This window comes from Actinobacillus arthritidis (genome assembly GCF_029774155.1).
Taxonomy (GTDB): Bacteria; Pseudomonadota; Gammaproteobacteria; order Enterobacterales; family Pasteurellaceae; genus Actinobacillus; species Actinobacillus arthritidis.
The window spans coordinates 1845487-1960829 of sequence record NZ_CP103833.1; the positions used below are offsets into that span (position 1 = coordinate 1845487).

Sequence of the window (115343 nt, forward strand, 5' to 3'; positions counted from 1 at the left end):
ATAGTACGATATCAGCCAGTTTACCCACTTCAAGCGAGCCAACGTGTTGGCTGATACCGTGAGCAATCGCCGGGTTGATCGTATATTTCGCAATATAGCGTTTAATACGGAAGTTGTCGTTACCTTCATCGCCCAATGCGCCACGCTGTGCTTTCATTTTATCTGCCGTTTGCCACGTACGAGTGACTACTTCGCCGACACGTCCCATTGCTTGACTGTCTGAACTCATAATCGAGAACACACCCATATCGTGCAGAATATCTTCCGTCGCGATCGTTTCAGGGCGGATACGGCTGTCGGCAAATGCCACATCTTCCGGCACACGTTTATCTAAATGGTGGCAAACCATCAGCATATCCAAATGCTCGTCAATCGTATTCACAGTAAATGGGCGGGTTGGATTGGTTGAAGCCGGTAATACGTTCGGGTACATCGCCGCTTTAATAATATCCGGTGCATGACCGCCGCTGGCACCTTCGGTGTGGAAGGTGTGAATCACACGTCCGTTAATCGCTTTCATTGTGTCTTCTAAGAAACCACTTTCATTGAGCGTATCGGTGTGAATTGCGACTTGCACATCCATTTCGTCCGCCACTTTTAACGCCGCGTCAATCACCGCCGGTGTTGCCCCCCAGTCTTCGTGAATTTTTAAGCCTAACGCACCGGCAACAATTTGTTCTTTAAGCGGTTCAAGCGTAGAACAGTTACCTTTGCCGAAAAAGCCGATATTAACCGGTAACGCTTCGCAAGCTTGGAACATTCTTTCAATATTGAATTTACCCGAAGTACAAGTGGTCGCGTGCGTGCCGTCCGCCGGGCCTGAACCACCACCTATCATGGTGGTAATACCGTTTTCGATAGCATGTTGTGCTTGTTGCGGACAAATCCAGTGAATGTGAGTATCGATACCGCCTGCAGTCGCAATTAAATGTGCGCCGTTATGTACTTCGGTACTTGCGCCGATAATCATATTTGGCGTCACATTATCCATGGTGTCCGGATTACCCGCCTGACCAATGCCGACAATACGTCCGTCACGAATCCCGATATCCGCTTTAATAATGCCTAATTTTGCGTCAATAATCATCACGTTAGTGAGAGCAAAATCCAATACGTTCGGATTATCTCGGGTAGCGGTACTGGATTGTGCCATACCGTCACGTACCGACTTACCGCCGCCGAATTTACACTCATCACCTTTAGTCAAAAAATCTTGTTCAATTGTCGCCCATAAATCGGTGTCGCCTAAACGAACTTTATCACCGACTGTCGGACCGTAAGTCGCTACATACTGACTGCGTGGGATTGTTAATGCCATTTTCTTACTCCCTATAATTTGCCGTCGATTTCGTTATGGAAACCGTAAATCACTTTATTACCACCAAACTCAACCAGTTCCACTTCTTTCGCTTCACCGGGTTCAAAACGCACCGCATTGCCTGACGGTACATTTAAACGCATACCGCGAGCCTGCAAGCGGTCGAATTTTAGGGCGTTATTGGTTTCAAAAAAATGGTAGTGCGAACCGACTTGAATCGGGCGGTCGCCTGTATTGACTACTTCTAATTTGACGGTTTTGCGGCCCACATTCGCTCGTACATCACCGTCTGCTAATTGGTATTCTCCGGGGATCATTTTTTATTCCTTATGTTATTACTCTCTCCCTCTTGAGGGAGAGAGTATCGTTATCTAATCGGGTTATGTACGGTCACTAATTTCGTGCCGTCCGGGAACGTCGCTTCGATTTGCACTTCGTGAACCATTTCCGCAATGCCTTCCATTACATCGTCAACCGTCAATAACGTTGCGCCGTATTGCATTACTTCCGCCACCGACATTCCGTCACGTGCCGCTTCTTGTAAGTGGCTGGCGATATAAGCGATTGCTTCCGGATAATTTAATTTCACACCACGAGCTTTGCGTTTTGCCGCCAACTCTCCGGCAAGAAACAACATCAGTTTTTCTTGTTCTCTTGAAGTTAAATGCATTTTGTACCTTCTTTTCTCTCAGACTTTGTTAGATTTTTTAAAAATAGACCGCTTACTAAGGATTAAGCAATCTGACTAATTTATTTTTATCAAAAGCGGCTTTATCCAGTTTAGATTTTATCGTGAGCAAGCACCAACTTGCGACAATAAAACCAATCGTATAAGTCGGAATCCCCATTTTAGCAACGATAAACTGAATCAATACAGCAAGTAATACGCCGAAAATCACATAAGCAAAATGTCTTCGTCTTGTGCCGGCAAAGGCACAAGCGACTAAAATGGGTGAGAAGCCATAAATCCCATTTGCAAGACTGTTCTCATCCACACCAAGTAAATGATAAGCAAAGGTTGAGCCTATTGCCGCCACCGCCAAGCCGTACATTGCCGCAATCGGAGAACTGATTGCAATCGCCAAAAATAATAAGCCGCCGGTAATCGCACTCGAACCAAAATTCACTTCCGCCCAAGCATAAAACGGTGAACGCATCGCATCAATTGTATTAGTGTGGTCACTCAATGCTGGCGTAGTTTGGGTTAAATCCAATAATTCAAAAGAAGAAACTCCCCAACAAAATACCCAACTGGCAAGCACAAACGGAAAGGTAAAAGCAACTTTGCCTCGTTTGGTAAATTCACGCATTAATACGGTTGCAAATAGAGAAGAACAGATGCCGAGAAGCCAAATTATCGGGTTGGAAGCGTCGAGTTCACCGAAGGTAAACATGACACACATAAAGGCAAGACTGGAATTGAAGCCGTAAAGACCTTGTTTAATTTGTTCTGTGGGATAATGAAGAAAGGAAGCAAATAATGTACCGAGTAAGGCACCGAGAAAACAAGACACACCGAGTGTCCAGTGGCTAAAAAACATTGCAATGACAATTACCAAGCCGGACAAACCATTTTCTTGCAAAAAGATTTGCCCGATCCCAGTAAGGGTGGTTTTGATCAACTTCATTTTTATTCCTGTATTTTAATGCTTTATATTTTGTGTATATTTTTATTATTGGCATAGGCTAGTGTTATGTTTATACCGTCACCGCTATTGATAGGTTTGCCTCAGCGTGAATTAGTTTACGATAGTTTTCGTTATCCTTCAAATGCCTAAAAATCATAAGAAAGTGAAATATTTCAAATTGTAAAATAAATTTCATTATATAAATTGGAACTTTTCTCAATAAGTCATAGTCTATGAAATACATTATCCGAATCGCATATTTCACTTTGATTTAGGTTTATCTCAATAACGCTATAAACCTGAGATAGCTTCCTAAATTAAAGTTATGTCGAAAGATAATTATCCTCGCAACCAATATTTTTTCAGCACTATAAAGACAGGCGGTCTTATTCGGTTTATTTACTACAAAGTAAATCGAATAAGACCGTTTTTATTACCCAAATTCTGATTATCTCTATAAAATAAATAATCATAAAGAAAAGTTAAATTCCCTCGAAATAATATGTTAAATAAACTTGATGCTTTGAAATATTTTTGTACTGTCGCACAAACGTTAAATTTCCGAGAAGCGGCTAACCAACTGGCGGTTTCCCCACCTGTTATTACTCGAGTGATCAATGAGCTGGAAATTGAATTAGGCGAACAACTATTCAAACGCACAACCCGAAATATCGTACTGACTAATTTTGGCGAAGAATTTCTACTACACGCAAAACATCTATTGGACGATAGTGAAAAGTTATTTAATTTAGGTAAAAAACAACAAGATGAAATGGCAGGTATTGTACGCATTACGCGCCGAAACTTCGAGATCAAGATGAAATCTTGTTTGAATTATTAAAAGCATTAGAGCCTTATCCGGATCTTGTGATTGACTGGCGAGTCGATACCGCTCGTTTGGATAATGTAAAACATCGCATTGACATTGGTATCCGAGCGAGTCGAGAACCTGATCCAAACTTTATCGTGAGACCGCTTTCCGAAATACACGATATTTTTGTCGCTTCGCCTGATTTTATTGCGCGTTGGGGTGTACCAAAAAGTCTTGATGATTTGCGTAAAAATTTCCCGATGAGCAGTTTAATTAATACCACAACGGGACATCCTTGGGAAATTTACATCAATCAGGACACCATTCTCGTTCCACAAAAACTCGGATTTATTACTACCGATCTTTATAGCGAGTTACAAGCTGTACTAGCTGGTAGAACTATTGCCCATATTGGGAATATGGTATGTAAACCTTATCTTGAAAGTGGTCAACTGATCCAATTGTTCCCTGAAGCACAATTTGAAAAATGGCAACTTTATGTCTATCGACCTTATCAAGCGGTGACCTCGTTAAGAGTATTAAAGGTATTTGATCTGTTAACTGAAATTATGCAAAAACGTTATGCTTAGCCATAAAAAAGCGGTCAAATTTTGCAACAAACTTGCAAAAAATGACCGCCAAGGTGAACACGGTTTTTAAATCAACTTATTTACGCTTCTACCGGTTTGACGACAATTTTAGTGATTTGTAATTTATCGCCGTTCTGTTTGGTATCAATATCAAATTTCACGTTCCAATGACCTTGGTTATCCCACATATCGCCGGAAACTTTGGCGGTAACCAATAACTCGTCATAACCTTTAGACTTGATTTTCGACTCAGTAATCATTCCATACTTCATACCACCTTTTTGAATGTTTTTAATCCATTCTTGCTTGGTCATCGTATCGTTTTTTAATGTCACTAACTCAAAATCATCTGATAATAGGCTTTGTAACGTTGTAAAATTAGGATGAATTAAGGCATGATTTAATTGTTCATACGCATCAATCACTTTTTCTTGTTGTGCTTGCTTTGCTTCTACATTCCCAATTACCGGTAAACTTGCAACAACACTCAGGGCAACGCCCAAAAATAGCGATAAAAATATCTGCTTAAATGTCAATTTCATTAGATTCCTCGAATATCTCTGCTTCTCTCTTAATACTTGACTGATATTATAAAGTAATCATTATTAATGATAAGTACATATTTAGTTAATTAACTATTAATAAATATGAAATAATAGGCGAAAACGATTGCTTTAGACAAAGAGAAAACAAGAAAGCGGTCTTCTTTTGCTATTTTGTTACAAAAAATGACCGCTTTATCGGCAAGGAAAAATTAGAATAAAATAGGCACTAAAAAGGCAGTAACGATCATCGTAATTAACGTGAAAGGTAAACCAATTTTTAAGAAATCACTAAAGCGGTAGTTACCTAAAGACACGACCATTGAGTTCACCGGCGAAATTGGGGTCATAAAGGCGACGGATGAAGCGATTGCAACCACCATCACTAATGCCGTTGGCGAATAACCTAATTGATTTGCCACTTCTATCGCTATCGGTGCCATTAAAATCGCCGTGGCACTGGTTGAAATAAATAAACCGACGATAGCCGTCAACGCAAACAGTCCCATTAAAATTAACGGATAAGGCGTACTTGAACCGCCGGTAATGGCAATAAATTCCTCTACCATTAAACTTACCCCACCGGTTTTTTGCATCGCTAACGAAAACGGCATCATTCCGATCACCAAAATTAAAGTCGGAAAGTGAATCGACTCATAGGCAGATTTCATATCAATACAACGAAATGCCCCTAACATCAAACACGCAATAAATGCCGCAATCACATTAGGAACCACACCGCTAATCATCAAGCCGATCATCACAACTAACGATAAAATCGCATAAGGTGCTTGACTGGTCGCCGGCACAACTTGCTTACTTTCTTTCGGCATACCAATTAAAAAGAAATCCTTACGGCTCTGCACCATCGTCGTGATTTTTTGCCATACGCCCATGACAAGCAAGATATCACCGGATCGAATAGTTTCGGTTAACAGATTATTTTGCAGAATCTGTGTATCTCGTTTAATCCCTACCACACTTAAACCGAAACTGGAACGGAAATTTAACGAATCTACCGTTTTACCGATTGTTTCGGTTTCCGGCATCACACCAAGTTCCGCCATACCGACTGATTTTGCTTGTGTAGAGAAATATTCGCCTTTTAACTCAATCGGTCGCAATTTAAATTCCTGACATAATTCTGCAAATCTGTCTTCATCCACCCCAATATCCATTAATAGAATATCTTTTTTCTGTAATTGGTCTTTTCCAAAAGCGGCAAGCGTAATATTGCGGAAATTTTTATAACGCTGAATCGCAATAATATTTAAATGGTAAATTGATCGCAGATTTAACTCATCTATTGTCTTACCTACAAAAGTAGAATCCTGTGGCAAGATAACCATTTTGGCACGTCCATGTAGCTTATATTCATCAATAAATTGTGCCATTGACTCTTCATTATTATTTGAAACGACCGAAGCATTATTACCTAACCAACGGCGAGCAATGAGCATATAAACTATCCCGAGCAACAACACCACCACACCAATCGGGGTAAAGCTAAAAAAGCCGAATCCTTCAAACCCGGCTTTGACCAATTCGGCGTGCGTCACTAAATTTGGTGCGGTTGCAATTAAAGTCATCATACCGCTAATCAAGCCGGCAACGGCAAGCGGCATCATAAAACGACTGGGAGAAATATTCATACTGGCACAAATTGCAAGCGTGACCGGGATAAAAATTGCCACAATACCGGTTGAACTCATAAATGCACCTAAAGTACCGATACTCAACATTAATAAAGCTAATACTTTTGCTTCACTAGCACCTGCAACTCTTAATAACCAATCACTCATTTGATTTGCGACACCGGTACGAGCCAAAGCATCGCCAATGATATAAAGTAACGCCAGTAAAATCACATTCGGATCACCAAAGCCGGCTAATGCTTCTTTTGTAGTTAAAATACCGGTTAAACTAAAGGCTAACATCACCAATAGGGCGATAACGTCCATTCGCAATTTGTTTTGAATAAACAAAAAGACAGCGATGGCAAGAATTGCCAATACCCAAAATAAAGGATATTGCATAAAGGAAGGTAAAAATTGCTGAAGGGTTTGCATAATATTCTCTAATTGTAAAAAAATCGGCAAATTATACCGCTTATTATGCAACAAAAAAGCCCCTTATAAGGGGCTTTCTACATCGAGTTTTTCGTTAATTTCCGTAATGGCAAGAATCAAACTGGAACGCATAATCCGTTCCAATCGTATCTGTTGCATCTGAAATAGCATTGAATCTTTATTCTCTACATTCGCAGAAAACTTCAATACATCCGACACCGGGCTTAAATCAATATGATGTAAATCTCGAGCAAATTGTATGATCGCAGGATGAGAAAACGGTAATTCTTCTACCTCATCACTTAGTTGTTGCTTCACTTCAATAAAAAGTGAAATATCTTCAAACACCGATGCAGAAATCACACCTAGACCTAATAATAACTTTAAACGAACATTTAATTCAGCAAGCGGCCCTTGATGCTCAAACAAAGAATCGACTACCGATTTTAAAGCGAAATCGGTTTTCCGAAATACTCGTTGAATAAGTCGTTCAATATTTTGTGCAAACTGATTTACTGAAAGAGCGAAGAACCCTCGTAAAGAGGGGACTTCACTTAATTGTTCGATAAAATTATCTGAATATGGCATTAGTTATATAACGCAACAACTTGATTAATAACGTCTTGGTTGGTTAAACCGGTATATTTCTCAACTGCCGCAACAACTCCGTTATCTGCAATAAATTGTGCTAATTCAACCGCTTGTGGGTCTTCTTCATTACGATATTGTAGAGCCATAACCACACCATTGACGAGGTTTTTATGCGGTAAACCATATTCTAACGTGCCTAACAGCGGTTTAATTAAACGATCGTTCGGGCTAAGTTTACGAATTGGCTCACGACCTACACGGTTTACATCATCATTTAAGTACGGATTTGCAAAACGTTTTAAGATTTTTTCGATATAAGCGGCGTGTGCTTGTGGGTCAAAACTATAACGTTTAATTAATACCGCACCGCTTTCTTCCATGGTCGCTTTTACTGCCACTTTCACGCTGTCGATAGCAATTGCTTCTTTAATCCATTTCACACCAGCTTGTTTGCCTAAATAGGCAGAAATTAAATGGCCGGTATTTAAAGTGAATAGTTTACGCTCTACAAATGCCATTAAATTATCGGTTAATTCCATCCCTTTAATATCCGGAATTTGACCTTTGAACTGGGTTTTATCCACAATCCATTCGCTAAACTCTTCTACCGTCACTTCTAACGGATCCTCTTCGTTTAACTCTGCCGGCGGTACGATTCTATCGACTGCCGAATCTACAAAACCGACAAATTTTTCAATTTCCGCCTGTTGAGCAACGGTTAAATTTTCAAAAATTTTTGCTTTAAAGAAACTTGTTCCACGCACCATATTTTCACAAGCAATGATATTTAACGGTTGAGTATTACCTGCTTCTAAACGTGCCGCTAACGCTTTGGCAAACAACGGAGCGATAAAGCCTAAAACATTCGGACCAACCGCAGTCGTAATCAGTTCAACACTTTTCACTTGTTCGATAACTGCCGCTTCATCTTTTGAGTTGATCGCCGCAATATTTTTTACCACTTCAACACGGCTTGCATCACCTACAATTTTTACGCCGTATTGTTTGTTTTGATTAATTTGATCAATCTGAGTTTGATTGATGTCAGCAAAAGTGACGAAAACACCGGAATCCGACAATAATTTACCGATAAAACCACGACCGATATTACCTGCACCAAAATGTAATGCGTTCATTATATGTTCCTCTTAAATTTGTAAAATATTTGAAAAATGTGACCGCTTGCAAGCGAAAATCCCCCACTTATGTGGGGGAAGTTAAATTACTCGCCTTTTAATAAGCGTAATACTTTTTGCGGATCATCAGTTAGCGTGAGAATTTCCATGGTTTTCTCATCATCTAACGCATTAGTGATCGCACTTACGACTTGGATATGTTCGTTATTACGTGCTCGCGATACCGATAACTAATTTCGCCACACCGTCTTCTTCATCCGTAAAACGTACACCTTCACGATATTGGCAGAACACGATACCGGTTTTTAATACTTTATCTTTCGCCGCAATCGTACCGTGCGGTACAGCAATACCTTCGCCTAAGTAAGTCGAAACTTGTTGCTCACGTTCAAACATTGCCGGAACATAATCTTCTTCCGCAAAGCCTAATTTTACTAATTGCTCACCGGCAAATTGAATTGCTTCTTCTTTGGTACGTGCCGTTAGATTTAAGAAGATTTGATCCTCGGTCACATTTAAACCGCCACGTTCGGTTGCCACTTGCGGCACAACTTCAACCGGAATCGCTTTGTTTGTACTGTTTGCAGTAAGTTTTGCCACTAAACCGTCATAGAAAACGCCGTCTAAGAAGTTATTAAGTGATAAATGTTGTGCGGTCGGTACTTGTTTTTGTGCACGTGCGGTTAAGTCTTTGTGAGTTACCACTAATTGAGCGTCTTGTGGTAAATCATTAATTGCTACGTTTTGTACTTCGACATTTAAACCTGCCGCTTGTACTTTTTTGCGTAACATACTTGCACCCATTGCGCTTGAACCCATGCCCGCATCACAAGACACATAAATTTTACGTACATTGCTGAAATCACCTGCAACCGCCGCATCCGCCGCAACAGCACCGCCTTTGCTTTGTGCTTTCATTGCCGCCATTTCCGCTTGTGCACTCTCTAACGCATCATCAGATGCCTCTTCTTTTTGCATTTTGAGTAATACGGACGCAATCACGAAAGTAACTACACATGAAAGAATCACAGAAGCGATAACCGCTAAGTGTGCACCTGCCGGTGTCATTGCTAATACCGCAATGATTGACCCTGGAGAAGCCGGAGATACTAAGCCGCCTAATAATGTATTGGTTAATACGCCTGTTGCACCACCCGCAATTACTGCAAGGATTAAACGAGGATTCATTAATACATACGGGAAGTAAATTTCGTGAATACCGCCGAAGAAGTGAATGATTGATGCAGAACTTGCGGTATTTTTTGCTGAACCTTTACCGAATAACATATAAGCAATCAAAATACCTAAGCCCGGACCTGGGTTCGCTTCAATTAAGAAGAAAATTGATTTACCTAATTCTGAAGATTCTTGAATACCAAGCGGCGAGAAGATACCGTGGTTGATGGCGTTATTTAAGAATAAGATTTTCGCCGGCTCAACAATCACAGAGGTTAACGCAAGTAAGTTAGCATCCACTAACGCTCTTACACCAGCCGCTAATAAATCTGAAAGCGAAGTCACCACACCGCCGATAAAGCTAAATGAAAGGAGTGCTAATAACATACCGATAATACCAGCAGAGAAGTTATTCACTAACATCTCAAAACCGCTTTTCACTTTACCTTCGATTGCTTTATCGAATGTTTTAATTGCCCAGCCGCCAAGCGGACCAACAATCATCGCACCTAAGAACATTGGAATCTCAGAACCGACAATGATACCCATTGTAGTGATTGCACCTACAACCGCACCACGTTCGCCACCGGCTAAACGACCACCGCTATAACCGATTAAAAGCGGTAGTAAATAGGTAATCATTGGACCGACAAGTTTACCCAAACTCTCATTTGGTAACCAGCCGGTCGGAATAAATAATGCGGTAATAAAACCCCAAGCGATGAAAGCCCCGATATTCGGCATCACCATATTTGATAAGAAACGCCCAAAACTTTGGACTTTCACTTTTAAGTTAGACATAACTGCTCCTAGAACAACAGTGTATAAGGTAAATAAATAAGATTGAATAATCTACCGTATAAAGTAGCACCGTCCTTCAAAGTTTCAAAAATATTTATCTAAAAAATGTGAAGATGATCACATTAAATTTTTTAGCACTCATTTAAATAATGTGATATAGATCACATTTTAAAATACTAAACTCATAAAAATGTGATCTGCATCACATTTTTTCTAAAAGCGGTTAAATTTCTGGATTTTTTGTAAAATACAAGAGAGATAAAAAAAGCCTCTGAAAATTCAGAGGCTTTAATATCCCAAATATGAAATTATTCTACGGTTACTGCTTTCGCTAAGTTACGAGGTTGGTCAACGTCCGTACCTTTAATTAAAGCAATGTGGTATGAAAGTAATTGTAACGGTACTGTGTAGAAAATCGGTGCAGTTACTTCATCAACTTTCGGCATCACAATTGTTTTGAAACCGTCTGCATCAGCAAAACCCGCATCGTGATCAGCAAAGACATATAATTGACCGCCACGCGCACGTACTTCTTCAATATTTGATTTCACTTTTTCAAGTAAATCATTTTCCGGTGCAACCACAACAACTGGCATTTCGCTATCGATTAACGCTAACGGACCGTGTTTTAATTCACCTGCCGCATAAGCTTCAGCGTGAATATATGAAATCTCTTTTAATTTTAAGGCAGATTCCATTGCAATCGGATAGTACTCACCACGACCTAAGAATAATGTGTGGTGTTTATCTGCGAAGTCTTCTGATAATGCTTCAATTTGTTTATCAAATACTAACGCACTTTCAATCTGTGCCGGTAAGCGTTGTAAAGATTGAACGATGTGATGTTCTTGCTCTTCAGATACCGTACCTTTTAAGCGACCGATCGCCACATTTAAAAGAAGCATACAGGTTAATTGCGTTGTAAATGCTTTAGTAGAAGCAACACCGATTTCCACACCGGCTTTGGTCATAAATGCAAAATCAGATTCACGCACAAGTGAAGAACTCGCTACGTTACAGATTGTCATTGCAGACATATAACCTGATTCTTTCGCTAAACGTAATGTTGCTAAAGTATCCGCCGTTTCACCTGATTGTGAAAGTGTTAATAATAAGCTATTTGGACGAGTAACGAATTTACGGTAACGGAACTCAGAAGCGATTTCAACATCACAGCTCACGCCTGCGATTGCTTCAAACCAGTAGCGAGCAACCATACCCGCATTGTAAGAAGTACCGCACGCAACGATTTGTACGTGTTCAACTTTTGCTAAAATTTCCGCGCATTTGGACCAATCGCATCAATTTTCACTTTACCGTTTTCGATACGACCGTCTAAGGTATTCATAATTGCAACAGGTTGCTCGAAAATTTCTTTCTGCATATAGTGACGGTATTGACCTTTATCCGCCGCATCCGCTTCAAAGTTACCTTCGTGAATTTCACGTTCAACTTTTTGTCCGTCACGCGTATAAATATCTACTGTTTCACGTGTAATTTCTGCAACATCACCTTCTTCAAGGTAAGCAAAACGGCGTGTTACGCTTAATAATGCTAATGGGTCAGACGCTAAGAAGTTCTCACCGATACCATAACCGATAACTAACGGAGAACCTGAACGAGCAACGATTAAATGCTCCGGTTCGTCTTGATTCATTACTACCGTACCGTATGCACCACGAAGCTGAACCACGGTTTTTTGTACCGCTTCTAATAAAGATTTCGCTGAACGTAATTCCCATTCAACTAAGTGAGCAATAACTTCGGTATCTGTTTGAGATTGGAATACATAACCACGTTCTTGTAAAACCACTTTTAATTCTTCGTAGTTTTCGATGATACCGTTGTGTACTACTGCAATTTTGCCTGAACGATGTGGGTGAGCATTGGTTTCAGAAGGTTCACCGTGAGTCGCCCAACGCGTATGTGCAATACCTGTACCACCTACAAGAGGTTTCACCGCTAAAGCGTCATCAAGCTCTTTTACTTTACCGACACGGCGTACAATTTGCATATCGTATTCGTTATTTAATACCGCAACACCTGCTGAGTCATAACCACGATATTCTAAACGATGTAAACCGTCTACTAAGATTCTTGCTACATCACGCTGTGCTACCGCACCTACAATTCCACACATATTTTTTGTTCCTATATGTTAAGTTAAATATTAAGTTAAATTAAAAACTGTTATCTATAAAAAGTAACCACAAGCGGTCATTTTTCCGAAAATTTTTACCGCTTGATCTATTCGGCAATGATGACCTCAATACCGTGCTTTTCTATCGCCGTTTTTATATCTTCAGAAATTTCTGCGTCTGTAATTAATTTATCAATGACAGACCATTCCAACTCTAAATTGGGCATCTTACGCCCAAATTTTTGAGATTCAATCAAAACAATCACCTCACGAGAAACCTGTGCCATTACTCGACTTAACCCGACTAACTCATTAAAAGTTGTGGTCCCTCGCTCCAAATCCAAGCTATCCGCACCGATAAACAGTTGGTCAAAATCGTACGATTGCAACACTTGTTCAGCAACCTTACCTTGAAACGAATCGGAACGGCTGTCCCAAGTTCCACCAGTCATCAACACAGTTGGTTCATTATCTAACAAGGTTAACTCAGTTGCTAAAGAGAGTGAATTAGTCATCACCACTAAACCAGTTTGATAAAGTGCCTTAACCATTGCCCCTGTGGTGCTACCACTATCAATAATAATACGATTATGATCACGAATTTGTTTTACGGCTTCATTCGCAATCGCTAACTTTTGATTTGAAAGTTGTTCATTATTATCTTCTATCATTTCTGACGGAATTTTTACTGCACCACCATAACGACGCAATAAGAAACCGCTTTCTTCTAAAGCGGTTAAATCTTTACGAATTGTCACTTCCGAGGTTTCAAAGAAATTTGCCAGTGTATCTACGCTTACCTCGCCTTGTTCTTGAACCATTTTAACAATTAAATGGCGACGTTGCTGTGTGTTTCTTTTCGACATTACCTTTCCAAAAATGTTTCGTCTTTACCAAAAAAGTTTCGTTTCAAAACATTTATATTATATTTAGTCTGATTTCGTTATGCAATCAATTCAATAAAAAAAGCCACTCTGCAAATGCAATAAGTGACTTTTTTCCAATTATTTAACTTGGCTACCGATTAATCCGCCAAGTGTTGCTCCGCCAAGCGTTGCACCGGTTGACTCGCCGATCATATGACCGGCAACGCCACCTACTGCCGCTCCGATAGCGGTATTACGCTGTGTTTTACTTAAACCATTACATGCAGAAATCGTTGTTGCTAATGCGACAACTGCTAATACTTTAACAATCGTGTTCATTTTTAATGTTCCTCATCAATATGTTAGTACAAAATTATTGCATTAAGATTGGCACTCTTTAAGACTAAATGAGTAAGAAAAGGTTCGTTAATGTTTATTAAAATAAATAAAAAAGTACGGAGAAACACCCGTACTTTTGATTACTTATACCTTTTTGGTTGCAGATTTTTTAGCTTTTTTGACCGCCGCTTTTAGAGGTTCTTCCTTCTTTACCACTTTATTTGGGTTAGGTTCTGACTTAGCCGAAGAAACTTTATCTGTCTTTTTCGTTTTTTCTTTTTTCGTCGTTTTAGGAGCAAACTTTACTTTATTTTGCTTTGCCCACTCGGTTACTTTCTCCAGCAAAATTTTTCCCATTGGACTAGGCTTACCACTAAATAAAGTGTTTAAACCGTTATTTTCAATGATATGGCGACGTAACGCCAAACGTTCTTGGTGATTTTCTGCCAAACGAACCGCTCGTTCCACATATTCATCAACTGTATTGGCAATCAACCATTCCGGTAAACCTAAACGTTTAAATAAACCTTCGTCAATATGCTCATGTACTTCCACACCGGTTTTACAGACTCCGACTAAACCTAAAGTGACCATATCAATAATACCGTTGGTATTCCCAAATGGGAATGGATTCAGCATCATATCGCAATTATGTAAAATACCGAGATATTTATGATACGGTGAATGAGGATGTGCCGTCGCATCATCACCTAAATAAGATTTAATAAAACGTTCTACATACGGGTGAGTAATACCACTTGATTGACCTAATGCGAAATGGAAATGTACTTTTACATTTGCACGATCCCGAATGACTTTTAGTACCTCTAAAAAGTATGGGTTTAATTTCATTGTGGTAGCGACGATACCGATATTAACTACTTCAGGTCGCTCACGTAATAAATAGTTTACTTGTTGAGGTGCAAGTGCTGATGGTACATAAGGTAACGCGTCTTTTGGCAAACGTAATAACTGCTCACTAAAACACGCTTCTGATCCCACATAATCATCTTCCACAATCACATATTCAATAAAATCGGAATGGGTTGTTGCCGGATGCCCCAGTGCAATGACTTGAATAGGAGCTAAACGAGTATTACTTGCAAAAATCGTAATTAAATCCATACCGATACTTGGCATATATAATATAGATGCACCGTTTGTATCACAGATCTCCCGAATAAATTCTAATTTTTCCTTCATATTATTGCCATCAACAATATGAAACTCATCAAATACCTGTTTTCCGGCATCATCTACCGAGTTTTTACCTAAACCGATTAAATGAAAATGTTCTCTTGCCGCAATCATTGACGTTGAATGAGTACGATAAATTGAGTGAGCCGAATGGAAATGTTCCAGTAACACAACCATAACCGGCTTACCGTTTCGATAACCGATCTTGCTCACATCACGATCTTTCCAACCGTACTCATTTTCAATATGACGACGTACAACCTGATTCAGTGCTTTTTTGACATTATGCTTATTACTCGCAATATCATAACTACAATGCATATACACATCATGCGAAATGGCACTCGGTACATGATTTAAATTCGCTAACTGTGCTAAATGTTCCGGAAACCACTGTAAAATTGCATTACGTTTATTAAATGCTGTTGATGTTCCTATAAAACGAGGTGATTGCAATGCAAAACATAATGAGGCACATAATTCCGCATCTAATTGCCATAACGCTTCTAAATTAAGATTAACATTCGATTCAGGTAAATATAAAATACAAAACTTAATCAATGCTGATTTAGTTTGTTCCAAATGAATATCGAATGGATCTTCCCGATTGGGATTACGATTATACGTTTGCAGAATATGATCCGCATTTACAAAAGGAGAACTTGCAAAAATTAAAGATAACCAACGTTGGAAAACAAGAAATCTCTCCGCTCCCGATTCTGAGATTTCTAAAGCAGGATCAGAAAAGAGTGTTGTAATCGTCACCGCCATACGAGTACAAAAATAAACAACTTTTTCCTGCTCTAGTGTTTCTAGCTGTAGTGGATATTCAAACTCTATCTCTTGAATACCGCCAAAATTCACATCTATTTGCTCCAAAATTAAAAGCAATTCGGTACAGGCTTCTTCATAATTTTTTACAGCAACTGCGGCTTCAAACACAGCTAAATTCGGATTTTTCTTATTTTCCATAAATTATCCTTAAATTAAACTTAACAAGTTCCCCAAAGATCGTATTCATCTGCATTAGTAATTGTGACCGAAATAATATTACCAACTTTTACTTCTTGGTCTGAAATATTATCAACGTACACTACACCGTCAATTTCCGGTGCATCCGCCATTGAACGACCGATAATGCCCTCTTCATCAATTTCATCCACAATCACGGCAAGGGTTTTACCCACTTTTTGTTGTAAACGAGCGGCTGAAATACGCTGTTGAACCTGCATAAAGCGGTGGAAACGCTCTTCTTTAACATCTTCCGGCACTTGATCCTCCATTGCGGTTGCAACTGCCCCTTCCACTGGACTAAATTTAAAGCAACCAACACGATCCAATTGTGCTTCTTCTAAGAAATCCAATAACATTTGGAAATCTTCTTCTGTCTCGCCAGGGAAACCAACAATAAAGGTTGAGCGAAGCGTTAATTCCGGACAGATCTCGCGCCATTTTTTAATACGTTCTAAAGTACGATCAATCGAACCGGGACGTTTCATCGCCTTCAATACTTTCGGGCTTGCGTGTTGTAATGGAATATCCAAATACGGCAAAATTTTACCTTGAGCCATTAACGGAATTAAATCATCTACATGCGGATACGGATAGACATAATGTAGACGAATCCAAATGCCTAAAGTTCCTAACTGCTCGCATAAAGTAATTAAATTATTTTTTATTGGTGCACCATTCCAGAAAACCGTTTTGTTTTGATTCTCTTTTGACTGATCTAATGCATAAGCAGATGTATCTTGTGACACGATCAATAACTCTTTCACACCTGAATCAGCAAGACGTTTCGCTTCATCTAAAACCTGTACAATCGGACGGCTATCCAAATCACCACGCATTGACGGAATAATACAGAAGGTACAACGGTGATCACAGCCTTCTGAGATTTTTAAATACGCATAATGTTTAGGCGTAAGTTTTACCCCTTGTGCCGGTACCAGACTGGTATAAATATTGCGTTCTGGACGCGGTACATATTTATGTACGTGTTTCATTACTGCTTCATAGCTATGAGGTCCGGTAATTTCTAACACTTTCGGATGCACTTCACGGATTTGGTTTTCTTTTGCTCCTAAACAGCCGGTAACGATCACCTTACCATTTTCTTCCAATGCTTCACCAATTGCTTCTAATGATTCTTGTACTGCACTGTCGATAAAACCACAGGTATTCACAATCACTAAATCCGCATTTTCATAGCTAGGAATAATGTTATAACCATCAGAACGTAACTCCGTTAAAATACGTTCCGAATCCACTAAATTCTTCGGACAACCAAGACTAATAAAACCGATATTGGGCGCTGTATTCATAAATCTCTCAAAATATATTTAGGTAATCACATAAAAAAACCTACTGAAAGCCAGTAGGTAAAGGTGGAATATTGTACAAAAATAACCAAAAAATAGCGATAACAAGCGGTCGTTTCCTCATTTATTTTTACAAAAAATCTGAAAAAACGCCCTCTACCCTCACATAAATTCTTATTATCTTATTTCATACACTCTAATCTAAGGCATTTAACATCGCCACAACGATCTCTGATGATTTCTCAGCGGCAAGCGGTAAAAACTCATCAAAAGAAAGATGAGATTCTTTATCCGCCACATCAGAAATTGCACGCACAACCACAAAAGGTACATTGAATGAGTGACAGACTTGAGCGATTGCAATCGCTTCCATTTCTACCGTCGCCACATTAGGGAAATCGTGACGAATTTGAGCAATTTTCTCTGCACCGTTCACGAATAAATCACCACTACAAATTAAGCCTGAAACAGCATTAAAGCCTGCTTTTTGTGTTTCTTTTAAAGCAACCGAAACTAATTGTTCATCCGGTAGAAATGCGGCCGGATTCGCTGGTAATTGACCCTTTTCATATCCAAATGCCGTCACATCAACATCGTGATGGCGAACTTCACTAGAAATAATAATATCGCCAACATTTAATTTCGCATCTAAGCCACCCGCCGACCCAGTATTAATGATCATATCCGGTTTAGCTAATTCGAGTAAAAGAGTTGTGCCAACCGCGCAGCAACTTTACCGATCCCAGACTGTAATAATGCGACTCTTGTATTATTAATTTTACCGTCATAAATTTTACAACCGGCAATTTCGGTTACTTTGGCTTCAACCATTAAATTACGTAAAATTTCTACTTCTTGTGCCATTGCACCGATAATACCTAGTTTTAAACTCATTTTTTATCCTCTTGTTTTTCTTGTTGTAATTTCTCTACTAAAAATCTAATACAGTATATAGTTGTAGTATATGCCTTAGTATCCGAACTTATTAAGAAGTTCATAGCCTAATAATGTGGTGGTGGAGTTTCTTCCGCTTGAGAAGCAATATTACTTACCTGTGTACCTTTAAGTTTTTCAGCTAAATGACGCATTTGGGTTTGTAATTTGTCTAACGAAAGTTGATGATGAACTAACGATTGGTTTAATTCTTCAATCGTAATTTCTTGAAATGCAACTTTCGTTTCCAGCTCGGCAATACGATTTAATAATTCATTCTCTGTAATCATTTGCATAAAAAGGTTGTATAAAAAAGAAATACACTTTACCCTATCTACCTTTCTTTTAACACATTTATAAGGAAAATCTATGTTAAAAACTAAACTTTCTGTTCTTGCAATTGCGACCGGCACACTTATTTCAGCTCAAACTGCATTTGTCGCAGAACAAAAAGCAGATCAAAAATTTATTGATGACTCATCATATGCTGTAGGCGTATTAATGGGTAAAAATATTGAAGGTGTTGTTGCATCGCAAAAAGAATTATTTTCTTATAACCAAGAGAAAATCTTAGCCGGTGTACAAGATACTATCAAAAAAACCGGCAAGTTAACCGATGAAGATTTACAAAAACAATTAAAATCGCTTGATAGCTATCTTTCAAGCCAAGAAAAGAAAATTGCAACCGAAAAAAGTAAAGCGACCGTTGAAGCCGGTAACAAATTCCGTGCAGAATATGAAAAACAAGCAGGAGTGAAGAAAACAGCTTCAGGTTTACTCTATAAAATTGAAAAAGCAGGTACAGGCGAGTCACCAAAAGCGGAAGATACCGTAAAAGTACATTACAAAGGTACTTTAGCAGATGGTACAGTATTCGATAGCTCATATGATCGTGGTGAACCAATTGAATTTCAATTAAATCAATTAATTCCAGGCTGGATTGAAGCAATTCCAATGCTGAAAAAAGGTGGAAAAATGGAAATCGTCGTTCCACCTGAATTAGGGTACGGCGAACGCCAAGCAGGTAAAATTCCAGCAAGCTCAACGCTAAAATTTGAAATTGAATTATTAGATTTTAAAGCAACTGAAGTGAAAAAATAACCCTTGAATCCAAGCGGTCTAATTTGTAAAATTTTTTGCAAATTAGACCGCTTTCTTTTTCGAAGGCTTATTAATATATAACTAGAATTAATGGTATAAGTCCTAAAATAATATGAAAAAATTTCAAACCTTTAGCGAAGAAGATCACGCAATTCTCGCCTCATACTTTCCAATTGTGGACGGTATTGCCGCCCTGATCGGAGATCATTGTGAAATCGTATTACATTCTTTAGAATTTCTTGAAAACTCAGCGATCTATATTGCAAATGGACATAATACTGATCGCAAAATAGGTTCACCCCTGACTGATAAAGCACTTAAGTCATTACATCAAATGAAAACGGATAGTGTATCTAAACCCTATTTCACTCGTTCCAAAGGTGGCGTATTAATGAAATCCGTTACCGTTGCTATTCGCAATAGTAAACAACACGTTATCGGCTTTATCTGTATCAACATTAATTTAGATGTGCCAGCATCACAATTCCTCAGCACTTTTATCGCACCGTTACAAGAAGATGAAGATACCGCAGTAAATTTTGCAAGTTCCGTCGAAGAATTGGTGGCTCAAACTATCGAACATACGATTGAAGAAACCATGGCGGATCGCAACGTTGCTAATAATAATAAAAATCGTCACATTGTTGTATCGTTATATGAAAAAGGTATTTTTGATATCAAAGATGCGATCAATCAAGTGGCTGATCGCTTAAATATTTCTCGCCATACCGTTTACCTTTATATCCGACAAATTAAACAGGATAACGAATAATGGATTATGTACTTGCGATAAAATCGCCTGTTTATAGTGCACAAGGGGCATATTTAGCTTATCAAGTTGCTGAAGCATTACTAGGCGCAGAACATAACATTATACAAGTATTTTTTTTTCAAGACGGTATCAGCAATGCAAATGCTTTAGTAAACCCTGCGAGTGATGAAATAAACTTATTAGAAAAATGGCAACACCTCGCAAAATTACACGGTTTACCCTTACACCTCTGTATTTCTCTTGCGCAAAGACGGGGAGTTGTTGATTATCAAACCAGTAAAACTCAGCAAACGAATCTTGCCGAAGGTTTTATATTGGCGGGACTTGGAGAATTTAGCCAAGCAGTACTCAAAGCAGACAGACTATTAAGCTTTTAATAATGAAAAAATACAAACTTGCATTTCTTTTTACTCAGCCTCCTTTCGGAACGGCAACCAGTCGAGAAGGTCTTGATGCCTTACTTGCGGCGAGTGCGTTTTGTGCCGAGGATGAAATCGCCATCTGCTTTTTAAATGACGGCGTATTCAATCTATTAGCACAACAGCAACCGAATAACATCTTACAGAAAGATCATATCTCAACCTTTAAATTAATTGAGCTATATGATTTAACCGAATGTTTTATTTGTGAAGAGTCTATCAACCAAAGAGCATTAAGCAATGCCGAATGGATTTTATCTAACGTAAATATCATTCCTCAAAAGGAACTATTCGCAATTCTTGCACAAGCTGAAAAGGTACTGACATTCTAATAAGGAATCCCTATGCTTTATACATTTTCTAAAGCACAATATGAGTTAACTGAACTAAACCAAATACTCTCTCAAATGACAGAAAATGATGCTGTAGTCTTATGGCAAGATGGAGTATTGCTAGCGGTTAAATATCCACAACTTTTTACAAAAGTTAATAATATTTTCTTATTGTCAAACGACATAGAAGCAAGAGGATTAACTATCCTAAATTATCAATCTATCTCACTTTCTGATTTAATCAATATTACTGAAAAATATCATCCACAGATAGCCTTATAATGAGAAAGATAAGATCAATGCATATAGAAACAAAAAGAATTTCAAATCATACTTTTTATAATTCGCTATTCTTTTTTTAAAAGGCATAGTAGACAAAAAGGTGGGTAAAAAGTGGGTTAAAGCCTTATATTACAAGGCGTTAACCCACTTTTTTAAAATATGAATAAAAACTTGTCTTTTTGCCAATCTTTAAACACACAAAAGCATGGCTTTAAAAATAAGTCATGACGTTATAAATGTTTAACTTGTAATAAAGTCTTTACCCTAAAGCCCAAATTAAATTCTCTTCACATTTGGCTTGATTATTCCGTTGGAAAACAAACCTACCAACAATTAGCGAATAAATATCATTGTTCCGTGAGAACGATTCAACGACATATAGAAAAATCGCCTAAAGCCTTATTAAATCCCCCTCAAAATAAATATTTAAACCTAATGATTGATACCACTTTTTTTCATCATGAATTTGGTGTCATGGTGTTTATTGATAGCCTCTCAGCCAAAGTGGTTTATCACCAAATTGTAAAAACCAAAAAGGATATTTATTACAAGAAAGCGATAAATCTCTTAAGGGGAAAAGGCTATATCATTCAATCTATTACCTGTGATGGCCGGCGAGGCTTGTTAAAAGATTTACTCAATACGCCTACCCAAATATGTCAATTTCATTTAGTCGCAATCGTGATGAGAGCATTAAGAAAAAAACATCAATCTCACGCAGAAAGAGAATTAAAAACGATAATAAAAACGTTAAAAACAAGTACAAAAAATGAATTTTACCTACGCCTACATGATTGGAAAATAAAACATCAGGATTTTTTAAATGAGCGGTCAGATAAACCGAATGAAAAAGGGAAATACCCTTATAAACATCGAAATGTAAGAAGTGCTTATGCCAGTATTAAACGATATGTTGAATATCTATTGCACTTCTTACATTTTGATATTTATAGACAAAATAATCACATCCATTTTATTTATCGATTGAATACTATAGCCTGTTTCTCTTAGTTGATTAAACGCCTTCCTATAGTAATTTTTCTGTTGTGATAATCTAGTGGTAAACCACTTTGGTTGAAAGGCTATCAATAAAACTATTCACCAAAATCACGATGAAAAAAGCTCGTTGATAATAAGGATTCAGATATTCATTTTATAGGGAATTTAAAGGTGATTTAGATGCATTTACTAAATATCTACGGATAGTTCGAGAATAACAATGATATTTATGATGAGTTTATTTTCCAACGGAATAATCTAACCAAATATCGATACACGTTAATTTAGTTTTAAGGATAAATATTTTATTACACACTAAATATTTATAAGATTGAAGCATATTTGTAAAACCATACTTTTTTGGCAACTATTACACATTTTTATCACGAAGAAAAGAAAGAAGAAAGAAGAAAGAAGAAAGAAGAAAGAAGAAAGACAATATAACGAAAGCCCAAAATACCAAATCTAAAAAACAACAAAGCAATGAAAAATAAAGTCTCGAAAAAGCAAAAACCCCAAAGCTATCACTAACTCTGGGGTTCTACTTCTTTGTCTTTGCTTTCGCACTAAATTCAATCTGGCGATGCCCTACTCTCACATGGGGAAACCCCACACTACCATCGGCGTTACTGCGTTTTACTTCTGAGTTCGGAATGGAATCAGGTAGAGCCACAGCACTCTGGTCGCCAGAATATTCTATTGATGACTTCAGCTATTGCCTTTGTCTTTATTTGTCTATTTTCTTATTCTTTATCTGCTTTTTATTCGCACTTTAAATTCGAAACAAGCCGTTACTGAGTGTAGTGCCCAAAAACACTTGAGCGTTGTATAGTTAAGCCTCTCGGGCAATTAGTATGTGTTAGCTCAACGTATCACTACGCTTACACACCACACCTATCTACGTCGTAGTCTCCAACAACCCTTACCGACTTATAGTCGGGGAGAACTCATCTTGAGGCAAGTTTCGTGCTTAGATGCTTTCAGCACTTATCTCTTCCGCATGTAGCTACCCAGCAGTGCCTCTGGCGAGACAACTGGAACACCAGTGATGCGTCCACTCCGGTCCTCTCGTACTAGGAGCGACCCCTCTCAATTCTCCAACGCCCACGGCAGATAGGGACCGAACTGTCTCACGACGTTCTAAACCCAGCTCGCGTACCACTTTAAATGGCGAACAGCCATACCCTTGGGACCTACTTCAGCCCCAGGATGTGATGAGCCGACATCGAGGTGCCAAACACCGCCGTCGATATGAACTCTTGGGCGGTATCAGCCTGTTATCCCCGGAGTACCTTTTATCCGTTGAGCGATGGCCCTTCCATTCAGAACCACCGGATCACTATGACCTGCTTTCGCACCTGCTCGACTTGTCTGTCTCGCAGTTAAGCTTGCTTATACCATTGCACTAACCTCACGATGTCCGACCGTGATTAGCAAACCTTCGTGCTCCTCCGTTACTCTTTGGGAGGAGACCGCCCCAGTCAAACTACCCACCAGACACTGTCCGAGACCGCGTTCCGCAATCTTCGTTAGAACATCAAACGTTAAAGGGTGGTATTTCAAGGACGCCTCCACAATCACTGGCGTGACTGCTTCAAAGGCTCCCACCTATCCTACACATCAAAATTCAATGTTCAGTGTCAAGCTATAGTAAAGGTTCACGGGGTCTTTCCGTCTAGTCGCGGGTACACCGCATCTTCACGGCGATTTCAATTTCACTGAGTCTCGGGTGGAGACAGCCTGGCCATCATTATGCCATTCGTGCAGGTCGGAACTTACCCGACAAGGAATTTCGCTACCTTAGGACCGTTATAGTTACGGCCGCCGTTTACTGGGGCTTCGATCAGGAGCTTCTCTTTCGATAACACCATCAATTAACCTTCCAGCACCGGGCAGGCATCACACCCTATACGTCCACTTTCGTGTTTGCAGAGTGCTGTGTTTTTAATAAACAGTTGCGACCAGCTGGTATCTTCGACCGGTTCAACCTTCAGCGGTAAACGCTTACAATCTACGCCGGCGCACCTTCTCCCGAAGTTACGGTGCTATTTTGCCTAGTTCCTTCACCCGAGTTCTCTCAAGCGCCTGAGTATTCTCTACCTGACCACCTGTGTCGGTTTATAGTACGGTTTAGTATAACCTGAAGCTTAGTGGCTTTTCCTGGAAGCGTGGTATCGGTTACTTCATCTCCGTAGAGACTCGTCATCACTTCTCGGTGTTAACGGAATTCCGGATTTGCCTAAAATTCCCACCTACCGGCTTAAACAGACATCCAACAGTCTGATAACCTAACCTTCTCCGTCCCCACATCGCAGTTATACCAAGTACGGGAATATTAACCCGTTTCCCATCGACTACGCTTTTCAGCCTCGCCTTAGGGGCCGACTCACCCTGCCCCGATTAACGTTGGACAGGAACCCTTGGTCTTCCGGCGAACGAGTTTTTCACTCGTTTTGTCGTTACTTATGTCAGCATTCGCACTTCTGATACGTCCACCAAACTTCTCAATTCAGCTTCATCCGCTTACAGAACGCTCCCCTACCCAACAATGTTTCCATTGATGCCGCAGCTTCGGTGACTAGTTTTAGCCCCGTTACATCTTCCGCGCAGGCCGACTCGACTAGTGAGCTATTACGCTTTCTTTAAATGGTGGTCGCTTCTAAGCCAACATCCTAGCTGTCTAAGCCTTCCCACTTCGTTTCCCACTTAACTAGTACTTTGGGACCTTAGCTGGCGGTCTGGGTTGTTTCCCTCTCCACGATGGACGTTAGCACCCACCGTGTGTCTCCTGAGTATCACTCTTCGGTATTCGCAGTTTGCATCGGGTTGGTAATCCGGGATGGACCCCTAGCCGAAACAGTGCTCTACCCCCGAAGGTGTCCGCTCAAGGCTCTACCTAAATAGATTTCGGGGAGAACCAGCTATCTCCCGGTTTGATTGGCCTTTCACCCCCAGCCACAAGTCATCCGCTAATTTTTCAACATTAGTCGGTTCGGTCCTCCAATTAGTGTTACCCAATCTTCAACCTGCCCATGGCTAGATCACCGGGTTTCGGGTCTATACCTTGCAACTCAATCGCCCAGTTAAGACTCGGTTTCCCTTCGGCTCCCTTATTCAGTTAACCTCGCTACAAAATATAAGTCGCTGACCCATTATACAAAAGGTACGCAGTCACCCCACAAAGAGGCTCCCACTGCTTGTACGTACACGGTTTCAGGTTCTATTTCACTCCCCTCACTGGGGTTCTTTTCGCCTTTCCTTCACAGTACTGGTTCACTATCGGTCAATCAGGAGTATTTAGCCTTGGAGGATGGTCCCCCCATCTTCAAACAGGATTTCTCGTGTCCCGCCCTACTTATCTCAAACTTAGTACCACTATCAATTTTTCGAATACGGGACTATCACCCTGTGTCGTTGAGCTTCCCAGCTCATTCTCCTAAATCGAATGCTATCGTTTGAAGGCTCCTCCGCTTTCGCTCGCCGCTACTCACAGAATCTCGGTTGATTTCTTTTCCTCGGGGTACTTAGATGTTTCAGTTCTCCCGGTTTGCCTTATTAAGCTATGTATTCACTTAATAATAGTAGATTCTTCATCTACTGGGTTTCCCCATTCGGATATCTTGGATTAAACGCTTCTTATCAACTCATCCAAGCTTTTCGCAGATTAGCACGTCCTTCTTCGCCTCTGATTGCCAAGGCATCCACCGTGTACGCTTAGTCACTTAACTATACAACCTCAAATGTTCTTATTCTTTCAAACTTCACATTTAACGTCAGTTTTTAAACTAAACACTTGACTGCTTTTGTTCAGTCAAGATTTTTTAACTACTCAGACTTTCAATGTATTCGTTATCGCTTTCGCTTTAACGAACTTGAAAAATCTCTCAGTTTTTCAGCTTGTTTCCAATTTTTTAAAGAACAATTTAAGACAATAATTTGACTTATCATCATGACTAAATAAACAAATCTTTTACTTATTCACTTAGTCATGATGATTGGTGGAGATAAGCGGGATCGAACCGCTGACCTCCTGCGTGCAAGGCAGGCGCTCTCCCAGCTGAGCTATATCCCCATATATCATGACTGATATCCCCCCTCTCCTTTCAGCTTTCACTCATTTAGAGTGGTGGGTCTGAGTGGACTTGAACCACCGACCTCACCCTTATCAGGGGTGCGCTCTAACCACCTGAGCTACAGACCCAAAAGGATGCCGGATAATATCCGTTTTCGTCTTCTTCTATCAAACAATCTGTGTGAACACTTGCAGTCGCTCAATTCTTGGTAAGGAGGTGATCCAACCGCAGGTTCCCCTACGGTTACCTTGTTACGACTTCACCCCAGTCATGAATCATACCGTGGTAAACGCCCCCCTTGCGGTTAAGCTATCTACTTCTGGTACAACCCACTCCCATGGTGTGACGGGCGGTGTGTACAAGGCCCGGGAACGTATTCACCGCAACATTCTGATTTGCGATTACTAGCGATTCCGACTTCATGGAGTCGAGTTGCAGACTCCAATCCGGACTTAGACGTACTTTGTGAGATTCGCTCCATGTCGCCATATTGCTTCCCTCTGTATACGCCATTGTAGCACGTGTGTAGCCCTACTCGTAAGGGCCATGATGACTTGACGTCATCCCCACCTTCCTCCAGTTTATCACTGGCAGTCTCCTTTGAGTTCCCGGCCGAACCGCTGGCAACAAAGGATAAGGGTTGCGCTCGTTGCGGGACTTAACCCAACATTTCACAACACGAGCTGACGACAGCCATGCAAGCACCTGTCTCAAAGTTCCCGAAGGCACAAACTCATCTCTGAGTTCTTCTTTGGATGTCAAGAGTAGGTAAGGTTCTTCGCGTTGCATCGAATTAAACCACATGCTCCACCGCTTGTGCGGGCCCCCGTCAATTCATTTGAGTTTTAACCTTGCGGCCGTACTCCCCAGGCGGTCGATTTATCACGTTAGCTTCGGGCACCAAACTTAAAGTCCAATCCCCAAATCGACAGCGTTTACAGCGTGGACTACCAGGGTATCTAATCCTGTTTGCTCCCCACGCTTTCGCACATGAGCGTCAGTACATTCCCAAGGGGTCGCCTTCGCCTTCGGTATTCCTCCACATCTCTACGCATTTCACCGCTACACGTGGAATTCTACCCCTCCCTAAAGTACTCTAGTTGACCAGTATGAAATGCAATTCCCAGGTTAAGCCCGGGGCTTTCACATCTCACTTAATCAACCGCCTGCGTGCCCTTTACGCCCAGTTATTCCGATTAACGCTCGCACCCTCCGTATTACCGCGTACGCTGGCACGGAGTTAGCCGGTGCTTCTTCTGTAGTTAACGTCAATTACCAAATCTATTAAATTTGATACCTTCCTCGCTACCGAAAGAACTTTACAACCCGAAGGCCTTCTTCATTCACGCGGCATGGTCGCATCAGGGTTCCCCCCATTGTGCAATATTCCCCACTGTCGCCTCCCGTAGGAGTCTGGACCGTGTCTCAGTTCCAGTGTGGCTGGTCATCCTCTCAGACCAGCTAGAGATCGTCGGCTTGGTAGGCCTTTACCCCACCAACTACCTAATCCCACTTGGGCTCATCTCATGGCATGTGGCCTTGCGGTCCCACACTTTAATCCGAAGATATTACGCGGTATTAGCTACAGTTTCCCGTAGTTATCCCCCTCCATGAGCCAGATTCCCAAGCATTACTCACCCGTCCGCCACTCGTCAGCAAATTAGCAAGCTAATCCCTGTTACCGTTCGACTTGCATGTGTTAAGCCTGCCGCCAGCGTTCAATCTGAGCCATGATCAAACTCTTCAATTCAAAAAGTTTAATCGCTCAATAAACTGCTTAGCTAAGTTTACATATTACTTTAAAAGTAAAAATGAATTTCTAGTTTAAGCACCTATTAAGACTTCAAGTTTTAAATAATATTTTTAAAATCAAGTCAATCAACAAGTGCCCACACAGATTGTCTGATATATTGTTAAAGAACAAAAAGAAACGACGCACTGGCAATCAATTTTAAATCGTTCACAACAGTGCGTCGTTGTGTGTGGTGCATTATAGAGAAATCTAAAATCCTTGCAAGCACTTTTTTGCAAAAAATTTAGAAAAATCTACCGCTTGCTAATTTTTAGAACAAAACGAACAATTTTTTAACAATTATTGAATAAAACTTAATTCTTTCTTTTAGATTTAAAGATTCTTACTGAAATCTGAAATGATATATAAAATAGTTTAATAAAAGATAGAAAAATAAATATGAAGAAATAAAAAAGAAAAAACCTCAGTGAAACACTGAGGTTTTTGATTAACGTCGATTTGCTAATTTTGAATTTACGATTTCGTAAACACGTAATTTAGCAATTTCACGAGATAGTTTCGCAGAAAGCTCTGCATTATTTGATTTGCTTAATGTATCTTCTGCTTTACGTTTTGCGCAAGAATTCGTTGTTGATCCAGCTCTTCACCGCGAATCGCAATATCAGCAAGAACAGTTACGATGGTAGGCTGTACTTCCAAGAAGCCGCCAGACACATAGATAAACTCTTCTTTACCATCTTCAAGCGTATACTTAACCATTCCCGGTTTAATAGAGGTTAATAAAGGTGTATGTCCTGCATACACACCTAATTCACCATCTATACCTGTTACACGAACGCTAACTACATCGCCATTGAAGATTTCTTTTTCAGCACTTACGATACTAAGCTCAAATTTAGATGCCATGTTGTTCTCCTTTAGTTCCTAATTGAGGTTAGGGAACAATTACATCTTGCTCGCTCTTTCCACTACTTCGTCAATTGAACCCGCCATATAGAACGCTTGTTCTGGGATATGGTCAAATTCACCTTCCAAGATACCTTTGAAGCCACGGATTGTATCTTTTAATGATACATATTTACCTGGAGAACCGGTAAATACTTCCGCAACGAAGAACGGTTGTGATAAGAAACGCTCAATCTTACGTGCACGAGCAACCACTAATTTATCATCTTCAGATAACTCATCCATACCTAAAATAGCGATGATATCTTTTAGCTCTTTATAGCGTTGTAATGTACCTTGTACGCCTCGTGCCACATTATAGTGTTCTTCACCAACAACTAACGGATCTAATTGACGAGAAGTTGAATCTAATGGGTCAACCGCTGGGTAAATACCAAGAGATGCGATGTTACGGCTTAATACCACTGTTGAGTCTAAGTGTGCGAAAGTTGTCGCCGGAGATGGGTCCGTTAAGTCATCCGCAGGAACATAAACCGCTTGAACAGAGGTAATAGAACCTGTTTTAGTTGAAGTAATACGTTCTTGTAATACACCCATTTCTTCTGCAAGTGTCGGCTGATAACCTACCGCAGATGGCATACGACCTAATAATGCAGATACCTCTGTACCAGCTAAGGTATAACGGTAAATATTATCTACGAAGAATAATACATCACGACCTTCATCACGGAATTTTTCCGCCATAGTTAAGCCGGTTAAAGCAACACGAAGACGGTTACCTGGTGGCTCATTCATCTGACCGTAAACAAGTGATACTTTGTCTAATACGTTAGAATCCGTCATTTCGTGATAGAAGTCATTACCTTCACGAGTACGCTCACCAACACCTGCGAATACTGAGTAACCAGAGTGTTCGATTGCGATATTACGGATTAATTCCATCATATTAACGGTTTTACCTACACCCGCACCACCGAATAAACCAACTTTACCACCTTTCGCGAATGGACAAATTAAGTCGATAACTTTGATACCGGTTTCAAGTAATTCCGTACTGTTTGATTGTTCTTCGTAGCTTGGTGTTTGCACGGTGAATATCCCAACGAGCTTCTTCGCCGATAGGACCTTTTTCATCAATCGGCTCACCTAATACGTTCATAATACGACCAAGTGTCTTAGTACCAACTGGTACTTGAATCGGGTTACCCGTATTTTCAACTTTTAAGCCACGTTTTAAACCGTCTGATGTACCTAATGCGATACAACGCACAAGTCCACCACCTAATTGTTGTTGAACCTCAAGCGTTAAACCTGATTCAACTTTTAAGGCATCATATACTTTTGGTACTGCATCTTGCGGGAATTCAACGTCGATTACCGCACCGATAATCTGTACAATTTTTCCTGTTGCCATTACCTATTCTCCATTAAATTGCTGCGGCACCCGCAACAATTTCGTTTAATTCATTTGTAATGCTTGCTTGGCGAGCTTTGTTATACACTAATTGTAATTCATCAATTAATGTACCCGCATTATCTGTTGCGGCTTTCATTGCTACCATTCGAGCGGCTTGTTCAGAAGCAAGGTTATCGACAACTGCTTGATATACCTGAGTTTCTAAATAACGAACAAGTAAACTGTCCAATAGAACTTGTGGACTTGGTTCATAGATATAATCCCATGAACCTTTAGTTTCTAATTCATCATCTTCTAATTTAGGTAATGGAAGTAATTGTGCAATAACAGGTTTTTGCGACATGGTATTTTCAAAACGGTTATAAGCAATATAAACCGCATCCACTTCACCATTGCGATAAGCGTTAATCATTTCATTAACTGCCCCAACAATACGTTCCATTTCAGGATTATCACCTAAGCCTGTTACCTGAGATCTCACAGTTAAACCGAGATTTTGGTAAAAACTCACACCTTTTGAACCTACTAAGCCAAGCTCAACACTAACGTTTTTATCTTTCCACGTTTTAAATTCATTCAAAGTTGCTTTGAATAAATTGATATTAAGACCGCCACATAAGCCACGATCGGTTGATACAACAAAGTAACCAACTTTTTTAATATCTCGTTCAGTTAAAAACGGGTGCTTATAACCAATGCTTCCTTTAGCAATATGGCTAATCACCTTACGGATTGTTTCCGAATAAGGTCGACCGGCGACCATACGCTCTTGCGTTTTACGCATTTTAGAGGTAGCAACCATTTCCATTGCTTTGGTGATTTTTTGGGTATTTTTCACACTCGCAATTTTGGTTCTTATCTCTTTAGCACCTGCCATAATCTTTCTCCGCTAGTCGTGATTACCACGCACCGTTCTTTTTGAAGTCTTCTACGATAGCTTTTAATTGATCCTTGATTGAATCGTTATAATCGCCAGATTTTGCTAAATCCTTCATAAAATCAGTGTGATTACTATTTGCGTAAGCAAGTAAAGCAGATTCGAATGAACCGATACGCTCAAGTTCTACATCATCTAAATAACCAAATTCAGCCGCAAAAAGAACTAATGCTTGTTCACTTACTGGCATTGGCGCAAATTGTTTCTGTTTAAGTAATTCTGTTACTTTCTGACCGTGAGAAAGTTGCTTACGTGTCGCATCATCTAAGTCTGAAGCAAACTGAGCAAACGCCGCTAATTCACGATACTGAGCTAATGCGGTACGAATACCGCCAGATAATTTCTTAATTACTTTAGTTTGAGCCGCAGAACCTACACGAGATACCGAAATCCCCGGGTTTACCGCTGGACGGATACCTGAGTTAAATAGGCTTGATTCTAAGAAGATCTGACCGTCAGTAATTGAAATTACGTTTGTAGGAACGAACGCAGATACGTCACCTGCTTGTGTTTCGATAATAGGTAATGCAGTTAATGAACCTGTTTGACCTTTTACCGCACCGTTAGTGAAACGCTCTACATAATCCGCACTTACACGTCTCGCACGCTCTAATAAACGAGAGTGTAGGTAGAATACGTCACCTGGGAAAGCTTCACGACCTGGCGGACGGCGTAATAATAATGAAATTTGACGATAAGCAACCGCTTGTTTAGATAAATCATCGTAAACAATTAACGCATCTTCACCACGATCACGGAAATATTCACCCATTGCACAACCTGAATATGGTGCAAGATATTGTAGTGCCGCAGATTCAGAAGCTGATGCTACAACCACGATTGTATTTGCTAATGCACCATGTTCTTCTAATTTACGCACTACGTTAGCAATTGTAGATGCTTTTTGACCGATTGCGACATAGATACATTTAATACCTGAATCTTTCTGTGCAATGATCGCATCGATTGCTAATGCTGTTTTACCTGTTTGACGGTCACCGATAATTAACTCACGTTGACCACGACCGATTGGTACCATTGAGTCAACCGCTTTATAACCGGTTTGTACAGGTTGATCTACCGATTGACGATCGATAACACCCGGTGCGATAACTTCAACCGGAGAGAAACCGTCATTATCGATTTCACCTTTACCATCGATCGGTTGACCAAGTGTATTTACCACACGACCTAATAAACCGCGACCTACCGGAACTTCTAAGATACGACCGGTACATTTAACCGTCATACCTTCAGCTAAGTCAGCATAAGGTCCCATTACTACCGCACCTACAGAATCACGTTCTAGGTTTAACGCAATAGCATAACGATTGCCAGGTAATTCGATCATTTCACCTTGCATTACATCAGCAAGACCATGGATACGAATGATACCATCGCTTACTGAAACGATTGTCCCTGTGCTTTGAGCTTCGCTCACCACATCAAACTGGGCAATACGTTTTTTAATCAATTCACTAATTTCAGTTGAATTTAGTTGCATTTTTTATTCCTCTTACAAGCTCAACGCTTGGCTTAAGCGATTTAACTGACCTCGGCTACTGCCATCAATGACAATATCATCATACTTAATAATAATGCCGGCAATGAGAGAGTTATCTAATTGAACAGTTAAACGTACTTTTTGATTTAAGCGTTTTTCCATCGCGCTTGCGATTTTATCTATTTGTGCTTGACTTAATTCGCTAGCTGAAACAACGATAATATCTTTTACCGCTTCATGTTGCGCACGTAACTCAATAAATTCATTAAGTACCGCAGGTAACACAACAAGACGTTTGTTCTCAGCCATTACACGAATAAAATTTTGCCCATATTGGTCAAGCTGGTCGCCACAAATTTGGAGAAAAGTTTCCGAAATCTGACCGCTTGCAAGAGACGAATTAATATAATCCGCCACCTGTTCATTCTCAGCAACTAATGCTGAAAACTGTAACATTTCTTGCCATTTATCCAACTGACCTTGCTCTAAAGCAAAATCAAAAGTCTGCTTTAGCGTAGGGGCGAGCTACTGTACTTAATTCTGACATCTGCCCCACCTTGTTATAGTTCTGCAACTAGCTTATCAATAATGTCATTGTTCGTCGCTTGATCAACAGAACGACCAACAATCTTCTCTGCGCCGGCAACAGCCAATGCGACCACTTTTTGACGAAGCTCTTCTTGAACACGTTTACGCTCGCTTTCTACTTCTGCGCGACCTTGTTCAATAATACGTTGACGTTCGATTTCAGCTTCTGCTTGTACAGATTCTAAAATTTCATTACGACGTTTGGTTGCTAAATCAATAATTTTCTGTGCTTCTTCTTTCGCTTTGAGGATTTCTTGATCCGCTCATGACTTTAGAATCTGCTTGTTCTTGTCTCGCTTTTTCAGCTGATGCTAAAGCGTTAGCGATATTCGCTTGGCGCTCTTCGATCGCTTTAATAAGCGGAGGCCAAACATATTTCATACAAAACGCAACGAACAGTGCGAATGCAATAAGTTGACCAATTAGTGTTGCATTTAAATTCACAACGCCCTCCTAAAAGTCGGCTAAGTTATTCAAAGAATAACGGAAAAGAGAGACCCGACTTATTTCAATAAATCAATGAACGGGTTCGCGAAGATGAAAAGTAAAGAAATACCTACAGCGATCATTGCGATAGCATCTAAAAGACCTGCCACGATGAACATCTTAGTTTGTAAGCTACTTGCTAATTCAGGTTGGCGAGCAGATGATTCTAAGAATTTACCACCTAAGATAGCAAAGCCGATAGCTGTACCAAGTGCGACGAAAGCTAATAAGATTGATGCACCAATAATTGTTGCTGTGATTACTGATTCCATAATGTTCTCCATTAAGATTGAGGAATTCGCCCGAAGGCTGGGTTGTTGTTAATAAAAATAATTCAAGCGTTCAAATTTTTGCCAAATATTGAGAAAATTTAACCGCTTTTTAGGTTCGTTTAATGATCCGCTTTGTTATAAGCGATACTCAAATAAACAATCGTTAGCATCATAAAAATAAAGGCTTGAAGCGTAATTACTAAGATATGGAAAATAGCCCAAACCAAATGCAATGGAATACCTAACGCTTGTAATGCAAAGTTATCAGCCATATACATTACTGCGATAAGAATGAAGATTAGCTCACCTGCATACATATTACCGAATAAACGGAATGCTAAAGAGATAGGTTTTGCAAGTAAAGTAACCGTTTCAAGGATAAAGTTTACTGGAATAAAAGCCCAATGATTAAACGGATGGAGCGTATATTCTTTTACTAAGCCACCGAAACCTTTTGATTTTACGGTATAGAACAGAATTAAGAAGAATACGCAAATAGACATACCTAATGTAGCACTGATATCAGCTGTAGGTACGGCACGAAGGTAATGAATACCTAACATATTCGCTAACTGAGGTAAGAAATCTACTGGAACTAAGTCAATGGCATTCATAATAAATACCCAGCAGAAAATAGTGAGTGCAAGTGGAGCAATTACATTACGAGGCCCATGGAAGTTATCTTTAACTAAGCCATCAACCCATTCAATAATAATTTCCACTAAGCATTGTAATTTTCCTGGTACTCCGGCAGTCGCATTTTTAGCAACTTTAGAAAATATAAAAAGGAAAATAACTCCAGCAAGAAGAGAAAAGAAGAGCGTATCTAAATGCACAGCCCAAAAGCCATCACCTGAAGCCAAAAAACTCAAGTGGTGGCTAATATATTCTGCGGTAGTTCCAGCCATAATGAATCCTTTTAGAAGAAAAAATTAATGAGTACGTTTACTTAATATAAACGGAATGACGTTATTAAAAAATAATGTCACTAAATATCCCACAAAAAAGAGTACGAGATGAAGAGAAGGAAGCAATTTAAAGCACAAAATTACCAATAAAATAGTGATTAACCATTTTAGTCCTTCACCGCGATAAAAAGCGGTCATTTTTGACTGTTCTTTTGTGGTTTTTTTGAAGAAAATCCAATATACAAGCACGCAATGAGGAAGGAAACTCGATAAAGCCCCACCAAAAAAAGAGAAGCTACTTTCCCCCTTCCAAACCATTAAAATGCACAAAATACAGAAAAGAAGTAAAATTTCAGTTTTTAATGCTTTGGCATAATGCTGTTTAGCTTTATTTATTACAGCAGACATATTATTTCCTAATTTGACAGGCCAATGCCCCTGTAAAAAATGAAACACTCATTCGGGATTATACGATACAAAACAATAGATTAAAATATAAAAACCGAACAAAAAAGCGTTTTTTAACTATTTTGTTACAAAAAGGTTAATTTTGCATTTTTTTATAGAAAAACATAAGGAAAAGTAAGCCATCACAACCATTCTTTATTCACATTATATTTACATTATCAACAAAAAATCGGCAATTTACTATTCATAAAAAGCGTTGTAAGTAACATATAAATGACACTTACACACCAAAAAGTAAAAAGTACCACTTAATACAAATATAATAATATTTCATCAATTACTTCATAAGTACAACTAAGTGACGTTCTCCAATTAATTCTGGCACTGATAGCGTAACCACTTGCTCTAACTGAATCGGCTTTTTAATGTCTTGCACTTCACTTTCAGCATAAATCCCTTTAAGCGCATAAAATTTGCCTTGCGGATTTGGCAAATGGTAACACCAATCCACCATATCATTTAAGCTGGCAAAAGCACGGCTTAATACCCCATCAAAGGTTTGTTCGGTATATTCTTCTACACGCGAAAGCACAGGCGTTACATTCGTAATGCCTAACTCACGTAACGCATTTTTAATAAAGGTAATACGCTTACCAAGGCTATCCAGCAATACAAATTGTTTATCCGGATTTGCAATCGCAAGTGGAATACCCGGTAAGCCCGGACCAGTGCCAACATCAATAAACTTATCTCCCTGTAAATGTTCACTTACCACTAAACTGTCTAAAATATGTTTAACCAGCATTTCATCCGGATTACGCACGGAAGTCAGATTATAGGCTTTATTCCATTTATCTAATAAACGCACAAAACCAACTAACTGCTCTTTCTGCTGATCGGTCAAATTAATTTGCGCCTGCGCTAGCAAGCGGTCTAATTTTTGTTTCATTTTGTAAAATCCTTCCACAATAAAACACGGAACACACCGAAAGTAAGTATTGCATTAATTTCCGTATATTCCGTGCTTTTCAATTGGCTAAATTATAATTCGCCTCGTTTCAGCATACCTTGCTTTTTCAAATTCACGAGAAGAATTGAAATCGCGACCGGCGTAATACCTGAAATACGGCTTGCCTGCCCAATCGAAACTGGACGATGTTGCATCAGCTTCGCACGAACTTCGTTTGAAAGGCTCTCAACCTTATCATAATCAAATTCAGCCGGAATTAAGGTATTTTCATGACGTTTATGACGTTCAATCTCATTCTGCTGATGTTCAATATAGCCTTGGTATTTAATCGAAATTTCAACTTGTTCAGCCGCTTGTTTATCTTCCAATGCCGGTGCAAATGCCGCGACTTGCGTGAGTTTATCATAAGTCACTTCCGGACGACGTAATAAGTCTTCACCGCTCGCTTCACGGGTAAGCGGACTGCTGACCAATTCGTTTACTGCCACTAAGTGTTCTGATTGAGGGTGAATCCAAATTTGTTTTAAACGTTCACGCTCACGCTCGATATTTTCCATTTTTTGATTAAATCTCGCCCAACGAGCGTCATCAATCAAGCCTAATTCGTGTGCAATAGGTGTTAAACGAATATCAGCGTTATCTTCACGTAGCAATAAACGATATTCCGCACGCGAGGTAAATACACGATACGGTTCTTTTGTGCCAAGTGTACAAAGGTCATCAACCAATACACCGGTATAAGCAAGATCACGTGTAGGGAACCACGCCTCTTTGCCTTGAACCTGTAATGCCGCATTAATGCCGGCTAATAAACCTTGTCGCATTACTTCTTCATAACCGGTAGTACCGTTGATCTGACCGGCAAAGAATAAGCCTTCAATCGCCTTGGTTTCTAATGTCGGTTTTAGATCACGTGGGTCGAAATAATCATACTCAATCGCATAACCCGGTTTGATAATGCGTGTGTTTTCCAAACCTTTCATTGAATTTACAATGCCCATCTGTACGTCAAACGGTAAGCTGGTTGAAATCCCGTTCGGATAAACTTCAATGGTACTTAAACCTTCCGGCTCGAGATAAATTTGGTGACTATTACGATCGCTGAAACGCATTACTTTATCTTCGATTGACGGACAGTAACGAGGACCGATACCTTCAATCACTCCGGTGTACATTGGGCTACGATCTAAACTATTGCGAATCAAATCGTGCGTTTGTTCATTAGTATGCGTGATATAACACGGAATTTGACGAGGATGGAGATCAACAGACCCCATAAATGACATTACTGGTAATTCAGCATCACCATGTTGTTTAGCCAATATGTCAAAATTGATCGTACGTGCGTCTAAACGTGGTGGTGTACCGGTCTTAAGACGATCAACACGTAAATTTAGATCACGTAATCGATCTGCCAACATTGTTGCGACCGGATCACCTGCTCGACCGCCAGCATAGTTATCTAAACCGATATGAATTTTACCGGCAAGGAAAGTACCTGCAGTTAATACTACCGAACGTGCTTTAAAGGTTAATCCCATTTTAGTGACTGCACCGACCGCACGATTATTTTCAACTAAAATATCAACCACTTCTTGTTGGAAAATATCTAAATTTGGCTGATTTTCTAATGCAGTTCGTACTGCTTGGCGGTAAAGTACACGGTCTGCTTGTGCACGAGTTGCACGCACAGCAGGCCCTTTCGAGCTGTTTAATGTACGAAATTGGATCCCGGCTTGGTCGGTCGCAATTGCTATTAAACCGCCCATTGCATCGATCTCTTTTACTAAATGCCCTTTACCGATCCCACCAATAGCCGGATTACAAGACATTTGTCCTAAAGTATCTACGTTATGTGTTAAGAGTAAGGTTTTTAACCCCATACGGGCAGGAGCCAATGCGGCTTCTGTCCCTGCATGACCGCCACCAACGACAATCACATCATAAATTTCATGGTAAATCATATATCTGCCTTTATATTTTTATCTTTTAATGAGAACAAGAGAAAGATCATTATTCTACCTTAAAACAATAAGATCGTGAAAAGGCATTTTTAAGATCTTTAAGATGATCTAAATGACGATCTAAGGATCACCTATAATAAAAGAGATCTTTATATAAAGATCTTTTATTATAATGATTATTAGTGATGGATAATTATGAGGATAACCATATATTTACAAAGAATATCAATAAGTTAGATAAGATCTGTTCTTGTAAAGATCCTGAAATCAGCATTGATCTTACTTGTGGATAAATGACATAGTTATCCACATAAGAAGAATTAAAATAAGTTATTATTGAATAGATCTCAGCTTATTCTAGCTAAAACACATAACTTATCCACAGATGAAAAATTATGTTTTTATGCTGATTTAATAAACAAAATCACGTATGATATATTTTATTAACTAGAAAAATTACGGAGAAAAATCATGGAAACATATCAGTATTTAGCCGTTTTTAGTGATATCGATGGTACTTTATTAAATGACCAGCATCAAATTACACCTCATACTGAGCAAGCGATACATTCTTTGCTACAAAAGCATATTCCATTTATTCCTGTTTCCGCTCGTCCCCCACTTGCCATTACACCTTATACAACGCAACTTCAAAGTAAGCATGAGATCATCTGTTATAGTGGAGCGTTAATCTTAGATCAAGATCTCAAACCTCTATATAGTGTGTCTATTGATGCCAGAGATCTCGAAAAATTAGATCAACTATTGGCGGATTTTTCGTTTCTTTCGATTAATCATTATTCAGGCATTGATTGGTTTAGTAATGATTTGCATAATTCGTGGACACTGCAGGAAGCGGAAATTACCGGTCTACAAGCGGTCAAAAAGCCACAGAATTTAACCAATGTACATAAAATTTTAGTGATGGGCGAAGCGAACCAAATTCAGTCACTGGAAATCTTCTTAAAACAGCATTTACCGCATCTTTCTATTCATCGCTCTAAAAATGAATATCTAGAAATTATGAATAAGCAAGCGACAAAATCAGCGGCTATCCGTTTTATGCAACAACGATTAAATGTAACGCAAGATCAGATTATCGCTTTTGGCGACAATTTTAATGATTTGGATATGTTGCAATATACAGGACTAAGTATTGCGATGGGAAATGCACCGGATGAGATCAAAGCAGTTGCGAAGCGTATTACTGCATCAAATAATGATGATGGTATCGCATTGGTCTTAAATGAAGTGTTTCAGTTGAATGGCTAATGCAAAAAAATGCAAAAAAAAGCCTCGGAACTTCCGAGGCCTTATAGATTGATCTTATTTGACGCTAATATCACGACCAAAGAATTGTTCACCTAATTTTTTCAGCGTACCGTCTTTGTGTAATTCGTTAATCGCAAGGCTGAGTTTATCTAATGCTTCTTGGTTGCCTTTATTTGCAATAAAGCCTGCACCGACTTTTTCAGGAGATTCCCAAACAATTTTTAAACCTGATTTTGGATTTTTCTTGAGGTAATCTAATAACGCTAGGTTGTCATTAAATGTTGCATCTGCACGTTTTTGTTGAATCAATAATAAACCTTGTGCCATACCGTCAATTGGTACAATCTCTGCACCATTATCACGTGCTAATTCCCCATAGTTTGAACTTAAGGTTTGTGCAGTTTTAACACCTTTCACATCAGAGGCTTGTTTGATTTTTGTTTCATCATTACGTACCACTAACGCCGCTCCAGACCAGCTATACGCTTCTGATTTATCAAAAGTCGCTTGGCGTTCCGGTGTGGTTAAGCCCACTTGGTTTGCGACTAAATCGAAACGATCTGCTTTTAGACCTGCTAACATTGAATCCCATTGGGTTTCTTTAAAATCTACTTTAACACCTAATTTTTCTGCCACCGCACGTGTAACCTCCACATCATAACCAGTTAATTTACCGTTTGCATCATGATAGGTAAACGGCGCATAAGTGCCTTCAGTACCGACTGTAATGGTACCTTTCGCATTAATTCGGTCGAGTAAGGTTTCTTTTGCGAATGAAGTTGTTGAAGTTGCTAACGCGATAGCAGATACTGCAATGATAGATAATTTTTTTAACATAGTAGGAATCCTCTTAATGGGAGAAAATTAATAGATAAAATGTATTAAGTTTTGTTTGAACGAATTATTAGAGAAATTGATCTTGGCTTCAAATAACTAAATAGAATAATAATGAGCAAAATGTTGTAAGAGAGAAGAATGGTTTTAGAATGTAAAACGTAAGCGGTCATTTTTGCGTAAAATTAGGCAACAAAATGACCGCTTGTTCTATGATAAATAGGCCCCGCAACAATGTTTAAATTTCTTGCCAGAACCGCATACGCAATGCTGTTTTTGTGTTGGAAGCGGTACAGTCGGATCAACGAAATACCAACGGTTATGGATTTGTACAAACAGCGATAATTCGTGATGAGCTTCAATACCATTTTCGGTCTTAAAGAGGGCTTTAAATTCAACTAAGCTGTGTAATTTACTGATATTCGGTTTATGTGCAAGGATTTCTAACCCTGCCCATTGAGTCGTTTCTCCCCATACTTTCATCGCATTTTGGTCTAAAAACTTCTGTTGATTAGGAACAGTCGTATCGACAATGTAATCAATATTGACCAAAGTATAGGCAAGATAACGGGAACGCATCAACTGTTCTGCGGTTGTCGGAATGGCCTGTTTTAGATGAAACGGTTGGCAACATTCTGCATAAGGTTTACTGGATTGACACGGGCAAGCGGTTAAATTTTCTGACATTTTTACGGCTCTGATTTTGTTGTATCGTTCACAAATTTGAGTAAAGTTTGAATTTCGTTTTTAGCTTGCTCAGAAAGCACTTTGTTATCGTTTAGCATCTGTGTGCCACGTAAACGGATAAACTCTAAATAATCTTTGTTTTTGCTCTGCTCATATTGCTGTTTTGCCGCATACATCTCCGCAAAATATTTACGAGTTTGACTAATTAACATCTTTTGCCCGAACATTACAATAATCGCCAATGCAAGTGCAATCACCGAGCCGTAGCCGTCAGTCGGGTAATATAAAACACCGGCAATAATAAATAAGGCGGTAACTAACATCGAACTGTTTTTGATGTACTGTTGTTCTGGCGCTTTTAACGCTTTTTTTAAATCCATTGCAAAATTTCCTGTAAATTGACCGCTTGTATTATAAAAAAATACCCCCTCTAGGATAAAGAGGGGGGTGAATGATTTGTATGGGTAGATTAAGCTAAGATACCTAACCAATAACCTAAAATCCCCACGCCGAATAAGCCGAAGATAATGTACATCGCATTCACTTTCTTACGTAATAACCACATACATAAGAAGGTTAGCAATAATGCCGCTAAACCCGGTAATAAGTCGTTAAGCACGCTTTGCACGGTAGTAACCACTTCTTCGCCCATTGCATTTTTATAACGAGAAAGCTCAAACGGTATATTGATACTGGTCCACTTCGACACCAAGGAACCCATCACAAATAAACCGAGAATAGAAGCGCCTTGCGTTACTTTTTGCAGACGTCCGCCACCCATATCCGAAACGATTTCCGTCCCTTTTTGATAGCCGTATTTAAAGCCGTACCAACGGGTAAGCGCACGGCAAAGGTTAATGCCGATAAAGAATAATAATGGACCTAATAGGCTACCGCTAATCGCTAAACCAGCGCCCAGTGCGGCTAATACCGGACGTAATGTCCCCCAGAAAATCGGGTCGCCGACACCGGCAAGCGGCCCCATTAAACCGACTTTTACACCGCTAATTGCCGCATCATCAATTGCCGCACCGTTAGCACGTTCTTGTTCCATCGCCGCGGTTACACCCATAATTGCCGAACCGACCCAAGGTTGCGTATTGAAGAACTCTAAATGGCGTTTTAATGCCGCAGCTTGGTCTTCTTTACGGCTGTAAAGACGTTTAATTGTTGGGATCATCGATACGCAGAAGCCCATTGATTGCATACGTTCAAAGTTAAATGAACCTAAGAGGAAAGTTGAACGCCAATAAGTCGCACGAATATCCGCACTGGTAAGTTGTTTTTTCTCTGACATAATTTGCTCCTTATAGACCTTCTAACTCGTTATCCGCTAATTTTTTAGTGGTGCGAGGCGCATTTACCGATTGGTTGAATTGTGGGTTTAATTGGATGTAAAGCATTGCTAAACACGCACCTAAGAAACCAAGACCGACTAAGTTGTAGTTTGAGAATGATGCAATTACAAAGCCCATAAAGAAGAATGGCATTAACGCACCGGCACGCATCATATTGATAACCATCGCATAACCTACCACTACGATAAAGCCACCTGCAATTTGTAAACCGCGAGTTACCACCTCCGGAATTGCATTTAATGCCTCGGTTACTGTATCGGTGCCTGCTACAAGCGCCACGAAGAAAGTTGGAATCGCAACACGTAACGCTTGTAAAGAAAGACCGGCAAAATGACAGAACTCAATACCACGGAAGTTTGCTTGTTCGGCAAATTTATCCGCTTTATGTTGTAAAAAGATGGTTAGGGTACGCACGAAGATGGTTAATACCTGACCTGCCGCAGACCACCGGAATGGCGATAGCGATTGCCGTACCTTTATCTTGTCCGCCTTTGATTACTAAGATTGCCGCAATCACAGAGGCTAATGTCGCATCCGGCGCCATTGCCGCACCAACGTTCATCCAGCCTAACGCCAACATTTCAAGCGTACCGCCAACAATAATACCGGTTTGTAAGTCGCCTAACACCCAGCCGATTAAGGTACAAGCCACAAGCGGGCGGTGAGTTTGGCGTTCATCAAGTACGGAACCCATACCGCAGATTGCGGCGACTAAGGTTACTAAAATAATTTCAATACTAGTCATAATAAAATCCTTAATTAGAATTTGATTGCATCAAGACGTGCTTTATCAAGCGGTTCTTTTTTGTTTGCCGCCACTTGTTGTAACGACATATCTACGCCTAACTCGAGGAGTTTGTAGAATGCGGCGAGATCAGTTTGGTTAATCGCCACCGCTTGAGAAATTAGTTTGTCGCCTTCACGGAAAGTCATACCGCCGACATTGACATTTTTAATGTTTACGCCGCCTTCAATTAAGCGAACAATATCTGACGGATTGGTGACCAACCAAATAATGTTTTTACCAGCGTATTTCGGGTTGTGCCATACTTTGATCGCTTTATCGACCGTAATCACATAGCCTTTTAAATGTTCAGGTACTATTTGGAGCAATAATTCACGGCGAATATCATCATTTGCCACTTCATCACTGATCGCAAAAATCGCTTCGCATTTCACGGTTTTCGCCCAAGAAGTCATCACTTGACCGTGAATTAAACGGCTGTCGATACGCATTAATGAAATATTCATACGTCCGTTCGGATCGAAATTGGCAGGAAGAGATGAGGATTCTTCGGAAGAGGCTTCCTCTGATGGAATAGGAGATGTTGGTTGTGGAGTATGGAACGTTTTAACGCTTAAGTGCCCGATTTCTTTTGCCGTTGCGGCAAGTTCGGTTGCCGTTTTTGCATCGGCTGAAGCATCCATAACTTCAAGTAGCATTGGTAGGTTCGTACCGGTCACGATATCGTCTTGCGGACGTTTTGCGACAATTCTGGTCGCCGCATTGTACGGACTACCGCCAAATAAATCGACCAAGAATAGCACGCTGTCTGTCGGCTGAAGCGTTGCAATAATCGCTTCATATTTTTCGACTAGCGTATCTTGACCTTCTCCCGGCACAAAGATAACCGGATGAACATTATCCGTTTCTCCATATACCATTTGTGCGGAATTGACCAACTCAAGGGCTAATTTTCCATGAGCGGCGATGATCAAATGCACCATTTTTTCACCTCTGTGTTTGTGTTCATTTATTAATTTGCTAAACCGCTTTAGCGGTGTGGTGAATATGAAAACGTTTGCTTTTTTGCAAACAGAGAATGACAAATATGAGATCTAGATCAGTTTTTTATAAAAAAAGCCCTTTGTTAGTAACAAAGGGCTTGTGATTTTTTAAAGCAAAATACTACCGATTAGAGCAATGATAAAACCGACTACACCAATTGAGGTTTCTAATGCCGTCCACGTTTTTAAAGTGGTTTTGGTATCCATTTCTAAAAAACGGCTCATTAACCAGAAACCGGAATCATTCACGTGAGAAAGAACTGTCGCACCGGAAGCAATTGCAATCACAATAAAGCAAAGATCAAATTGGCTTAAATCGGTTGAGGCGACAACACTTGGTGCGATTAATGCTGCAGACTGTAGTTAATGCAACGGTTGCCGAACCTTGTGCGACTCGCATCGCCACCGCAATAATAAATGCCGCCACAATAATTGGCATACCGGTATCCGAAAGCATTGAAGATAATACATCGCCGATACCGCTGGCACGTAATACACCGCCAAACATACCGCCCGCACCGGTTACCAAAATAATCGAACAAATAGGGCCTAACGCATTGTTACATAAACTTTCGATTTGTTCATAACTACGCTCACCACGTAATAACATAATCGCCAGTAATAAAGTGATTAATAACGCCACCGGTGTTTTACCGATTAAACGTAAGCTTTGTACCCAAAGTTCGGAACCGTCAATCACTTTCGCTACACTTAACGTATTTAAACCGGTATCAAATAAAATTAAGAAGATCGGTAATACTAAGATAAATAACACTCGACCGAATGACGGTGGTGTTTGTACCGAGGTTTCACTGATTGCCGCGCATTTAAAAATGCTTTCGGTAATTCTACGTGAATACGTTTACTGATAAACATACTGAAGAGGTAAGTACCGATATACCAAGTAGGAATGGCACAGATTAAACCGATGATTACCATCAATCCCATATTTACCCCAAGTAAATCACCCGAAGCGACCGGACCCGGATGTGGCGGTAGAAAAGCGTGCATTACCGCAAACGCACCGGCTACAGGAAAGGCATAACGTAATACCGAACCGCCGAATTGTTTTGCTACGCTAAATACAATCGGTAACATCACCACCAGACCTGCATCGAAGAAAATCGGGAAACCGAAGAGTAATGCCGCCACACCTAATGCGAATGGTGCTTTTTGTTCGCCGAATTTATTGATCAGCGTATCAGCTAATACTTTTGCTCCACCGGTAATTTCCAATAAACGACCAATCATCGCCCCTAAACCGACTAATAAGGCAACTGACGCTAATGTATTGCCAAAGCCGCTAAGTAAAGTCGGCAGAATTTTATCCACCGGAATACCTGCGACCAGTGCAGTTAATAAACTAACAATCAGCAATGCGACAAACGCATGTACTTTGAATTTTATGATCAATACCAATAGCGCGATGATCGCTACTGCCATAATGAAAATTAACATAAGAACCTCGAACAGAAGTATTAAATTGTTACTGGTAACATAAATTTAATCGTTTGCGATGTAAATAGATTGTTAGAATTAATTTTAAATTTGAGATATATGTCACAAAATTAAATGTTACCTGTAACATTGAATGAAAAAATCTGTTATGTTGGAAGGAAATAGGAGGGAGCTCAAATGAAATCTGGTCAAAGTTTTATTTTAATGGGTGTATCAAGTACCGGTAAAACCACAATAGGCAGTGAAGTGGCGCGCCGTTTAGGCATTAAATTGATTGATGGCGATGATCTGCACCCGAGAGCGAATATCCTCAAAATGAGTCAAGGGCAACCGCTAAATGATCAAGATCGTTTTCCATGGTTGGAACGGATTAATGATGTCGCATTTAGCTTAGAACAAAAAAATGAAATCGGAATTATTGTTTGTTCTGCGTTGAAAAAGAAATATCGTGATCAAATTCGCCAAGGCAATCAAAAGGTGACGTTTATTCATTTACACGGTTCATTTGAGCTTATTTTAGAGCGAATGAAAAAACGCAAAGGCCATTTTATGAAAACAGAAATGCTGAAAAGCCAGTTTGATACGTTAGAAATTCCGCAAGCGGACGAACCCGATGTGATTTCGATTGATATTAGTGGCAGTTTTGAAGATGTAGTGCAACTGTGCGTACAGGCAATTCAAGCTCAGTGATAAAGATAACGGAATGTTGAGTAGAACAAGCGGTCATTTTCTGCAAATTTTTTGCGAAATTTGACCGCTTTTTTATCGCTTAAATCGTTTCACCGATATGAATTTTATAGCCAAGATTGATAACCTCATCTTGTGGCGTTTGGTGATTAATTCGATTTAGTAATTGCTGGGCGGCAACTTTGCCGATTTCAAACCGAGGGGTAATTACGCTCGCCAATTGAGGTGTAATCGATTGACCGACATCGTGTCCGTGAAAGCCGGCAATTGCAATTTGTTGCGGCACTTTAATACCTAACCGTTGGCATTCGAACAATGCGCCGATCGCCAAATCGTCATTGGTGCAGAAAATACCGTCGATATTCGGATACTTTTCTAATGCAATATGTAATTGACGAGCGCCTAACGTAAATGAAGAGGATTCTTCTGTTGCAATAGTGTAAGGCGTTAGTTTATGCTTTTGCATTGCAAGTTCGTAACCACGCATTTTTAAACGAGTACGTTTATCCATTCTTGCCGAAAAATAAACCACTTGGCGGCAACCACGTTTGATCATGGTTTCAACCATGGATTGAGCAACAAAAATATTGTCAAAACCGACCGCTTGTTGCTGACCTTGTTCACTAATATCCATTATTTCAATCACCGGAATTTTCGCAACTCTTAACATTTTGAGCGTACGCTCACTGTGGTGATTTTCCGATAAAATTAAGCCGTCCACGTGATAAGAAAGGAGTGATTCAATGCGTTGTTCTTCTTTTTGTTCGCTATAGCCGTAGTGGGCGAGCATGGTTTGATAACCGGTCGCATCGGTTACGCTCTCAATCCCTTTTAACACATCGGCAAAAACTTGGTTGGTTAAAGACGGCGACAACACGCCAATCGCTTTACTTTTGGCATTGGACAGAATATCCGGCGCACGATTCGGAATATAACCGAATTGTTCAATCGCAACGGCGATTCGTTTACCGGTCTCTTCGGCAACCGAGGAGGGATTACGTAAATAGCGACTGATCGTCATTTTGGTAATGCCTAAATGTTCGGCAATATCTTGTAAAGTCGGGCGTTTATGTTTGCTCATAGGGTTAAATTTTGTGAAGTATGTCGCTATTTTAACGGAAAGTATGATTTTATGTTTTATTTGCAAAATAACAAGCGGTAAGATTTTAGCAAAATTTTGCAAAACCCTATTTTGTAAACCCCTATGAAGGTAATTTTATGGCAACAATGAAAGATATAGCTCGTATTGCGGGCGTTTCCACTTCCACCGTCTCCCACGTGATCAATAACTCACGTTTTGTAAGTGACGAAATTCGTCAGCGGATCGAAAAAGTGGTGGCGGAACTCAATTACACGCCTTCATTGGTGGCTCGTAGCCTGAAAGTAAAAGAAACCAACACAATCGGCATGTTAGTTACCACCAGCAGTAACCCGTTTTTTGCGGAAGTGGTGCGTCATGTTGAGCGTTATTGCGAGCAACATAATTATCATTTAATTTTGGTGAATACTGACGGTAACAGTACCAATTTGGAACAACATTTAGCCCGTTTGTTACGCAAACAAGTGGACGGTTTATTATTGATGTGTTCCGAGCCGCAAGATTTAGACGAAAGCGTGATGGTGAATATTCAATTACCGATGGTGGTGATTGACTGGTGGCAACAGGCGCTAAATGCGGACAAAGTGCATGAAAATTCAGAATTAGGTGGTTATCTTGCGACAAAAGCGTTAATTGATGCTGGCTATAGCGAGATTGCGGTAATTACCGGTGAGCAATCGAAATCCCACACGTTAAACCGTTTACAAGGCTACAAGCGGGCGATTTTAGAGGCAAATTTGCAAATTCGTCCCGAATGGATAGTTGAAGGTCATTTTGATTATCAAGCCGGTTTGGAATGTGCAAGCCGATTATTGGCGCTAAATGCTCGCCCGCAAGCGATTTTTGCGATGAGCGATAGTATTGCCATTGGCGTATATCAAGCCGCTTGGCAAGCCGGTTTGCGTATTCCGCAAGATATTGCGGTGATCGGTTACGATAATATCGAATTAGCACAATATCTCGCTCCGCCACTTTCTACGATTCATCAACCCAAAGCCCGTTTGGCAAAAAATGCGGTGGAACAGTTGATTGCCCGTATTCATCAGCCGGATAAAGCCTATCAAGAAATCGAACTTACCCCCGAACTTGTCGTTCGCCGTTCCTTTTAAAAAATTTGTGATAGACCTCTCAAATCCGACAAGAAGCGTTTGCTTTTTTTCGTGATTTTTTCTATTTTTTACTCATCGAAACGTTTCGATAAAATAAAAAGTAACCTAAAAGGAGGAAATATGAAAAAAACAGCGGTATTAAATGCACAACTTTCCGGTGTGATTGCCAGCCTAGGGCATACGGACGGCTTAACCATTTGTGACGCCGGCTTACCGATTCCTTCTGGACAACAATGTGTTGATTTAGCCCTTACTAAAGGTGTACCAAGTTTTTTATCTACCTTGGAAGTGGTGCTAACTGAACTCTTTGTCGAACGTATTTTATTGGCGGAAGAAATTAAACAATTTAACCCGACCATTGAACAGCAGTTAATTGAAATTATTGATGAACTTGAGCAAGAGCAAGGGCGTAGAATTGAGGTGGAATACGTGGCGCACAGTGAATTTAAGCAACGTAGTAATCAAGCGAAAGCGGTGGTGCGTACCGGTGAATGTTCGCCGTATGCGAATGTGATTCTTTACTCAGGCGTACCGTTCTAGAGCGAGGAAACTATGAAAACCTTGTTGAAAACCAGCGGAATTGATAAAGCCTTTCCGGGCGTGCAAGCGTTAAAAAATGCCTGTTTAAATGTTTATGCGGGCAGAGCAATGGCGCTAATGGGCGAGAACGGTGCGGGCAAATCGACACTGATGAAAATTTTGACCGGTATTTATCAGCGTGATGCCGGTACGATTGAATACCTTGGTAAAGCGGTCAGCTTTGCCAATCCAAAAGCCTCGCAAGAAGCCGGTTTAAGCATTATTCATCAAGAACTAAATATTTTGGGTAACTTGTCGATTGCGGAAAATATTTTCCTCGGGCGTGAATTTACCAATGCTTGGGGCGGTATTGATTGGCGCAAGATGTATGAGGAATCCGACCGCTTGTTGGCGCGTCTCGGGGTAAAACATTCCAGTCGCCAAGCGACAAACGAATTATCGATCGGCGAATTACAAATGGTGGAAATCGCCAAGGCCTTGAGTTTTGAATCACAGGTGATTGTGATGGACGAACCAACCGATGCGCTGACAGATACCGAAACCGAAGCATTGTTTAGTGTAATTCGAGAACTCAAAGCGGAAGGACGAGGCATTGTTTATATTTCTCACCGTTTAAAAGAGATCTTCCAAATTTGTGATGATGTAACCGTATTACGTGACGGTCAATTTATCGGTGAAAGTACAGTGGCGGATTTAACCGAAGATCGTTTAATTGAGATGATGGTTGGGCGTAAGTTAGAAGATCAATATCCGCATATTGATAATCCGATCGGCGAGGTTTGTTTATCGGTTAAAAATTTATCAGGTAGCGGTGTGAATAACGTTTCGTTTGAATTGCATAAAGGCGAAATTTTAGGTGTTTCCGGTTTGATGGGCGCAGGGCGTACCGAGCTGATGAAGGTATTGTACGGCGCATTACCGAAAACCGCCGGCGAAGTGGTGTTAGACGGCAAAACGATTGATAACCGCTCCAGCCAAGACGGCTTAAATAACGGCATTGTCTATATTTCGGAAGACCGTAAAGGTGACGGCTTAATTTTAGGTATGTCGGTTAAAGAAAATATGTCGCTGACCGCTTTGGAATATCTATCGAATTGGGGACGCATCAACCACGAAAAAGAGAATATGACCGTGGTGGATTTTATCGATCTATTTAATATTAAAACCCCAAGTCCGGATAAGATTATCGGCGAATTATCCGGCGGCAATCAGCAAAAAGTGGCGATTGCCAAAGGCTTAATGACTCGCCCGAACGTGTTGATTTTAGATGAACCGACCCGAGGTGTGGACGTAGGGGCGAAAAAAGAAATCTATCAGCTGATTAATAAATTCAAAGCTGAAGGTTTGAGTATTATTTTAGTCTCAAGCGATATGCCGGAAGTATTAGGGATGTCCGATCGCATTATTGTAATGCGAGAAGGAGCCATTCGTGGCGAGTTTTCTCGCACAGAAGCTACCCAAGAAAAATTATTATCCGCCGCAATCGGCAAATAAGTTAGGCGCTTTTACAAGCGGTCAAATTTAGCAAGAATTTTGCAAAAGGAATCAATATGAACAAAGCATTTAATCTAAAAAAATTCCTGATAGAACAACGTTCGATCATTGCATTACTCGCATTAATTGCAGTGGTGTCATTTTTAAATCCGAATTTTTTTAGTGTCGATAACTTACTGAATATCCTACGCCAAACGTCAGTGAATGCGATTATTGCGATCGGTATGACGTTTGTGATTTTAATTGCAGGGATTGACCTTTCGGTCGGTTCGGTCTTAGCACTAACCGGAGCGGTAGCGGCAACTTTAATCGGTTTAGATCTCTCGATTTATTTAGTGGTACCGGCGGTATTGTTATTCGGTGCGGCAATCGGCTTGTTAAACGGGGCGTTAGTCGCCTTCGGTAAAGTACAAGCCTTTATGGCAACGTTAATCACTATGTTGTTATTACGTGGTGTCACCATGATTTATATGGAAGGTCGCCCGATTTCTACCGGTTTTTCCGACAATGCCGATTACTTTGCTGAGATTGGTACCGGCGAATTATTCGGTGTGCCGGTGCCGGTTTGGTTAATGTTTATCTTATTTGCTATCGGTTGGTTTATTCTGACTCAAACCCGTATCGGTCGTTATATTTATGCGCTTGGCGGTAATGAATCGGCAACCGCACTTTCCGGTATCAACGTGAATAAAATCAAACTGTTTGTGTTTGCAGTCAGCGGCGTGTTAGCGGCACTAGCAGGTTTAATTGTCACCTCTCGTTTAGGTTCGGCACAACCGACCGCCGGTACCGGTTATGAACTTGATGCGATTGTCGCGGTTGTGGTTGGCGGAACCAGTTTAATGGGCGGTAAAGGTCGTATTATCGGCACATTAATCGGTGCGTTAATTATCGGCTTCCTCAGTAATGCTTTAAATTTATTAGATATTGACTCTTACTATCAGCTTGTCGCAAAAGCGTTAGTAATTTTAGCGACGGTTATTTTGGATAACTTCCTTGGCCGTAAAAAAGCGTAACCTACTCTCAAAAGGAGATTCCTATGAAAAAATTAACTTCTTTAGCACTTGCTCTAGGTTTGGCATTCGGTGCAAAAGCAATGGCGCAAGACACATTGGCGTTAGCGGTATCTACGCTGGATAACCCGTTCTTCGTTACCTTAAAAGAAGGTGCGGAGAAAAAAGCCAAAGACCTCGGTTACAAATTAGTGGTGTTAGATTCCCAAAATGACCCGGCAAAAGAATTAGCGAACGTGGAAGATCTCACGGTGCGTGGCGCGAAGGTATTACTCATCAACCCGACAGATTCGGAAGCAGTTGGTAATGCGGTGGCGATTGCGAATAAGAAAAATATTCCTGTAATCACTTTAGACCGTGGTGCGAATAAAGGTGAAGTGGTGAGCCACATCGCTTCGGATAACGTTGCCGGCGGTAAAATGGCGGGCGATTTTATCGCAGAGAAAGTCGGTAAAAATGCCAAAGTTATTCAATTAGAAGGCATTGCCGGCACATCAGCGGCACGTGAGCGTGGCGAAGGCTTTAAACAGGCGGTAGCGGCAAACCAATTTGAAGTATTAGCCAGCCAACCGGCGGATTTTGACCGTACTAAAGGCTTAAACGTAACCGAAAACTTACTGGCAAGTCACGGTGCGGCAAAAGCGGTATTTGCACAAAATGACGAAATGGCATTAGGCGCATTACGTGCGATTAAAGCGGCAGGTAAAGATATTATCGTTGTCGGCTTTGACGGTACGGATGATGCAGTGAAAGCGGTAAAAGGCGGAAAACTGGCGGCAACTATCGCACAACAACCGGATAAAATCGGTGAGTTAGGCGTAGAAACAGCGGATAAATTGCTTAAAGGCGAAAAAGTCGAAGCGAAAATCCCTGTACCGTTAAAAGTGATTAGTCAGTAATTTTGGCTCCGGAACCGTTATTTTGACGGTTCCGGCATCGCTAGGTTTGTTTGAGGTCGGTTTGAGGTAATTATGAAAAAACTTTGTGTGTTAGGCGGCGTAAATGCGGATCATGTTATTCGAGTCCCTTATTTCCCGAAAGCGGGCGAAACGCTGAAAGGCGGCAATTATCACATCGCTTATGGTGGCAAAGGTGCGAACCAAGCGGTAGTCGCGGCTCGTGTACGAGATACATCATTAGTTGATGTGGATTTTATCGCTTGTATCGGCGCTGATGATATTGGGCGAGCGATGAAACAAGCGTTTGTACAAGACGGCATTAATCCCGAACACATTGTTGAAGTGGCTGATCAAATGACCGGCATTGCGATGATTCAAGTGGCGGATTCAGGCGAAAACAGCATTGTGATTTCCGCCGGTGCGAATGCAAAGCTAGATGAAAGCGTAGTTGCACAACACAAAGCCACGATAGAGAACGCAGATTACTTACTGGTTCAGCTCGAAACGCCGTTACAAGCGGTCGAAAAAGCGTTAAAAATTGCCAAAACGCATCACACCCAAGTGATTTTAAATCCAGCACCGGCACAACCTCTCTCGGATGACATTTTGGCGAATATCGATATGATTACCCCAAATGAAACCGAAACCGCCTTACTGACCGGCGTTCAAGTGGTCGATGAACAAACCGCCAAACAAGCGGCGAATGTGTTCCATCAAAAAGGTATTCAAACCGTGTTAATTACTTTGGGGGCAAAAGGGGCGTTTTTAAGTGAAAACGGCAACGGTGAAATCATTGCCGGCTTTAAAGTTACACCGGTGGACACAACCGCCGCCGGCGATACCTTTAACGGCGCATTGGCGGTAGCTTTATTAGAAGGCAAGTCTATGCGAGATGCGGTAATGTTCGCTCACAAAGCCTCTTCGATTTCCGTCACTCGTATGGGCGCACAAAGTTCGATTCCAACTCGATCAGAGTTAGCTTAATCGTTTAACTTCATTAACAAGCGGTTAGATTTTTGTAGAAATTTGCGAAATTTGACCGCTTGTTTTTTTATATATAAGCCTCATTACCTTTCTCCTACCTAATATCCTTTTGAGCCTATCTGTTCTTCTTATTTTTCTCGCTATAAAAAATCATTATCATTAACATAAGTTGTTGATCCTTATCAGCTTTTATCCAATTTCCTCCTAAATTTTCTTATCGTCTTTACAAAGTAATTATAGAATCAAACCATACCCTTATTGAGTTATTTTTAATTTTATTTGGAGTGAATATGTCAATTACAAGACGTGGGTTCCTAAAAGGAACATCAGCAGGTGTAACCGCACTTGCCGCTTCCGGTGGGGTTTCATTGCCTTTTGCCGCAATGGCAAAACCACAAACAGAGATGGATGCTTCGCCAGAGGAAAAAGTGGTTTGGAGTATGTGTTCGGTCAACTGCGGTAGCCGCTGTGCATTACGTTTACACGTTCGAGATGATGAAGTGTATTGGGTGGAAACGGATAATACAGGCAATGATGAATATGGAAATCATCAGGTACGTGCTTGTTTACGCGGTCGTTCAATCCGCCGAATGAACCATCCTGATCGTTTAAAATACCCAATGAAACGTGTAGGGAAACGTGGCGAGGGAAAATTCCAACGCATTACGTGGGAAGAAGCTTTTGATACGATTGCTGATAATCTAAAACGTATTGTAAAAGAGTACGGTAATGAAGCGATTTATAACAATTATGCGACAGGTATCGTGGGCGGTAATATGCAACGTTCATCGCCATTCGCTTCATTATTTACACGTCTGATGAATTGTTATGGTGGATCACTAAGTTTCTATGGTTCGTATAGTACTGCTCAAATTTCAAGAGCAATGCCGTTTACCTATGGTTCAAATGACGGTAATAGTACTTCTGATATTGTGAACTCAAAACTAGTGGTTTTCTTTGGTAATAATCCAATGGAAACCCGTATGAGCGGTGCTGGGGTAACTTATCATTTAGAACAAGCTCGTGAACGATCTAAAGCAAAAATGATTGTGATTGACCCTCGTTATACTGATACTGCGACCGGTCGTGAAGATGAATGGGTGGCGATTCGCCCGGGTACAGATGCGGCATTAGTTGCCGGTATGGCATATGTAATGATTACTGAATATTTAGTCGATCAACCATTCCTTGATAAATACTGTGTAGGCTATGATGAAAAAACGTTACCGGCTTCTGCACCTGCAAACGGACACTATAAAGCCTATATTTTGGGACAAGGTGATGACGGCATTGCTAAAACCCCTGAATGGGTCGCTAAAATTACAGGTATTCCGGCAGAAAAAATTATTCGTTTAGCGAGAGAAATTGCTACCACTAAACCTTGTTATATTGCACAAGGCTGGGGACCTCAACGCCATTCTAATGGCGAGTTGGCATCACGTGCGATACCGATGCTGGCTATTTTAACCGGTAATGTAGGTATTAACGGAGGCAATTCAGGTGCAAGAGAAAGCACTTACACTGCAACTATCCAACGTTTACCGGTGTTAGAAAATCCGGTTAAAACTAAGATTTCAGTTTTCTCATGGACAGATGCCATTGATCATGGTTCAGAAATGACCGCTTTAAAAGATGGGGTACAGGGAAAAGATAAACTTGATGTGCCAATTAAGTTTATGTGGAATTATGCAGGGAACTGTATCACCAATCAACACTCCGATATTAATCGCACTCATGAAATCTTACAAGATGATAAAAAATGCGAAATGATCGTTGTGATTGAAAACTTTATGACGGATTCTGCGAAATATGCCGACATATTATTGCCTGATCTAATGACCACAGAACAAGAAGATATTGTACCAAATGATTATGCCGGCAATATGGGCTATTTGATTTTCGGACAACCTGCAACTTCAGCAAAATTTGAACGTCGTGGTATTTATGATATTTGTTGTGAAATTGCAAAACGTTTAGGACAAGATGTTTATGATAAATTTACCGAAGGCGGTCGTACACACGAAGATTGGCTGAAATTCCTATATGGACAAATGCAAGCAAAAGACAGTTTACTACCAAGCTATGATGATCTTAAAGGTATGGGAGTCTATAAACGCAAAGATCCGAATGGACATTTTGTTGCCTATAAAAAATTTCGAGAAGATCCTGAAGCCAATCCATTAAAGACACCATCAGGCAAAATTGAGATTTATTCTGAAAAATTAGCAGAAATTGTCGCTACTTGGGAATTAAAAGAAGATGAAGTCATTCATCCATTACCGATTTACCATAGTGGTTTTAATGGTTGGGATGATCCTAAACGTGAGAAATACCCGTTCCAATTAGTCGGTTTTCACTATAAATCTCGTACCCACTCAACTTACGGAAATATTGATGTACTTGAGCACGCCAATCGCCAAGAAATGTGGATCAATCCGATTGATGCTGAACGTTATCAACTTAAAGATGGTGATATGGTTCGAGTATTCAACGAAATTGGCGAAACTCGTCTGCCTGTAAAAGTCACGCCTCGTATTATGCCGGGTGTATTAGGAATGGGACAAGGGGCATGGCATAAAGCCAATATGTTCGGTGATAAGGTGGATCACGGAGGTAACATAAATGTACTGACAACCTTACGCCCATCGCCACTAGCAAAAGGCAATCCGCAACATTCCAACTTAGTGCAAATTGAGAAATTATAGAGGTGAACTATGGAACAATATGGTTTTTATTTCGATTCTGAACGTTGCACAGGTTGTAAAACTTGCGAATTAGCGTGCAAGGATTATAAAGATTTAGGTACTGATGTGAATTTCCGCCGCATTTATGAATATGCCGGCGGGAATTGGGTGCAAGGTAATGACGGTTGTTGGAACCAAGATGTCTTTGCTTACTATATGTCGATTTCGTGTAACCATTGTGATGACCCGGCGTGTGTGAAAGTGTGTCCGACCGGTGCAATGCACAAAAATGCAGACGGTTTTGTGATGGTAAATGAAGACACCTGTATTGGCTGTCGCTATTGTAGTATGGCGTGTCCTTACGATGCACCGCAATACAGTGCAAGCAAAGGGCATATGACTAAATGTGACGGCTGTTATTCTCGCGTGAAAGACGGACAACAACCGATTTGTGTCGAATCTTGCCCGTTACGTGCATTAGATTTTGCACCGATTAAAGAGTTACGTGCGAAATACGGTGATCAAGCATCGATTGCGCCGTTACCATCAGCGGATTTAACCAAACCGAATTTAGTCATTAAAGCAAATAAACATGCTCGTCCAAGCGGCGATACAACGGGGTTTTTAGCCAACCCAAGGGAGGTGTAAGATGAATGCAGGATTACATGAGTTACCGCTTGTTTTCTTTACGGTTCTTGCCCAAACAGCGGTCGGATTTTGGCTGATTTTTACCTTTGTGATGTGTAAAGGTACAAGTCCGAAAAGCCAAAGCCATTTGCATAAAGGATTGTTTGTTGCATTGGTATTATTAGCTTGCGGCTTTATTGCTTCTGTTATGCACTTAGGATCTCCGTTTAGAGCGTTTAATTCGTTAAATCGTATCGGTTCATCGATGTTAAGTAATGAAATTGCCAGCGGTGCATTATTCTTCACCCTAGCCGGTGGATATTGGTTATTGACCGCATTGAGTAAAATATCGCAAGGGATAAGTAAAGTATGGTTGGTTATCACCGCGGTAGTCGGTGTAGTATTTATGTATATGATGAATAACCTTTATCATTTACCTACCGTACCAACTTGGAATAATGTGATTACCTCTTGGCAATTCTATTTAACTGTTGTGCTTGGTGGTTGTGCGTTAGCGGTGGCAGTATTAAAAACGAATCCGCATCAGGATTATCAAGTGAAATGTAGCCCTTGGTTATATGTGCTTGCCGTATTCTGTGTGGCGGTGGTTGTTATTTACCAAGCATTCGGATTAGCGCATATTCATAGTTCGGTACAACAAGCGGTTAATTTAGTACCGGATTTTGCCATTATGCAGGTGTTGCGCCTCTGCCTGTTAGCGGTGGGTGCGGCATTGATTGTAAAAGGTAGAACATTACCGTTACTTTCACTTGCAGTACTTATTACGTTAGTCGCTGAAATGATTGGTCGAGTATTATTCTACGGTTTACATATGACCTCAGGAATGGCGGTATAAACTAAAATATAATGGTGGGGAAACCCACCGTTATAAGACAAATAAGGACAATAAAATGCAAAACGAATTACAACAATGGATTTCTATCAGCGGAAGATTATTAGGCTCGTTATTTTACTATGAACCGAGTGATGAAAATGTACAGTCGGCTTTGCATTTTTTTCAACAAGAAAATTGGGCAAATGAATGGGGAGAATTAACCAATGAATCCCAAATTAAGCAGTTAATTGCCCAAGGTTTAACCCAAAATTTATCAGAACAATATCAACGCCTTTTTATTGGACCGGAGCAACTTATTGCACCGCCGTGGAGTTCAGTCTATCTTGATCCCGAATCAGTTATTTTTGGTAATTCCTTATTGGATTTACGTGCTTTTTTACGCAAACACCAAATTGCGTTAACTCAGAACGAAACCGAGCCGGAAGATCACATCGGATTAATGTTATTACTTGCCGCTTATCTTGTTGAAAGTAAACCTGAATTATTACCGGAATATTTGAGTAAACATCTGCTTATTTGGGCGGGACATTATTTCGATTTAGTCGCCCAACAAACGAATTTCCCGTTCTATCAAGGTTTAGCGTTACTGGCTCAACAAACCTTAAAAGATTGGCAACAACAACTGGCAATTATTGTCCCTCAAGTTTCTTTTTACCGTTAAGCTATGTTAGGCAAAAACAAATTACCACCACTTGAAATTACACCGAGAGTTTTTTCTCGTCGGGAGTTATTTACTGGCTTTTTTCGTCACACGCAAGTTCATCAAAACCAAACTCGAACAGAAAACCGACCGCCTTTTGCCGCACCGGAACATTTATTCCAAGCGGCTTGTGACGGCTGTGGTAAATGTATCACGGCTTGCCCAATGGGGGTTATTGATATTCGTCGACAACAAGCGGTATTAGATTTAACTTTTTCCGCTTGCACGCTTTGTGGCAAATGTGCCGAAAACTGCCCAACCCAAGCCCTACACTTTTCTTTTAAAAAAGATACAGAACTTCGTCCCCAATTCTCAGATGCTTGTTTACACACAAAAGGACAGCCTTGCGATAGTTGTATCCAAAGTTGCCCTCAACAAGCGATTTCACCTGAACTCAATATTAATCACGACTTCTGCAACGGGTGCGGAGAGTGTAAACAAGCCTGTTTTATGGCGGCGGTGAGTTTGAAGTAAAAATATAAGTAGCCATAAGAAATGCTTTTATTCTCCTAGTGCGATAAACCTAAATAGGTTAAGCATAATTTAGTTCCGCTGGGGGTAAATGATTATAAAAATACCGGTAAGAGTTAAACTACCGGTAGTTTCATCTATATGAATCGAAGATTATCCAATTAAAACGAGCTTAATTAAGTTGAACTTAAGCCCAATACTTATCAATTTCGGCACGAATCGCTTCTGCGGTTTGTTTACCTTTTTCACCGACTAAAGCGCGACCGGCAATAAAGGCTTTTGCATTTTTAATTTCTTTAAATAAATGTATATCTTCCGGTACAATACCACCAGTAATTGATAATTCTAAACCTAATGCAGAGAGTTGTTTCATAAGTTCCACATCTTCTGCAGTCCAGCCTTTGCCGGCTAATTCAGCGTCTCTAGAACGATGGTAGATTGCTTGTGTAACCCCTAATTCAACCCATTCTTTCGCATCTTTTTCTACTGTCCAGTTACCGTAAATTTCGATTTGGATTTCTTTCTTCACTTTTAATTCAGGATGTGCCGCATTAAAATCATCCGCCACTTTTTTACATGCGCTTTGGTTGCCGGATGTCTTCTTGCTGAAACCGTTAACCAGTCTGCACCTGCCTCGAAAGCCATTTTTGCTAAAATAGCACCGCCGTCTGTGGTTTTTAAATCGCATACGATAATATGATTTGGGTGTAACGCACGTAAAGTTGAAACTGCTTTCATCCCTTCCGCACAGGCAAGAATCGTACCGCATTCAATAATTTCTACTACACTTTCTGCTTGTTTTGCATCTGCAACCGCTTTTTCTAGACTTAATGAATCTAATGCAATTTGAAGTAATGGTTTTGACATATTTTGTTCCTTTTATGAATTTTTAAATTGTACTTTATTCCTCTCTCTCGCTAGCGGTAGAGAGATTGCTTGTTGAAGAGTTTAGCGAAACAAGCAGAGAGAGGGAATATCTTAACCAGCTAATGCCTGATCAATCACCGCATAAATATCTTCTTTAGTCTGACAACGTAAGATTTTATCTAAATCTACCCCAGTATCGCTATCCGGATTGTCCAATACTTGAGTAATTTCCATTAAACCTTCCATATGTTTATCCGAATCACTACCGGCTAATGTAACAAATACCGAAACAGGCTCATCTTCTCCATCAAAATAAATAGGCTCTTTTAAGGTTACTAAGGCGAACGAGGTTTTAATAACACCTTCTTCCGGGCGAGAATGTGGCATCGCAAGACCCGGTGCAAGAATGATATATGGTCCCATTTTTTCAATATTTTCAATAATACTGGTGTAATAACGAGGTTCAATCGCACCTGATTTTTCTAAAACATCCGTACCTAATTTGATAGCTGTTTTCCAATCTGCCGCACTTTGATTTAAAAGAATTGAATTATTTTCGATAAGTGATTCTTTTAACATAGTTTTACTTCCTTTATGTGAGAAAATTTATTTGAATAATCCGCCCCAGTTCAGAGGCGGACGGTGTTATTGATATTTTTTAATAAGAGCTAACAATTCATCACCAAAAGTATTCGGATTTAACATATTTTGTACGCCTAATACCGAGATATGCTCATTTGCTACAATCTCATTTTGTAAGTGTTTAGAACACACAATGATATCTACCGAACCGACCTTACCTTTATGATCAGTGACCGCACAGGAATCCATCACATTTGGAATACCACGTTTATCAAGGTATTGTTTAATTTTCATTTTCATCATCATAGATGAACCTTGACCAGAGCCACATACCGCTAAGATACGCACCGCTTTTGTATCATTTTCCACATTGCTTTCTGTTGTTTGAGTAGGTTCAGCTTCTTGTTCTACTGGTTCACCGAAACCGTATAATTGGTCTACAGTTTTGCCTTCTGCTTTCGCTCTTGCTTCGTCAGCACGTAATTGTTTGCCGGCAAATGCCATATACACAAGCGCTAACACGATACATACGAAAGTTGCACCAGTCGGACTAAAGAACATACCTTGGATAATCGGTGGGAATAATAACGCCCAGTCCGCCATACCCATCCAGCCGTTAAAGCCTGCACCACCTTCTGTGCTGGTAATTAAACTTACTACCCATGCAGAACCGAGTACTTCAATAATACCCATCACGAAACAGATTTTCATCACCGCTTTCCAACCACCGAAATGGTTTGCGAATACACCGATTGTCGCATTAGAGAAGAACATCGGGATAAAGCCCGGAATAATTAATACCGCGACTGAAGCGTCACCACCACCGAATTGTTGATAAGCAATTAATCCGCCCACCGCAACAAACTGACCGATAGCACCCCACATGAAACCGAATACCACCGCATTTGGCGAGAATGCATAAGTTGCCGCACAGTCAATCGCTAATACTGCATTTGGAATTAAACGTTCAGAAATCCCTTTGAATGATTCAGATAATTCCGCTACGAACATACGCACACCAAGCACGATAACTTGGATTGCCACCGCAAATTTTAAGCCGGTTTCAAAGATGTAAATTGTCCAGTGCGTTTTACCTGCCATTTGTTGTAGGTTATCTAAACCGAATGACATCAGGATAATACCGAAGAACACCGTCATCACGATCGCGGTTGCCGAAATACTGTCGTGGAAAATATGTAACCATTTAGGTAAGTTGAGTTTATCAACCGTTTCTTCTTTTTTACCTAATTTCGGTGCAACTTTTGCCGCTAGCCAAGACGCAAATTGTTGCTGGTGACCGATAGAGAACCCCGCACCGCCAGTAATTTGTTGGGTTGCTTGGTACATCATATTAGAGAAGATACCCCAATAAAGTGCCATAATGATTGCAGTATATACAACCACTTCCCATGGTTTTGAACCAAGTACCCAGAACACTACAGCAACCAAGCCCGCTTGTTGGAACATAATATGACCGGTAAGCATAATAGTACGAATACCGGTAAAGTGTCTGAATAATACCAGTAGGATATTAAGGAATAAGGCTAAAATTACCGCATAGCCCACATATGCATAAGCATCCCCCATAGTACTCATTGTAGCTTGCCAACTTGTATATGGGTCAATCACCGCACCTTTTAGGTTGTGATATTTAGATAAGCCTTCAATAACCGGTTTAAAGTTTTGTACAAGTGTGCCTGAACCAACTTGTACCAACATAAAACCTACAATCGTTTTGATTGTACCTTTTAAAATAGTTGTTAAATCTTTTTTTAGGAATATATAACCGATACAAGCAACAAGCCCCAGTAATAATGGTGCTTTAGACAAGACTTGGTCATTAATTGCCATAAAGATACTCATTAATGTATCCATAGCGAGCCTCTCTGTTTTAATGTTGAGTAGTCATGATGAGATTTAGAAAATCTCATAGTTTTATTGGTTAAGCTAAATATAAAACGTAGTATATTTTTACTACGGTGCAAATGATAAACAGTAACATCTTCTTGAAAAAGATTAATTTTGATTATTTGTGAACAAGATCACAATTTATTTTTCATTCCCATGATTTTTCTGCTCATTTGTTAAATAAATGTATGCAATGTCAGGAGGTAATAATTGTGATGCTTAGTTAAGTTATTGATATATAAGTAAAATTCTGAGGTATTTGTAATTGGGTACGTTTAAGAAAAATATCAGTGCTTTTGCAAATTTAATAAGATTAAATAAAAAGTTAGAGATAGATCACATTTTTCAAAAAAATCATTTTACAAAAAATGATGATTATTTATGATTGTAAGTGATTAAAATTTAATATCTTCCTTCAAAAACATTAGGAGTTTACTATGGCAAAAGTTAATGAAATCACACGAGAAAGCTGGATCCTTTCTACCTTTCCAGAATGGGGTACTTGGTTAAATGAAGAAATTGAGGAAGAAGTGGTACCGGAAGGTAACTTCGCAATGTGGTGGTTAGGTTGTGTGGGCGTGTGGATTAAAACACCTGCAGGTGCAAACATTTGTATGGATTTATGGTGTAGTCGTGGTAAGTCTACTAAGAAAGTAAAAGATATGGTGCGTGGCCATCAAATGGCGAATATGGCTGGGGTACGTAAATTACAACCGAATCTACGTGCACAACCGATGGTATTAGACCCATTTGCAATTAACGAAGTAGACTTCATTCTTGCATCTCACTATCACAGCGATCATATTGATGTGAATGTTGCTTGCTATCGTAAACAATCCTAAGTTAAATCATGTGAAATTTGTTGGTCCATGGCACTGTGGTGAATTATGGAAAAAATGGGGCGTACCAGAAGATCGTATCATTGTTGTAAAACCGGGCGATGTTGTAAAAATTAAAGATGTAGAAATTCACGCATTAGATTCCTTTGACCGTACCTGTTTAGTGACCTTACCGGTTGAAGGTGCTGAAGAGCAAGGCGGTGAGTTAAAAGGTTTATGTCCATCTGATGAAGAAATGGGACGTAAGGCTGTAAACTATGTATTCAAAACACCAGGCGGTAATATTTATCACGGTGCAGACTCACACTACTCAATCCAATTTGCGAAACACGGTAAAGAATTCGATATTGATGTAGCGTTAAATAACTATGGTGAAAACCCAGTCGGTATTGCAGACAAAATGACTTCTATCGACTTACTTCGTATGGCAGAATGTTTACGTACGAAAGTGATTATCCCAGTGCATCACGATATTTGGACAAACTTTATGGCAAGTACGCAAGAAATTATTGATTTATGGCGTATGCGTAAAGATCGTTTACAATACAAATTCCATCCGTTTATTTGGGAAGTTGGTGGTAAATATGTTTATCCTCGCGATAAAGACCTCATTGAGTATCACCATCCACGTGGCTTTGACGATTGCTTCGAGCAAGAACCAAATATTCAATTTAAATCAATGCTTTAATTGAAACCAAGCCACTCTTAGAATATTAAGAGTGGCTTATTTTTCGGTTCATTGTGCATGATTGAGAGCGAGAGATTAAAAATAGGAACATGGTAATGAACGAAAATTTTAGACATAAAAAATTATTGTCCTTACTGGAAGCAAAGCAAATGCTTTCAACCTTGGAAATTATGAATCTTTTAAATATCTCGCCCGCAACCGCTAGACGAGATATTAATAAATTGAGCGAACAGAATAAATTACGGAAAGTGCGTAACGGTGCAGAGGCAATCAACAAACATACGTCATTAACACAAGAAAAAACCATTAATAATGTGGAAGAAAAACGCCGTATCGCCGAAGCGGCAAGTAAATTATGCAAAGAGGGAGATAGTGTCATTTTAACCTGTGGCTCAACGATGCAATTATTGGGACAGGCACTATGCGGTCAAAAATTGCAAATTATTACCAATTTTCTACCGCTTGCCAATGAATTGATTGAGCAACAACACGATGATGTGGTGATTATGGGCGGACAATATAATAAAAATAAGCAAGTCACGCTTTCACTGAATCAACAGAATGAATTTATGTATGCGGCAAATATTATGTTTACCAGTGGCAAAGGTTTTACCCAAGAAGGGCTGTTTAAGACTGATATGATTATTGCTAATTCAGAAGCACAAATGTCATCAAAAGCCAGTAAATATGTGGTGTTATTAGATAGCACTAAATTGGGCAAAGAAATCGGTATGTTATTTAGAGCGATTGATGATGTGGATATACTTATCACTGGCAAAGAAGCTGACCCTAAAATGCTTAAACGTATTCGGGATAAAGGAGTGGAAATCATTCTTGCTTAAAACAATAAGATATCCGAATATATACAAGCGGTTAAAAACGTTATTTTTTACCAAAACCATTATTCAAACTAGGGGATGAATATGAGAAAACATAAGTTGGGAATTTACGAAAAAGCATTACCTAAAAATATTTCTTGGCAAGACAGACTTTCGATTGCTAAAGCGTGTGGTTTTGATTTTGTCGAAATATCCGTAGATGAAACGGATGAACGTTTAGCTCGCTTAGATTGGACTAAAGAACAACGAATTGAATTAGTTAAAGCGATCATCAATACCGGTGTGACTATTCCGTCAATGTGTTTATCCGGTCATCGCCGTTTTCCGTTCGGTTCTCGTGATGAAGCGACTCGTCAAAAAGCCTATGAAATTATGGAAAAAGCGATCCAACTTGCGGTAGATTTAGGTATTCGCACTATTCAATTAGCCGGCTATGATGTGTATTACGAAGAACAAGATGAAGGCACGATTGAACGTTTCCAACAAGGCTTAGAATGGGCAACGGAACTAGCGGCAAGTAATCAAGTGACTCTCGCAGTCGAGATTATGGATACCAAGTTTATGAGTTCGATTAAACGTTGGAAAAAATGTGACGAAATTATCAAATCACCATGGTTTACCGTCTATCCGGATATCGGCAACGTTTCTGCTTGGAATGATGATATTGAAGCAGAATTTGCCTTAGGTATTGATAAAATCTCAGCAATTCATTTAAAAGATACCTATAAAGTCACTGAAACTTGCAAAGGACAATTCCGAGATGTACCGTTTGGTAACGGTTGTGTGGACTTCAAAGGTTTCTTCGAGATCTTGGCAAAATTAAATTATCGTGGTGCATTCTTAATTGAGATGTGGACGGAAAAAGCGGAAGAACCAATCGCGGAAATTATTAATGCCCGCCGTTGGATTGAACAAAAAATGAAAGAGGGTGGTTTCCAATGCTAACAGAATTATCTCCAAAATTACTTGCGATGCGTGATCGCGTATTTAAAGCAAATCTTGAATTACCAAAATATAAATTAGTCACGTTTACTTGGGGTAACGTGAGTGAAATTGACCGTGAAACCGGTTATGTTGCTATTAAACCTTCCGGTGTGGAATATGAAACGATGAAGCCGGAAGATATCGTATTTGTCGATTTGCAAGGCAACCGAGTATTCGGCGATAAAAAACCTTCGTCTGATACCGCAACCCATTTAGAATTTTACCGTCAATTCCCGAATATCGGTGGCGTAGTGCATACCCATTCACGTCATGCAACCGCATGGGCGCAAGCCGGTGAAGATATTCTTGCTTTAGGTACAACACAAGGTGACTATTTCTATGGTTTTGTACCTTGTACACGCCGTATGACACCGGAAGAAATTGCCGGTGAATACGAATTAGAAACCGGTAAAGTGGTCGTGGAAACCTTCCGTAAACGTGGTATTAATCCGGATATGGTACCGGGCGTATTAGTCCACTCACACGGGCCTTTCACTTGGGGTAAAGATGCGCATGATGCGGTACATAATTCCGTCGTGTTAGAAGAAGTGGCGTATATGAACTTCGTTAGCCATCAAATTCGTCCGAACATCGGTTCAATGCAACAAGAATTACTTGATAAACATTACTTACGCAAACACGGTGCGAATGCGTATTACGGTCAATAATTATTCATAATATCTTTTATATATTTAGCGGTTAATTTTTCCTTAGATGTTGTAAATGTTTAAGGATATTTAACCGCTTTTTTTAACATTACAACGCAATACTACCCATCATCTAGACGAGTTGATAATTGATTAGGATGATAATAAAGCTAATAAAAAAGACAACCACCTTTCAGTAGTTGCCTTTCCTCATCAATTTACACTTAATTATTTAAGTGCCACTCTCGCATTTCTAAACAATCTCATCCACGCGCCATCTTCGGTCCAGTCTTCAGGATGCCATGAGTTGCTGACTGCGCGGTAAACACGTTCTGGGTGTGGCATCATGATAGCGACACGTCCGTCTGTGTTTGAAATTGCGGTGATGCCGTTTACCGAGCCGTTAGGGTTAGCTGGGTAAACTTCGGTCGGTTGTAAGTTGTTATCGATATATTGTGCGATCACAAGTTTTTGTGCGGTTAAACCGGCAAGTTGTTGTGACGATTTGAACTCCACCTGCCCTTCACCGTGTGAAACGGCAATCGGCATATGTGACCCCGCCATACCTTGGAACCAATGGTTGTTGGTTTCGTTGACTTTCACTAAACCAACACGTGCTTCGAAGCGTTCCGATTTGTTACGTACGAAACGAGGCCAGTTTTCTGTACCTGGGATAATTTCTGCTAGGTTTGAAACCATTTGACAACCGTTACATACACCTAATGCAAGCGTGTTCGGATTGGCAAAGAATTGGCTGAACTGTTCACGCAACATTGGGTTGAATAAAATTGATTTCGCCCAACCGCCGCCGGCACCGAGTACATCACCGTAAGAGAAGCCACCACACGCTACTAACGCATTGAAATCTTTCAGATTTCTTCTACCTGCCATTAAGTCTGACATATGTACGTCAACCGCATTAAAGCCGGCACGGTCGAACGCACCGCCATTTCGTAATGGCTGTTTACACCCTGTTCACGTAAGATTGCGACAGTCGGTTTTACACCCTTATTGATAAACGGGGCCGTAATATCTTCGTTAACATTATAAGTTAAGAAAGTGGATAAGCCTTTGTTATTCGGGTCTTTTTTGGTTTCAAATTCTTGATCTGCACATTCAGGGTTATCACGTAAACGTTGCATTTGGTGGGTTAATTCCGCCCAAATTCCACGTAATTCTGAACGTTTTTCGCTCAATAATTTACGGCTACCACGGCTAATTTCAAATATATCACCTTCCGTTACCGCACCCAATTCTTTCGTTAAGCCTAACAAATTATGTGCTTTTAACACTTCACGAACATTGGCTAATTCACTATCAGCAACTTGGATTACCGCCCCTAATTCTTCATTGAATAATACTGCTAAATCATCATCGCCTAACGCTGAAATATCAATTTCTACACCGCAGTTACCGGCAAATGCCATTTCTGCAAGAGTGGTAATTAAACCACCGTCAGAGCGGTCGTGATAGGCTAATAATTTACGATCAGTAACTAATGCTTGCATCGCATTGAAGAAGTTTTTGAGGCTCTCTACATTCACTACATCAGCTGGTTTATCACCTAATTGTTTATATACTTGTGCTAATGCAGTTGCCCCTAAACGGTTTTTACCTTCGCCTAAATCAATGAGTAATAAACGTGAGTGACCTTTATCGGTACGTAATTGTGGCGTAACGGTTTTACGCACGTCTTCTACACGAGCGAATGCCGAAATCACTAATGAAAGCGGTGCAGTTACCGATTTTTGCTCGCCATTTTCTTCCCATGTGGTGCGCATTGACATTGAGTCTTTCCCCACCGGAATTGTAATGCCTAACGCTGGGCAAAGTTCTTCACCGACAGCTTTTACCGCTTCATAAAGACCGGCATCTTCGCCAACGTGACCTGTTGCAGACATCCAGTTTGCTGAAAGTTTGATACGTTTTAAATCACCGATTTCAGTCGCGGCGATATTGGTAATTGATTCCGCCACCGCAAGGCGTGCAGACGCACCGAAATCTAATAAAGCAACCGGTGCACGTTCGCCCATTGACATAGCTTCACCGTGGTAGCTGTCTAAACTTGCCGTAGTTACCGCACAGTCTGCTACCGGGATTTGCCACGGGCCGACCATTTGATCTCGTGCTACCATACCGGTTACCGAACGGTCACCGATGGTGATTAAGAAGGTTTTTTCTGCGACAACTGGTAAACGTAGCACACGATGTAACGCTTCTTTTAATTGGATTTGTTGGCTATCAAGCGGTTGATTTTCAACGGTTTTTGACGAAACATCGCGGTGCATTTTCGGGGTTTTACCGAGTAACACGTTCATTGGCAAATCAATCGGGTTATTATCGAAATGATCGTCTTTAAGGGTTAGATGTTTCTCTTCGGTCGCTTCACCGATCACTGCAAACGGTGCACGTTCACGCTCACATAATTCTGTAAATAACGCTAATTTTTCCGGTGCAACCGCTAAGACATAACGTTCTTGAGATTCGTTACACCAAATCTCAAGTGGTGACATACCTTTTTCATCACATAAAATTTTACGTAAATCGAATTTACCGCCACGATCGCCGTCGTGAACTAATTCCGGCATTGCGTTTGATAAACCGCCTGCACCTACGTCGTGAATAAATAAAATCGGGTTGTCTTCACCTAGTTGCCAACAGCGGTCGATCACTTCTTGGCAACGGCGTTCCATTTCCGGGTTTTCACGTTGTACCGAAGCAAAATCCAAATCTTCTTTTGATTTACCTGAAGCCATAGACGAAGCCGCACCGCCGCCTAAGCCGATGTTCATTGCCGGACCACCAAGTACAATTAATTTCGCCCCAACTGGAATTTCGCCTTTTTGTACGTGCTCGGCACGGATATTACCGATACCACCTGCGAGCATGATCGGTTTATGGTAGCCACGTACTTCTTCACCAGCAAAGCTGTTGACTTTTTCTTCATAAGTACGGAAATAACCTAATAATGCCGGACGACCAAATTCGTTATTAAATGCCGCACCGCCCAATGGACCTTCGATCATAATATCGAGTGCCGAAGCGATACGATTCGGTTTTGAAAGCGGGTTTTCCCACGGCTGTTCAAAGTTTGGAATCACAAGGTTAGAAACTGAGAAACCGGTTAAACCTGCTTTTGGTTTTGCACCGCGACCGGTTGCACCTTCGTCACGAATTTCACCGCCTGAACCGGTTGCTGCGCCTGGGAATGGTGAAATTGCAGTCGGGTGGTTATGGGTTTCCACTTTCATCAAGATATGTGCATCTTCTTGGTGCGCACGGTATTGACCGTCTTGATCCGGGAACCAACGACCGACTTTCGAACCTTCCATTACCGCCGCATTATCTTTATAAGCTGAAAGCACGTAATCAGGCGTTTTCTCGAAGGTGTTTTTAATCATTTTGAATAATGATTTTTCTTGTTTTTGACCGTCAATCGTCCAATCTGCATTAAAGATTTTGTGGCGACAATGTTCTGAGTTCGCCTGTGCGAACATATAAAGTTCTATGTCATTCGGGTTACGATTTAAAGCGGTGAAATTTTCCACTAAATAATCAATTTCATCATCCGCTAACGCTAAACCTAAGTTCACGTTCGCTTCTTCTAACGCTTTACGACCGCCATTTAAAATATCTACGGTGGTAAATGGTTTAGGCTCTTGTTGAGTAAACAAACTTGCCGCTTGTGCTTCGTTATCTAACACCGTTTCTAACATACGGTCGTGTAATAAACCTTTTAAGGTTTCAATTTGTGTTGTTGTCGGCTCTGCACTAAATTCAAAATAGTAAGCTAAACCACGCTCAATACGATTTACCGCTTGTAAGCCACAGTTATGCGCAATATCGGTCGCTTTTGAAGACCATGAAGAAATCGTACCAACACGAGGTGTAACGATTAAGCAAAAACCGGTTGGCTCGTGTTCTACAAGGGTTGGACCATAGTGTAAAAGTTCTTTAATTTCAGCCGTTTGTACAGCACTCAGAGGAGCATTTAAGTCAACAAAATGCACATATTCCGCATAAACCGATTTTACCGGCAACGCATTTTGTTGGAATTTAGTTTGGAATTGGTTAAGACGAAATTCAGAGAGGGCAGGAGAGCCACGAAAGGTTTGTACAGTCATTGTTGATTCCGTATTTGAGAAATAAAAAATTCTTTGCCATTATAACGGATAACGCAAACGTTTGCATTGCAAAATTTTCTTGAATTTAGACCGCTTGTTTTTTGAGTTAATATGCGATCAATTTTGGAAATGATTAAAGTAGGTTTTATGAAGAAGGCGTAAAAATAGGATTATAGAATATCTATATTTAACTCATAAAACGCCCAATTAAGAAACTATCCTAACTGAGCGTTTATGCCTAAATTATTCTTCTATGCCTGTCGTAACTTTAAAAGATTTCGTTTCGTGAGGCTTCATTATAATTAATGTATTTGCTTTTTTAGCGACTAAGTATCCTTCTGGACGACAAGTTGCCGGTAGAACAAATGCCCCTACTTGTTGATCAGCATTATATAAAATCCAACGTGTAGCATAGTTAAATTCTTTTGAAGAGAATTTGGTCAAATAATTGTAACCTTTTGGAGAGTGCATACGATACTCAAGATTAGCTTGATACTGTTGCAAATTATCCATAAAGAAGACAATTTCCGGATTATACATTTCGTCGTTATCTAAGGAAGATAATACATATTTCCCTTGTTTAATTTCTTCGTTAAATGCTAACCATTGAGGTGTTGGTTTGACGTGTCCAGGAATCGTTTGACGTAATTGAATAGCATTATCCGGAATATTTTGACTAAATGTTGCCCCGTGTTCATAGCAGTAATTCATATGACACATATATTGGAGTGGCATTTCTACACTAGCAAGATTAGTAATATTCATTTTAATATCAAACATTGAACTATCTTTTCTCAGTGTCACTTCCGGTTGAGCTAAGTAATGATCGCCAAAACCTTTTACATATTCAAAACTTCCGCCAACACTCAAACTATCCTCATCAAATACTAACCATGCTTTATCCATTCTTGCACAAGGCATTTCTCCATGTAATCGGTGATCATCTTCAGGACTAGGGCGACCGTTACGAATTAAACCGGAATGAAATGCAAAACAGCCGTATGTATCGATAATTGAAGTGCCTTGTTTCGGTTCGCTAAACATATTTTTCATTTTTAATGTTTGCCCGTTAAATTCAGCATCCCAAATGATTTGTCCATAAAATGGTAATACGGTAATAAATCCTTTGCTATTAATCAGCTTTATGGCTTCGACACCTGAGTTATATTTGAAGCTGACTGCTTTTAAAGTTTCGTTTTCAAAAATAATTTGTTCTTCACGATTGAATTGTTCTTTTAAAAGATAAATATAATTTTTCATAATGTTATCCTTATTGTTCAGTATTGCTTTCTTTGAGTTTGCCATAGAAGTAGTAGCCAACGTAGGCAAAGCAGAATAAAGGTACAATAAACGCTAATTGTAATGAGCCGACACTATCTGATACAAATCCGTGGATAGCTGGGACTACTGCCGCACCTATAATAGACATTACAACTACCGCACCACCTACTTCTCTATGTTCTTGTGAAACAGTACCTAATACAGACGCATAAATTGTTGCCCAACAAGGTCCAAATAGAACACTTGCGAAAATAGCAAGATATACAGCAGAAAAATCATGTACGAAAGCAGTATAACCGAGCGTAATTACTCCTAATACTGAATACCATATAAGAACAAGATCTGATTTAAATTTAGTCATTAAGAAGTTTGCAATAAATTTACCGACAAAAAAACCAATAAAGCTATAGATCATGAAATTAGATGCATCTCTTTCATTCATATCACTTAGGTTTAGAGCTAGACGGATGGTAAATGACCATACTGCAACTTGCATACCTACATATAAGAATTGTGCAACGATGCCTTTTTTAAATTTGCTGTTATTCGCCAAATATTTTAACGTATCAGTAAATTTCACTTCGGAGTTACCGGTTTCAGTAACAGCCTTACATTTTGGGAAAGATGTAATCAGGAATAGAAGAGTTACGGCAATAAGAACAAAGATTAGATATTTATAAGGTTGTAAAGTATGTTCTAACATTGATAATTTGAAGGCATGAATTTGTTCAGGATTCATATTTGCCATTTGTTCTGTGAGGCTAGCACCTTCTTGGAAAATTAAATATTTACCTAATAAAATGCCGGAAATAGCACCGATAGGATAAAATGTTTGGCTAATATTTAATCTTAATGTAGCGTAATCTTTATGCCCAATCATTGAGCTGTAAGTATTAGCTGAAGTTTCTAAAAAGCTCAAACCAATCGCTATTGAGAATATTGTCGCGAGGAACATCGTATATGTCGCCATATGTGATGCAGGGTAGAACATTGAGCAACCGCCAATATAGAGTGTTAATCCTATCAAGATTGCAATTTTATAACTTGTTTTTTTAATGACTAAAGAAGCAGGAATCGCAATCAAGAAATATCCGCCATAAAATGCACTTTGAACTAACGCACTAGCAAAATCACTTAATGTAAATACACTTTTAAATTGTGTAATCAAAATATCATTTAGACTCGCAATGACTCCCCATAGAGGAAATAGACAAGATAACAAAATAAATTGAAAGATTGGCGTTTTATTAAGATAGCCATCAGGCATTTGTTGAATGTCTTTCATAATATGCTCCTTATTTTAAAGATTTTAGAAATTGCTCAAATTGTTCTTTATCCGGATAAGAAGATTGCGTCCCTCGCCCTGTTACACTATAAGCTGAATAAGAGGAAGCCATATTCATTGCTTCTTCGATATTTCCTGTTTCAATATAGTAATGGGCAAAGCAACCAATAAAGGAATCTCCCGCACCACTCGTATCAATCGCATTTACTTTATGTGGAGCAATATGTACAACTTGATCATCGTGGAACCATACAGAACCTTTTTCGCCTAATGTTACAATGAGATTTTTTAGTCCCTTAGCAAATAAGCTATTTGCAACTGCTTGAATTTGTTCCATTGTTTCAACAGGCATACCGGTTAAAATCTCTAATTCCGTTTCATTCGGCATAAAGAAATCACATTTGCACGCATAATTAATATCTAATGCTTTGCTTGCCGGAGCAGGGTTTAAAATAACTGGAATGTTATGTTTATTCGCAAAATCAATGGCGTAATATACGGTTTCTAACGGAATTTCTAATTGCAGAATGAAAAGTTTGCATTGTTTTAAATTATCTTCCGCACGATCAATATCAGCAGGTTTTAAGTAAGCATTCGCACCTTTTATAATCAATATACGATTTTGAGATGATTGATCTACAAAAATAGGAGCGACTCCACTTGATACGCCTTCTACTTTTTCAACAAATTGAGTATCTACACCATATTTCTTAAAGTTACGAATAGTATTGTCTGCAAAAATATCATCACCAACTTTGGTCATCATCATTACGGAAGCCCCTAATTTGGCGTACTGCAATAGCTTGATTTGCACCTTTACCTCCACAGCCTATTTTAAAATCGGGAGCTTCTAATGTTTCTCCCATTTTGGGCATATCGTTGATATACGAAATTAGGTCGACCATATTAGATCCAATGACTGCGATATCCATAACGTTCTCCTTACATTTTGATGTTAAAATTGTCACAAAATTAATTTAAAATAAGTATAATTGAATTAAAATGTTAAAAAAGTGACATTGATCACAGTTTCTGAAATTTTTTGCTGTATTATTAAAAACACAAAAAATTAGTTAATATCAACCATTGAGGAGAAATTCTTATGAAACCGAATGAAATTGCGAAATTTATTGATCATACAGCGTTAACAGCAGAAAAAACTGAGCAAGATATTCTGCGACTTTGTGATGAAGCGGTAGAAAATCAATTCTTTTCGGTATGTATTAATTCAGGGTATATACCTTTAGCAAAACAAAAACTAGCCAGTTCAAATGTTAAAATCTGCACAGTGGTCGGCTTCCCTCTTGGGGCGAATTTATCATCGGTAAAAGCATTCGAAGCAAAAGAAGCGATTAAAGCTGGTGCTGAGGAAGTTGATATGGTCATTAATGTTGGATTGATTAAATCTAATAAATGGGAAGCGGTTAAGGCAGATATTCAGGAAGTTTTACGAGCTTGCGAAGGGGCTTTGTTAAAAGTTATCTTAGAAACCTGTTTGTTAACCAAAGAAGAGATTGTCAAAGCTTGTGAAATTTGTCGAGAATTAAACGTCGGTTTTGTTAAAACATCGACAGGTTTTAATCGTGGTGGAGCAACCATAGAAGATATTACTTTAATGCGTAAAACTGTTGGATCTGAAATCGGTGTAAAAGCCTCAGGAGGCGTTAGAGATACGGAAACAGCATTAGCCATGATTAAAGCCGGAGCAACCCGAATTGGAGCAAGTGCAGGGATTGCGATTATTAATGGATTAAAAGACAATAGTAGTAATTACTAATAAGAGATAATGAGCCTGTTATGGATAATAAAATACAGTCACGCATTCAAAGACTTGAATTTTTACTTAAGAAAATGGATAAGGTGCATTTACGTGATGCCGCTGATATTTTGAATGTATCGGAAATGACGATCAGACGGGATATTAATGCCAGTGCAGGCTCAATCGTGTTATTAGGTGGCTATATTGTTCGTGATCCACAAAAAGTGAATGAAGCAAATTATCAAATTTTTGAACAAGAAACCAAGCATATTGCAGAAAAAATGCAGATAGGAAGTCTTGTCGCTAAATTGGTTGAAGATGGGGATATCGTTTTTTTTGATTGTGGTTCAACGATTCCTTTTATTGCATCTCAAATTGATCCGTCTGTTACGTTTACAGCCATATGTTGCTCAATCAATACTTTTATGGTATTACAAGAGAAGCCTAATTGCCAAGTAATTTTATGCGGAGGTAATTATTCTCGTCATAATTCTTTTATGACCCCTATTCAGTTAACCAATGAATTAGATGTTATTTGTACTACAAAAGCGTTTATTTCCGCGGCAGGTATTGATTTAAAGAAAGGCATTACTTGCTTTAATTTTGAAGAGGCAAAAACGAAACAAAAGGCCATAGCAAAAACGCAAGCAGGCAATTTTAGTGTTTGATCATTCAAAATTACATAAAATCCAAAAAGCCTATATTGGTGATTTTTCGCAGTTTGATTCGTACATTTCCGATCAGGAATTACCCGAAGAGTTTAATCAGAAATTCAATAGCAGTTGTTAAATAAAAAAGGCGAGCATTAGCTCGCCTTTTTGAACTGACTTATTTTTTTAATAAATCACGAATTTCAGTTAATAATTTTTCTTGTGCTGTTGGTTCAGCTGGTGCGCCTTCTGCTGGTTTTTTCAGTTTGTTAATTACTTTAACCATACCGAATACTGCGATTGCGATAATTAAGAAATCAAAAATATTTTGAATGAAGGCACCGTATTTTAACATGACCGCTTCAGCACCTTCTTTTGCTGGTGCGATTTCAACCGCAAGATCTTTAAAATCTACGCCGCCGATTAACCAACCGATAGGTGGCATGACTACGTCACTTACTAATGATGATACGATTTTACCAAATGCACCACCGATGATTACACCGACAGCCATATCTACTACGTTACCTTTTACCGCAAATTCACGGAATTCTTTTAAAATGCTCATTGCTTTTCCTTTTTCTTAAACACACACCCAAATTGGGCAATAAGTGTTCAATTATAGAGTAAGTGTTAATAAATTATTAACACTTTTAACTAAATTTACACTTAACTAATTTGGTTTAAGTTTTGTCCGAATCGACTCACTTGTTGCCAATCGGTGTATTCATATTCTTTACTTGCATCGGTTTCACCTTTGGTTAACTTCATAATGAGTTGAATACATAATCTGTCGAGCAAGGTATAGCGTGGATAAAGTAACGCACCGGCAATCACTTCTATTTGAGTCGGTTGCCACTTGATTCTAGCAAGAAACTTGCGGGTATAAGTGTTAGTTTCCGGCGTTTTGCGGTTGTCTTTACGAGCGGTCAGATTTACGCTAAAAAATGCAGAAGGTTTTTGATTTAAAACCTGATGATGTTGTTCGATAAATTGATAGACTAAATCATTAAAATGTCCGTAACGAATTGATGCACCGATGACGATTTGATCTGCATTTGCAAGTTTCTCGGCAAAATTGACCGCTTGGGCTTGTAATGAAATTAGTTCGACTTCGTGTTGTATTTCTTGTGCTAATTTGTCTGCGATACGTTTGGTTTGACCGTCAGTCGTAAAATAGAGAATAAGTGTTTTCATTGATTTGTTCCATAATAGGCGACCATTGTCGCTTAGTCTTTCCAGAATACCGGACTTAAAATTACTAAGAGTGTAAATACTTCTAAACGTCCGCATACCATTGCGATCGTGAGTATCCATTTCGCACCATCTGGCACTTGGGTAAAGTTTGAGCTAACACTACCTAATGCCGGGCCTAAATTATTTAGTGAAGCGACAACGGCATTAAAGGCATCAAAGGTTTCCATACCGAAGGCGATTGAACCGAGCCAGCAGACAATAAACACAAAGACATAAGCGGAGAAAAATGCCCAAATACCTTCTTCGATACGCTCTGAGAAAATATGTGACCCTAATTTAATCGGTTTTACGGAATTTGGGTGTACGAAACGGTGGATTTCTCGGTTTGCCTGTAAATATAACAACATTACTCGAATCACTTTCAATCCGCCTCCGGTAGAGCCTGCACAACCACCAATAAAGGATGCCATCACTAATAATATCGGTAGGAACGATGGCCATTGGCTAAAATCATTCGTGGTAAAACCGGCTGTAGTTGAAATGGATACCGATTGAAATAAGGCGTGTTGAAAGGTAATTTGCGAGTTCTCAAAATAGTTATAAGCCAACAGAATCAAAAAGCAAATGATAAATAGGCCTAATTGAATCACTGCAAAAGAGCGAAATTCATAATCTTTCCAATACAATCGTTTAAAAATATTACCGGTTTGCTTGCTATTCTTATCTTTTAACTGATCGATTAAGGCAAAATGTAATCCGAAGTTAATCGATGAAATTAGTAGAAACACCACGGTAATAATATTAATCACGGTGCTGTCAAAATAGCCCATACTGGCATCGTGAGTAGAAAATCCACCGATAGCAATGGTAGCAAAACTGTGACAAATCGCATCAAACCAGCTCATTCCAGCCATTTTAAAGGCTAAGGCACATAAAACGGTCAGCGTAAAATAAATTTGCCATAGCAGTTTAGAGATTTCTGCTATGCGAGGACGCATTTTTTGATCTTTTAACGGCCCCGGCATTTCCGCCCGATAGAGCTTACCTAAACCGATTAATGGAATAATCGCAATCGCTAAGACGATGATTCCCATACCGCCCAACCATTGTAAAAACTGGCGATAAAATAAGATCGCTTTCGGGAGATTGTCTAAGCCAGTGATTACTGTTGCTCCAGTAGTGGTTAGCCCCGAAAAAGATTCAAAGATGGATTCGCTGAGATTGAGATTAGGGTGTTCTAAAATGATAAATGGAACTGCCCCTAATGAGCCAAGTACCACCCAGAACAGCACGACAATTAAAAAACCTTCACGTGAACGGAGTTCATTTTTTTGGTGACGGCTAAACCACCAAAGCAATGTGCCTACACTAAAAGTCAGCAAAAAAGATTGCAGAAATTCTCGACCGCCACCATCGCCATAAATGAAGGCGACAAAAGCCGGAAGTAACATCGTGAAAGAGAAACTCATAATCAAGATGCCGACAATACGAATAATGGATAAAAATTGCACAAAAACCTCAGGTTAATTGGGATAGGCGATTTGTAAGCGGTTAAGTTTCGGTAGATTTTAGCAAAAAGTCACAGCGAATACATTGAATTACTTTGCTTGCTCTGCTTCTTTGTTCTTTGTAAGCACAAGTTTCCCAGCAAAACGTTGAGTAATTTGTTGGGTAAATGGAGCAAGTTCTGCAGGGTTAATGGCTAGCGTGACTTTAATTTTATCGCTAAATTGTTGATCGAGCGTCAAAATATCGTATTCGTTTATCATATGTTGTAAGCTATTAAACTGGTCGTATTCACAGACCAAGCAAAAATTCTGACGCAAGACTTTTCGCTGTTTTTCCAGTTGTAATAATGCTTGTTGCACACCTCCGCCATAGGCTTTGACTAAACCGCCTGTACCTAATAGCACACCGCCATAATAACGCACGACAACCGCAGTAATTTCACCTAGCCCGGAGCCGAGTAAATAATTTAGCATCGGTTTACCTGCTGTTCCCGACGGTTCACCGTCATCGGAAAAACCGTATTGTTGAGAATCATTCGGGGTACTGGCAACAGTTGCCCAGCACCAATGGCGAGCCTGAGGATGTAGCGTTTTGATTTCTGCTACAAACGCTTTTGCTTGTTCTATGCCATCAGTATGGGCAAGATAAGTGAGAAAGCGACTTTTTTTGATCTCTTCTTCAAAAATAACCGTTTTTTGAGGGATAAAATATTCCATAAACTTAGCCAACGAATGTATAAATTAATGATCATACCTGAATTTGGAGAAATTTGGCGAAAACAGACCGCTTATGTATAAAAAATGGAGAAAAAAGTTGCATATATTGTACAAAAAAGTATATCTTCAAGGAGCAAATACAATTCTATTTTGAGGGGGTCTCTATGAAAATATCTTATAAACTTTCCCTTTTAGCCGGTTTATTGCTTACAGGGATTGTTCACGCAGAACAAACCACACTTAAATTAGGTACCGGTAGTGATAGCGGACTTTATTTCGTCACCGGTAATGCGATCTGCCAATTTGTCAATCGCGGCGAAAATCACACCGCTTGTAAAGCCTTAGCCAGCGATGCTTCGGTCGATAATCTGAATAAAATTGCCAATGGTCAGTTAGAAATGGGGATTGTGCAGTCGGATTGGCAATATCACGCTTACCATGGCACAAACTCGTTTGAAGGTAAAAAGAACGATAAATTGCGTGCGATTTTTTCAATTTATCCTGAACCGTTTACCTTAGTCGTACGCAATGATTCCGTTATTCAATCGGTCGATGATTTGCAAGGTAAAAAAGTCAATGTCGGTGTAGATGGTTCCGGCACTCAGGCAACGATGAATGTGTTACTCAAAACCAAAGGTTGGACGGAAGCGAATTTTAAAGAAGCGTTAAAACTCACGCCAGCTGAAATGGGTAAAGCGTTGTGCGAAAAAGATGTGGATGCGATTAGTTATAATGTCGGTCACCCGAATGCCGCACTCAAAGAAACGGCCAATAGTTGTGATATTCGCTTGATTCCGGTTGCTGATGATGTGGTTAACAAATTAGTGGCGGAGCAAGGTTATTATGCGAAAGCGACTATCCCGGCTAAAGTTTATAAAAATGTTGAACAAGCGGTCGATTCTTTCGGGGTTTATGCAACCTTAGTCACTTCCAGCGATATGAGTGAGGAACAGGTTTACCGAGTGGTGAAAGCGGTATTTGAAAACTTCGATCGCTTCAAAAAATCACATCCGGCATTTGCTCATTTATCCGAAACGGAAATGGTCAAAAATGCCCTCTCCGCTCCGCTCCATTCCGGTGCAGTAAAATATTATAAAGAGCGTGGTTGGTTGTAAGTTGATACAGGATAAACCGTATTGATGATGGCACTCATCTTTTAATGAGTGCCTTTATTTTTCATATATCAATCAATTACCAGCATCTGTCGGGGGACAGGGCTATCTTCTGTGCAATCCGTGTTTTCTGTGGTTAAAAATATTTCGCACAAAATACAGCTGTCGTATTTCTTCTGTTACAATTCCATTATCCATTCACTTATCAACAAAAATCATGTCAAAACTTAATATTATTTTTGCCGGCACACCTGATTTTGCCGCACAACACTTACAAGCGTTATTAGATTCAGAACATAATGTGATTGCGGTTTATACCCAACCGGACAAACCTGCCGGCAGAGGCAAAAAGTTGCAAGCTAGCCCGGTTAAACAATTAGCCGAACAACATAACATTCCGGTATATCAACCAAAATCCTTGCGTAAGGAAGAAGCACAAGCGGAATTAAAAGCACTAAATGCCGATGTGATGGTCGTGGTGGCTTACGGTTTAATCTTACCGGAAGCAGTACTGAATGCTCCGAAATACGGTTGTTTAAATGTGCATGGTTCGCTGTTACCTCGCTGGCGTGGTGCGGCACCGATTCAACGTTCGATTTGGGCGGGCGATCAGGAAACCGGCGTGACCATTATGCAAATGGATATCGGCTTAGATACCGGTGATATGTTACATAAAGTTACCACACCGATTGCCACAGACGAAACCTCCGCTTCGTTATATGCCAAATTAGCCGAACTTGCACCGCCGGCATTATTAGAGGTGTTAAACGGTTTAGAAAGCCAAACGTTTAAAGCGGAAAAACAAGATGAAGCGCTTTCCAACTATGCGGAAAAACTCTCAAAAGAAGAAGCAAAATTAGACTGGAATTTGACCGCTTGTCAGCTGGAACGCAATATTCGAGCGTTTAACCCATGGCCGATTAGTTTCCTCACATTAGAGGTGGACGGCGTAGAACAAAGCGTGAAAGTGTATCAAGCAAATGTGTTACCGCATCAAGCTAAGGTCGCCGGTACGGTATTACAAGCGGATAAAAACGGTATTCAAATTGCAACACAAGACGGCGTGCTAAATATCACGCAATTGCAACCTTCCGGTAAAAAACCGATGTCCGTGCAAGATTTCCTTAACGGACGTGCCAATTGGTTTGCAGTAGGCAAACAACTCTAAAAATATAAAAACTCTCTGATACTGGAAAACATAACGCACACACTTAGCATAATTATTCCATTAGCGTTGTGTTTTCCGTCATAACAGGAACACAATATGCCAAACATCAACATCCATAACGCCTTATTTTCCCTTGCTCAACACAATAAACTGTCGATTGAATCACTGGAAATCAATACTCACGATTTTTGGGTAATTGTTGGCGGTAACGGTTCGGGTAAAACCGCCTTCGCCCAAGCACTACACCATTCACTTTCGTTATATTCGGGTGAATACCAAAACAGCTTCCAACATATCGCTTTACTTTCCTTCGAGCGACAACAAAAAATCATCGAGCAAATCTTTAAACACCGTAACAACGATATGGTTTCACCGGATGATTTCGGTTTAACCGCCCGTCAAATTATCTTAAACGGTAGCGAAAAAACGCAATTATGCGAGGAATATGCGCGAAATTACGCATTCAACCGTTATTAGATCGCCCGTTTATTCAGCTCTCGACCGGCGAAAGCCGCAAAGTATTATTTTGCCAAATGTTGGTTAGTGAACCGGATTTATTGATTCTAGATGAGCCTTTCGAAGGGTTAGACCAAGCCTCGGTCGCTTATTGGCAAGACGTTATGGCACAGCTCGGCAAGCAAATGGCGGTGGTACTGATTTCCAACCGTTTTAATGATATTCCCGACTGTGCTACGCATATTGCCTTATTGGATAATCTGCAATTGATTTTACAAGGCGAACGCCAAGCGATTGAAGAACAAGCGGTCTATTCTCAGCTAAAATTTGCAGAACAAAATGTGAATGCACCGTTGCCGGACAGTGCCGCACCGCTGATTCAGCTCCCACCGAATACCAATCCGTTCGAACTGAAAAACGTGATGATTCGTTACGGCGAAAAAACCATTATTGATGATCTAACTTGGACAGTTGCCCCCAAACAACATTGGTGGATTAAAGGCCCGAACGGGGCAGGGAAATCAACCTTGCTTTCGATTATTACCGGTGACCATCCGCAAGCCTATGCTAATTACGTACATTTATTCGGACGTCAGCGTGGCTCCGGTGAAACAATTTGGGATATAAAGAAAAATATCGGCTATGTGAGCGACCAGTTACATATGGATTATCGGGTGAATTGCTCTGCGTTAGACGTGATTTTATCCGGTTTTTTTGATTCGATCGGTGTTTACCAACAAGTGCCGAGTGCTTTACAGCTCAAAGCAATGGAATGGCTGGAACGCTTGCATTTAGCCAATCTGGCTAAAAAACCGTTCCGTTCACTTTCGTGGGGACAACAACGGTTATTATTGATTACTCGAGCTATGGTAAAACATCCGCCGATTTTGATTTTAGACGAACCGCCGCAAGGCTTGGACGGCGTAAACCGCAAACTGGTTAAGCAGTTTATCGAACAACTCGTGATGAACAGCCAAACCCAGTTGCTATTTGTGTCGCATCAAGATGCGGACGCCCCAAATTGCATCACGCATTTATTTGAGTTTGTTCCGCAAGAGAATGGTGGTTATCGCTACGTACAGACGGCGTTAAATTAGGTTTTTAACCTTTAAAGGAAATCCCCCTCTTTAGTAAAGAGGGGTTAGGGGAGATTTGTCAATAGAGATATGAAATTGAATAGAACTTCATTTTTTATATTTATAAAAGCGTTAATTAGCATATTTCTTCGCTAATTCATTCTGTCAAATCTCCCCCTGCCCCTCTTTGCTAAAGAGGGGAGATGTGCGTGGGCTATTAAAGTGTTGAGTTATAGAACTTATAAGCCTCGTCCATATTCTCAAATTTATACATAATCCCTTTATCAAGCACCATGGCATTATCACAATATTCTTTCATCGCAGATGGGCTATGTGAAACCAAAATAATCGAACGATCTTTACGTTTTTCAAATAATTCATACTTACATTTTGCCGCAAAACGAGAGTCACCTACCGCAATCACTTCATCAATTAAGTAGCAATCAAACTCAACTGACAGCGATAAAGCAAAAGCAAGACGTGCTTTCATACCGGAGGAGTATTTCTTAACCGGCTCATATAAATAATCACCTAATTCAGAAAATTCTTCGGTAAATGCTTTCACATAGTCAATATCCGCATTGTAGATACGACAAATAAAGCGTAAATTGTCCATACCGGTTAAACTACCTTGGAACGCACCGCTAAAGGCAAGTGGCCAAGAGATTGACATTTGTCGCTCGATAGTGCCGGTCGTTGGTGGCTCAACACCACTTAACAAACGGATTAGAGTTGATTTCCCTGCACCGTTTCGCCCTAAAATACCGATTTTTTCGCCCTTTTTCAGCTCAAAATTAATATCTTGCAAAACAGTCTTTTTACCGCTTCGAGTATAGTAATCTTTACTCACATTTTGTACGCTAATCATTGTGGTTCGATGCCTTTACTAAAGTTATTGACCATTATTAAGCCGAAGAACAACATAACTAAATCACAAATCACTAAGTAACTAATACTTTCATAAGTCGTCACACTATCGCCGAAATAACCGTGACGAAACATTTCCGTACCGTGGATCATAGGCAATAAAGTTGCATATTGTTGTGCTTGACTTGGAAGGGCGTGAACAAAGAAAAACACCCCTGAAATCGGTAAAAGTACAAAACTTAATGTTCCCCATAATTTGCCGAAAGCATCAAATTTTTGTGCAATAGAACAGATAATTAGCCCAAGCCCTAAAGCAAAAAATGCCATTAATACCCAAGCCATCACCATATAGAACACATCTTTTGGCATTTCAATCCAACCGATCAGGATTAAGAATGCCATAATAATAATTTGGGCAATCGTTGCACCGGCTACTTCGAGTATTACACGAGCCAACAACGTATCTAATACTCGTACATTACGATGGTACAATAAACTCAAATTACCGGAAATTGCTCCGATAGTACGATTTGATGCGTTACGCCACATCATCGCCATCGGATAACCGCTGATAACAAACGCAATCATATTCAGGTCGGAAACCCGATCCGCTCGAATAAACTTCCACATTAATACAATCAGGAAAGTTAATAAGAGTGGTTCAACAAATAACCATAGAAAGCCTAAATTCTGCCGACCATAACGCGTAATAATTTCTCTCATAAGCAATGCCCCGAGGACTCGTCCTTGAATCATCAGCGATTGGCGAAAAGTTGTTTGATCACCGTATTGCATTAGTTTTTATGCTCTCTCACACTTGCAAGTAATAAACTTAACACACCATAAAGCATTAAACCGATAAAGAAAGTCGCTAAAATATTATATAAGCGATAAGGTTCTTCCGCCCAATCCGGTTTGCTTGGCTTACTGATAACTTCTAAATAGAGTTGCTGGCGATCCGCCTCATTTTTAGTATTTTGCAATGAGGTTAACGCCGCAGTTAATTGCTGTTGTGCTAATTCGTTAGCAAGCACTAAACGTTGATAATCAGCGGTTTGGGTCGCAATCGAACTGCTATTGTTACCGGAAAGCTGTTTTGACTGTTGTTCAATTTCAGCTTTTAAACTTTTTTGACGCATTTGTAATGCTTCAACCTGAGGATTATCTGGCGTAATAGAAAGTAATTGTGCTAACTGGGTTTCAACACGAATTAACTCACTTTTCAAACTTGAGATTAAAGAAAGTTGCACACCGGATTGTGCCGGTAAATCAAAAATTTTATTTTTGATACGGTATTTACTTAATGCACTAGCGGTCGAATTTACATTTTTTTCTGCATCTTTTACCGCTTGTTCCGCAAATGAAATGGTATCTTTCCTTGCACGTTCATTTAGGCGGTTAATTAATGTTTCGCCCCTCTAGGAGTAATTTTTCATTAATTTTTTGACCTTCTTCCGCATTAAATGCTCGAATACGTAAACTGGCAATACCGGAAACAGAATCAAAACTGACATTCAAACGATCACGAAAATATTTATAAAACGCCTCTTTACTGTCATTGAAACCGAAGCCGTTAAAACGAGCGATAATATCGCCTTGGTTTTCATAATATTCTCGAATCGGTAATTCATTCAGTAATTGGTCAAGAGCAGTACGAGAACGCATATATTCTTGTACGGTATAAGTATCGTCCTGTGAACGAGCAAAGCCTGAGCCTTGTAATAAAGCACCAACACCGGTCAAAGAAGATTGATTTTTCGGCGATCTCACCACAAAACTGGATTCCGAAATATAAACATCAGAAGCAATTGAACCAAAATAAAACACGGATAATGCAGTAGGAATAATTACAGTTATCCAAAGCAATGGGTTAATTTTCTTTAATCCGCTTTTTTTCTTTTTGATCGATTGTTGCGGTTTCTCTGTCGGTTTTACTTCAATAGTGGTTTCCATTTTTTATCCTTATCAATTCAATTTATTAATATGCACGAATAGTATTGGTTGTGCTGGTAATCGGCGAAGTAATCGAGAAAATCATTCTTAAGAATTTTTGAAATTCAGACAATGGTGCATTTGAAACATACACAATATCTTTATCTTGAATTGGGAAACGTTGCATTAAAAATAGAGAACGAGGTTCAAGTAAGTTGACTTGATATACGGTCGGTACATCCATTCCTACTCCATAGCCTTTTGCTTCCCACTGCATTTGTTGTTCCATATCTAACTGAGAAAAAGGAACATAACGGAACACGAAGACACCTCTCGGATCCGAACGATTATCAAGTAAACCGCCCATTTTACCGATAGCTTCAGCAAGCGTAATCCCTTTGCTGGAGAACTTCATTTGTTGGTTATTACCCACAGCCCCTAAACCCGTAAATTTATATGGGGTATTTAAAAGTGATACCACATCACCGGCACGTAATGTAATATTTTGATAAGGGTTTGCGATAAGCGTTTCAAACGCTAGGGTTTTTACTTGATTATCACGAGTAAGTCGCACGGTGACATCTTCAATATTTTCCGTTGTGCCACCAATTGCCGCTACTGCATCTAATACACGCTCATTGTTTGCCGTTAACGGCATACGCACGGTACTACCTTGGCGGATAACCGTCACATCGGCAGAATTATTATTGGCAATTTTGACTAATACTTGAGGTTGGTTTGCTTTGCGTTTTAATGCTGAGGTAATTTGAGCTTGAATCGCTTCCGGTGTTTTTCCAGCTACACGGATATTACCGACAAATGGCACATTGATTGTCCCATTTTGGTTAACCATTTGTGGCGGAAGTTGGGTCAAATGCCCACTACCTTGTCCTTCGGAACTAAAAGTACCGCCAAATAATACTGCCGGCGGAGCTTCCCAAATAGAAATTTCAAGGACATCACCGATATTTGCAGAACCTGAATAATTAGCTCCACCAGCGGTTTCTGAAAAGCCGGAGAATAATTGACTTTGCTGAGATTGATATAATTGTTGGACTAACCCATTATTTAATTCTACAACATTAACTTCCGGTAATGATTGAGCTGAATTTTGGGAGTTTGCTTCTAAGATCGCACTATGGCTAGGACCTGAAGTGGGGAGGTTTGAACAGGAAGATAAAAAAGGAAACAGTAATATAGTTGTAAATAGTGCTTTATTATTCATCATGATGTATACTTTTAGTAACTTATTTGGATGATTTATTATATATTACGTTAACTGAGTTTGTGAACTTTTATTCACTTATACACTTTGTCGTTGTAGTAGTAACTTACTTTATTATTAAACTATAAACTAATTAAATAATGGAATGAATTATATGACACCAAAACTATCAATCATAATCCCATTCAGATGTGAATCAGACATATCTAGTTATCTAATTGAAAGATTAGAGGATTTATTAGCAACATTCCCTAAGCATTTACCTCTTGAGATTCTAGTTATTGATTCGGGTAGTTCAAGTAAATATCGTAAGATATGTCAGAGTGTTTGTGATAAATATAATTATACATATTTATACCATGATTCCTTTGGAAAACCATTCTCTATTGGGGCATGTAGAGATTATGGTGTAACGAAAGCAAATGGGAGTGCTGTAACATTCTTAGATGTGGATTTGCGAGTAGCTCCTGATTTTTGGGATCGTTTATTAGTATTGATGGAATGTTGGGGAGTTTCTAAGTATAAGAAAAGTTTTTTAGCAATTCCTTGTATGTATTTGACTCAAGATGGAACTAAAGAATTCTTAGGTGCAGATGAATCAATGAGATTTACTCATTTTTATCTTCGTTATTTGCAAGGTGATAAGATTTCTATTGAGAATATGGCATTATGTTCATCAGTAATGGTGGTTGATCGTTATCACTATCTATCTGTTGGTGGGCATGACCTTGAATTTAGAGGACATGGTTACGAAGACTTTGAGTTATACCATCGTTTATTATGTGAAGAAAATATTATCCCTAAAACACAAGATTATTATTTAGACCAAAAAACTTGGGATACACTTTCCTATAAAGGTTTTAGAAGCCATTTTGCGATAGTCGCTCGTCCGGCGATGATGATGAATTTATTTGTAGTTCATTTATGGCATCCTAGACCTAAAAATGTAAGTTTTTATTCTCCAACATCCATTGTTCAGAACCGCACAAGGTATGTTGATAAATTTAAGAAGTTCGTAGAAACAGGCTTTAATCCAGCTCCATTAAGTATTATGGATGAAAATGTTCTTTTCTTCGGAAAAATTAATACAAATGCTTCTAATTGCTTAAAGGATGTATTTCCTTTTTTAGGAAATGTTACATATGTAAGTGAATATAACTTTGTTAATGATTCAGGAATATTATTAGAAGATGATTTTGAATTAATGTTAAAATCAAATCAGATTAAAAAAATTATTTTCCCAAATCCATATGGGAATCCTGCAAGATTAGAAATTTACAAATGGTGTCAAAGAATGAATTTCCCATTCTATATATATGAAAGAGGTGCATTACCAGATTCTTGGTTCTTTGATAAAAATGGCTTTAATGCAGATTCTACTTCTTATGGTGAGGCACTTTGGAATATTCCTTTATCTTTGGAGGAAAAAGAAAATATTGAAGAATATATTAATAAGTGTGTTTTCGGTAGTAACTTCTTAGAAAAACAATCAAGTCGAATCGGAGGAGAAGCATTAGCACATAAATTACAGCTAGGCTCTAAAAAAGTTCTATTTGTACCATTACAAAGACCATCTGATACTGTTATTAAATATATGTCAGGGGCAGTCGGTTCATTCGAAAAATTTATTCAACTTATTGATAATCTAGCAAAAAGTTTAATGTCTAAAGGTTGGGTTGTTTTATGCAAAAAACATCCTTTAGAAACAGAAACACCAACCTTGAAATATGCTCAATATGTTAATGAAGATACTCATTTTATTGATTTAATTGAGCTAGCTGATAGCGTGGCATTAATTAATTCAGGCGTAGGGATCTATTCCATGATGATGGAAAAACCGACATGGATCTTTGGTGATGCTTTCTATTCGATAGATGGTATAAACCAGTCTGTAAAAATAATTGATTTAGATATTCAAGAAGAAATTGAGGAATTAGCAAAACGTATTGTAAAAGGATTTAAAGTTGATGATGAAAAGATGAAACAATTCATACATTATTTAGTTAACTCTTTTTATTCATTTGGTAAGCCTAAAGTAACAACGAGAACAGAAAAAGATGGTAGCTTAAGAACTATTACTACGGGAATTGATTTCTATAATTTAAAAATTGATGGGAAATTAGTTTTTAATTACCTATCAGAAAATAGACCGACATTATCGTTAAATGCACCTATTTTTGAACGATATGCCTTAGATATCCATTTTCAAAAGAAACAAGCGACTACAAAAAAGTAAATGAGGAAGTAGGAGGAGACTTTATTTCAGAGAATAGGAAAACATCTTCTAATCGTAATATATCTAATTTTACTTCCTTATTAAAAAATGAAAATTTAACCGATCATACAAAGAAAATGATTGATCAAGTTGAAAAATCAATTAAAGAAGAAATAAGAAAAGCCAAGTTTAATAAGTTTAAACGAGATCCTTATAAATTTTTTGTTGATTCTAAAAATCCGATTATTCGTTTGGGCAGATTCTTTGTACGAAGAAGATAATAAATAGGATATTATGTCTATATTAAATCCGCTTAATTTTATTGCTAAAGATGTTTTTATAGGTAGAAATTCTCTTATTGAGGTGCCTGTATCTATCGGAAAACTAGCTGAAATACATAATAACTGCAGAATTAATAAATATGCATTTATTAATAATAATTCTGTTATTTATTCTGATGTTAAAATTGGGCGTTATACGTCTATTGCTCGGAATTGTGAAATTGGAGTAGTAGCTCATCCAGATAATTTTCTTTCAACTCATAGTTTCCAATATAGCCATGCATTGATGACTAATCATCCAGAAACATCATTTTCTAGAAAAGTTAAATTCAACTTTGATGGAGAAACTGTGATAGGTAATGATGTTTGGATTGGTGCAAAAAGTATTATTAAATCCGGTATTACAGTTGGCGATGGAGCAATTATTGGTGCAATGTCTTTTGTAAATCAAAATGTTCCACCCTATGCGATAGTTGTAGGCTGTCCAGCTAGAATTATTCGTTATCGTTTTGATGATCATACTATTTCTCAGTCGCAGAATTTAAAATGGTGGGAATTTTCACCTATTGAATTAAAAGACGTTCAATTTGATAACATTGAACTTGCTATTGAGCAAATTACCTTATTAAGGAACTCTAAATGAAACAAAAAATCGTAAAAGTCGGCAATATTGAAGTGGCGAATGACAAGCCGTTTACTTTATTCGGCGGTATGAACGTATTAGAAAGCCGTGATATGGCAATGCGTGTCTGTGAACAATACGTAGAAGTGACCAACAAACTGGGTGTGCCTTATGTATTTAAAGCCTCTTTCGATAAAGCGAACCGTTCGTCAATTCACTCTTACCGTGGTCCGGGTATGGAAGAAGGTTTAAAAATCTTCCAAGAATTAAAAGATACCTTCGGTGTGAGCATTATTACTGACGTACACGAAATTTATCAATGTAAACCAGTAGCGGAAGTGGTGGATATTATCCAGTTACCAGCCTTCTTAGCTCGCCAAACGGATTTAGTCGAAGCAATGGCACGTACCGGTGCGGTGATTAACGTGAAAAAGCCACAATTTTTAAGCCCAGGTCAAATGGGTAATATCGTGGAAAAAATTGCAGAATGTGGTAACGAAAACGTGATTCTTTGCGACCGTGGTACCAACTTCGGCTATGATAATTTAGTGGTGGATATGCTCGGCTTTAACATTATGAAAAAAGTATCAAAAGGCTGTCCGGTAATTTTTGACGTGACTCATTCATTACAATGCCGTGACCCGTTCGGTGCGGCATCAGGCGGTCGCCGTGATCAAGTAACCGAATTGGCTCGCGACGGTATGGCGATCGGTTTAGCCGGTTTATTCCTTGAAGCGCATCCGGATCCGAACAGTGCGAAATGTGACGGTCCGTCAGCCCTACCGTTATCAAAATTAGAAGCATTTGTTAGTCAAATGAAAGCGATTGATGATTTAGTTAAATCATTTGAAGAAATTGATACGTCACGATAAGAAATATTTCCCCTCTTAATTAGAGGGGATTTTTATGAGGTTTTTATGAAGTTTACTATTATTATCCCGGCTCGTTATGCTTCGACTCGCTTACCTAGAAAACCGTTATTGGATATTTTAGGTAAGCCGATGATCCAACACGTTTGGGAAAGAGCAAAGCAAGCGGGAGGACATCGAGTAATTATTGCAACAGATCATTCTGAGATTGCTGAGGTTGTTACTCGCTTTGGTGGAGAAGTTTGCCTAACTTCGGATAAACATTCATCCGGAACAGAACGTTTAGCTGAAGTTGTTAGTAAAATGAATATTAGTGATGATGAGATTATTGTTAATGTTCAAGGCGATGAGCCTCTCATTCCACCGTGTATTATCAAACAAGTTGCAGAGAATTTAGATAATCATCAAGTAAATATGGCAACATTAGCGGTTAAATTAACTCAAAGAGATGAATTATTTAATCCTAATGTAGTAAAAGTACTTTCAGATAAAAATGGTATGGCGTTATATTTTTCTCGTGCGACTATTCCATTTGCTAGAGATAACTTCCCTGATTGTTCAGATGATTTTGTTACTCAAAACCAGTATCTTCGTCATATAGGTATTTATGCTTATCGTGCAGGCTTCATTAAGCAGTATGTACAATGGCAACCGACGGCTTTAGAACAGCTAGAATCTTTAGAGCAGTTAAGGGCTTTGTGGAATGGAGAAAAGATACACTTAGATATTGCATTAGAAACGCCTGAAGTTGGTGTTGATACGCAAGAAGATTTAGAGCGAGTTCGTTTAATTTTATCAAATAAATAAGGCTATAAAATATGAATTACTTAGCAAGTGCTAGAGAAACATTATCTTTATATACCCAAGCAATAGATAGTTTACATAATCGCTTATCTACTGAGTTTAATCAAGCTATTGAAATGATTTTATCTTGTGAGGGACGTTTAGTTGTTGCTGGTATTGGTAAATCAGGTTTAGTTGGTCAGAAAATGGTTGCTACTTTTGCTTCTACGGGAACACCAAGTTTCTTTTTACATCCAACCGAAGCATTTCACGGTGATTTGGGGATGTTAAAATCTATCGATATCGTAATTCTTATTTCAAATAGTGGTGAAACTGATGACGTAAATAAATTAATTCCTAGCTTAAAAGGTTTTGGTAATAAAATTATTGCAATGACAGGTAATTCTAATTCAACCCTAGCACAGCATGCTGATATTATTTTAAATATTGGCGTAGAAAAAGAAGCCTGTCCAAATAATCTTGCTCCAACAACATCCACATTAGTGACTATGGCACTAGGAGATGCACTTGCGATTGCTTTAATTAAAGCAAGAAACTTCCAAACTATGGACTTTGCTCGTTTTCATCCGGGTGGCAGTTTAGGGCGAAAATTACTCTGTACGGTTAAAGATGTAATGATTAGATCATTACCAATAGTTTCTCCAACGGCAATATTTAGCGAATGTTTAAATATAATGAATGAAGGTCGAATAGGCGTTGCTCTAGTTATGGAACATGACTGTTTACTGGGAATTATTACTGATGGGGATATTCGTCGTTTATTAGCTGATAAAGGAGCTAATAGTTTGTTAATGACAGCTGATCAAATTATGACGAAGAATCCTAAAACTATCCTAGAAAGTACTTTTCTTGCTAAAGCTGAGGAAGAAATGAGAGGGTTACATGTCCATTCATTAGTTGTAATAAATAAGGAAAATCAAGTTGTAGGTATCTTTGAATTTTCAAACTAAAATAGTTGTAATAATAAACTATTGATCTAAGGTACTTTCTTGATATTAGACAAAACTGATAACGTTATCATTGCAAATAGATTGCAATTTATATCGATTAAGAGGAGAATACTGTCCATATTTTTGGATTTAATTACCAAAAATAACCACAAATCTCTTTTTTCTTTTTATTTTTTCTTAGGAACTTATTATGGGTCTTTTTGAACAAACAAATCCTAGCCGTCGTCGTTACGGTTTAGCCGTATTCGTAGGTGTTATCGCTGGAATTATTTCAGCATTCGTGAAATGGGGTGCAGAGCATCCATTCCCACCACGTAGCCCGATTGATTTATTCCAATCAGCTTGTCCACAACCTGTTTTAGATGCACTAAATTCAGGTTCTTTAGCGATGAATAGTGCATTAGAACAATGTTCACGTGCGGTATTAAACCCTCCGGCGGTATTCTTACGTGATTATATCGGTATCGACCCTTATAACACTGTTGCATTTACTTTTGCGGATCACCCTTTTAACTCAATCGGTGTAACGCATATGATTTTCTCATTAGTGTTTGCAATCGGTTATTGCTTAGTGGCTGAAGTTTTCCCAAAAATTAAATTCTGGCAAGGTATCGGTGCAGGTATCATCGCAAATATCTGTGTTCACTACATTACATTCCCTGCATTAGGTTTAACGCCACCGGTTGCAGAATGGCCTTTATATGAACACATTTCTGAATTAGTGGGTCATATCTTCTGGTTCTGGACGATTGAGGTAATCCGTCGTGATTTACGTAATCGCATCACAAACGAACCGGATGCGGAAATTCCGTTAAATCAAGCTCGTTAATTTCAATCTAAGTGATTAGTACGATAAAGCCACCCTTTGGGTGGCTTTGTTATTTAAGCAAGAATGATTTCCACTCCTTTATCCCGAATACGTTTAAGCATTTTAGGGTCAGCTTCTTTGCCAGTGATAAGTATATCCACATCATCAATCGCTCTAAATAACATACCGATTTCTTTGCCCAATTTAGTGCTATCTAATAACACCACATATTTACTGGCTTTTGATGACATTTGTGCTTCTGAATTGGCAATAATCATATCGGTCTTAAACAGCCCTTCTTGGGTAAAACCTTTACCGCTGGTAAACATAATATTTGCCGCATACATAAATTCATTCTGTTGATTCAGTGAAAGCGTGACTTGCTTATTTTTATTATATTGTCCCCCCATAATCACCACATCATCGTGTTGTTGCTCAATCAGCTCATTGGCAAGCGGTAGAAAATTGGTAATAATTTGTAATTTTTGACCGCATAGTGCTTGCCCCAATAATTGCATCGTGGAGCCGCAGGTTAAAATGACACTGTCTCCCTCTTTGCATAATTTACTTGCCGCTTCGGCAATACGGCGTTTTTCTTCTAGATTATTAATGGTTTTTTCTTGTGTTAATGACGCATGTTTGTTGATTGCCTCTGCACCGTTACGCACTTTCCGTAATTTATTCTGTTCGCTCAGTTTATTAATATCTCGTCTGGCGGTTGCCGGCGAGATATTTAAAAGATTCATAATTTCCAATGTAGAAAGCATCTGCTTTGCTTCCAGTAAGGACAATAATTTTTTATGTCTAAAATTTTCGTTCATTATTATGTTCCTATTTTTACTATCTCATTCGCTGTTTTGGAAAGTGATATAAGATAATATCTAATCAAGAGTAATCATAACCTTTTTTGATGTGGTGTGTTGATGAGAAATGTGATCTATCTCTAATTTCTTAAAAAAGTTTATTTATCTCATTTATCCTAAAGAGTATTATGTAAGTGATAATGATATTATTCCTATATAATTCAATGGGATATGTATTATTTGTAAGAGAAAATAACATTGTGTGAGTAGCAATGACGTGAATATTATGAGTAAAATCTTACTTAATTTAGAGGAAGCAAAGTTATGTTAAAAGAGTCTCTTATTGAGAATGATTCTATCCTACTCAATCAAAGTGCGTCAGATTGGAGAGCGGCGATTAAGTTAGGCACGGATTTATTGGAAAAATCGGGAGCTATCGAACCTCGTTATTATACGAGTATTATTGAAAATATTGAGAAAATGGGACCTTATATTTTGCTTGCTCCGGGATTGGCAATGCCTCACGCTCGTCCGGAAGAAGGCGTGATTAAAACGTCATTTGCCTTGGTGACGTTAAAAGAGCCGGTCACTTTTGATGGGGAAGATGAGCCTGTATCTGTTTTTATTACTTTGGCAGGAAGTGATTCGGATAAACATATGGAAGGGCTAATGGAAATTACGCAAGTATTAGATGATCCTGACAGTGATACAGGCGTGAATCTTGAGAAAATTTTGCGTTGCTGTACCAAAGAAGATGTTTATGCTGTGATTGATTTAGCATAACGTACTCTCTATTTTATCTTTGGATCGGAAATTAATATAATTAGTTATCAAAAAATAAGGCTAGTGAAAACTCACTAGCCTTTTGCTCTTCTTAAGCCATTAATTTTTTTAAGCGATACAGCTCATCCAACGCTTGGCGAGGGGTGAGTTCATCAGGGTCAATGCTCATTAATGCTTTTTCTAGTTTACTTTGTTGTACAACAAGCGGTTGAATTTGCGGTGTTTCTTGCAAATCCGCACTAAATAAGAGATCGCCTTGCGGATTATCGTGCGCTTCTTTGGTTTGTAATGAGATCTCTTCCAAATGCACTAAACGCTGTTTCGCCAGTTGAATAACCTGTTTCGGCACACCGGCAAGCGCCGCTACCGCTAAACCATAGCTTTTACTTGCCGCGCCTTCTTGTACACTGTGCATAAACACGATGGAATCCTGATGTTCTCGGGCATCTAAATGTACGTTTGCTACACCTTTCAACTGACTCGGCAAACTGGTCAACTCAAAATAATGAGTAGCAAATAAGGTGAGTGATTGGGTTTTCTTGGCTAACCATTCGGCACACGCCCACGCCAGCGATAAACCGTCATAAGTGGAAGTACCACGCCCGATTTCATCGATCAACACTAAGCTGTTTTCGGTTGCCTGATGCAGAATATTCGCCATTTCGGTCATTTCCACCATAAAAGTCGAACGGCCGGAGGCTAAATCATCACTTGCGCCGATACGGGTAAAAATACGGTCTAACGCACCGATTTCCGCACTATCCGCCGGCACAAAACTGCCGATATACGCCATTAGACTAATCAATGCAATTTGACGCATATAGGTACTTTTACCGCCCATATTCGGGCCGGTAACCACCAATAAATGACGTTGTGCATTTAAGAATACAGGGTTAGCAATAAACGGATCTTTCAACACTTGCTCCACCACCGGATGGCGACCGCCTTTGATATTCACGCCTCGTTGTAAGCTGAACGTCGGACGCACATAGTTCAAACTTTCCGCTCGCTCGGCAAGATTGGTCAGTACGTCTAATTCGGATAATGCCATCGCCGCCAGTCGCAATTCGCCCAAACGCGGCATAAGTAAATCGAACAGCTCATCATAAAGTTGCTTTTCTAACGCCAATGATGCCCCTTTTGCTTTCAGCACCTTATCTTCATAGGTTTTCAGCTCGGGAATAATATAGCGTTCGGCATTTTTCAAAGTTTGACGGCGAACATAATGCATCGGGGCTTTATGCGCTTGTCCTTGGCTAATTTGAATATAGTAGCCGTGTACCGCATTAAAGCCGATTTTAAGTGTATCAATACCGGTTGCTTCTCTTTCTCGAATTTCGAGATTTTCCAAATATTGGGTTGCACCGGCAGAAAGCTCTCGCCATTCATCCAACTCCGCATTGTAACCTGCGGCAATGACACCACCGTCACGAATTAATTGTGGAGGGGTTTCAATAATCGCACGTTCAAGCAGTGCGTGTAATTCGCTGAAATCGCCTATTTGTGCCACAAGTGCATCAAGCGAAGCGGTCAAATTTTTCGCATTTTTTGCAATATCAGGCAATTGTACCAAGGCGGTACGCAAACGGGTTAAATCACGAGGGCGAGCTGAGCGTAATGCCACACGCGCAAGGATTCGCTCCATATCACCGACATTTTGTAATAACGGTTGCGACAGTTCGATACGTTGTTCTTGTTGTAAAGTGTCAATTATATCTTGACGCTTTTTTAGTTTTTCTAAGTCACGAATCGGTTGATGAATCCAGCGTTTCAGCAAACGGCTACCCATTGGCGTAACACATTTATCTAAAACTGCCGCTAACGTATTTTCCGTTCCGCCAGCTAAATTTTGGGTCAGTTCTAAGTTACGACGAGTTGCCGCATCCAGCAAAATAGTGTCACTATTTTGCGCCAAATGAATACTGTTGATATGCGGTAAGGCGGTACGTTGCGTTTCTTGTGCATAATGCAAAACACAACCTGCCGCACATAATGCCACCACGGCTTTTTCCACCCCAAAACCGGCTAAACTTTGCGTACCGAATTGGCGATTTAATAAATTAATCGCCGTGACTAACTCAAATTCCCACACCGGACGGCGACGTAAACCTTTATAATTATTTAAAATTTCGGCGACAGAAAAATCTTCCGCATAGAGAATCTCCGCTGGCTGTAAGCGTTGTAATTCGGCGGCGAGCACTTCTTTATTGGGTAATTCGGTAATTAAAAAACGTCCGGAAGTCATATCCAAAGTTGCAATCGCAAACACGCCCTTTTCTTCATAAATCGCGCGACTAAATTGTCCTGACGTTCCGGTAATAATGCCTCATCGCTCACAGTACCGGGGGTAACAATACGCACAACTTTACGTTCAACCGGGCCTTTACTGGTTGCCGGATCACCAATCTGCTCACAAATCGCCACCGATTCGCCCAATGCGACCAATTTAGCTAAATAGCCTTCTACCGCATGATACGGTACGCCCGCCATCGGAATCGGCTCGCCTGCCGATGCGCCTCGCTTGGTCAAAGAAATATCTAACAACGCCGCTTTTTTAGCGTCGTCATAAAACAACTCGTAAAAATCGCCCATCCGATAAAACAGTAAAATATCGGGATTTTGTGCTTTTAGTTGCAGATATTGTGCCATCATTGGGGTATGTTGCTGTATTTTTTCGTTTAAATTCATCTTGTTATATTGGTTAATTTATTGATATTAAATAACTTTATTAAAGTGTCTTATTTTATAAGGCCTTTCAAAAGTCTGATAAAGTCTTAGAAAACCTATGCTTAAATGTAGGTTCATTTGTAGGTTGTGTGACAATTTAAATTCAGAAAAAGAATAGCATTATGGTTTATCTTGCACTGCTAACTTATTGATTTTACGGCAATTACATTGCGTAAACAAGCAGGCAAGCATCCTGTCGGTAAAGTGACAATACAGACGAGGCGGTGAACGATTTATGTTCTATTGAAGATAAAATTCTATCACTGATTGCTTAAAAGGTGGGGGATATTTTTCAGAAAAAATCTGCACCTTAATACGTTGGTTGTTTCACCCAACGTATTAAGGTGCAGATGGCTTTTATTTATGCAAATTATTTTACTAATTCGCCTTTTGCTTGTAAGTCGGCGTGATAGGAAGAACGGACGAACGGACCGCAAGCAAGATGTTCAAAGCCCATTTTCTCCGCTTCACTACGGAACATATCAAACTCTTCCGGCGGTACATAGCGTTCTACTTTTAAGTGATGGCGACTCGGTTGTAAATACTGACCGATAGTCAACATCGTTACGCCATGATCACGTAAATCTTGCATCACTTCTAAAATTTCTTCGTTAGTTTCGCCAAGACCTACCATTAATCCTGATTTTGTCGGAATATCCGGGAACTCTTGTTTGAAAATTTTAAGTAACTCAAGCGACCATTTATAATCTGCCCCCGGTCGTACTTCACGGTATAAACGCGGCACGTTCTCGAGGTTATGGTTAAACACATCCGGCGGATTTTGTTTTAAAATTTCGACCGCTTGTTCTACACGGCCACGGAAGTCAGGCACTAAAATCTCTACTTTACATTCCGGATTTAACGCTTTAATTTCACGCACGGTTGCGGCAAAGTGTGCCGCACCACGATCAGCTAAATCATCACGGTCAACCGAAGTGATTACCACATATTTTAGCTTCATATCTTGTACGGTTTCCGCCACTTTACGTGGTTCTTCCGGATCTAACGGCAACGGTTTACCGTGTGCAACGTCACAGAATGGACAACGACGAGTACAAATTGCCCCCATAATCATAAAGGTTGCCGTACCGTGGTTAAAACACTCGTGCAAGTTCGGGCAAGACGCTTCTTCACACACAGAATGTAAGCCGTGGCGGCGCATACCGTGCTTGATACTATCAATTTTTGCCGAAGCCGCCGGTAATTTAATTTTCATCCAACTTGGTTTTGGTAATAACTCTTGGTCAGGGTCAATATTACGCACTTGGATTACAGAAGTTTTGGTTGCGTCGCGATATTTAACGCCACGCTCCATTTTAAATGCTTCCATTTTTGTAGGCTTAGTGCCTGTAGCAGTTGTCATTAAGTTCTATCCTTTTCTATGCAATTTTAAAGGGCGGAGATAAACCCCGCCCCTACACAGATCTTACAATTCTGATAATCTTTTTATTAACGGGCAAATGCCTTACGAACATTATTTGTTAACAATTTGTTGATCATTATACCCTAAAATGTTGCAAAAGTGAGCTACTAATTTAGGGGCAACTAAATCACATTGCGCTTCTGCTTCCACAATATAATCTTTCAATTGTGCCATTTCCAATCCGGCATAGCCGCACGGATTAATATTTCTAAACGGTGTTAAATCCATATTCACATTAAATGCTAAGCCGTGAAATGAGCGACCTTGGCGAATACGTAGTCCTAACGAACAGATTTTCTTACCGTCAATATACACGCCCGGTGCATCCGGTTTTGGATAACCTTCAATCCCATAATCCGCTAATGTTTTAACCACGCATTGTTCTAAAGCAGTAACAAGATCTCGTACCGATACCTCTTTGCCCTGTGCTTTTAAACGCTTGACATCGATCAGCACATACATTATCTGTCGCCCCTCACCGTGATAAGTAATTTGTCCATGCCGCGGTCGGTTTGCACCACAGGAATATTGGTCGGATTAAGTAAATGTTCCGGTTTACCAGCAGAACCTTGAGTAAATACTGAGGGATGTTGTACCAGCCAAATTTCATCTGCAGTATTTTCATCACGAGTATCGGTAAAATCTTGCATTTTATGCCAGATTTCTTCATACGGTTGTACACCAAGTTGGCGAACAATAAGTTGATTCATCAGGTTATCTCCGTTAAGAATTATAAAACCATTCTTACGCCGGAAATTTTAGCCAATTCAACATAGAGCGTTTCAACTTGATCGATATGTTCGGCAATAATATCAATAGAAACTGAATTATACGTCCCTTTTGAGCTACGTTGTTGGCGTGGATTGTAATCGCCTTTGGCATGAATTTGCGTAACCGCTACGACATCATCCACTAAATCTTCACGATGTGTACCAACTACTTTGAAAGTAAATGAACATGGAAATTCTAATAAATCTTTTAATTTTGCTTGGGGTAAATCTTGTAGGTTTACTGTTCTTGATTGTGTCATATCTATATCCTTTTCTCTCTTTTGCTATTAAGACCAAGCGGTATGATTTTGCAGATTTCTTGCCAAATCACACCGCTTGTTAATTTGTCGACTGAATATGGGGTCAATTTTGAGGATTACAAGCTAGTCAAAATTAGTCGAATAAACTTTTAACGGTTAAGACTGCCCAGTCCCACGCCTTACCGAAAATACCGGCTTCAGGCACATCTTGTAAAACTTGTAGATCGTCGCTTGCAACATCTTTACCGTCTAATTGATAAATCACTTTACCGATGACCTGACCTTTCACTAAAGGTGCTTCAAGATTTTTGCGTTCAAGTTCGTAACGTGCTTTAAGCTCAGAGGCTTTGCCCTTCGGTACAGTCACAAAACTATCTTGAACTGAACCGAGTTGAACTTTATCCGCTTCACCATAATAAACACTTTGTTCGGAAACGGCTTGACCTGCTGGTAATGATTTTACCGTTTCAAAGTTTGCAAAGCCCCATTGGAGTAACTTTTTGCTTTCTACTTCACGGCCTTTATAAGTCGGTACACCCATGACAACCGAAATTAAACGCGTATTATTGTTAGTCGCTGATGCGACTAAATTATAACCAGCTTGGTTGGTGTGACCGGTTTTCATTCCATCCACATTCATGGTTTTATCCCATAATAAACCGTTACGGTTCGGCTGTGGTTTTTTAATATTATATTTGAACTCTTTTTCTGCGTAAATTTTGTATTCTTCCGGCTGATCACGAATCACATGAGATCCAATAATTGCCATATCACGAGCCGAAGAATATTGATTAGGGTCATCTAAACCGTGTACAGTTGTAAAATGTGTATTTTTCAAACCGAATTGTTGACCGAATTTATTCATTTGGTCGATAAATGCTTGCTGAGAACCTGAAGTATGTTCCGCTAATGCCACCGCAAGATCGTTACCGGAAACAATAATTAAGCCTCGCATTAAATCTGCAACCGATACTTGCGTATTTAAATCTAAGAACATTAATGACGAACCCGGAAATTTTTGTGCCCAAGAATTTTCCGTTACAGTCACCATATCACTGTTTTTCACTTTGCCTTGTTTAATTGCATCACCGACCACATAACTTGTCATCATTTTAGTTAATGATGCAGGATATTGGCGTTGATCCGGATTTAAACTCGCCAACACATTACCTGAATTGTAATCCATTAAAATATAGGTCTGTGCATTTAATTGCGGTGCAGAAATCCCGAAATCGACATTTGCATCAGCAATCGCAAAAGGAGAAACAGCTAAAGCACAAAGGCTTACAGATTTTAATAACGTTCTTTTCATAAAAGCATCCAATTCATTGGGGAAATAACAGGTGATATAAAGCAAACAAGGGCTTGCCGAGAATCGGCAAACCCTGATGCGAAATGTAATAGATTAAATATCTTCTTCGCGCTCTACCGAAGTAGCTTTTTTATTTTTATTTAGCACCGCTAATTTCACGTGAGCCGTACCATGATGATGCATACCTAATTGGCGAGCGGCGGCTTTTGATAAATCTACCACTCGAGCATGGGCATAAGGGCCACGATCATTTACACGAACAACGACTGAACGACCATTACGCGTATTGGTCACTTCGACTAAAGTACCAAAAGGTAATGTTTTATGTGCCGCTGTCATTGCCGCATTGCTAAATTTTTCGCCGTTTGCGGTACGGCGTCCGTTAAATTTATCTGCATAGTAACTTGCAACACCAGACTGATAGTGGTTACGAGCAGTGTGTTTATGTTGTTCTTTCAGCGACTTTTTGACAGTTTTGGCTGTTTTTTTCGCTTTCAACGCGGTTTGTTTTACCGCTTTTTTTGCAGTTTTAGAAACAATGTGCTTCTTTATGACTGACGTTTTTGCGTGTTTGGTTGCCGCAACAGAATTCAATGATCCGAATGTTAAGAATCCAGCTAACAACAGGGTTACCATTTTACTTAATCGCATAAGTTTTCCTCATTTAGATATCGTACTGTGTAACGATGTGTTTTGCCCACAAAACAGGATTATCTTGTGGTGGCTGTTTATCTTTCTTTTGATAGATAACTGCTCTTGTATGTGCTTTTTGATACCGCAAAAAAGCAAAAGTTCAAACTCTCTCATTTCAGTCTTAGAGTTCGACTTAAAGTTTGCTATATGGATTATTGTCATTTGCTCGCTTACGATGCACATAAGCCGACATCATTAATCCAAAAGCCGCCATTAGGGTAACATAAGAAGTCCCCCCATAGCTAAACAGCGGTAAGGGTACACCAACTACTGGCAAAATACCACTTACCATACCAATGTTTACAAAAACATAAACAAAGAATAATAATGAAGTACCGCCTGAAATTAAGCGACCAAACGCTGAATCCGATTTGCCACCGATCACAAGACCTCTGGCAATAATAAATAAATAAATGGCTAATAAAATTAATACGCCGATCATACCATGTTCTTCACTCAATACGGCAAAGATAAAATCAGTATGCGGTTCTGGTAAAAATTCTAACTGTGATTGTGTGCCTTCCATCCAACCTTTACCATTAAAACCGCCGGAACCAATCGCTATTTTAGACTGAATAATATGATAACCAGCACCCAATGGGTCTTTTTCCGGATCGATTAAGGTCATTACACGGGTTTTTTGATAATCGTGCATCAAGAAAAACCACATAATCGGAATAAAACCGGCTAAGAATACTACACCGGCACTAATTAATTTCCAGCTTAACCCGGCTAGAAACAGTACAAAAATTCCAGTCGCACAAACTAATATTGACGTACCTAAATCCGGCTGTGCCGCAACCAATAAGGTTGGAAAAATAATAATACCTAATGCAATAAAAGTATCCTTTAAACTTGGCGGTAAAGCTCGTGAACCTAAATAAGTCGCTACCATTAGTGGCACGGATAACTTAGCAATTTCAGACGGTTGAAAGCGAACAAAGCCTAAATTCAGCCATCGTTGCGCTCCTTTACTGGTTTCGCCTATCAAATCTACCAGTACCAACATAACAATGCAGACCAGATAGAGGTAGGGAGAAATACGCTCATAAAAACGCGGCGGAACCATCGCCATACAAAACATTAATCCCAATCCGAGTGTCACTTGCACAATACGATTGGTAAACATCTTTTCACTCGCACCGCTCGCACTATATAGCACTAACAACCCATAACCTGTAATTGCCAATAAACCAAGTAGCAACCACACATCGAGCGAAAAAATCTTCCAAAAAAACTTTTTAACACCACTACTCATTGTTTATTTGTCCTTCTTCGCTTTCAAGCGGTTGATTTTGCTCAGGATTTTGTAATTGTTGATCCGGTAATGTGGCAGTCGGCTCTTTTAACGTTTTACTCAATGCAAAATCCATGACTCGACGTGCAACAGGTGCGGCATTTGTTCCGCCGCCACCGGCATTTTCTAAAATAATCGCTACTGACACTTTTGGCTCATCATAAGGTGCATAACTGATAAACCAAGCATGGTCGTGTAACTCTTTTTTCAGGGCATTTTTGTTATATTTACCGCCGTTTAAGTTAAAAACCTGTGCTGTACCGCTCTTACCTGCCGCCCGATAAAATGAACCGCCTGCCTTTTTACCCGTACCGTAACCGGCATTTACCACATTGTACATGCCTAATTTTGCTACTTCCCAAAAACGTTCCGGTACGCCTTGAATATCTTCGTAAAGTAACGGATCTTTATAAGGCTCCGTTTTATGACTACCAATCACCTCCATCATAAGATGAGGGGTATTCACACGACCATTATTAATCAGTACCGCTTGTGCTTTTGCTACCTGTAACGGTGTTGCAATCCAATAGCCTTGACCGATCCCGACTGGAATTGTATCGCCTTGTACCCAAGATTTTTTATAACGTTTTTGCTTCCATTCTTTATTAGGATATACACCAGCAGATTCTTCAAAAATATCAATACCGGTTTTTTGTCCGAAACCGAATTTACGCATCCACTCAGACATCTTATCAATACCGGTATCGTAAGCGAGCTGATAGAAAAACGTATCCGAAGACTCAGCAATCGCTTTATTAACATTAGTTGAACCGTGTCCACCACGTTTCCAGTCACGATAACGTTGTGTCGTTCCCGGTAAAATCCAAAAACCGGGATCATAAATGGTGCTAAACGGCGTAATTTTGCCTTCTGCTAGTCCCATTACTGCATAAAACGGTTTTACCGTGGAAGCCGGCGGATAAGTCCCTTGCGTGGCACGGCTATATAACGGACGAGCCGGATCTTCCAATAAGCGTTTATAATCCGCACCCGATACACCGCCGACAAATAAATTATTATCATAACTCGGGTTAGTCACCATCGCCAAAACACTGCTGTCACGAGGGTCAAGCACTACAACAGAACCTTTTTGATTACCCAACAAATTCTGAATATATTGCTGTAGCTCAACATCAATGGTTAAGCGAATACTGTCGCCCGCAACACCCGGTTGATCTCGCAATTTACGAATCACTTTACCTCGGTTATTGATTTCTACCTCTTCAAAGCCGGTTTGTCCGTGTAATTGGTCTTCGTAATATTTTTCGATGCCCAATTTGCCCATATCGTGCGAACCAGCATAATTACCAAATTTACCCTCTTCTTCGAGCTTTTTCTTATCTTTTTCGTTAATTTTAGCCACATAACCGAGAATATGCGTCAACGATTCACCATAAGGATAATTACGTTTGTAGTATGCCTGTACGTCTAGGCTTGGGAAACGATATTGGTTTACCGCAAAACGTGCCATTTGTTCTTCGTTCAAATTACCCTTCAACAAAATTGGCGTATAACGAGAGGTACGTTTTTTCTCTTTGCGGAAAGCCTCCACATCTTCATCGGTTAGCCCAACCACATCACGCAATTCAACTAACGTTTCTTCTAAGTTTTCCGTTTTTTCAGGAATGATATACAACCCGAAATAGGTAATATTTTCGGCTAATACTTTACCGTTACGGTCGTAAATCAAACCACGAGTAGGCGGAACCGGAAGTAATTTGATACGGTTGCCGTTAGAACGCGTTTGGTAATCGTCATAATTGACAATCTGTAAATGATACAAATTGGTTAATAACACACCAGTCAACACCAATACCCCAACAAATGCAACCAACGCACGACGGGCAAACAGATTACTCTCTGCTTGCCCATCTCGCACTTTTTCACGGGGTTTTGGATTGGTTAATTTTCCGAGTTTACCAAACATTGTTTATCTCATTTTGTTCTCGAGCGAACGGAACAAACGGTCAAAATTTTAGCATTTTTACCATGTCCATTCGATATCAAGCTATTCTCGATGATAAGGGTGATTTGTTGTCAGTGACCACGCACGATATAAACTTTCCGCCACAATCACTCGCACCATTGGGTGCGGTAAAGTTAGTGGCGAAAGCGACCAACTTTGTTCCGCTGCCGCTTTACATTCCGGTGAAAGCCCTTCCGGTCCACCAATTAACAAGCACACATCTCGTCCGTCATTTTTCCATGCTTCCAATTGGCTTGCCAATTGTTCGGTTGTCCAAGGTTTGCCCGGAATATCCAAGGTCACAACTTTGCCTTTACCGGCGTACGCTAACATCGCTTTACCTTCTTGCTCTAAAATGCGTTTAATATCCGCATTTTTGCCACGTTTACCGGCAGGAATCTCAATCAGTTCAAACGGCATATCTTTTGGGAAACGGCGTTGGTATTCTTCGAAACCAACCTTCACCCAATCCGGCATTTTTTGTCCGACCGCAATCAGTTGTATTTTCATTGTGCCACCACAAAAATGACGGTTATGCCCAAAGTTTTTCTAATTGATACATTTCACGAGCATCCGCTTGTAATAAATGCACAATCGCTTGACCGAAGTCGACCACGATCCAATCCGCTACCGCTTTACCCTCTTCACCAAATACTTCAAAACCTGCTTGTTTTGCTTCTGCGCTTAAACGATCTGCGGTTGAAGCTACGTGACGCACCGAAGTACCGGTTGCGATAATCATGGTATCGGTAATGCTCGATTTACCGCGCACATCAATCGCTAAAATATCTTGCGCTTTTAAATCATCTAAAGTTTTTGTTAAAAATTCGACTAAATTTTGTTCCACGTTCAGTTCTCTTTCAAATTTACTAAAATACAAACGTTAAATTTTAACACAAATTCGTTGTAATATAACAAATAGACAAAAGTAAAGCGGTCGTATTTTCGTTTTAGCCGGTTTTTTCTATTTCCGGCTAAATAAAAAGGTTTTTTGAATCACTTATGAATTTGGATTATGATAGCAAAAATTTTTTAACACAGATTCTCATATGAAATATTTCAAACTTACCTATGCGGCATTGTTTAGTACACTTTCCGTTTCGACTCTTGCGAATGAAACCTATGACGCAGAGAATACCTGGGCGGATCAACAACGTAGTTCGATTCGTTCGAAATTACATGATTGGTCAAACGGTATTAATGATTGGTTGGGAGAAACGGATCCGAGTAAACCGGCATCGGCGAGTTTACGGGTGATGTTAGATAATCAATGGAATAAACACGACCGTTTTTCTTATAAACCGCGTGTGCGAGGTAAAATCAAATTACCGGTATTGAAAAAACACGTCAGCGTGATATTTGGTGATGAGGATTTGGAAAACCAAGCACGCGATAAAAACCGTATTGGACAAAATTACCGTGATCTGCCTCGTGATCGTAATTATGATAGCCACCAAGCTCGTAACGATAATGCCTCTATCGGTTTACGTTGGTCGAATGAGATTAAGCGTTTAGGGATTGAAAGTGATTTGGACGGCGGTTTACGTTCAGGCGGCGATATCTTCGGGCGTTTACGTTTAAGTAAAACTTGGGATATTACCGATAATTTCGGTACTCGCTTGGAGCAGATTTATCGTTACGGTACAAACAGTAAACACTATTTGCGTACTAATTTGGAAAATCGTTATATTGATGGTGAAAACACCTTTATTATGAATCATACCTTCTTGCAATATACGCATGATGTGGATGAAGAAACCGGCTGGGGAAATAGTTTTTATCGCCAACATAATTTTACGCCACTGAAGCGTTTAAGTTACGGTGTGTTTATAGGCGGACGTTTTGATCAGGGATATTCAAAATTTAATTCTTACGGACCGTTTATCAGTTATCGTCAACCGATCTTCCGTAATTGGGTATTTATTCAACCGGAAATCAGTTTCTACAATGATAAAGACAAAGATCGTAATCACTTTATCAATACCTTTATGCGTTTAGAAGTGATTTTCTAACTTTGCAATGACCAATAAAAAGACTACATAACAAAACTTATGTAGTCTTTTTTCTATTTATTTTGCCGAAAAATTGTAAAAATAACCGCTTACCGTTTAAAGTCAGCTTTGGTTATATGGATAACGCAAAATGACTTTGTTGTAAAAACTGCCGTTAATGTGGGTTTTATGTAGATGGAATTTGCGATAAGCATTAAATACTGCGGCATCGGGTTTTTCCGGATTTGCCCAAAAGTCATTCAGATTTCCTTGATAAGTCAATCCTGTAAAATCGTAATTTGCCCGTCCTAGGATTTTAACCGGCATATTGTGTAATAGGGCGGAAATGCCGCTGGTGCTATTCAGCGTTACCATTCCTTTACCATAACGTAAAAACACCGGCATCGGTACATCGTGAATATAGTAAATCCGTTTTTTTAGATCGGGATATTGTGCAATATACTCATCAATCACTTTACCATAATCAATAAAGCCACGATCCATCGGATGATGTTTTACGATGAGATTTAAATGTTTGGGTGCTTTAGTCGCAAAGGAGAGTAGCACTTCTCTCAGTACTGCTTCTACATTAGGATAATCGCTATGCACTAAGATCTGGCTATCATCATAAACTTGTAACGGTAAAATGAAAAATTCACCAAATTCTCCCTTCTCAACGCGTTTGGCAAAGTTAAGATCATAGAGATAATAATGTAAACGCTTTAATCCGGAAATCGACCATAGTTTTACGTAATACAACACATTTAGGAAACGATGATGACGATATTTCGGATAATGCTGACGGCGATAATAAGCCGAAACATAATATCGAATTGCCAGTTTTGCCATTGGACAAAAACCTTTGGCAAGATGCTGAGGTTTAGGCAATTCAGGCAATGACTGAAACTGCATAAAATAGGCAAGATCACGAGGAATAGGCGAATAAGCATTTACTCCCGTTTTTTCAAAAGTGACATAGTTAGGGCGAAAATAGCCTTCTTCAAATGCCCAAAAACTGATATGTAATTGTCGGCAGATATTTTTTGCCACTTTATGATAGTTTCGATTATCTCCAAAACAGACGATGCTGTTAATTTGATGCTGATGACAAAAGTCAGTTAAATATTGCTCAAAATTTTCCAGTGAATCTCGGTATGCAAACGTATTTTTAAGAGTGTTCGGATAGAAATACTCATCACCGGCATTTAAGTTAATTTTAAAGACAGTTCTGTTTTGAGTACGAAGCCATTCGGATAAATCTGTGAAAAATGTACCGATCGGCCCCTGTAACAGTAGGATTCTCTCTGAGCTTTCAAGCAAATCATCCAAATAATGGTTAATCATCGGTAATACTCTTTAGAAAAATTTTAGTGTAATACTCGGTAAAGCTGTTTTAGCTTTCCGAGTTGTTTTGCTATCCATGGACGTTTAATACCGCTATGTGATAATTGTTGTTTTTGTTGTTGTAAAATCTCAATCGCTTGTTCGGCATCGATAATTGCCATATTTTGCGGATCGACGTATTGAGGATAATACACCAGTACCGCTGAAATAAGTTGTTCTAAGTATAATTTTCGATTACGGCGTTCGAGCGGTAGATAATCTTCGGTTAATCCCCAATTTGAGTAGAACGGCAAGCCGTAACAATGTACAATTTTTCCACGTAATAATGCTTCAAAACCGGCTAATGAGGTTATTGTATGTATCTCGTCAACCTGATTGATGCAATCTAAGATATTTGCATTTTCGACAATTTCATCAGCAAATTTAACCGCTTGTTCCTGTGGTATTTGTCCCTGCCTGTTACCGCTTACTACATCAGGATGCGGTTTATAAATAATATAAGCCTCAGGATTCAATTCACGCACTTTCCTCAGTAAATCCAGATTTTTCTTAATTTCTGGTGAGCCAAAGCGAATTGATGCGTCATCTTCCACTTGACCGGGTACTAAAATAGTTCGTTTGTCCGTAATACTAAGTTGGAAACCGGCGTCACCGACATTATATTTCCCAATATTCGCTTCTAATAAGCGAGTTTGTAATTTTTTCGCTAGGGCTAAATCTTGTTTGCTAAATTCTTGATGTAATAGAATTTCTTCCAATCTAGAAGCTGTTTGAGCATTAAAATAAATACCTAAATCATCAATCACTAACGATAACGGAGCCACGAGATTGGAACCGAGCCCTACCGAACGGATAAAACCGTCTTCCATGCGTAAAAGTGGTAAGTGATGCTGTTCAGCATAAGCTAAAATATCCGGTTTTCCTTGACTCCAAATCAGCAATTTTGCATCACTTTCAAGCGGTCGTTTTTCTAATGCTTTTAACGAACGAACAAAATGTAATTTGCACAATGGAAAATTAAAAAATGGCTTGATAACAGCCTGTTTCCATAGGGACATTCCAATGCAATAAAGATGTCCACTTAGACGTTGATTCAGTATTTTAGTTTTACTTAAATAATCAATCACATCAAAAATTGTCCCGATTTGCCCATTATTCGGATTGATATAACGGCTATATTGTAAATAAGCGGCGACAAATAACTGTATTAATGAGCGAGGTTGACGACGTTGCTCAGTTTTTAAAATATCAATATTCGGGTGGCGATCATCAGTAGCTCCCCAACCGGCGAACCAAGGCACGCCGAAAGTCACAACTTTTTTACCTAATAATAACGCTTCAAATCCCATTTGTGAGGTCACACAATACACTTTATCGATATGTTTCAGTAACGAAATCGGATTCACATCTTCTGCAAATAAACGGATACGATCACTATAACGTTGTAAATCGGTTAAATAACCTTTTTTCTTACCGTTAATAACGTCAGGATGTGTTTTTACCCAAATTTGAGCTTGCGGATTTTCGTTAATGGCGACCTCTAACATTTGTTGGAAATGCGATTCATCGGCTGAACCGTATTTTACCGCCATATCGCCGAATGTTTGGTCAACAACTAACACAATCTCTGTGTTTTCAGATATTGTCGTAGCATAATTAAGATTATGATTATATTTTGATAATTGATGACGAATGATTAACTGAATAGCTTTTTCTGCCTGATGCAATTCGTCAGCACTTAAATGTGAAGCCAAAATTAATTGCTCTAAACGGGAAGGACGAGTTGTATCGTAATAGATACCCAAATCATCATACACGATAGAGAATGGCGGATAGCCCATTACACCCAGTCCAAGCGAGCGTAAAAAACCGTCTTCCAATGCAATATACGGAAGATGATGTTGTTCGGCATAATCTCTCGCTTTTTGTGTGGAAGGGCGCAGTCCCCAGCCAATGACATTATCGATCTTGGTCGCTATCTTAAAATGGGAATAAGCAACGATTTCGCTGTTATGCAAAAAGCTATTGAGATGGGGAATCTTTAAAATTCCACGAGAAAATATAAGAGATCTTGCTTTTTCCATAGCTAAATTTGTTTAAAGTCAGTTGTTTCGTAAACAATATTTTACAAAACATAGAGTGTACTATTTAGTCGGCATAAAGTAAATTTGAGGCAAATAAAAAGCTCAAAGAAACGGAAGGTTTCTTTGAGCTTTAGCAAATAGTGTGAATGTCTTATTGAGCAAGTAATTCTGGTTTATTACCGTAAACCGGCACTAAAGTTTTTTCATAAGCGGCTTTTAATTTACCATTTGTTTTAAATTCGGCAATTTCTTTATTAATGAAGTCTAATAAGGCTTTGTTGCCTTTTTGTACTGCCGGTGCAATTTGTTCCGCAGGACCTACGCTACCGATTGCCACGTCAAAATTTGGGTTTTCTTTTGCCCATGCCCAAACTAACGCATTATCGTGAGCTAACGCTACACCACGTCCGTCTTTAAGTGCGTCAAAGGTTTCTGTATTTTGGTCGAACTTTAACAGCTGAATTTCAGGATGATTTTTAGTGAAATAAGCATCCGCAGTTGTGCCTTTGTTGACTAATAGGGTTTTGCCTTCTAATTGTTTTAGATCGGTAATTAATGCTCCTTTCGGTGAAACAACACCTAACGCCACATTCATATAAGGTGCGGCAAAATCCACCACTTCAGCACGTTCTGGTGTTTTAGTAAAGTTAGCTAAAATCAGATCAACTTTATTCGATTTCAAATATTCAACACGGTTTGCCGCTTCAGTTAATACAAATTCCACTTTATCCGGACTGCCGAGTAAGTCATTAGCAATCTCTTTAGCAATTTCGACATCAAAGCCTTGGCTTTTTCCGTTGGAATCGACATAACCGAACGGTGGTTTATCACCAAAGACACCAATGCGAATGACGCCTTTTTCTTTAATTTGTGCCACGCTATCTTTTGCTGTTGACGATTGCGTGTTATTCCCATTGTCGCATGCGGTTAAGGTAAAGGCAGTAATTGCGGTTATCAGTAATGTTTTTAATGTTGTACTAAGTTTCATAGAACTCTCCTCGTCAATATAGATTGTAAAAAATTGGCTAAATTTAACCGCTTGTATGAATTAGTAATCCATCCCAGTTAAGAACTGTTTAGCTCTTTCGGTTTGCGGTTGTTTAAAAAACTGATGTGGTGGCGCTTGTTCGATAATGACACCTTTATCCATAAAGATAATCCGATCCGCCACTTTTTCGGCAAAGCCCATTTCGTGGGTGACGATTAACATCGACATACCTTCTTCCGCCAGTTCCAGTACGACATCAAGCACTTCTCGCACCATTTCCGGGTCGAGCGCGGCGGTAATTTCATCAAGTAAAATCACTTCCGGATTCATACATAAGGCACGTACAATCGCAATACGTTGCTTTTGTCCGCCGGATAATTCTCGAGGGAAGGCGTTTTTGCGATCTAATAAACCGACACGGGCGAGTAATTTATCCGCTTGCGCCTCCACTTCTTGGCGTGAGCGTTTTTGCGCTTTGAGCGGGCCTAATAAAATATTCTCGATCACATTTAAATGAGCGAATAATTCGTAACTTTGGAACACCATACCGACTTTTTGACGAGAGGCTTCCCAGCTTAAATCTTTACCAAATTCACCGACATCTTGCATCACAATACTACCGCCTTGTTTTTCTTCCAAGCCGTTTATGCGGCGTAATAAGGTACTTTTACCACAGCCGGACGGGCCTAAAATCACTACGACCTCGCCTTTGGCTAAATCCAAATCTAAATTGGGAATGGCAACCGTTTCGCCATATTTTTTATGTAAATTACGGATAGAAAGTAACGCCATTTAGCTCTCCCATTTATGTTCTAAGCGTGTTGCAAGCAGTGACAGAGGATAACAAATCAGGAAATATAAGACGAAGATTAATCCATAGACAAAAAAGGATGCACTTGGGTTCGTCAATAACGCATTTTCAATGATTTGCTGTCCGACTTTAACCATTTCGATCACGCCAATTAAGGCGACGAGTGAACTGGTTTTGACCATACGGGTAAACAGATTAATCGCTCCCGGTAACACACGGCGTGTCCCTTGTGGTAATTCAATATATTGGAAAATCTGCCAACGATTTAGGCCTAATGCACGGGCGGATTCGATTTGGTGTTTTTCAATCGAAGCTAATGCACCTCGTACTAAGTCGCCCATTTCGGCGATACCCCACAAGGTAAATACCCCAATACATACCCAAAAACCGCTAATATGCAGATTAAACCAAGTAGATAACCCAAAGTAGAGGGCAAATAACCATACTAAAATCGGCACAATCCGAATAGTTTCTAAATAAAAGCGACAAACAGCACGTACAAAAACATGGTTTGCTCGCATCAGTAGGCCGAATAGTGTGCCGAATACCAAGGATAAACCGACCGAAATAAATGAAATCTGGGCAGTTAGCCATAAACCTTGAGAGAGTCTTGCGGCATTTTGCCCTTCAAATAACCAATCAAATCCCATATTTTGCACTCCGTACTTTATTTTCAAAGTGGCGAGCTAACAATGAAATCGGCAATAAAATTACTAAATAGCTGGCGAATAATAAAAACAAGGCTTCATTGGTTTTGTAATCCATCCCGATAATATCTTTGGTGACAAACATTAATTCCGCCACAGCAACCGCACTGATGACCGATGTTTCTTTAATTAAAAATAGAACATTTGCACCAATAGCCGGAATGGATACCGCCCATGCTTGCGGAAAAATGACATAGCGAAATACTTGAAAACGGTTTAACCCAACCGCTTTTGCCGCCTCGGTTTGCCCTTTTGGTACTGCAAGTAAACCGGCACGTAACGCTTCCGCCATATAACTTGTCCCAAGAAAAACTAACGCAATAATACCGCAGGTAAAACCGTCCCATTTAATGCCTATTTTCGGTAAGCCGTAATAAAGAAAGAAGAGTTGAATGAGCAGAGGAGTATTACGAGATATTTCAATATACCCACGAGCCAAGCGGTTAAACGGTTTGACTTGATAAGCGGTAACAATAGCGATCAATAAGCCGAAAATTAACGACAACAAAATCCCCCAAAATGAAAGTTGGAGCGTAATCACTGTTGCGTCAATAAAGCGTGGAATCGCATTAACAACGTAAGACCAATTCATAGTAAATAGTAGGTGAGGTTAAGACAAGATGCTTAAAAAACTGATAAAGATTCTGGATCGAATTGAGAGGAAATGGAAAGTATAAGAAGCTATCTTTTATAACCTTTTGTTATGAAAATATAATGTAAAAAAAGACCGCTTGTATTTGTGGGAAATATTTAATCAAGAAAAAACCTCTAAGTGTTTAGCACCTAGAGGTTTAATAAGGGAAATAGAATGATTAATGATTATAGAATATCTAATAATTCAACTTCAAAAATTAATGTAGCAAACGGAGGAATTGATGCACCTGCGCCACGTTCGCCGTATGCTAACTCTTGTGGAATAGTTAAACGCCATTTTGAACCGACAGTCATTAATTGTAATGCTTCGGTCCAACCTTTGATGACACCTCCAACCGGAAATTCAGCCGGCGTACCACGTTTTACTGAACTGTCAAATACAGTACCGTCAATTAATGAGCCGGTATAATGTACACGCACGGTACTGTCTGCGGTCGGTTTTGCACCGTTACCTTCCGTTAATACTTCGTATTGTAAACCGGAGTCAGTCACTACGACACCTTTCGCTTTCTTATTTTCTTCTAAGAATGCTTTGTTGTCCGCTTCAATCGCTTTAAATGCTTCTGCTTGCGCTGCTTCCGCTCTTGCACCTAATTCTTGTAATGTCGCGGTTACTTCATTAAGGTCAATTGCTGGAGGGTTTTGGTTTAAGACATCGTTGATGCCGCGAGCAACGGCTTCTGCGTCAACGTCCATTCCGCTACTTAATAATTGTTGACCGATTTGTAAACCGATACCGTAACCACCTTTTGCTTCTGTGCTATCTAAAGTGACTGAATTAAAATCTAATGCCATAGTTTTTCCTTGTTATGTTATTAAAAAATGAAAGATGTTTTATTTTATGGGGGTAATTTTTAAGAATACAAGCCCAATACAAAGGAATATTTTACAATGCGGAATAGCGTAAAATTTAGGATAAAGTATAGACTTATTTTTCTGGTTGAATGATGACCAGTTAGAATGCGGCTTTTTACGTAAATTGACATAGTTTTTCCTGAAAAATAAGTAAATAAGCTGTTTTCAAGCTGTTTGCTATATGTTTAGAACTGGTTGGAGCAAACGTTTTACAAATTGAGTAAAGGTATAAGTTAAAATATAATCCGCAGTCTCTTTTTTTGATAGATTTGAGGTACTAATTCGGATGCTTGGGATTATCAATAAAATTGTTTCATCTTCCCTTTCTATGGCTTTTTTAGGCGTACTTAGTTGGTCGGCGACCTATTCTTACGGCTGGGCACAGGCTTACTTTTACGGGTTTCCGTTATGGTATGTGGATATCGGTGCTGGCAATGTTGCTCGTAGCCTCGGCTATGTGCTTTATGTGACGTTAATTCTTTGCTCCACCTATTTGATTGGACTAT

Annotated in this window: 88 protein-coding genes, 2 tRNA genes, 3 rRNA genes and 19 pseudogenes (2 of these 112 only partly in view); 38 read left to right on the forward strand and 74 right to left on the reverse strand. The window is 39.6% G+C overall.

Annotation, left to right across the window (positions count from 1 at the left end; genetic code table 11):
- The 4 genes in view from ureC to NYR89_RS08815 are tightly spaced (at most 55 nt apart) and all read right to left on the reverse strand, a layout consistent with a single transcriptional unit that may run on beyond the window.
- A protein-coding gene (gene ureC, locus NYR89_RS08800) for an urease subunit alpha (RefSeq protein WP_279445514.1) crosses the window boundary here: on the reverse strand, positions 1-1318 show its 5' portion. Its footprint begins 401 nt before the window's first position; 1318 of the gene's 1719 nt are visible here — the first part of the coding sequence; the start codon lies at positions 1316-1318; the stop codon falls past the left edge of the window.
- A gap of 11 nt (positions 1319-1329) precedes the next feature.
- Positions 1330-1635, reverse strand: coding sequence for an urease subunit beta (gene ureB, locus NYR89_RS08805; RefSeq protein WP_279445515.1), 306 nt, complete (start codon positions 1633-1635; stop codon positions 1330-1332).
- Between the two features lie 50 nt (positions 1636-1685).
- A complete protein-coding gene (gene ureA, locus NYR89_RS08810) occupies positions 1686-1988 on the reverse strand; it encodes an urease subunit gamma (RefSeq protein ID WP_005599005.1) in 303 nt (100 codons plus the stop codon).
- Positions 1989-2043: 55 nt separating this feature from the next.
- Positions 2044-2946 (reverse strand): urea transporter, encoded by a 903-nt coding sequence (locus tag NYR89_RS08815; RefSeq protein WP_279445516.1) that lies wholly within the window; start codon positions 2944-2946, stop codon positions 2044-2046.
- A 502-nt stretch (positions 2947-3448) separates the two neighbouring features.
- On the opposite strand from NYR89_RS08815, the pseudogene NYR89_RS08820 reads away from it, so the two are divergent.
- A pseudogene (locus tag NYR89_RS08820) lies at positions 3449-4347 on the forward strand (LysR family transcriptional regulator).
- Positions 4348-4427: 80 nt separating this feature from the next.
- On the opposite strand, the gene NYR89_RS08825 reads toward NYR89_RS08820, so the two are convergent.
- The 12 genes and pseudogenes from NYR89_RS08825 to NYR89_RS08880 all read right to left on the reverse strand — a co-directional run bounded on the left by NYR89_RS08825 (position 4428) and on the right by NYR89_RS08880 (position 18748).
- On the reverse strand, positions 4428-4889 hold the full coding sequence (locus NYR89_RS08825; RefSeq protein ID WP_279445517.1) for a nuclear transport factor 2 family protein: 462 nt from the start codon (positions 4887-4889) through the stop codon (positions 4428-4430).
- Between the two features lie 212 nt (positions 4890-5101).
- Positions 5102-6958: an SLC13 family permease gene (locus NYR89_RS08830; RefSeq protein WP_279445518.1), complete on the reverse strand. Its 1857-nt coding sequence runs from the start codon at positions 6956-6958 to the stop codon at positions 5102-5104.
- 63 nt (positions 6959-7021) lie between these two features.
- Positions 7022-7546: an MltR family transcriptional regulator gene (locus NYR89_RS08835; RefSeq protein WP_279445519.1), complete on the reverse strand. Its 525-nt coding sequence runs from the start codon at positions 7544-7546 to the stop codon at positions 7022-7024.
- Positions 7546-8685 carry a mannitol-1-phosphate 5-dehydrogenase gene (locus tag NYR89_RS08840; RefSeq protein ID WP_279445520.1) on the reverse strand — a complete coding sequence of 380 codons (1140 nt, stop codon included), beginning with the start codon at positions 8683-8685 and terminating at the stop codon, positions 7546-7548. The genes NYR89_RS08835 and NYR89_RS08840 overlap by 1 nt, the downstream gene beginning before the upstream one ends.
- An 86-nt stretch (positions 8686-8771) precedes the next feature.
- Positions 8772-10662, reverse strand: a pseudogene (locus NYR89_RS08845) (PTS mannitol transporter subunit IICBA).
- 308 nt (positions 10663-10970) lie between these two features.
- Positions 10971-12802 (reverse strand): annotated as a pseudogene (glmS, locus tag NYR89_RS08850) (glutamine--fructose-6-phosphate transaminase (isomerizing)).
- A gap of 107 nt (positions 12803-12909) precedes the next feature.
- Complete coding sequence (locus tag NYR89_RS08855; RefSeq protein WP_279445521.1) at positions 12910-13668, reverse strand: DeoR/GlpR family DNA-binding transcription regulator; 759 nt, start codon at positions 13666-13668, stop codon at positions 12910-12912.
- A gap of 138 nt (positions 13669-13806) precedes the next feature.
- Entirely contained in the window at positions 13807-14007 is a 201-nt protein-coding gene (locus tag NYR89_RS08860) for a glycine zipper 2TM domain-containing protein (protein WP_279445522.1), read from the reverse strand.
- 144 nt (positions 14008-14151) lie between these two features.
- Positions 14152-16176, reverse strand: a complete 2025-nt coding sequence (locus NYR89_RS08865; protein ID WP_279445523.1) for a UDP-glucose:protein N-beta-glucosyltransferase — start codon at positions 16174-16176, stop codon at positions 14152-14154.
- Positions 16177-16196: 20 nt separating this feature from the next.
- Positions 16197-17528, reverse strand: a complete 1332-nt coding sequence (rimO, locus tag NYR89_RS08870; protein ID WP_279445524.1) for a 30S ribosomal protein S12 methylthiotransferase RimO — start codon at positions 17526-17528, stop codon at positions 16197-16199.
- Positions 17529-17721: 193 nt separating this feature from the next.
- Positions 17722-18419 (reverse strand): annotated as a pseudogene (gene mtnN, locus NYR89_RS08875) (5'-methylthioadenosine/S-adenosylhomocysteine nucleosidase).
- A gap of 107 nt (positions 18420-18526) precedes the next feature.
- Complete coding sequence (locus NYR89_RS08880) at positions 18527-18748, reverse strand: SlyX family protein (RefSeq protein WP_279446672.1); 222 nt, start codon at positions 18746-18748, stop codon at positions 18527-18529.
- A 79-nt stretch (positions 18749-18827) separates the two neighbouring features.
- On the opposite strand from NYR89_RS08880, the gene fkpA reads away from it, so the two are divergent.
- The 6 genes and pseudogenes from fkpA to NYR89_RS08910 all read left to right on the forward strand — a co-directional run.
- Positions 18828-19559, forward strand: a complete 732-nt coding sequence (gene fkpA / locus NYR89_RS08885) for an FKBP-type peptidyl-prolyl cis-trans isomerase (protein ID WP_279445525.1) — start codon at positions 18828-18830, stop codon at positions 19557-19559.
- A gap of 112 nt (positions 19560-19671) precedes the next feature.
- Positions 19672-20331, forward strand: a complete 660-nt coding sequence (locus NYR89_RS08890) for a helix-turn-helix transcriptional regulator (protein WP_279445527.1) — start codon at positions 19672-19674, stop codon at positions 20329-20331.
- Positions 20331-20708 (forward strand): sulfurtransferase complex subunit TusD, encoded by a 378-nt coding sequence (gene tusD, locus NYR89_RS08895; protein ID WP_279445528.1) that lies wholly within the window; start codon positions 20331-20333, stop codon positions 20706-20708. The genes NYR89_RS08890 and tusD overlap by 1 nt, the downstream gene beginning before the upstream one ends.
- Before the next feature lie 2 nt (positions 20709-20710).
- Positions 20711-21082, forward strand: coding sequence for a sulfurtransferase complex subunit TusC (gene tusC / locus NYR89_RS08900; RefSeq protein ID WP_279445529.1), 372 nt, complete (start codon positions 20711-20713; stop codon positions 21080-21082).
- Between the two features lie 12 nt (positions 21083-21094).
- Complete coding sequence (tusB, locus tag NYR89_RS08905) at positions 21095-21364, forward strand: sulfurtransferase complex subunit TusB (protein ID WP_279445530.1); 270 nt, start codon at positions 21095-21097, stop codon at positions 21362-21364.
- Positions 21365-21652: 288 nt separating this feature from the next.
- Positions 21653-22375, forward strand: a pseudogene (locus tag NYR89_RS08910) (IS256 family transposase, variant Zn-binding type); the annotation flags it as partial.
- A gap of 563 nt (positions 22376-22938) precedes the next feature.
- On the opposite strand, the gene rrf reads toward NYR89_RS08910, so the two are convergent.
- The 16 genes and pseudogenes from rrf to mnmG form a co-directional block, all read right to left on the reverse strand.
- A 5S ribosomal RNA gene (rrf, locus tag NYR89_RS08915) occupies positions 22939-23054 on the reverse strand.
- A gap of 137 nt (positions 23055-23191) precedes the next feature.
- Positions 23192-26091 (reverse strand): 23S ribosomal RNA (locus NYR89_RS08920).
- A gap of 268 nt (positions 26092-26359) precedes the next feature.
- Positions 26360-26435 (reverse strand) — tRNA-Ala (locus NYR89_RS08925).
- A 52-nt stretch (positions 26436-26487) separates the two neighbouring features.
- Positions 26488-26564, reverse strand: a tRNA-Ile gene (locus NYR89_RS08930).
- Between the two features lie 81 nt (positions 26565-26645).
- A 16S ribosomal RNA gene (locus NYR89_RS08935) occupies positions 26646-28186 on the reverse strand.
- Together the 16S, 23S and 5S rRNA genes with 2 tRNA genes alongside form the textbook arrangement of a ribosomal RNA operon.
- 490 nt (positions 28187-28676) lie before the next feature.
- A pseudogene (locus NYR89_RS08940) lies at positions 28677-29095 on the reverse strand (F0F1 ATP synthase subunit epsilon).
- Positions 29096-29134: 39 nt separating this feature from the next.
- Positions 29135-30509: pseudogene (gene atpD, locus NYR89_RS08945) on the reverse strand (F0F1 ATP synthase subunit beta).
- A 13-nt stretch (positions 30510-30522) separates the two neighbouring features.
- Positions 30523-31389 carry a F0F1 ATP synthase subunit gamma gene (gene atpG / locus NYR89_RS08950; RefSeq protein WP_279445532.1) on the reverse strand — a complete coding sequence of 289 codons (867 nt, stop codon included), beginning with the start codon at positions 31387-31389 and terminating at the stop codon, positions 30523-30525.
- Positions 31390-31411: 22 nt separating this feature from the next.
- Positions 31412-32953, reverse strand: a complete 1542-nt coding sequence (gene atpA, locus NYR89_RS08955; RefSeq protein ID WP_279445533.1) for a F0F1 ATP synthase subunit alpha — start codon at positions 32951-32953, stop codon at positions 31412-31414.
- A gap of 12 nt (positions 32954-32965) precedes the next feature.
- Positions 32966-33500, reverse strand: a pseudogene (gene atpH, locus NYR89_RS08960) (F0F1 ATP synthase subunit delta).
- Positions 33501-33513: 13 nt separating this feature from the next.
- Positions 33514-33985: pseudogene (atpF, locus tag NYR89_RS08965) on the reverse strand (F0F1 ATP synthase subunit B).
- 59 nt (positions 33986-34044) lie between these two features.
- Entirely contained in the window at positions 34045-34299 is a 255-nt protein-coding gene (atpE, locus tag NYR89_RS08970; protein ID WP_279445534.1) for a F0F1 ATP synthase subunit C, read from the reverse strand.
- A gap of 119 nt (positions 34300-34418) precedes the next feature.
- Entirely contained in the window at positions 34419-35207 is a 789-nt protein-coding gene (atpB, locus tag NYR89_RS08975) for a F0F1 ATP synthase subunit A (protein WP_279445535.1), read from the reverse strand.
- Positions 35208-35231: 24 nt separating this feature from the next.
- Positions 35232-35615: an ATP synthase subunit I gene (locus NYR89_RS08980; protein ID WP_279446673.1), complete on the reverse strand. Its 384-nt coding sequence runs from the start codon at positions 35613-35615 to the stop codon at positions 35232-35234.
- Positions 35616-35952: 337 nt separating this feature from the next.
- Complete coding sequence (gene rsmG, locus NYR89_RS08985; RefSeq protein WP_279445536.1) at positions 35953-36564, reverse strand: 16S rRNA (guanine(527)-N(7))-methyltransferase RsmG; 612 nt, start codon at positions 36562-36564, stop codon at positions 35953-35955.
- Positions 36565-36656: 92 nt separating this feature from the next.
- Entirely contained in the window at positions 36657-38549 is a 1893-nt protein-coding gene (gene mnmG, locus NYR89_RS08990) for a tRNA uridine-5-carboxymethylaminomethyl(34) synthesis enzyme MnmG (protein ID WP_279445537.1), read from the reverse strand.
- A gap of 471 nt (positions 38550-39020) precedes the next feature.
- Between mnmG and NYR89_RS08995 the strand changes: the two genes are divergently transcribed.
- Positions 39021-39821, forward strand: a complete 801-nt coding sequence (locus NYR89_RS08995) for a Cof-type HAD-IIB family hydrolase (protein ID WP_279445538.1) — start codon at positions 39021-39023, stop codon at positions 39819-39821.
- A 54-nt stretch (positions 39822-39875) separates the two neighbouring features.
- On the opposite strand, the gene NYR89_RS09000 is transcribed toward NYR89_RS08995, so the two are convergent.
- From NYR89_RS09000 to NYR89_RS09030, 7 genes and pseudogenes are all read right to left on the reverse strand, one after another.
- Positions 39876-40658, reverse strand: a complete 783-nt coding sequence (locus NYR89_RS09000; protein ID WP_279445539.1) for an amino acid ABC transporter substrate-binding protein — start codon at positions 40656-40658, stop codon at positions 39876-39878.
- 207 nt (positions 40659-40865) lie between these two features.
- Entirely contained in the window at positions 40866-41342 is a 477-nt protein-coding gene (locus tag NYR89_RS09005; RefSeq protein WP_279445540.1) for a YchJ family protein, read from the reverse strand.
- A 2-nt stretch (positions 41343-41344) separates the two neighbouring features.
- Entirely contained in the window at positions 41345-41722 is a 378-nt protein-coding gene (locus tag NYR89_RS09010; RefSeq protein ID WP_279445541.1) for a hypothetical protein, read from the reverse strand.
- Positions 41723-41811: 89 nt separating this feature from the next.
- A complete protein-coding gene (gene manZ, locus NYR89_RS09015; protein ID WP_275218151.1) occupies positions 41812-42639 on the reverse strand; it encodes a PTS mannose transporter subunit IID in 828 nt (275 codons plus the stop codon).
- Positions 42640-42649: 10 nt separating this feature from the next.
- Positions 42650-43445 (reverse strand): annotated as a pseudogene (locus tag NYR89_RS09020) (PTS mannose/fructose/sorbose transporter subunit IIC).
- A gap of 14 nt (positions 43446-43459) precedes the next feature.
- Positions 43460-44428, reverse strand: a complete 969-nt coding sequence (locus NYR89_RS09025) for a mannose/fructose/sorbose PTS transporter subunit IIA (protein WP_279445542.1) — start codon at positions 44426-44428, stop codon at positions 43460-43462.
- 168 nt (positions 44429-44596) lie between these two features.
- Positions 44597-45946, reverse strand: a pseudogene (locus tag NYR89_RS09030) (GntP family permease).
- Between the two features lie 177 nt (positions 45947-46123).
- Between NYR89_RS09030 and NYR89_RS09035 the strand changes: the two are divergent.
- On the forward strand, positions 46124-46636 hold the full coding sequence (locus NYR89_RS09035; RefSeq protein ID WP_279445543.1) for a gluconokinase: 513 nt from the start codon (positions 46124-46126) through the stop codon (positions 46634-46636).
- 79 nt (positions 46637-46715) lie between these two features.
- Here NYR89_RS09035 and gntR read toward each other — a convergent pair whose 3' ends face one another.
- Complete coding sequence (gntR, locus tag NYR89_RS09040; protein WP_279445544.1) at positions 46716-47714, reverse strand: gluconate operon transcriptional repressor GntR; 999 nt, start codon at positions 47712-47714, stop codon at positions 46716-46718.
- A 137-nt stretch (positions 47715-47851) separates the two neighbouring features.
- Between gntR and NYR89_RS09045 the strand changes: the two genes are divergently transcribed.
- The 11 genes from NYR89_RS09045 (at position 47852) to napF (ending at position 59112) form a co-directional block, all read left to right on the forward strand.
- Positions 47852-48841 carry a substrate-binding domain-containing protein gene (locus NYR89_RS09045; RefSeq protein ID WP_279444199.1) on the forward strand — a complete coding sequence of 330 codons (990 nt, stop codon included), beginning with the start codon at positions 47852-47854 and terminating at the stop codon, positions 48839-48841.
- 120 nt (positions 48842-48961) lie between these two features.
- On the forward strand, positions 48962-49381 hold the full coding sequence (rbsD, locus tag NYR89_RS09050; protein ID WP_279445545.1) for a D-ribose pyranase: 420 nt from the start codon (positions 48962-48964) through the stop codon (positions 49379-49381).
- A 12-nt stretch (positions 49382-49393) separates the two neighbouring features.
- Positions 49394-50875 carry a ribose ABC transporter ATP-binding protein RbsA gene (gene rbsA / locus NYR89_RS09055; protein WP_279445546.1) on the forward strand — a complete coding sequence of 494 codons (1482 nt, stop codon included), beginning with the start codon at positions 49394-49396 and terminating at the stop codon, positions 50873-50875.
- A 56-nt stretch (positions 50876-50931) separates the two neighbouring features.
- Positions 50932-51891 carry a ribose ABC transporter permease gene (gene rbsC / locus NYR89_RS09060; RefSeq protein ID WP_279445547.1) on the forward strand — a complete coding sequence of 320 codons (960 nt, stop codon included), beginning with the start codon at positions 50932-50934 and terminating at the stop codon, positions 51889-51891.
- Between the two features lie 23 nt (positions 51892-51914).
- Positions 51915-52787, forward strand: a complete 873-nt coding sequence (rbsB, locus tag NYR89_RS09065; protein WP_039198367.1) for a ribose ABC transporter substrate-binding protein RbsB — start codon at positions 51915-51917, stop codon at positions 52785-52787.
- A 72-nt stretch (positions 52788-52859) separates the two neighbouring features.
- On the forward strand, positions 52860-53771 hold the full coding sequence (gene rbsK / locus NYR89_RS09070) for a ribokinase (protein WP_279445549.1): 912 nt from the start codon (positions 52860-52862) through the stop codon (positions 53769-53771).
- A 290-nt stretch (positions 53772-54061) separates the two neighbouring features.
- Positions 54062-56476, forward strand: a complete 2415-nt coding sequence (locus NYR89_RS09075) for a DmsA/YnfE/YnfF family dimethyl sulfoxide reductase (RefSeq protein WP_279445550.1) — start codon at positions 54062-54064, stop codon at positions 56474-56476.
- 9 nt (positions 56477-56485) lie between these two features.
- Positions 56486-57103, forward strand: a complete 618-nt coding sequence (locus NYR89_RS09080; RefSeq protein WP_279445551.1) for a DMSO/selenate family reductase complex B subunit — start codon at positions 56486-56488, stop codon at positions 57101-57103.
- A gap of 1 nt (position 57104) precedes the next feature.
- Positions 57105-57938 carry a DmsC/YnfH family molybdoenzyme membrane anchor subunit gene (locus NYR89_RS09085; protein ID WP_279445552.1) on the forward strand — a complete coding sequence of 278 codons (834 nt, stop codon included), beginning with the start codon at positions 57105-57107 and terminating at the stop codon, positions 57936-57938.
- Positions 57939-57993: 55 nt separating this feature from the next.
- A complete protein-coding gene (gene dmsD / locus NYR89_RS09090; protein WP_279445553.1) occupies positions 57994-58599 on the forward strand; it encodes a Tat proofreading chaperone DmsD in 606 nt (201 codons plus the stop codon).
- Positions 58600-58602: 3 nt separating this feature from the next.
- A complete protein-coding gene (gene napF, locus NYR89_RS09095) occupies positions 58603-59112 on the forward strand; it encodes a ferredoxin-type protein NapF (protein ID WP_279445554.1) in 510 nt (169 codons plus the stop codon).
- A gap of 184 nt (positions 59113-59296) precedes the next feature.
- On the opposite strand, the pseudogene NYR89_RS09100 reads toward napF, so the two are convergent.
- From NYR89_RS09100 to NYR89_RS09110, 3 genes and pseudogenes are all read right to left on the reverse strand, one after another.
- Positions 59297-59976, reverse strand: a pseudogene (locus tag NYR89_RS09100) (3-keto-L-gulonate-6-phosphate decarboxylase UlaD).
- A 111-nt stretch (positions 59977-60087) separates the two neighbouring features.
- Positions 60088-60555: a PTS sugar transporter subunit IIA gene (locus tag NYR89_RS09105; protein WP_279445555.1), complete on the reverse strand. Its 468-nt coding sequence runs from the start codon at positions 60553-60555 to the stop codon at positions 60088-60090.
- A gap of 66 nt (positions 60556-60621) precedes the next feature.
- Positions 60622-62433 (reverse strand): PTS ascorbate-specific subunit IIBC, encoded by a 1812-nt coding sequence (locus NYR89_RS09110; RefSeq protein ID WP_279445556.1) that lies wholly within the window; start codon positions 62431-62433, stop codon positions 60622-60624.
- A 470-nt stretch (positions 62434-62903) separates the two neighbouring features.
- Between NYR89_RS09110 and ulaG the strand changes: the two are divergent.
- The 4 genes and pseudogenes from ulaG to NYR89_RS09130 all read left to right on the forward strand — a co-directional run bounded on the left by ulaG (position 62904) and on the right by NYR89_RS09130 (position 66484).
- A pseudogene (ulaG, locus tag NYR89_RS09115) lies at positions 62904-63993 on the forward strand (L-ascorbate 6-phosphate lactonase).
- Positions 63994-64088: 95 nt separating this feature from the next.
- Positions 64089-64835, forward strand: coding sequence for an HTH-type transcriptional regulator UlaR (gene ulaR, locus NYR89_RS09120; protein WP_279445557.1), 747 nt, complete (start codon positions 64089-64091; stop codon positions 64833-64835).
- 81 nt (positions 64836-64916) lie between these two features.
- A complete protein-coding gene (locus NYR89_RS09125) occupies positions 64917-65777 on the forward strand; it encodes an L-ribulose-5-phosphate 3-epimerase (RefSeq protein ID WP_279445558.1) in 861 nt (286 codons plus the stop codon).
- Positions 65771-66484 (forward strand): L-ribulose-5-phosphate 4-epimerase, encoded by a 714-nt coding sequence (locus NYR89_RS09130; protein ID WP_279445559.1) that lies wholly within the window; start codon positions 65771-65773, stop codon positions 66482-66484. Before NYR89_RS09125 ends, NYR89_RS09130 begins: the two co-directional genes overlap by 7 nt.
- 207 nt (positions 66485-66691) lie before the next feature.
- Here NYR89_RS09130 and purL read toward each other — a convergent pair.
- The 5 genes and pseudogenes from purL to NYR89_RS10975 all read right to left on the reverse strand — a co-directional run bounded on the left by purL (position 66692) and on the right by NYR89_RS10975 (position 74085).
- Positions 66692-70587 (reverse strand): annotated as a pseudogene (gene purL, locus NYR89_RS09135) (phosphoribosylformylglycinamidine synthase).
- A 243-nt stretch (positions 70588-70830) separates the two neighbouring features.
- On the reverse strand, positions 70831-71847 hold the full coding sequence (locus NYR89_RS09140) for an aldose 1-epimerase family protein (RefSeq protein ID WP_279445560.1): 1017 nt from the start codon (positions 71845-71847) through the stop codon (positions 70831-70833).
- Between the two features lie 10 nt (positions 71848-71857).
- Positions 71858-73153 carry an L-fucose:H+ symporter permease gene (fucP, locus tag NYR89_RS09145; RefSeq protein ID WP_279445561.1) on the reverse strand — a complete coding sequence of 432 codons (1296 nt, stop codon included), beginning with the start codon at positions 73151-73153 and terminating at the stop codon, positions 71858-71860.
- Between the two features lie 10 nt (positions 73154-73163).
- The gene (locus tag NYR89_RS09150; protein WP_423848095.1) at positions 73164-73922 is read right to left on the reverse strand and encodes a PfkB family carbohydrate kinase; all 759 of its coding nucleotides are present in this window, start codon (positions 73920-73922) and stop codon (positions 73164-73166) included.
- The gene (locus NYR89_RS10975; protein WP_423848097.1) at positions 73900-74085 is read right to left on the reverse strand and encodes a hypothetical protein; all 186 of its coding nucleotides are present in this window, start codon (positions 74083-74085) and stop codon (positions 73900-73902) included. The genes NYR89_RS09150 and NYR89_RS10975 overlap by 23 nt, the downstream gene beginning before the upstream one ends.
- Positions 74086-74255: 170 nt before the next feature.
- On the opposite strand from NYR89_RS10975, the gene deoC reads away from it, so the two are divergent.
- Together deoC and deoR are read left to right on the forward strand one after the other, a co-directional pair.
- The gene (deoC, locus tag NYR89_RS09155; protein ID WP_279445562.1) at positions 74256-74930 is read left to right on the forward strand and encodes a deoxyribose-phosphate aldolase; all 675 of its coding nucleotides are present in this window, start codon (positions 74256-74258) and stop codon (positions 74928-74930) included.
- A 20-nt stretch (positions 74931-74950) separates the two neighbouring features.
- A pseudogene (deoR, locus tag NYR89_RS09160) lies at positions 74951-75701 on the forward strand (DNA-binding transcriptional repressor DeoR).
- A 39-nt stretch (positions 75702-75740) separates the two neighbouring features.
- On the opposite strand, the gene mscL reads toward deoR, so the two are convergent.
- From mscL to NYR89_RS09180, 4 genes are all read right to left on the reverse strand, one after another.
- On the reverse strand, positions 75741-76130 hold the full coding sequence (mscL, locus tag NYR89_RS09165; RefSeq protein WP_279445563.1) for a large-conductance mechanosensitive channel protein MscL: 390 nt from the start codon (positions 76128-76130) through the stop codon (positions 75741-75743).
- A 101-nt stretch (positions 76131-76231) separates the two neighbouring features.
- A complete protein-coding gene (gene hemG / locus NYR89_RS09170; RefSeq protein ID WP_279445564.1) occupies positions 76232-76759 on the reverse strand; it encodes a menaquinone-dependent protoporphyrinogen IX dehydrogenase in 528 nt (175 codons plus the stop codon).
- Positions 76760-76791: 32 nt separating this feature from the next.
- A complete protein-coding gene (locus NYR89_RS09175) occupies positions 76792-78270 on the reverse strand; it encodes a TrkH family potassium uptake protein (RefSeq protein WP_279445565.1) in 1479 nt (492 codons plus the stop codon).
- 87 nt (positions 78271-78357) lie between these two features.
- Complete coding sequence (locus tag NYR89_RS09180) at positions 78358-78984, reverse strand: YigZ family protein (RefSeq protein WP_279445566.1); 627 nt, start codon at positions 78982-78984, stop codon at positions 78358-78360.
- 164 nt (positions 78985-79148) lie between these two features.
- Between NYR89_RS09180 and NYR89_RS09185 the strand changes: the two genes are divergently transcribed.
- The 3 genes and pseudogenes from NYR89_RS09185 to modF all read left to right on the forward strand — a co-directional run bounded on the left by NYR89_RS09185 (position 79149) and on the right by modF (position 82817).
- Positions 79149-80099: a TAXI family TRAP transporter solute-binding subunit gene (locus NYR89_RS09185; RefSeq protein WP_279445567.1), complete on the forward strand. Its 951-nt coding sequence runs from the start codon at positions 79149-79151 to the stop codon at positions 80097-80099.
- Between the two features lie 214 nt (positions 80100-80313).
- The gene (gene fmt / locus NYR89_RS09190; protein ID WP_279445568.1) at positions 80314-81264 is read left to right on the forward strand and encodes a methionyl-tRNA formyltransferase; all 951 of its coding nucleotides are present in this window, start codon (positions 80314-80316) and stop codon (positions 81262-81264) included.
- 96 nt (positions 81265-81360) lie between these two features.
- Positions 81361-82817 (forward strand): annotated as a pseudogene (modF, locus tag NYR89_RS09195) (molybdate ABC transporter ATP-binding protein ModF).
- Positions 82818-83013: 196 nt separating this feature from the next.
- Here the strand turns inward: modF and NYR89_RS09200 are convergent.
- The 4 genes and pseudogenes from NYR89_RS09200 to NYR89_RS09215 form a co-directional block, all read right to left on the reverse strand.
- A complete protein-coding gene (locus NYR89_RS09200; protein WP_279445569.1) occupies positions 83014-83664 on the reverse strand; it encodes an ABC transporter ATP-binding protein in 651 nt (216 codons plus the stop codon).
- Complete coding sequence (locus tag NYR89_RS09205) at positions 83661-84458, reverse strand: ABC transporter permease (protein ID WP_279445570.1); 798 nt, start codon at positions 84456-84458, stop codon at positions 83661-83663. Before NYR89_RS09205 ends, NYR89_RS09200 begins: the two co-directional genes overlap by 4 nt.
- Positions 84458-85616 (reverse strand): annotated as a pseudogene (locus tag NYR89_RS09210) (capsule biosynthesis protein). Before NYR89_RS09210 ends, NYR89_RS09205 begins: the two are co-directional and overlap by 1 nt.
- 25 nt (positions 85617-85641) lie before the next feature.
- Positions 85642-86823, reverse strand: coding sequence for a polysaccharide biosynthesis/export family protein (locus tag NYR89_RS09215; RefSeq protein ID WP_423848102.1), 1182 nt, complete (start codon positions 86821-86823; stop codon positions 85642-85644).
- Positions 86824-86974: 151 nt separating this feature from the next.
- On the opposite strand from NYR89_RS09215, the gene NYR89_RS09220 reads away from it, so the two are divergent.
- The 6 genes from NYR89_RS09220 (at position 86975) to NYR89_RS09245 (ending at position 93390) form a co-directional block, all read left to right on the forward strand.
- Positions 86975-89056 carry a glycosyltransferase gene (locus tag NYR89_RS09220; RefSeq protein ID WP_279445571.1) on the forward strand — a complete coding sequence of 694 codons (2082 nt, stop codon included), beginning with the start codon at positions 86975-86977 and terminating at the stop codon, positions 89054-89056.
- Between the two features lie 273 nt (positions 89057-89329).
- A complete protein-coding gene (locus NYR89_RS09225) occupies positions 89330-89959 on the forward strand; it encodes a CatB-related O-acetyltransferase (RefSeq protein WP_279445572.1) in 630 nt (209 codons plus the stop codon).
- Positions 89956-90810 carry a 3-deoxy-8-phosphooctulonate synthase gene (kdsA, locus tag NYR89_RS09230; RefSeq protein WP_279445573.1) on the forward strand — a complete coding sequence of 285 codons (855 nt, stop codon included), beginning with the start codon at positions 89956-89958 and terminating at the stop codon, positions 90808-90810. Before NYR89_RS09225 ends, kdsA begins: the two co-directional genes overlap by 4 nt.
- 45 nt (positions 90811-90855) lie before the next feature.
- The gene (gene kdsB / locus NYR89_RS09235; protein WP_279445574.1) at positions 90856-91614 is read left to right on the forward strand and encodes a 3-deoxy-manno-octulosonate cytidylyltransferase; all 759 of its coding nucleotides are present in this window, start codon (positions 90856-90858) and stop codon (positions 91612-91614) included.
- A gap of 11 nt (positions 91615-91625) precedes the next feature.
- Positions 91626-92561, forward strand: coding sequence for a KpsF/GutQ family sugar-phosphate isomerase (locus tag NYR89_RS09240; protein ID WP_279445575.1), 936 nt, complete (start codon positions 91626-91628; stop codon positions 92559-92561).
- 190 nt (positions 92562-92751) lie between these two features.
- Complete coding sequence (locus tag NYR89_RS09245; protein ID WP_279445576.1) at positions 92752-93390, forward strand: YagU family protein; 639 nt, start codon at positions 92752-92754, stop codon at positions 93388-93390.
- 53 nt (positions 93391-93443) lie between these two features.
- Here the strand turns inward: NYR89_RS09245 and ulaR (NYR89_RS09250) are convergent, their stop codons facing one another.
- Positions 93444-94190 carry an HTH-type transcriptional regulator UlaR gene (gene ulaR, locus NYR89_RS09250; RefSeq protein WP_279445578.1) on the reverse strand — a complete coding sequence of 249 codons (747 nt, stop codon included), beginning with the start codon at positions 94188-94190 and terminating at the stop codon, positions 93444-93446.
- A gap of 306 nt (positions 94191-94496) precedes the next feature.
- Between ulaR (NYR89_RS09250) and NYR89_RS09255 the strand changes: the two genes are divergently transcribed.
- Complete coding sequence (locus NYR89_RS09255) at positions 94497-94955, forward strand: PTS sugar transporter subunit IIA (protein WP_279445579.1); 459 nt, start codon at positions 94497-94499, stop codon at positions 94953-94955.
- Between the two features lie 91 nt (positions 94956-95046).
- Here the strand turns inward: NYR89_RS09255 and mutS are convergent.
- The 10 genes and pseudogenes from mutS to rsfS all read right to left on the reverse strand — a co-directional run bounded on the left by mutS (position 95047) and on the right by rsfS (position 106250).
- Positions 95047-97643: pseudogene (gene mutS / locus NYR89_RS09260) on the reverse strand (DNA mismatch repair protein MutS).
- A 409-nt stretch (positions 97644-98052) separates the two neighbouring features.
- On the reverse strand, positions 98053-99045 hold the full coding sequence (gene lipA, locus NYR89_RS09265; RefSeq protein ID WP_279445580.1) for a lipoyl synthase: 993 nt from the start codon (positions 99043-99045) through the stop codon (positions 98053-98055).
- Positions 99046-99156: 111 nt separating this feature from the next.
- Positions 99157-99815 (reverse strand): annotated as a pseudogene (gene lipB / locus NYR89_RS09270) (lipoyl(octanoyl) transferase LipB).
- Positions 99816-99835: 20 nt separating this feature from the next.
- Positions 99836-100135 (reverse strand): DUF493 family protein YbeD, encoded by a 300-nt coding sequence (ybeD, locus tag NYR89_RS09275; protein WP_279445581.1) that lies wholly within the window; start codon positions 100133-100135, stop codon positions 99836-99838.
- Positions 100136-100268: 133 nt separating this feature from the next.
- Complete coding sequence (locus NYR89_RS09280) at positions 100269-101447, reverse strand: serine hydrolase (RefSeq protein ID WP_279445582.1); 1179 nt, start codon at positions 101445-101447, stop codon at positions 100269-100271.
- A gap of 93 nt (positions 101448-101540) precedes the next feature.
- Positions 101541-102098, reverse strand: coding sequence for a septal ring lytic transglycosylase RlpA family protein (locus NYR89_RS09285; RefSeq protein WP_279445584.1), 558 nt, complete (start codon positions 102096-102098; stop codon positions 101541-101543).
- A 175-nt stretch (positions 102099-102273) separates the two neighbouring features.
- Entirely contained in the window at positions 102274-103398 is a 1125-nt protein-coding gene (rodA, locus tag NYR89_RS09290) for a rod shape-determining protein RodA (RefSeq protein WP_279445585.1), read from the reverse strand.
- Positions 103391-105364, reverse strand: a complete 1974-nt coding sequence (mrdA, locus tag NYR89_RS09295) for a penicillin-binding protein 2 (RefSeq protein ID WP_279445586.1) — start codon at positions 105362-105364, stop codon at positions 103391-103393. Before mrdA ends, rodA begins: the two co-directional genes overlap by 8 nt.
- An 81-nt stretch (positions 105365-105445) precedes the next feature.
- Positions 105446-105913, reverse strand: coding sequence for a 23S rRNA (pseudouridine(1915)-N(3))-methyltransferase RlmH (gene rlmH, locus NYR89_RS09300; RefSeq protein WP_279445587.1), 468 nt, complete (start codon positions 105911-105913; stop codon positions 105446-105448).
- Positions 105914-105935: 22 nt separating this feature from the next.
- The gene (gene rsfS, locus NYR89_RS09305) at positions 105936-106250 is read right to left on the reverse strand and encodes a ribosome silencing factor (protein ID WP_005619625.1); all 315 of its coding nucleotides are present in this window, start codon (positions 106248-106250) and stop codon (positions 105936-105938) included.
- 202 nt (positions 106251-106452) lie between these two features.
- Here rsfS and NYR89_RS09310 point away from each other — a divergent pair, with 202 nt between their 5' ends.
- Positions 106453-107415 (forward strand): hypothetical protein, encoded by a 963-nt coding sequence (locus NYR89_RS09310; protein WP_279445588.1) that lies wholly within the window; start codon positions 106453-106455, stop codon positions 107413-107415.
- 102 nt (positions 107416-107517) lie between these two features.
- Here NYR89_RS09310 and NYR89_RS09315 read toward each other — a convergent pair whose 3' ends face one another.
- From NYR89_RS09315 to bamJ, 7 genes are all read right to left on the reverse strand, one after another.
- Positions 107518-108738 carry a capsule biosynthesis protein gene (locus NYR89_RS09315; RefSeq protein WP_279445589.1) on the reverse strand — a complete coding sequence of 407 codons (1221 nt, stop codon included), beginning with the start codon at positions 108736-108738 and terminating at the stop codon, positions 107518-107520.
- 23 nt (positions 108739-108761) lie between these two features.
- Positions 108762-110822: a capsular polysaccharide biosynthesis protein gene (locus NYR89_RS09320; protein ID WP_279445590.1), complete on the reverse strand. Its 2061-nt coding sequence runs from the start codon at positions 110820-110822 to the stop codon at positions 108762-108764.
- A 151-nt stretch (positions 110823-110973) separates the two neighbouring features.
- Positions 110974-111810 carry a cysteine ABC transporter substrate-binding protein gene (locus tag NYR89_RS09325; RefSeq protein WP_279445591.1) on the reverse strand — a complete coding sequence of 279 codons (837 nt, stop codon included), beginning with the start codon at positions 111808-111810 and terminating at the stop codon, positions 110974-110976.
- Between the two features lie 60 nt (positions 111811-111870).
- Positions 111871-112602 (reverse strand): amino acid ABC transporter ATP-binding protein, encoded by a 732-nt coding sequence (locus NYR89_RS09330; RefSeq protein WP_279445592.1) that lies wholly within the window; start codon positions 112600-112602, stop codon positions 111871-111873.
- On the reverse strand, positions 112603-113271 hold the full coding sequence (locus NYR89_RS09335) for an amino acid ABC transporter permease (protein ID WP_279445593.1): 669 nt from the start codon (positions 113269-113271) through the stop codon (positions 112603-112605).
- Complete coding sequence (locus NYR89_RS09340; protein WP_279445594.1) at positions 113261-113920, reverse strand: amino acid ABC transporter permease; 660 nt, start codon at positions 113918-113920, stop codon at positions 113261-113263. Before NYR89_RS09340 ends, NYR89_RS09335 begins: the two co-directional genes overlap by 11 nt.
- A 227-nt stretch (positions 113921-114147) precedes the next feature.
- Positions 114148-114777: a BamJ family beta-barrel-assembly machinery protein gene (gene bamJ / locus NYR89_RS09345; RefSeq protein WP_279445595.1), complete on the reverse strand. Its 630-nt coding sequence runs from the start codon at positions 114775-114777 to the stop codon at positions 114148-114150.
- A gap of 346 nt (positions 114778-115123) precedes the next feature.
- On the opposite strand from bamJ, the gene NYR89_RS09350 reads away from it, so the two are divergent.
- A protein-coding gene (locus NYR89_RS09350; protein WP_279445596.1) for a hypothetical protein crosses the window boundary here: on the forward strand, positions 115124-115343 show its 5' end (the start). 512 nt of this gene lie beyond the right edge of the window; the window shows 220 of its 732 coding nt (coding positions 1-220); the start codon lies at positions 115124-115126; the stop codon falls past the right edge of the window.

What these genes read in the sequence shown, in the direction of transcription:
- ureB (WP_279445515.1), bottom strand. Translation starts at nt 1,635, where the DNA reads ATGATCCCCGGAGAATACCAATTAGCAGACGGTGATGTACGAGCGAAT.
- ureA (WP_005599005.1), bottom strand. Translation starts at nt 1,988, where the DNA reads ATGCATTTAACTTCAAGAGAACAAGAAAAACTGATGTTGTTTCTTGCC.
- NYR89_RS08815 (WP_279445516.1), bottom strand. Translation starts at nt 2,946, where the DNA reads ATGAAGTTGATCAAAACCACCCTTACTGGGATCGGGCAAATCTTTTTG.
- NYR89_RS08825 (WP_279445517.1), bottom strand. Translation starts at nt 4,889, where the DNA reads ATGAAATTGACATTTAAGCAGATATTTTTATCGCTATTTTTGGGCGTT.
- NYR89_RS08830 (WP_279445518.1), bottom strand. Translation starts at nt 6,958, where the DNA reads ATGCAAACCCTTCAGCAATTTTTACCTTCCTTTATGCAATATCCTTTA.
- NYR89_RS08835 (WP_279445519.1), bottom strand. Translation starts at nt 7,546, where the DNA reads ATGCCATATTCAGATAATTTTATCGAACAATTAAGTGAAGTCCCCTCT.
- NYR89_RS08840 (WP_279445520.1), bottom strand. Translation starts at nt 8,685, where the DNA reads ATGAACGCATTACATTTTGGTGCAGGTAATATCGGTCGTGGTTTTATC.
- NYR89_RS08855 (WP_279445521.1), bottom strand. Translation starts at nt 13,668, where the DNA reads ATGTCGAAAAGAAACACACAGCAACGTCGCCATTTAATTGTTAAAATG.
- NYR89_RS08860 (WP_279445522.1), bottom strand. Translation starts at nt 14,007, where the DNA reads ATGAACACGATTGTTAAAGTATTAGCAGTTGTCGCATTAGCAACAACG.
- NYR89_RS08865 (WP_279445523.1), bottom strand. Translation starts at nt 16,176, where the DNA reads ATGGAAAATAAGAAAAATCCGAATTTAGCTGTGTTTGAAGCCGCAGTT.
- rimO (WP_279445524.1), bottom strand. Translation starts at nt 17,528, where the DNA reads ATGAATACAGCGCCCAATATCGGTTTTATTAGTCTTGGTTGTCCGAAG.
- NYR89_RS08880 (WP_279446672.1), bottom strand. Translation starts at nt 18,748, where the DNA reads ATGATTACAGAGAATGAATTATTAAATCGTATTGCCGAGCTGGAAACG.
- fkpA (WP_279445525.1), top strand. Translation starts at nt 18,828, where the DNA reads ATGTTAAAAACTAAACTTTCTGTTCTTGCAATTGCGACCGGCACACTT.
- NYR89_RS08890 (WP_279445527.1), top strand. Translation starts at nt 19,672, where the DNA reads ATGAAAAAATTTCAAACCTTTAGCGAAGAAGATCACGCAATTCTCGCC.
- tusD (WP_279445528.1), top strand. Translation starts at nt 20,331, where the DNA reads ATGGATTATGTACTTGCGATAAAATCGCCTGTTTATAGTGCACAAGGG.
- tusC (WP_279445529.1), top strand. Translation starts at nt 20,711, where the DNA reads ATGAAAAAATACAAACTTGCATTTCTTTTTACTCAGCCTCCTTTCGGA.
- tusB (WP_279445530.1), top strand. Translation starts at nt 21,095, where the DNA reads ATGCTTTATACATTTTCTAAAGCACAATATGAGTTAACTGAACTAAAC.
- atpG (WP_279445532.1), bottom strand. Translation starts at nt 31,389, where the DNA reads ATGGCAGGTGCTAAAGAGATAAGAACCAAAATTGCGAGTGTGAAAAAT.
- atpA (WP_279445533.1), bottom strand. Translation starts at nt 32,953, where the DNA reads ATGCAACTAAATTCAACTGAAATTAGTGAATTGATTAAAAAACGTATT.
- atpE (WP_279445534.1), bottom strand. Translation starts at nt 34,299, where the DNA reads ATGGAATCAGTAATCACAGCAACAATTATTGGTGCATCAATCTTATTA.
- atpB (WP_279445535.1), bottom strand. Translation starts at nt 35,207, where the DNA reads ATGGCTGGAACTACCGCAGAATATATTAGCCACCACTTGAGTTTTTTG.
- NYR89_RS08980 (WP_279446673.1), bottom strand. Translation starts at nt 35,615, where the DNA reads ATGTCTGCTGTAATAAATAAAGCTAAACAGCATTATGCCAAAGCATTA.
- rsmG (WP_279445536.1), bottom strand. Translation starts at nt 36,564, where the DNA reads ATGAAACAAAAATTAGACCGCTTGCTAGCGCAGGCGCAAATTAATTTG.
- mnmG (WP_279445537.1), bottom strand. Translation starts at nt 38,549, where the DNA reads ATGATTTACCATGAAATTTATGATGTGATTGTCGTTGGTGGCGGTCAT.
- NYR89_RS08995 (WP_279445538.1), top strand. Translation starts at nt 39,021, where the DNA reads ATGGAAACATATCAGTATTTAGCCGTTTTTAGTGATATCGATGGTACT.
- NYR89_RS09000 (WP_279445539.1), bottom strand. Translation starts at nt 40,658, where the DNA reads ATGTTAAAAAAATTATCTATCATTGCAGTATCTGCTATCGCGTTAGCA.
- NYR89_RS09005 (WP_279445540.1), bottom strand. Translation starts at nt 41,342, where the DNA reads ATGTCAGAAAATTTAACCGCTTGCCCGTGTCAATCCAGTAAACCTTAT.
- NYR89_RS09010 (WP_279445541.1), bottom strand. Translation starts at nt 41,722, where the DNA reads ATGGATTTAAAAAAAGCGTTAAAAGCGCCAGAACAACAGTACATCAAA.
- manZ (WP_275218151.1), bottom strand. Translation starts at nt 42,639, where the DNA reads ATGTCAGAGAAAAAACAACTTACCAGTGCGGATATTCGTGCGACTTAT.
- NYR89_RS09025 (WP_279445542.1), bottom strand. Translation starts at nt 44,428, where the DNA reads ATGGTGCATTTGATCATCGCCGCTCATGGAAAATTAGCCCTTGAGTTG.
- NYR89_RS09035 (WP_279445543.1), top strand. Translation starts at nt 46,124, where the DNA reads ATGAAATCTGGTCAAAGTTTTATTTTAATGGGTGTATCAAGTACCGGT.
- gntR (WP_279445544.1), bottom strand. Translation starts at nt 47,714, where the DNA reads ATGAGCAAACATAAACGCCCGACTTTACAAGATATTGCCGAACATTTA.
- NYR89_RS09045 (WP_279444199.1), top strand. Translation starts at nt 47,852, where the DNA reads ATGGCAACAATGAAAGATATAGCTCGTATTGCGGGCGTTTCCACTTCC.
- rbsD (WP_279445545.1), top strand. Translation starts at nt 48,962, where the DNA reads ATGAAAAAAACAGCGGTATTAAATGCACAACTTTCCGGTGTGATTGCC.
- rbsA (WP_279445546.1), top strand. Translation starts at nt 49,394, where the DNA reads ATGAAAACCTTGTTGAAAACCAGCGGAATTGATAAAGCCTTTCCGGGC.
- rbsC (WP_279445547.1), top strand. Translation starts at nt 50,932, where the DNA reads ATGAACAAAGCATTTAATCTAAAAAAATTCCTGATAGAACAACGTTCG.
- rbsB (WP_039198367.1), top strand. Translation starts at nt 51,915, where the DNA reads ATGAAAAAATTAACTTCTTTAGCACTTGCTCTAGGTTTGGCATTCGGT.
- rbsK (WP_279445549.1), top strand. Translation starts at nt 52,860, where the DNA reads ATGAAAAAACTTTGTGTGTTAGGCGGCGTAAATGCGGATCATGTTATT.
- NYR89_RS09075 (WP_279445550.1), top strand. Translation starts at nt 54,062, where the DNA reads ATGTCAATTACAAGACGTGGGTTCCTAAAAGGAACATCAGCAGGTGTA.
- NYR89_RS09080 (WP_279445551.1), top strand. Translation starts at nt 56,486, where the DNA reads ATGGAACAATATGGTTTTTATTTCGATTCTGAACGTTGCACAGGTTGT.
- NYR89_RS09085 (WP_279445552.1), top strand. Translation starts at nt 57,105, where the DNA reads ATGAATGCAGGATTACATGAGTTACCGCTTGTTTTCTTTACGGTTCTT.
- dmsD (WP_279445553.1), top strand. Translation starts at nt 57,994, where the DNA reads ATGCAAAACGAATTACAACAATGGATTTCTATCAGCGGAAGATTATTA.
- napF (WP_279445554.1), top strand. Translation starts at nt 58,603, where the DNA reads ATGTTAGGCAAAAACAAATTACCACCACTTGAAATTACACCGAGAGTT.
- NYR89_RS09105 (WP_279445555.1), bottom strand. Translation starts at nt 60,555, where the DNA reads ATGTTAAAAGAATCACTTATCGAAAATAATTCAATTCTTTTAAATCAA.
- NYR89_RS09110 (WP_279445556.1), bottom strand. Translation starts at nt 62,433, where the DNA reads ATGGATACATTAATGAGTATCTTTATGGCAATTAATGACCAAGTCTTG.
- ulaR (WP_279445557.1), top strand. Translation starts at nt 64,089, where the DNA reads ATGAACGAAAATTTTAGACATAAAAAATTATTGTCCTTACTGGAAGCA.
- NYR89_RS09125 (WP_279445558.1), top strand. Translation starts at nt 64,917, where the DNA reads ATGAGAAAACATAAGTTGGGAATTTACGAAAAAGCATTACCTAAAAAT.
- NYR89_RS09130 (WP_279445559.1), top strand. Translation starts at nt 65,771, where the DNA reads ATGCTAACAGAATTATCTCCAAAATTACTTGCGATGCGTGATCGCGTA.
- NYR89_RS09140 (WP_279445560.1), bottom strand. Translation starts at nt 71,847, where the DNA reads ATGAAAAATTATATTTATCTTTTAAAAGAACAATTCAATCGTGAAGAA.
- fucP (WP_279445561.1), bottom strand. Translation starts at nt 73,153, where the DNA reads ATGAAAGACATTCAACAAATGCCTGATGGCTATCTTAATAAAACGCCA.
- NYR89_RS09150 (WP_423848095.1), bottom strand. Translation starts at nt 73,922, where the DNA reads ATGATGATGACCAAAGTTGGTGATGATATTTTTGCAGACAATACTATT.
- NYR89_RS10975 (WP_423848097.1), bottom strand. Translation starts at nt 74,085, where the DNA reads ATGGATATCGCAGTCATTGGATCTAATATGGTCGACCTAATTTCGTAT.
- deoC (WP_279445562.1), top strand. Translation starts at nt 74,256, where the DNA reads ATGAAACCGAATGAAATTGCGAAATTTATTGATCATACAGCGTTAACA.
- mscL (WP_279445563.1), bottom strand. Translation starts at nt 76,130, where the DNA reads ATGAGCATTTTAAAAGAATTCCGTGAATTTGCGGTAAAAGGTAACGTA.
- hemG (WP_279445564.1), bottom strand. Translation starts at nt 76,759, where the DNA reads ATGAAAACACTTATTCTCTATTTTACGACTGACGGTCAAACCAAACGT.
- NYR89_RS09180 (WP_279445566.1), bottom strand. Translation starts at nt 78,984, where the DNA reads ATGGAATATTTTATCCCTCAAAAAACGGTTATTTTTGAAGAAGAGATC.
- NYR89_RS09185 (WP_279445567.1), top strand. Translation starts at nt 79,149, where the DNA reads ATGAAAATATCTTATAAACTTTCCCTTTTAGCCGGTTTATTGCTTACA.
- fmt (WP_279445568.1), top strand. Translation starts at nt 80,314, where the DNA reads ATGTCAAAACTTAATATTATTTTTGCCGGCACACCTGATTTTGCCGCA.
- NYR89_RS09200 (WP_279445569.1), bottom strand. Translation starts at nt 83,664, where the DNA reads ATGATTAGCGTACAAAATGTGAGTAAAGATTACTATACTCGAAGCGGT.
- NYR89_RS09205 (WP_279445570.1), bottom strand. Translation starts at nt 84,458, where the DNA reads ATGCAATACGGTGATCAAACAACTTTTCGCCAATCGCTGATGATTCAA.
- NYR89_RS09215 (WP_423848102.1), bottom strand. Translation starts at nt 86,823, where the DNA reads ATGATGAATAATAAAGCACTATTTACAACTATATTACTGTTTCCTTTT.
- NYR89_RS09220 (WP_279445571.1), top strand. Translation starts at nt 86,975, where the DNA reads ATGACACCAAAACTATCAATCATAATCCCATTCAGATGTGAATCAGAC.
- NYR89_RS09225 (WP_279445572.1), top strand. Translation starts at nt 89,330, where the DNA reads ATGTCTATATTAAATCCGCTTAATTTTATTGCTAAAGATGTTTTTATA.
- kdsA (WP_279445573.1), top strand. Translation starts at nt 89,956, where the DNA reads ATGAAACAAAAAATCGTAAAAGTCGGCAATATTGAAGTGGCGAATGAC.
- kdsB (WP_279445574.1), top strand. Translation starts at nt 90,856, where the DNA reads ATGAAGTTTACTATTATTATCCCGGCTCGTTATGCTTCGACTCGCTTA.
- NYR89_RS09240 (WP_279445575.1), top strand. Translation starts at nt 91,626, where the DNA reads ATGAATTACTTAGCAAGTGCTAGAGAAACATTATCTTTATATACCCAA.
- NYR89_RS09245 (WP_279445576.1), top strand. Translation starts at nt 92,752, where the DNA reads ATGGGTCTTTTTGAACAAACAAATCCTAGCCGTCGTCGTTACGGTTTA.
- ulaR (WP_279445578.1), bottom strand. Translation starts at nt 94,190, where the DNA reads ATGAACGAAAATTTTAGACATAAAAAATTATTGTCCTTACTGGAAGCA.
- NYR89_RS09255 (WP_279445579.1), top strand. Translation starts at nt 94,497, where the DNA reads ATGTTAAAAGAGTCTCTTATTGAGAATGATTCTATCCTACTCAATCAA.
- lipA (WP_279445580.1), bottom strand. Translation starts at nt 99,045, where the DNA reads ATGACAACTGCTACAGGCACTAAGCCTACAAAAATGGAAGCATTTAAA.
- ybeD (WP_279445581.1), bottom strand. Translation starts at nt 100,135, where the DNA reads ATGACACAATCAAGAACAGTAAACCTACAAGATTTACCCCAAGCAAAA.
- NYR89_RS09280 (WP_279445582.1), bottom strand. Translation starts at nt 101,447, where the DNA reads ATGAAAAGAACGTTATTAAAATCTGTAAGCCTTTGTGCTTTAGCTGTT.
- NYR89_RS09285 (WP_279445584.1), bottom strand. Translation starts at nt 102,098, where the DNA reads ATGCGATTAAGTAAAATGGTAACCCTGTTGTTAGCTGGATTCTTAACA.
- rodA (WP_279445585.1), bottom strand. Translation starts at nt 103,398, where the DNA reads ATGAGTAGTGGTGTTAAAAAGTTTTTTTGGAAGATTTTTTCGCTCGAT.
- mrdA (WP_279445586.1), bottom strand. Translation starts at nt 105,364, where the DNA reads ATGTTTGGTAAACTCGGAAAATTAACCAATCCAAAACCCCGTGAAAAA.
- rlmH (WP_279445587.1), bottom strand. Translation starts at nt 105,913, where the DNA reads ATGAAAATACAACTGATTGCGGTCGGACAAAAAATGCCGGATTGGGTG.
- NYR89_RS09310 (WP_279445588.1), top strand. Translation starts at nt 106,453, where the DNA reads ATGAAATATTTCAAACTTACCTATGCGGCATTGTTTAGTACACTTTCC.
- NYR89_RS09315 (WP_279445589.1), bottom strand. Translation starts at nt 108,738, where the DNA reads ATGATTAACCATTATTTGGATGATTTGCTTGAAAGCTCAGAGAGAATC.
- NYR89_RS09320 (WP_279445590.1), bottom strand. Translation starts at nt 110,822, where the DNA reads ATGGAAAAAGCAAGATCTCTTATATTTTCTCGTGGAATTTTAAAGATT.
- NYR89_RS09325 (WP_279445591.1), bottom strand. Translation starts at nt 111,810, where the DNA reads ATGAAACTTAGTACAACATTAAAAACATTACTGATAACCGCAATTACT.
- NYR89_RS09330 (WP_279445592.1), bottom strand. Translation starts at nt 112,602, where the DNA reads ATGGCGTTACTTTCTATCCGTAATTTACATAAAAAATATGGCGAAACG.
- NYR89_RS09335 (WP_279445593.1), bottom strand. Translation starts at nt 113,271, where the DNA reads ATGGGATTTGATTGGTTATTTGAAGGGCAAAATGCCGCAAGACTCTCT.
- NYR89_RS09340 (WP_279445594.1), bottom strand. Translation starts at nt 113,920, where the DNA reads ATGAATTGGTCTTACGTTGTTAATGCGATTCCACGCTTTATTGACGCA.
- bamJ (WP_279445595.1), bottom strand. Translation starts at nt 114,777, where the DNA reads ATGGCATTAGATTTTAATTCAGTCACTTTAGATAGCACAGAAGCAAAA.